Here is a 110,391-nt window from a genome sequence, read left to right on the forward strand (position 1 = left end):
TCGCTCTCGCCGGCTACCAGATCGCGTCGCCGCACGAGGGTGCGGACGTCAACAACGCGGTCTACGCGCTGCAGAACTTCACGCTGTGGAATCTGCCGCCGGAGGGTCTCGGGTACTACCTCGGCGCTGTGGCGTTCCAGATCGGTGGCTTGTCCTTCGGGTTCCTGGTCCCCGCACTGGCCGGCTACATCGCCTACGGCATCGCCGACCGGCCGGGTATCGCGCCCGGTTTCGTCGCCGGCGCCGTCGCGACCTTTATGGGTGCCGGCTTCATCGGCGCCATCGTCGGCGGTCTGCTCGCCGGTCTGGCGGCATGGTGGCTCAACCGCCTCGACGTTCCGCGCTGGCTGCGGGGCCTCATGCCGGTCGTCATCATCCCGCTGCTCGGATCCATCTTCGCGTCGGGCCTCCTCCTCATGGTGTTCGGCGGCCCCATCGCGGCGCTGACCGTCCTCCTCAACGATTGGCTCTCGAGCCTGTCCGGTGCCGGCGTCATCCTGCTCGGTGTCATCCTCGGGCTCATGATGTGCTTCGACCTCGGTGGGCCGGTGAACAAGGTCGCCTACGGCTTCGCGACGGCGAACCTCGCGCAGGGGATCGCGGGCGACGAGCGGTACCTGCAGATCATGGCCGCCGTCATGGCCGCGGGCATGGTTCCGCCCCTCGCGATGGCGCTTGCGTCGACCGTTCTCGGCCGCAAGCTGTTCACGGCGCCCGAGCGCGAGAACGGCAAGGCGGCCTGGCTGCTCGGCGCCGCTTTCATCTCCGAGGGAGCCATCCCGTTCGCCGCGGCCGACGTCTTCCGCGTCATCCCCGCCGCGATGCTCGGTGGCGCCGTGACCGGGGCGCTGTCGATGTTCTTCGGCATCACGTCACGGGCACCGCACGGCGGTGTGTTCGTCTTCTTCGCCATCGACAACTTCTGGCTCTGGCTGCTGTCGATCGCAATCGGCACCGTCGTCAGTGCCGTCGCCGTCGTCCTGCTCAAGCGGTACGCGCGCCGTCGCCCCCTCGAGGCCGATGCGCCCGCCGTGGCCGTCACGGCATAGTCTCGTCATACCGACTCAAGGAGGAAGATCCACCATGGCCGAACGGACCGCAACCGTCGCGAGCAGCTCCGGACTGCACGCCCGCCCCGCCAAGCTCTTCGTGCAGGCGGTCAAGGAGACGGGTGTGCCCGTCACGATCGCCGTCCCCGGTGGTCCTGACCAGAACGCCGGCAGCATCCTGACGCTCATGGGCCTCGGCGCGACGCAGGGCACGGTCGTCACCCTCAAGGCCGAGGGCGAGGGTGCCGATGAGGCGCTCGACAAGCTCGTCGCCTTCATCGAGACGGATCACGACGCCGAGTGAGTCCTGACCCTCACGAACGACGGATGCCGCGGAGCGAAAGCCCCGCGGCATCCGTCGTTCCGGTGATCGGTCAGATGTCGGCGGAGTCTCCCGGGTCGAGCTCGAGGAACTCGCCGCCGTTCTGCTCGGTCGCCCACTTGAGGCGGTCGCGGTGCATCGCGAGGCCCGCTCGCGAGAGGGTCATGTCGTGGGTGCCGAATGCGCGTCGAGGCTTCACGGCGAGGACGTAGTCGATGGCCTCCCCGATCTTCAGCCACGGCGCACCGACAGGCGCGGCGAGGAGGCCGACCTCCACTCCGTCGGGGACGGCGTACGAGTCTCCGGGGTAGTAGAACTCATCGTTGACGAGGACGCCGAGGTTGTCGATGACCGGGATCGATTCGTGGATCACGGCGTGCGTCCCGCCGAAGAACCGCATCCGGAAGGGGCCCGCCTCGACCTCGTCGCCGACCGACACGGTCGTGACGTCGTAGTCGGATGCCGCGGCGGCGACTCCGGCCGGTCCGAACAGCGGCACGCTCGGCGCCTGCGCGCGGACCGCATCGAGCTGCGCTGGTGTCCAGTGGTCGGGGTGCTCGTGTGTGATGAGGACACCGACGAGATCATTCAGGTCGTCGAGGGGGAGGGTGAAGGATCCCGGGTCGATCAGAAGGGTCTTCCCTTCGTTGTCGAGGCGGAGACAGGCATGCTCGTGCTTCGTGATGCGCATACGACAAGTCAACTCAGAACGCTCCGGCGTTGGCAAGGGCGCGCCGATTTTGCACGACTGTGAACGTCATGCATAATTGAACGGTTGCCTCCGCAGGGAGGGAACGAAAAGTACGGCCCCATCGTATAGCGGCCTAGTACGCCGCCCTCTCACGGCGGTAACGCGGGTTCGAATCCCGCTGGGGTCACACAGATGACGAAGCCCCCGACCATCAGGTCGGGGGCTTCGTCGTTGTCGGGGGAGCCTCAGGACCCGTCCGTCGTGCCGGAGGCGCGTCGACTCCGGCGCACGCGACGCACGACCCGTACGACGAGGATGACGACTGCCGCGACGGCGAGCCAGGGGAGGAGGAACCCCAGGCCGATCACGACGCCGTTGAGGGTCACGAGGAGGGCGCTCCAGCCCGTGCTCACGCCGTCGCCGAAGCCCTCGGGCTCGGCCGCTACAGCCCGCCCGGGGACGGAGATCGAGATCGTCACGGTGGACATGGCGACGTCATCCGAGAACGCCTTCTCCTGCGCGCGCAGCGAGTCGAGCTCGGCCTGGCGTTGCGCGAGGGCATCCTCGGATGCGAGGACATCAGCGGTGGTCGCGGCAGCCGAGATCAGCCCTCTCAGACGCTCGACGGAAGTTTCGAGGGCCGTGATCCGGGCCCGCAGGTCCGTCGTCTCCGCGGTGACATCATTTCGCGAGATGTCTATCGCGCGAACGGTGCCGAGCTCGTCGAGGTCCCGCAGGAACCTCGTGAGCGTCGATGCCGGGACGCGGACCGTGATCCGCGCGTCGCCCGGTTCGCCGGTGCCGCCCGGCCGGGCACCGGTGACGTTCAGGGATTCGACATAGCCGCCGGATGCCTGCGATCCGTCCCCGATCTTCTCAGCGGCGGCGCCGGGGTCACCGGCCTCGAGGCGCGCCTCCGCCCGGGCGACGACGACCCTCTCGCCGGCGGACGTCGCCGCCGCGTCCGAGTCCTCGAAGTCCTGGGTGCCGCCGCTCATCTCTGTGCCCTCGCCGTCCGGACGCGTGATGGATTCCTCCGAGGTGGCACCACCCGCCGAAGAGCTCGCACCGTCGCTGCCCACGCCACCGCCGAGTGCCGGACCCAGGAATCCCGCGATAACGACGACGGCTGCCGCTGCTCCGGCGTACGCCCATCCGCGTCGACGACGCCGATCCCGTTCCCCTCGTCGAGGTCGTTCCTCCTCGGCGATCTCCGCGAACAACGCCCGTTCGATCTCGTCCTGTCGGGTCCGCGTCAGGGTGGGCAGCACGATGTCGTCTCCGGTCATGATCCCTCCGTTCCGACGACGGTCCGAAGCCGGGTGCGGACCCGCGAGAGGCGGTTGCGGACGACGGCGTGGGAGACGCCCAATTCCTCGGCGGCCGCGGCGTAGGCGTAGCCCTCCGTCGCGCAGAGCCGGAAGATCTGCTGGTCCAGGGGCGACAGCGTGCCGAGTTCGGCCACCACGCGCTCGGCGAGGGCCGACCCGATGACCTGGTCCTCGACGTCGACGGTGTCGGGGATCGTCTCGTCCGCGGCGGCATCCGTGTTCAGGCGGTCACGCCGCTGCCGCCGCATCCGGTTCGCACTCTGGAACCGGCAGATGGTCACCAACCAGGGCAGGAGCGAATCGCTGACGAGGTCGAGAGTCGGCAGGCGCCGCCACGCGACCAGGAAGGTCTCCTGCATGACGTCCTCCGCATCCGATGTGTCTCCGAGGAGCCCGTGGGCGAGCCAGTAGACCGGACGCGCGTAGGCGCGATAGATCTCGCGGAACGCCTGCTGGTCGCCGCCACCGGCGGCTGCCACCAGGTCCGCGTCACTCCTCGCGAGCGGGTCGGCCATGGCATCCTCGTTCGTTCTGTCGATGGGGGAGTGTCGCCGCTGACGGGATCGTCTCAGCCACCTCGAAAGGTACTCTGGGGGTCGCCCCCGCATGAAAGGCCCCCATGGAGCTCCCCCTCTGGTTCGAGGTCGGCTCGCTCGTCGGGCTGACGCTCATCCTCGTCGCCGACCTGCTGTTGATCATCAAGCGTCCGCATGTTCCCTCAACCAAGGAATCCACCCTGTGGGTGGTGTTCTACGTCGGGCTCGCCCTGCTGTTCGCCCTGCTGATGCTGGTCGTGACCAACGGGGAGTATGCGGGTCAGTTCGTGGCCGGCTGGCTCACGGAGTACAGCCTGTCGATCGACAACCTCTTCGTTTTCGTCCTGATCATGAGTCAGTTCTCTGTGCCACGCGCCGCACAGCAGAAGGTGCTCATGGTCGGCATCATCATCGCGCTCATCCTCCGAGGCATCTTCATCCTGCTGGGCGCCGCCATCATCGAGCAGTTCAGCTGGGTCTTCTACCTCTTCGGTGCCTTCCTCATCTACACCGCCTGGAAGCAGGCCTTCGACGGCGACGACGAGGAGGACGAGGAGAAGAAGGAGAGCTTCCTCGTGCGTCTCCTACGGCGCCGAATGAAAGTCACCGAGGAATACGACGGTGCGAAGGTGCGAACCGTCATCGACGGCAAGAAGGTCTTCACCCCGATGATCATCGTCTTCGCTGCGCTCGGCATGACCGATCTGCTCTTCGCGATCGACTCGATCCCGGCGATCTTCGGGATCACCCAGAGCGCGTTCATCGTCTTCACGGCGAACATCTTCGCGCTCATGGGGCTGCGCCAGCTCTACTTCCTCCTCGGGGGCCTGCTGGACCGGCTCAAGTACCTGCACTTCGGCATCGCGTTCATCCTCGCCTTTATCGGCGTGAAGCTCGTCCTCCACGCGATGCACGAGAACGAGCTTCCGTTCATCAACGGCGGCGAGCACATCGAATGGGCGCCCGAGATCTCGACGTGGGTCTCGCTCGGGGTGATCATCGCATCGATGGTCATCGCCACCGTCGCGAGCCTCATCGCCGCTCGGCGAGACGGACTTCGCGAGCCGGTCCCGGCGACCGGTCCGACACCTGTCGGCCACGCGGAGGACGTCGCGAAGGAGCAAGGGACACCGAGGTCGGTCGACTCGCGACCGTCGGACGAGGATGCCTCTCGATGAGGCGAACGGCGGCCGGCGTCGCGCTCGCGCCGCGGACCCGGTGATAGTCTGACGCCGTGCGGACCGCTCGACTCCTTATCGGCCGCGGCGAGATCTCGTTCTGAGCCCTCTCTCGTCGCGGAGGCCGTCGCGGGCGCCATCCGACATCAGGAGACACCATGAGCACGATTCCCGACCGTCCTCGCACCCTCGCCGAGAAGGTGTGGGACGACCACCTCGTCGTGAAGGGTGAGGGCGGCAGCCCCGACCTCATCTACATCGACCTCCACCTCGTGCACGAGGTCACGAGCCCGCAGGCCTTCGACGGCCTGCGCGCGGAGGGGCGCCCTGTGCGTCGCCTGGACCTGACGATCGCGACCGAGGACCACAACACGCCGACCCTTGAGATCGACAAGCCGATCGCCGATCTCACGAGCCGGACCCAGATCGAAACGCTCCGCCGCAACGCCGAGGAGTTCGGCGTCCGCCTGCACTCGCTGGGGGACAGGGAACAGGGCATCGTCCACGTCGTGGGACCCCAGCTCGGTCTGACCATGCCGGGGATCACGGTCGTCTGCGGCGACTCGCACACATCGACGCACGGCGCGTTCGGCGCCATGGCGTTCGGCATCGGCACGAGCGAGGTCGAGCACGTCCTGGCGACGCAGACGCTGCCGCTCAAGCCCTTCAAGACGATGGCGATCACGGTTGAGGGGACGCTCAGGGCCGGTGTCACCGCGAAGGACATCATCCTCGCGATCATCGCGAAGATCGGTGCCAACGGCGGTCAGGGCTATGTGCTCGAGTTCCGCGGCTCGGCCATCCGCTCGCTCTCGATGGAGGGGCGCATGACCATGTGCAACATGTCCATCGAGGCGGGCGCCCGCGCGGGCATGATCGCACCCGATGAGACCACCTTCGCGTACGTCAAAGACAAGCCGCACGCCCCCCGAGGCGCCGACTGGGACGACGCGGTCGCCTACTGGCGCACACTGCCTTCGGACGAGGGGGCGGTCTACGACGCGGAGGTCTTCCTCGACGCCGACGACCTCGAGCCCTTCGTGACCTGGGGCACGAATCCCGGCCAGGGCGTCTCGTTGAGCGGCGTCATCCCGGACCCCGCGCAGATGACCGACGCCAACGAGCGCGCCGCGGCCGAGCGTGCCCTCGAGTACATGGATCTCGCGCCCGGCACGGCGCTGAAGGACGTAGCGGTGGATGCCGTCTTCATGGGCTCGTGCACGAACAGCCGTATCGAGGACCTCCGCCAGTTCGCGTCCATCGTGCATGGGCGGACCAAGGCTCCGGGCGTCCGTGTCATGGTCGTCCCGGGTTCTGCCCGAGTGCGTCTCGAGGCAGAGGCCGAAGGACTCGACAAGGTCTTCACGGAATTCGGCGCGGAATGGCGATTCGCCGGGTGCTCGATGTGCCTCGGGATGAACCCTGACCAGCTGGCGCCGGGGGAGCGCTGCGCGTCGACGAGCAATCGCAACTTCGAAGGCCGGCAGGGCAAGGGCGGTCGCACGCACCTCGTGTCCCCGCTCGTCGCCGCGGCCACGGCCGTCCTCGGCCGGCTCGCGAGCCCCAGCGATCTCGACGCACTGACCCTGACGGAGGCCTGACATGGAGAAGTTCACCCGCCACACCGGCGTCGGCGTGCCCCTGAAGCGCTCTGCCGTCGACACGGATCAGATCATCCCCGCCGTGTACCTCAAAAGGGTCACCAAGACGGGTTTCGATGACGCACTCTTCGCCAACTGGCGGCAGGACCCCGCATTCGTCCTCAACCAAGATGCCTACCGAGAAGGATCCGTCCTCGTCGCCGGACCCGACTTCGGCACCGGCTCCAGCCGCGAGCACGCCGTCTGGGCTCTTCGGGATTACGGCTTCCGCGTCGTCCTCAGTACGAAGTTCGCCGACATCTTCCGCGGCAACGCCGGCAAGCAGGGTCTCGTGACCGGAGTGGTCACCGAGGACGTCCTCGAGGCGATGTGGGGCGCCCTCGAGGCCGAACCGGGCCGCGCGATCTCGGTGGACCTCGAGACACGGACAGTGGAGGTCGGCGACCTCCGGGCGTCCTTCGACATCGACGATTACACTAGGTGGCGGCTTCTCGAAGGGCTCGACGACATCGGGCTCACGCTGCGCAGCGAAGACCAGATCGCGCAGTTCGAGGCGCGCCGCGAGGCGTGGCGGCCGCGGACGCTCCCCGTCCGCTGATCGGCCCGCGCCCCGCACAACGGGGCCGGACCACGCTTCCTCGACACCAGTAATGAGGTCCCACCCATGAACACACTTCTCAGCGACTCCGCGTCGACCCCCGCCAGCGGCGGCAACACCGGTCAGACGCTCCGGATCCGCGGCGGACGGCCGCTGCGGGGCCGCGTCGAGGTGAAGGGGGCGAAGAACCTCGCCACGAAGGCGATGGTCGCCGCCCTCCTGGGTGAGACCGCCAGCATCCTGCGCGACGTGCCCGACATCAGTGACGTCCATGTCGTCCGCTCGCTCCTCGAGGTCCACGGCGTCCGCGTCGAGGACCTCGAGGAGGGTGTCCTCCGACTCGACCCGAGCGGCGCCGTCTCCGCGCACATGGAGGAGATCGACGCGCATGCCGGGGCGTCCCGCATCCCGATCCTCTTCTGCGGCCCGCTGCTGCACCTGCTCGGCCAGGCCTTCATCCCCGACCTGGGCGGATGCCGCATCGGCGACCGACCCATCGACTTCCACCTCGACGCGCTCCGGTCGTTCGGGGCCATCGTCGACAAGCTGCCGAGCGGTATCCGTCTCTCGGCGCCGGACGGCCTGCACGGGGCGAACATCGAGCTCCCGTACCCCAGCGTCGGCGCGACCGAGCAGGTGCTGCTGACGGCTGTTCGCGCCAAGGGGACGACGGAGCTGCGGAACGCGGCGATCGAGCCCGAGATCATGGACCTGATCGCGGTTCTTCAGAAAATGGGCGCGATCATCTCCTACGAGCCCAACCGCGTCATCTTCATCGAGGGTGTCGAGTCGCTCCGCGGCTACGACCACCGCGCCATCTTCGACCGCAACGAGGCCGCGTCGTGGGCTGCCGCAGCCCTCGCCACCGACGGCGACATCTTCGTCGGGGGCGCGAAGCAGCAGGAGATGCTCACGTTCCTCAACGTCTTCCGCAAGGTGGGCGGTGACTTCGACATCGCCGAGGACGGCATCCGCTTCCGTCGCGGCGGCGCGCTCAAGCCCGTCATGGTCGAGACCGACGTGCACCCGGGCTTCATGACCGACTGGCAGCAGCCGCTCATCGTTGCTCTCACGCAGGCCGAGGGTGAGTCCGTCGTCCACGAGACCGTGTACGAGAACCGGCTCGGCTTCACCCGCGCACTGGTCCAGATGGGGGCCGACATCGTCGTGCACCCCGATGGGATCGCGAGCTCCGACCGTCGGGTTCCCCGCCGTGCCCTCGAGCAGGCCGCCGTGATCAACGGCCCGACGCCGCTCCGCGGGGCGGATGTCGTCGTACCCGACCTGCGCGGCGGTTACTCGTACGTGATCGCGGCACTCGCGGCCGAAGGCGAGTCGACCGTGCGCAACATCGGGATCATCCGCCGGGGCTACGAGAAGTTCCTCGAGAAGCTCACCGATCTCGGCGCCGACTTCGACGTCACGGAGTGACACGGGTGCGCCCGCGTCGCCGCGCGTCGGCTGAGAAGACGCGCCCCAGCGTATTCTGGCCCGCCGCCATGATCGTCGTGCCGGCGACGGGGTGGTTCGCGAGGATCGAGATCGAGGGCGCCGAGAACCTGCCCCGTGAAGGCGCGTACGTCCTCGCCCCCAATCACTACAGCGAGTTCGATCCCGTGATCATCGCGGTGGCGACCTGGCGCATGGGGCGGGCCCCTCGCTTCATGGCGAAGGAGAGCCTCTTCAGGGTGCCGGTCCTCGGCTCCCTTCTTCGAGCGACCGGCATGATCCCGGTTGCGCGAGCGTCGAACTCCGCAGCGGCGAAGCAGACGCTCGCGCAGTCCAACGCGCTCGTCGCCGAGCAGCGCGGGGTCATCGTGTATCCCGAGGGCTCGCTGACCCGCGATCCCGACATGTGGCCGATGCGCGGCAAGACGGGCGCGGTCCGCCTCGCTCTCGCCGCGGGCCAGACGCTGCCGGTGATCCCCGTCGCGACCTGGGGCGTCCAGGAGATCCTGCCGCGGTACGGGCGACTGCGCCTCTGGCCACCGCGCCGCCGCGTGCGGGTCCTCGTCGGTCCGCCCGTCGACCTGTCGGCCTTCACGGACACCACGCCGGCCACGCTCACAGCTGCGACGGATGCCGTCATGCGCGACATCTCGGTCCTCCTCGGTCGCCTTCGCGGCGAGGAGCCTCCTGCCGAGCGGTGGAACCCGGCCAAACACGGACAGAACGAAACGGGTCGCCTTGACTCCTAGGGAAGCGCCGCGCCGTGATGCCGCTCCTCGCGTCGCCGTACTCGGATCCGGAAGCTGGGGGACCACGTTCGGCAAAGTCCTCGCCGACGGTGGCGCCGATGTCGTGATGTGGGCACGCCGAGCGGAGCTCGCGCACGAGATCCGCGAGGGCAAACGCAACACCCAGTACCTCCCCGGCATCAACCTGCCCCGCGGACTGTCGGCGACCCACCACCTCGCCGAGGCGCTCGACGGCGCGACCCAGGTCTACATCGCAATCTCCAGCCAGGCTCTGCGGCAGAACTTGAAGCGCGTCCGACCGTTGCTCGGCGACAGCGGCGTTCCGATCGTCTCCCTCATGAAGGGTGTGGAGAAGAAGACCGGCCTCCGCATGAGTCAGGTCCTCGAAGAGGAGCTCCGTTGCGATCCGGACCGCATCGCCGTGGCCTCCGGCCCCAACCTCGCCCTGGAGATCGCCCGCCAGCAGCCCACGGCCGCCGTCATCTCGTCATCGAGCCAGGAGACGGCCGAGGCCGTCGCGCGCATCGCCCGTAACGGCTACTTCCGCACCTTCGTCAACACGGACGTCATCGGTACCGAGTTCGGCGGTGTGCTGAAGAACCTCATCGCCGTCGCTATCGGGATCGTGGACGGCGTCGGGTACGGAGAGAACACCAAGGCGTCGATCATCACGCGCGGTCTCGTGGAGATGACCGACTTCGCCGTCGCACAGGGCGCTCAGCCCGAGACGCTGCAGGGACTCGCCGGGCTCGGCGACCTCATCGCGACGTGCCAGTCGCCCCTCAGTCGCAACAACACCGCCGGTCGCCTGCTGGGACAGGGGTACAGCTTCACCGAGGTGGTGAAGCAGATGGATCAGACGGCCGAGGGCCTCGCCTCCGTCGCTCCCGTCCTGCAGCTGGCGAGGTCAGCCGGCATCCAGATGCCCATCGTCGAGCAGGTCAAGATGGTGCTCGACGGCACGATGAACCCCCGTGACATCGCTCCTCACCTGACGACGGATGACGATGAGCCCACGGAGGAGAGGACTCAGAATGGTTCAAGCGGTAGTGGTTCTGCTCTTCGGCGGGCGTTCCAGCGAGCATTCGATCAGTTCCGCAACGGCGGGCGGGGTGCTTCGCGCGATCGATCGTGAGCGCTACCGGGTCATCCCCGTCGGCATCACCCGCGAGGGAGCGTTCGTCCTCGAGGAGGACGATCCCGACAAGTTCGCTCTCAATCCCGAGCGCCTTCCCGAGGTCGTCGACAACGGGACGCGGATCGTCTGGCCGGATTCCACCGCGACGCGCACCCTCGCCGTCCGTCATCCCGACGGGACCGTCGAGACGCTTGGCGACGTCGACGTGGTCTTCCCCATCCTCCACGGCCGCTTCGGCGAGGACGGCACCGTCCAGGGCTTCTTGGAGCTCCTCGACCTCCCCTACGTCGGTGCGGGCCTGCTCATGTCGGCGATCGGCATGGACAAGCACACCACCAAGAGCATCCTGCAGGCGGCCGGCGTCCCCGTGGTGCCGTGGGTCACGGTCACCCGTGCCGCTCTCGACCGCGACGGCGACCTGTGGCGTCGCCGCATCCGCGCTCTCGGTCTGCCGGTCTTCGTCAAGCCCGCTCGTGCGGGTTCGAGCGTCGGTGTGTCGAAGGTCTCGGAGTGGGACGAGTTGGATGCCGCCCTCGACACCGCATTCGCGGAGGACACGAGCGTGCTCGTCGAGCAAGCCGTCACGGGGCGCGAGGTCGAGTGCGGAGTCCTGCAGGGCCGCGACGGCGCCGAGCCCCGCGTGAGTGTCGCGGGAGAGATCGTCGTCAGCGGTCGCGACTTCTACGACTTCGAGGCGAAGTATCTCGGAGCGCCGGGCATCGACCTGGTCTGCCCTGCCGAGTTGCAGGACGGGGAGCTTCGCGAGATGCAGCGGATCGCCGCGCGGGCCTTCGAGGCGGTCGGGGGCCAGGGGCTCTCCCGCGTCGATTTCTTCTACACGGGGTCGGAGTTCTTCGTGAACGAGGTGAACACGATGCCGGGCTTCACCCCCATCTCGATGTTCCCGACGTGCTGGATCCAGAGCGGTCTCAGCTACCCGGACCTCATCACGGAGCTGGTCGAGCTCGCGCGCTGATCTCCGTCAGGGCTGCGTCTCGGTCGGTGCGACGCACTTCGCCGTCGTCTCGAACCGCTTCGTGATGAGGCGGCTGATCGCGGAGACGGGGCCGCTCGACGACACGGCGTCGTAGTCGAGGATCAGCTGCGCTGCGGGGACGCGTCCATACGTGGTGATCCGGTAGATCGGCGCCTCCGAGTCGTCGACGACCCAGTCGACGCCGTCGACCGTGAAGCACGGCAGGGTCGTCGGCCCGAGCGGTTGCACACCGCAGGCGAATTGGACTTTGGTCGGGTCACCCCATGCGGCCGTCGACTGCGCGTCCGTCCAGCGCCGCTGCTGATCCTCGAAGACGTCCGGCAGGCGCACCATGACCTGCGCGCAGCGCGGGTCGTCGGCCTGCGGAGGGGTGTCCGTGGCGACGGTTCCCGAGCAGCCTGAGAGGACGGCTGTCCCCACCACGACCAGTGCGAGCGCGGCGGACGAGCGGGTTCGGGGCATCGCTCCAGGCTACCGTGGACGCATGAGTGAGCTTCGTGTGCGCGACGTGTCCGAGGCGGACCTCCTGGACCGGATCCTCCGGGTGCTCGGCCCTGGATCGCGTGCCGAGATCGGCCCAGGTGATGATGCAGCCGTCCTAGCGGTCCCCGGCGGGCGAGTGGTCGCCACGACGGACACCCTCGTGCACGGGCCGGACTTCCGACTGGCGTGGACCTCCCCGTACGACCTCGGCTTCAAATCCGCGGCGGTGAACGTCGCCGACGTCGCGGCGATGGGTGCGCGGCCGACGGCGCTCCTCGTCGCCCTGGCGTTGCCGGACTGGCTGCCCGCGACGTTCGTCGATGCGCTGGCGACCGGCTTGCGCGACGCGCTCGCGGAGCTCGCGCCGGGGTGCGCCGTGGAGGGCGGCGATCTCACCGTCTCCGAGACCCTCACCGTCGCGGTCACCGCGTTGGGTGTGCTCGACGGCGTCGAACCGGTGCGCCGTTCGGGTGCGCGTCCCGGGCACGACGTCGCGGTGGCGGGCCGGTTGGGTGCGGCAGGTCGGGGCCTGCGCGTCCTGTTCGGGCGGTTCCGGGATGCCGACGGCACACCACTCCCCGTCCGCGAGGACGAGCTCTCCGCCGCCGAGCGGGACGACCTCGATGCGCAGTTGCGTCCTCGTCCGCCCGTGGGACTGGGCGTGGCAGCTGCCCGAGCGGGCGCCTCAGCGCTCATGGACGTCTCGGACGGACTCTTGCTGGACGCCTCGCGGATCGCGGATGCCTCGGGGGTGACCATCTGCCTCGACGCCGACCTCGACGACGACGCGCTCTCGGGCGGTGAGGACCATGCCCTGCTCGCCTGCTTCCCCGCAGGATCCGCACCCCCGGGCTTCGACGTCATCGGTCAGGTGATCGAGCGGGGGGAGGCCGCCGTGCTCGTGCGAGGAACCGTCCCCCGCGTCCGGGGCGGGTGGGATCCCTACGCCGACTGGGACTCGGAGCTCGGCTGAGCCGGAGTCCCGGCATCCACCGGGCGCACCCACCAGAGCGTGGTGTCGCCGTACTTCTTCGCCCGGTCGACGACGAGGCCCGTCGGCAGGTCCGGCGCGCCGGATCGGGTGGATCGTTCGATGACGATCAGCCCCGCCGCAGACAACCGCGGTGCCAGCAGCTCCAGGGTCGCGGACACCTCGGCGTCCGTCATGTCGTAGGGCGGGTCCACGAAGACGAGGTCGAATGACGACCCGCCGGCACGGAGGAACGTGTCGGCGGCCGCCCGATGGACTGTCAGCCGTCGGCCCGGGAGGCTTCGCGAGACGGCCCTGACGTTCCGTTCGATGACGGATGCCGCGCGCGGCGCCCGCTCGACGAGGTCGGCCGACGCCGCTCCACGGCTCACGGCCTCGAGGCCGAGCGCTCCCGAACCCGCGTAGAGGTCGAGGACGGCCGCGCCCTGGACGAGGTCGGCGGATTCCAGTGCACCGAAGAGCGACTCGCGGACGCGCTCGCTCGTCGGACGCGTGCCGGCACTCGGCACAGCCAGCGGCAGCGATCCGGCGTCACCGGCGATGATCCTCGTCACCCCCACACGATATCGGCGTCCGCGGTCGCTCGTAGACTCGACGCATGGCCTCGTTCCCGCTCGACACGCCCCTGCCGGAGGCGGTCGGCGAGAATCTGGCGAAAGGCCTGAAGCGCGCGTTCCAGATGACGACCGTGGGGGAGCTCCTGGCCCACTACCCCCGCCGATACGCCAACCGCGGCGAGCTCACACCGATCGCCGCCCTTCCGGTCGGGGAGCTCGTGACGATCGTGGCCGAGGTCCGCTCCGCGTCGACGAGGCCGATGCGGGGCCGTCGCGGAGAGCTCGTCGAGGTCGTCATCGGAGATGGCGAAGGCACCATGTCGCTCACGTTCTTCGGCCAGGCCTGGCGGGTGAAGGATCTCATCGCCGGCCGGCAGGGCATCTTCTCCGGCAAGGTGGGCGAGTATCGAGGTCAGAAGCAGCTGACGCATCCCGACTACCAGCTCTTCGACGACGAGGGCACCGCCCGGCTCACCGCAGAGGCGTGGCGGAACCGCCCGATCCCGATCTACCCGGCGACGAGCACGTTCTCCAGCTGGCAGGTCAAGAAATGCATCGACCTGGTGCTCCCGAACGTCGTCGGTGTCCCCGAGCCCCTGCCCGACGCGTTCCGCGCCGCTCAGGGTCTTCTCGACGCTCGGACCGCACTCACCCGCATCCACGATCCCGAGTCCTTCGACCAGATCGGCCCGGCGCGCGAGACGCTCCGGATGCACGAGGCGTTCGTCCTCCAGGCGGCCCTCCTGCAGCAGCGGCAGTTCGTCCGGATGATGTCGGCGACCGCGCGGCATCCCGGCGACCTCCTGGCTCGCTTCGACGCCGCGCTGCCGTTCGAGCGCACCCCCGACCAGGTGAGTGTGGGGGAGCGCATCGCCGCCGATCTCGTCGCGCCGTGGCCGATGAACCGGCTCGTGCAGGGCGAGGTCGGTTCCGGCAAGACCCTCGTCGCGCTGCGGGCGATGCTCCAGGTCGCCCAGTCGGGCGGGCAATCCGCGCTCATCGCCCCCACGGAGGTCCTGGCCGCCCAGCACGTGCGATCCATGGCCCGCATGCTGGGGCCCGAGCTGGCGCCGGAACTCATGCCGACGCTGCTCACCGGTCAGTTGGGCGCGGCCGAGCGCCGGCGTGCGGCGCTTCGCGTTGCGTCCGGGCAGTCGCGCATCGTGGTCGGGACGCATGCCCTGCTCAGCGAGTCCACGACGTTCGCGGATCTGGGACTCGTCGTCGTCGACGAGCAGCACCGCTTCGGCGTCGATCAGCGCGAGACGCTTCGTGCAAAGGGCAGCTCCCCGCACGTTCTCGTCCTCACGGCCACGCCCATCCCCCGCACGGTCGCCATGACGGTGTTCGGCGACCTCGACGTGTCGACCATCCGGACGATGCCGGGGGGCCGGGCCGGGATCTCGAGCTTCGTCGCTCCGGTGGGCGAGAAGCCCGCCTGGTTCGCCCGCGTCTGGGAGCGCGTCGCGGAAGAGGTCCGCCTCGGGAGGCAGGCCTTCGTCGTGTGTCCCGCGATCGACGCCGCGACCGATGCCGAGGACGAGGAATCGCTGGAGACGGAGGAACCCGGCCGCACGCGGTGGGGCGTCGTGCAGGCGGCGGCGCTGTTGGCGGGGCATCCCGACTTCCGCGACATCCGCGTCGAGGTCCTCCACGGCAAGATGCCCGGTGACGAGAAGGATGCCGTCATGCAGGCGTTCGCCCGCGGAGACATCGACGTTCTCGTGGCGACGACGGTGGTCGAAGTGGGCGTCGACGTGCCGAACGCATCGACCATGGTGATCCTCGAAGCGGACCGGTTCGGCGTCTCCCAGCTGCACCAGCTCCGCGGTCGCGTGGGCCGGGGTTCGGTACCCGGACTCTGCCTGCTTGTGACCGAGGCCGATCCGTTCACGCCGGCGCGGCATCGCGTCGAGGCCGTGGCGGCGACGACAGACGGGTTCGAGCTGGCGGAGGTCGACCTCGACCTGCGCGGCGAGGGAGACGTGCTCGGTGATGCGCAGTCTGGTGTCCGCTCGTCGCTGCGGCTCCTGCGTGTCGTGGCGGACGCGGACCTCATCGCCGCGGCTCGCGCGGAGGCCGAGCGTCTGCTGGCGGATGACCCGACTCTCGGCGGGCCCCCGGGGCTCGCCGCCGCGATCGCCGGCCGCGTCAGCCAGCGAGAACGAGCCGCGCTCGGGAAGAATTGACGCGGGCGCGGTAGGCGCGGTGTCGTTAGGCTCGACGGCATGAACAACCGGATCGCCGTCGTCCCGGGCTCCTTCGACCCGCCGACGCTCGGGCATCTCGATGTCATCCGGCGAGCGGCGGACCTCTACGACCAATTGCACGTCCTCGTCGTGCACAATCCCGGCAAGGAAGCGATGCTGCCGATCGCGCAGCGTCTGTCCCTCCTCGAGCAGTCGATCGAGGAGGGCGGGATCCAGGGTGATGTCGTCGTGGCCTCGTGGAGCGTCGGACTCCTGGTCGACTACGCGACCGATGTCGGCGCCGGCGTCCTGGTGAAGGGGATCCGATCGCAGGTGGACGTCGCGTACGAGACGCCGATGGCCATCGTGAATCGTCATCTCGCCCACATCGAAACGGTCTTCCTCCTGCCCGATCCTGCGCACGCGCTCGTGTCCAGCTCCCTCGTGCGTCAGGTGTCCTCGCTCGGCGGCGACGTGTCGCCCTTCGTTCCCGGTCCGGTCGCGCGTTTTCTGGCGGGTGGTTCCGGCACGGACTGATCGGGCCCGCGGGGTCCTCGTCACGCGTACGATGGACGACCGTGGTCAGAAAGCGCGTGAGTGGTCCCTTCGTCCTCCCCGTCCGAGACATCGTCCGGGCGCCCGGGGAGATGCGCGAGTTCGAATTGACGGTCCCTGCGCCCGAGAAATGGGGCGAGGGCTTGGCGTGGATCGATGCGGGCAGCGACGTCCAGGTCGACGTCCGTCTCGAATCGGTCCACGAAGGAATCCTCGTCAGCGCGGAGATCGCCGCGATCTACGACGGTCAGTGCAGCCGGTGCCTCACGGACCTGACACGCCCCCTCGAAGTCGAGTTTCAAGAGCTCTTCGGGTATTCTGGGGATGAAGCGACTGATTTCCAGGTTCAAGACGACCACGTGGATCTTGAAACGGCAGTCAGGGATGCGATCGTCCTGTCGCTTCCGTTCCAGCCGGTGTGTCAGCCGGATTGCCCCGGACTCGATCCGTCCACCGGCGAGAAGCTGACCGAAGCACTGGTTCCGGAGACTCAGATCGACCCGCGCTGGACTGCGCTGGCCGCCTTGTCGGCCTCCACCACAGACCACGACGACGAGGCAGCACGCCCCGCCGCCGACGACACAGAGAAGAGCTGACCATGGCAGGTAACCCCCCGAAGCGGAAGGTCTCCCGCTCCAACACCCGTTCGCGTCGCGCGCAGTGGAAGGCCGAGGCCCCCACGCTCGTCAAGACCATCGAGAACGGCAAGGTCGTCTACAGCCGTCCCCACCAGGCGAAGGTCGTCACCGACTCGCAGGGCACGGAGCTGTTCCTCGAGTACAAGGGCCGCAAGGTCGCCGACATCTGATCGCCGCGTCGTGACAGACGCAGTGACCGATCATTCGGTTCTCACACACAAGCTCGGGGTCGTCATCGACCCCGAGCTTGTGTCGCTTGCGCTCACCCACCGCTCCTACGCGTACGAGCACGGCGGGATCGCACACAACGAGCGGCTGGAGTTCCTCGGTGATTCGATCCTCGGCATGGCGGTGACGGTGCACCTGTATCGGACCCATCCCGAGCTGGACGAGGGATCGCTGGCGAAGCGTCGTGCGAGCGTGGTGTCCACCGTCGCCCTCGCGGAGGTTGCTCGCGGCATCGGTCTCGGCGCCCACCTGCGGTTGGGGCGAGGTGAGGATCAGACCGGCGGACGCGACAAGGATTCGATTCTGGCGGACACCACGGAAGCGCTGATCGGCGCTGCCTATCTCTCGGCCGGTGTCGAGGAGGCAACCGCGCTCGTCCTCCGCCTCGTGTCGCCGTTGATGGCCGACCCCGAGCGCTACGGGGCGGCGATGGATCCGAAGACGGCGCTCCAGGAGCTCGCGGCACGACGAGGCATGCCCGCCCCGACGTATCGTGTCGACGCTGAAGGCCCCGACCATCATCGCGTCTTCACGGCGACGGTCGGCGTCGGGGATGTCTCCCGCACCGGGGGCGGATCCAGCAAGAAGCAGGCGGAGATGGCAGCGGCTCTCGCCGTCTGGCGCGAGCTCTCGTCGCTCGCGTGATCCGCCGTGCCTGAGCTGCCTGAGGTCGAGGTCGTCCGTGCCGGTCTCGAACCGGCACTGGCGGGCGCTCGCATCGATGCCGTCACCGTCTCCGACGTACGCGCACTGACACGGCATGCGGGCGACGCCGCGGACTTCGAGGCGCGGGCGAGCGGGCGCCGCGTCGAGGGAGTCGTCCGCCGTGGGAAGTTCCTCTGGATGCCGCTCGAGCCGAGAGCCGGCGGGAACGCAACGCCGGAGGGCGAGGCGATCGTCGGCCATCTCGGAATGAGCGGTCAGATGCTCCTCCGCGAATCCGGAATCCCGCCGCTACGGCACGAGCGCGTGCGCCTGGACATCCGGCATCCCGATCACGGGGAACTCGCGGTCGTCTTCGTCGATCAGCGCACGTTCGGTTCTCTGGCCATCGATCGTCTTCATCCCACGCCCGATGGTGCCGCCGGTGGGCGGGGAAGCGGCATGGCACTGGTGCCCGGTCAGGTCGCCCACATCGCGCGTGATCCCCTCGATCCGGCCTTCGACGAGGACGGCTTCCGGTATGCCGTACGTCGCAGCCGTTCCGCGATCAAACGCGTGTTGCTCGATCAGACGGTCGTGAGCGGCATCGGCAACATCTACGCCGACGAGGCGCTCTGGGCGTCACGGCTGCACCCCGAGCGTCTCGGTCGCGATCTTCCGAGTCGATCGCTCGGGCGTCTCCTCGACGAGGTCCGGGCCGTTCTGCACCGGGCCCTCGCCGAGGGGGGAACGAGTTTCGACGCGCAGTACGTCAACGTCAACGGCCAGGCGGGGTACTTCGCCCACTCGTTGAACGCCTACGGCCGTACCGGCGAGCCCTGTCCTCGGTGCGGGACGCCCATCGTCAGGGTGAGTTTCACCAACCGGTCGAGTCACTACTGCCCGAAGTGCCAGCGCCGGACCTAGGCGAGCACCTTCTTCCACGCGCCGATGTAGGCGGCGGGGACGAAGCCGATCGCTTCGTTAATGCTGAGCATCGGCCGATTCTCCTCGGCGTTCCAGGTGATGATCCGGTGTGATTCCGGGGCGATCTCCCGCCACCTCAGGATCCCCGCGCACTTGATGAGCTGACCCAGGCGATGCCCGCGGTGCTCATGGAGTACCAAGGTGTCCATCTGCTGGGTCGTCGACGTCGGTTCGGCTCCGCTGCACAGTTCGTTGAAGGCGACGACGTCTCCCGTGGCCTCGTGGATCGCTGCGGTGACCAGGACCGTCTGGCCCGCGTCCAGGTAGCGCGCCTCGTGTCGGTCCAGTCGATCGAGGTCCCACTTCTCCTCATCGACCTCGAGACCGGCGGCGGGCGCGTCGGTCGACATACGCGACTTCGCCCACGCGAAACTCTGGCGGTAGGGACGCGGAACGGGGAGCAGCCACTGCTCGACACGGTAGCCGGCAGCGTGGGCTTCGGCATCCGCTCGCAGTTCGCGGACGGTGTCGAGCGAGGCATCCATGTCGAGGACGCTCTTGCGGTCGACCTGCTCGAGCGTATGTCCGTGACGAAGGTAGAACCGAGCAGGGCGATCCTCCGGGATGGTCCCGAATCCGGTGGGTGAAGGAAGCCTCGTCACTGCGACGCCCTCAGGAGGTTCGGGGTGCTCGGCCCACGATTCCAGAACGGTGCGCCCCGCTCGGCGGGCGGTGTCCTCGACGAGTTCGAGGAGGCCGGTACCGATTCCGCGTCCTTGGACGCGTTCGAGGAGTTCGATCGTCCAGAACGCCACCTGGGATCCTTCCTCTGCCGGGATGTCGACGATGACCCGTCCGACGACGGCAGCGTCGACGAGGACGATCCAGCTGCGCTTGTCGTTGTCGGGATTCGGGCGGAAATGCGGGAGCAATTGCCCCGGGGTCGCGGCCTCGTCGTCGTTCGCACTGATCTCGCGGTAGATCTCGTTACGGACATCGACCATCGCGATGAAGTCGGCGGCGTCCGGAGCATCGACGGATCCGGGCACGATCAGGGGCCGGATGTCGTATGCGGTGCTGCTGATGGTCATGTTCTTACTCCTGGAGCGGTTCGGTTCGGGGGCCGCGATCGTGTCGCGGCCCCCGACGGGGTCAGAGACGCGGGCCGAGGAGGGCACGGCGACGGTCCCACTCGGCTTCCCGAGCTCGTCGGGCGACGTTCTCGCGGTGCCGGACTTCGATCTCCTCCCGGTTCGCGCCGGGGCGGGTGCTCCATAGAAGCAGCGCCAGCGCGATACGCAGGGCGAGTCGATCGATGAACGTCTGACGGGGGGCGAGCCCCGTCGGGGTCGGATGCTGCAGCGCGGCGAGGACCGCCGTTGTGCGCTGCGGCGCGGTGAGAGTGCGCATGAGTGATCTCATTTCGGTCGTTGCATTGGATGCCGCGGGCGCGGCGAGGATCGTGCCGCAGCACGAGAGAGCACGGTCGTGGGCAGGCCACGAGGGCCGCCGCACGCGGCGTGGAGGGACGATGAGTCCGAGCGCGTGGTCGCAGAGGGATCCGTCACAAGACGGATCGCGCGAACGCGACGGTCAGCGACCGGTGTGGGTGCGGGTTGCCGCTACGGCGCCGAAGGAGAGGGTCCCCCCTGCGGACGGGAACGCGGTGAACGCTTCTCCGATGGGCATCATGCGAGTAATCATGTCGGGACCTCCTTTCTCAGACTTCTGACGCGAGCCCTGACACTAGCGTCGCCCCGGGCGCGCCGTCAAGTGGCGTCGGCTATTCGTCCGCTAGCGTGGACGGGACGACGACCCCGGAGGCCCTGCATGCACCTGAAGAGCGTGACGCTCAAGGGGTTCAAATCCTTCGCCCAGCCGACGACGTTCGCGCTGGAACCGGGGGTGACCTGCATCGTCGGACCGAACGGTTCGGGCAAGTCGAACGTCGTCGATGCCCTCGCCTGGGTGATGGGCGAGCAGGGGGCGAAGACCCTCCGCGGCGGCAAGATGGAGGACGTCATCTTCGCCGGCACTGCGACTCGGGGACCGCTGGGCCGGGCCGAGGTGCAGCTGACGATCGACAACTCCGACGCCGTTCTGCCGATCGAGTACAGCGAGGTCACGATCAGTCGGACGCTGTTCCGCAACGGATCCAGCGAGTACGCGATCAACGGGGAGACCTGTCGCCTTCTCGACGTGCAGGAGCTGCTCAGTGATTCCGGTCTCGGCCGTGAGATGCACGTCATCGTCGGACAGGGGCGGCTCGACACCGTCCTGCAGGCGAGTCCTGAAGACCGTCGCGGATTCATCGAGGAAGCCGCCGGCATCCTGAAGCACCGACGCCGCAAAGAGAAGACGCTTCGCAAGCTCGAGGCGATGGAGGCGAACCTGACGCGGCTGAGCGATCTCGCCGGAGAACTGCGTCGTCAGCTCAAGCCCCTCGGGAAGCAGGCCGAGATCGCTCGCGAGGCGGCGTCCATCGCGGCCGTGGTGCGCGACGCGAAGGCCCGCCTGTACGCCGACGAGTTGTCGCGGCTGCGGACGGAGCTGGCCGACCACTCCCGCAACGAGCAGGAGCGTCACGCCGAACGGCTCGTCCTGCAGGATCGCGCCGACGGACTCCGCCGTCGGATCGAGGAGCTCGAGACCGACCAGCGGGCGGAAGCGGTCGATCGCGCTCGCGCGGTCACCTTCGAACTCGGACGGGTGCAAGAACGCCTGCGTGGTCTTTATTCCCTGGCTGGCCAGCGACTCGCGTTGCTCGAAGACGACGGCGAGACTCCCGACGCAGGCGCGACCGTGACCCAAGCGATCATCGACGAGGCGCGAGCCGAGATCGACGAGATCGGCTCGGGCCTGGGCGCTGCTCAGGATGCCGCGGCAGCGGCGGCGCGGGACGTCATCCGTGCTCGTGCCGAGCTGGACGCGTTGGACACCGACATCGCCGCGCAGAGCGCTCTCGTGTCGGAGCACGACATGCGACTCGCCTCTTTGCGCGGTCGTGCCGACGCAGCTGCCTCGAAATCTGAGGCGCTGCAGGCCACAGTCGAACGCCAACAGCGAGCCCTCGACGCGGCGGAGCAGCGCCGAGCCGAGGCGGAGTCCGCCCTGGCCGAGATCACTCCGGCCGCGGCGGCGCCGGAGGACTCCGCCGCGGAGTACGCGGCCGCCTACGATCGTGCGCAGCGGGAGGCAGCGGATTCCGAGCGTGAACTCGGATCGATCCGCGAGCGACTGCACGCCGCGGAGCGGGAGCGCGAGTCATTGCTCGCCGAGACGGCGGCACTGGGGCGAGCGCTGGACATCCGGAATGCCGCCGCGGCCGTCGTCGAGCGTGGCGGGACCGGCGTCCGTGGCATCGTCAGCGATGCCATCCGCGTGACCGCGGGCTACGAGGCCGCGGTCGCCGCGGCTCTGGGCGCCCTCGCTGATGGCGTGCTCGTGGATGACCTCGACACCGCGCTCAGCGTCATCACGACCGCTCGCGAGCACGATCTGGGTTCTGTCGACATCGCACTGGTCGACGCGCCGGCGGCGGGCGATCCCGGTCTCGACGGGGAGTGGACGTGGGCCGCAGATGTCGTCGATGCTCCCTCAGGCGTCCGGGCGGCCCTGGTTCGCATCGCCATCACCGACGACATCGACGGAGCGGTCACGGCGTGCAGACGCGCCGCGCACGTGGGCGAGCGCATCGTGGCCGTCACCCGTGCGGGGGAGACGGTGACGGCGAGTACTCTTCAGGCGGGCTCGGGGCAGTCCCGCTCTCGTTTGGAACTGGCTGCCGAGCGCGACGCGGCGCAGGAACGACTGGCCGAGGTCACCGTCATCGCCGATTCGTTGCGCGAAGCCCTCGATGAGGCGCAGTCCGCGTGGGATGCCTCGCGCCAACGTACTCGTGAGGCGCTCACCGCCTTGCGAGAGCACGACTCGGAGCGTGCGGCCCACGCGGAGAAGCTCAACCGCGCGACGGTGCGCCTCGAGGCGGCCGTGGCCGAGTGCGACCGGCTGAGAACGGGCGTTCAGCAGGCCGAGGCTGCCGCACGAGTTGCCGACACGGCCGCGCACTCGGCGCAGGAAGCGTTCACCGCGGCGGAGGAGACTCCTCGACCGATCCTGGACGCTTCGGCACGTGACGGTCTCCTCGATGCGCTGGAAGGTGCCCGGGCTCGAGAGATGGACACGCGCCTCGATGTGGAGACGCTGCGAGAGCGCGTCCGCGCCGCAGAGGGGCGGGTGCTCCAGCTGGAGCGCCAGCGTGAGAGGGAGCGCGCCGCTGCAGAGGCGGCAGCGCGTCGCGCCGTCATCCGTCGTGCCCAGCGAGCTGTGGCCTCCGAGGTCGTGACAGCCCTCCCACCGGTGCTCGATTCCATCGACCGTTCCACGGCCCAGGCCCGGGTCGAGCTCGAGCGTGCGGAGCAGACGCGGACGGCTTTGACCGCGGAGCTCGCACAGCTTCGTCGTGAGGATGGAGAGGTGCGCGAGCGCCTGTCCCGTGTCACGGAGTCCGTGCACGGACTGGAACTCCAGATGCACGAGAAGCGGTTGCACGTTCAGAGCCTGCTCGACAGGGTGCAATCGGAACTCGGCCTGGACGAGAATATTCTGCGAGAGGAATACAGCCCGAACGTGATGCTGTCCGTGGGCGACGGGGAAGAGCCTCAGCCGTTCGACCGCGCGGTACAGAGGAAGCGTCTTCACGACGCCGAGCGAAAACTCGCTCAGCTCGGCCGGGTGAACCCTCTCGCGCTCGAGGAATACGCCGCACTAGAGCAGCGGCACTCCTTCCTGACCGCGCAATTGGACGACCTCGTCCGCACCCGCGCGGACCTGCTCACGATCATCGAGGAGCTGGACGAGCGGATGCAGACGATCTTCCTCGCCGCGTTCGAGGACACGAAGACGGCCTTCGGGGAGGTCTTCCCGATTCTGTTCCCCGGCGGCACGGGCTCGATCTCACTCACGGATCCGGATCACCCGCTGACGACGGGCATCGACGTCGCGGTGCGCCCGGTCGGGAAGAAGATCGAACGGCTGTCGCTCCTGTCTGGCGGGGAGCGATCGCTCGCGGCGGTGGCGCTCCTGACGGCGATCTTCAAGGCGCGCCCGAGTCCGTTCTACATCCTGGATGAGGTGGAGGCGGCGCTCGACGACGCCAACCTCGGACGCCTGCTCGGCGTATTCGAACAGCTCCGGGAGTCGAGTCAGCTCATCGTGATCACGCACCAGAAGCGGACGATGGAGATCGCGGATGCGCTGTACGGGGTATCGATGCGGCAGGACGGTGTGTCCGCCGTCGTCGGTCAACGCGTCCGGGAGCGCGTCGCGGTGTGACACGGGCGTGCTGTGTACTGTGTGCCTCGGGGACGGGGTGTCCCCGAAGAAGACCGGGGGTCGGGGATGAAGAGTTCTCTGCGAGCACGTACGCGGCGCACGATGATGGCTGTGGTCGTGGCGGGAGCGCTGATCGGAGCTCCGTCGGTGGCGTCGGCGGCGCCGATGCCGGCGTCATCTGTGAGCGCGACACGCGTCGCGCCCGCTGCGAAACCGGCGATCAAGAAGTTCGCGAACTGCACGGCGCTCAACAAGGTCCACAAGGGCGGAGTGGCAAAGGCGGGCGTCAAGTACAACAAGGTGAACGGCAAGAACAAGGCGTTCAAGGTCAAGCCGACCATCTCGAGCGCCTTGTACAAAGCGAACTCCAAGATGGACCGCGACAAGGACGGCATCGCCTGCGAGAAGGGCTGAGCGGGTCAACTAGCCTGGGGGCATGGCGGAGAGCTCTTGGTCCCTCGGTCGCGCGCTGCGCGGCCTGTTCGTCAAGCCGACGATCGATGAGACGACGTGGGACGACCTGGAGACAGCGCTCCTGACGGCCGACTTCGGTCCCGACATCACTGAACGCATCGTCGATGAGCTCCGCGAGAAGGTCGAAAGGTACCGGACGACCGATCCCAAGGACTTGCAGCGCATGCTTCGCGAGACGCTCGAAGAGCATTTTGCGAAGTTCGACACGACGCTCCGCCTGAGCGAACGACCGGCCGTCGTCCTCGTGGTCGGGGTCAACGGTGTCGGGAAGACGACGACGATCGGGAAGTTCGCAAGCTATCTCCGGCGGTTCGGACGAAGTGTCGTCGTCGGCGCGGCCGATACATTCCGTGCCGCTGCGGTCGACCAGTTGGCGACCTGGGCGGAGCGCGGGGGAGCGGCGATCGTGCGCCCTCAGCAGGAGGGGCAGGACCCGGCATCCGTTGCCTTCCAGACCATCGATCACGCCATCCGCACCGGTACGGAGATCGTCCTCGTCGATACCGCGGGACGCCTGCACACGAAGGCCGGACTCATGGATGAACTCACGAAGATACGCCGAGTCATCGAGAAACAGGCTCCGATCAGCGAGGTGCTCCTCGTCCTCGACGCCACGACGGGTCAGAACGGGGTCATGCAGGCCGAGGCGTTCCTCGAGCACGCCGGGGTGACGGGTCTCGTCCTGACGAAGCTCGACGGCTCGGCTCGCGGAGGGTTCGTCCTCGCGGTGCAGGAGCGAACCGGCATCCCCGTCAAGCTTCTCGGACAAGGCGAGGGGATCGGTGACCTGACCGGTTTCACCCCTCACGTCTTCGCCTCCGCGCTGGTCGATTGACCGGAGCGGTCGCGCCGGGTCGCCAAGGCTGGTTTCATTGGAGCATGGCGATCGAACACGACTACTTCGGACTTCTCGAGTCCGGACCCGACGGGTCGATCTTCTGGTCTGAGGTCGTCGACTTCGGTGATCAACGCGTCACCGTCGATCTCACGGCCCCCGATCAGGACGACGTGTCGATCGAGGCGCTCGATGTCGCCGCGGCGATGATCGCGGCGCTGGAGACCATCGATCTCCGCGCGCGGAACGCGATGGTGTCGGAACTGGACGACCGCACGAGTGAAGTCACCGAGTTCATCCTCCAACAGCAGGAGATGCTGGGGGAGGACATCGAGGACCTCCTCGTCGACGTTTCAGGCGACACGCACATGGACGTGATCCGCTCTCTCCAGCTCATGAGCATGACGATCCTCGCCGACGAGCACAGCGGCAAGGATCCGTTCGCCGTCCTGGAGTACGCCCTCGATCCGGATTCCACGGATGACGTGCTCCTGGTCAACCTCGATGTCGCCGGCGCCGTCCAATCGGTGACCAGCGCCGACTGACCCTCAGCCGCGGGTCGCGTGCGCCCAGTCGAGCGCATCGCGCAATGTGGCCAGGTCCCGGTACCAGGTGCGCACCTCGGCGCGGCACCGAACGCGGTCGACGCGAGTGTCGTACTCCCCGCACTCCGCCATCGCCTCGGAGTCGGTGGGCGGGTACTCGCCCGAGCCGTCGTAGTAGGTGATCTCGAATCCGTTCGCGGCGTCGCCGGTGACGGAGACGACCGTCTTCGGCCCGGGCTCAGCCGGAGGCTGGGCTGCGTGGGCGTGGGGGAGTGCCGCGGTCACCGCGATCGCGGTGCCGAGGAGTGCGGTCAGGGCGAGAGGAGTGCGCATGAGGTCTCTTCCGTTCGTGGTGCCGGTCGGTCCGGCACCACGAACGTAGGAAAGACCCCGACCTCGGCCGGTGAGAACGGCACTCTTCGTGGAGGGAAGTCGCCGACGCGCGTCTGTGGAGGAATCAGACGGCTTGCGCGAACCCGGCTGCGTCGGCCTCTTCCGCCAGATGGGCGAGATCGGTCGGGATGACGCGACCCTTGGACCTCATCGAACGCGCCCACAGCCGACCCGCGCGGTACGACGACCGGACGAGCGGGCCCGCGAGGACCCCGAGGAAACCGATCGATTCCGCGAGCTCCCGGAGTTCGACGAACTCCTGGGGCGTCACCCAGCGAGCCACCGGGAGGTGCCGGGGCGACGGGCGCAGGTACTGCGTGAGCGTGATGATGTCGGTTCCGGCGGCGTGGAGATCTCGCAGGGCTTCCTCGATCTCGCGGCGCTCCTCGCCCATCCCCAGGATGAGGTTGGACTTCGTGATCAACCCGGCATCCCGCGCCCTCGTCAGCACTCCCAGGGACCGCTCGTAGCGGAACGCGGGGCGGATGCGCTTGAAGATGCGGGGAACCGTCTCGACGTTGTGCGCGAACACCTCGGGTCGCGACGCGAAGACGACGTCGAGGAGTTCGGGGTCGCCGTTGAAGTCCGTGGCGAGCAACTCCACGCCCGTTCCCGGGTTCGCCGTGTGGATCTGACGGACCGTCTCGGCATTCAGCCAGGCACCGCCGTCGGGGAGGTCGTCGCGGGCCACGCAGGTCACGGTCGCGTAGCGGAGGCGCATGCGCGTCACGCTCTCCGCGACGCGGCGGGGTTCATCCGTGTCGTAGTCGGCGGGCTTGCCGGTGTCGATCTGGCAGAAGTCGCACCGACGGGTGCACTGCGAACCGCCGATGAGGAACGTCGCCTCGCGGTCCTCCCAGCATTCGAAGATGTTGGGGCACCCCGCTTCCTGGCATACGGTGTGGAGCCCTTCGTCCTTCACGAGGGACTGCAGCTCCTGGTACTCCGGACCCATCCGCGCCTTCGTGCGGATCCATTCGGGTTTCCGCTCGATCGGCGTCTGGGCGTTCCGCACCTCGAGGCGGAGCATTCGCCGCCCGTCGGGGGTCGACGCACTCATGCCGCTGCCTCCGTTCCGAACTCCGCCGCGAACGCGGATGTCACCACGGGGAGCACGTCGCGGGGCGACACGTCGTCGTTCAGGAGTGCGCTGAGCGTCGTGACGCCGGCATCCGAGATCCCGCAGGGGATGATCCGGGAGAACGGCTCGAGCGAGTTGTCGCAGTTCAGGGCGAACCCGTGCATCGTGACGCCGCTCTGCACCCGCACGCCGATGGCGGCGATCTTCTCCGTGGCGCCGGCGTGGTCGACCCAGACGCCGCTGCGACCCTCCACGCGCTTCCCGTCGACGCCGAGGGACCGCGTAATGCCGATGAGCACGTCCTCGAGTCGCCGGACGTGCGCCACGACGTCCACGGGCTCGGTGAGACGGACGATCGGGTACCCGACGAGCTGCCCCGGACCGTGCCAGGTGATCTTGCCGCCGCGGTCCACATCGACGACGGGTGTGCCGTCGGTCGGACGCTCGTGGGACGCGGTGCGCGCTCCGGCCGTGTAGACGGCTTCGTGCTCGAGGAGCAGAAGCGTGTCGGCACGGCGACCGGACACGATCTCCGCATGGAGCTCACGCTGAAGCGCCCAGCCGTCGCGGTACGAGACGAGGTCGGGTGACATGCCGACCGTGCGGATATCGATCACGAGAAGCCTCCGAGTTGTTGGACTGCGTGCAACAATACGCCGCCGATAGGCTGACGGCATGACGAGCGGTCGACCCCGCGCGTCGTCCCGGGAGGTCCTCTCCGAGGCGGCCTGCGAACTCTTCCTCGAACGTGGCTTCGACGCCACGTCCGTCACCGACATCGCTGCGCGCGCGGGAGTGAGCAGATCCAGCTTCTTCAACTACTTCGAATCCAAGGAAGCGATCCTCTGGTCATCGCTCGACACGCGCATCGAATCCCTGCGCACCGACGCGCCCCTGCGCGATCCGCAGTCGGGGCTCGCGCAGATGCTCCATGACCTCGAACCCGACAGCCTGGCGCTCGCGCTGGTCAACGCCCACGCGATGGGATTGGTCGATGAGCTGGAGCGCGGAGCCGCCGTTCGCAGCGCGCGGATCGCCGCTGTCGTCTCGGCATCCCTTGTCGCGCGCGGTGCCGCGCAGGTGCCGGCGGCGATCTGCGGAGCCGCCCACGCCGGTGCGGTGATGGTCGCGATCGAGCGCTGGGCCCGCGCCGGGGCCGGTCGCGCGTCGCTTTCGGGAGAGCTCGACGAGGCGCTCGCGGTCGCCGCGGTCACGTTGCCGGCGCGAGACACCGGGCAGACGCCGCCACTCGACTAAACTCGAGCCATCATGGCTACTTTCGGCACGCTCTCCGATCGTCTCACCGAGACCTTCCGCAACCTCCGCACGAAGGGAAAGCTGTCGCCCGCCGACGTCGACGGCACGGTGCGCGAGATCCGTCGGGCACTGCTCGATGCCGACGTCGCACTGCAGGTGGTGAAGGAGTTCACCGGCAAGGTGCGCGAGCGCGCTCTCGGAGACGAGGTCAGCCGGGCCTTGAATCCCGCGCAGCAGGTCGTCCAGATCGTCAACGAGGAACTCGTCGCGATCCTCGGCGGCGACCAGCGCCGTCTGCAGTTCGCCAAGCAGCCGCCGACCGTCATCATGCTCGCGGGGCTCCAGGGTTCGGGTAAGACGACCTTCGCCGGCAAGCTTGCGAAGCAGCTTGAGAAGGATGGACACACGCCGCTCCTCGTCGCCTGCGACCTCCAGCGACCCAACGCCGTCAACCAGCTGACCGTCGTCGCGGAGCGCGCGGGCGCCGCCATATACGCACCGGAGCCGGGCAATGGCGTGGGCGACCCCGTCTCGGTCGCTCGGAACGGCGTCGAGCACGCGCGACGCCAGCAGTTCGACACCGTCATCATCGACACGGCCGGCCGTCTCGGCGTCGACGCCGAGCTCATGAAGCAGGCCGCTGACATCCGCACGGCGACCGATCCGGATGAGGTCCTCTTCGTCATCGACGCGATGATCGGCCAGGACGCGGTGAACACGGCGAAGGCGTTCCAGGACGGTGTCGACTTCACCGGTGTCGTCCTGTCCAAGCTGGACGGCGACGCGCGAGGCGGAGCGGCGCTGTCGGTCGCCTCGGTGACGGGGCGCCCGATCATCTTCGCCTCCACGGGCGAAGGACTCGACGACCTCGAGCCGTTCCACCCCGACCGGATGGCGAGCCGCATCCTCGACCTCGGCGACATCCTGACCCTCATCGAACAGGCTCAGCAGGCCTTCGACGAGGAGGAAGCCCAGCGCGTCGCCGAGAAGCTCGCAACGGAGCAGTTCACCCTCGAAGACTTCCTCGACCAGCTTCAGCAGGTCCGGAAGATGGGCTCGATGAAGAAGATGCTGGGCATGCTGCCCGGCATGGGGCAGATGAAGCAGCAGATCGAGAACTTCGACGAGCGTGAGATCGACCGCACCGAGGCCATCATCCGCTCCATGACACCGATCGAGCGACGCAACCCGAAGGTGTTGAACGGGTCGCGGCGTCTTCGGATCGCGCGGGGTTCGGGTATGACCGTCACCGACGTGAATCAGCTCGTGCAGCGCTTCGACCAGGCCGCGAAGATGATGAAGACCGTCGCCCGCGGGGGAGTGCCCTCCATGCCCGGGATGGGCGCCGTCGGAGGCAAGCCGGGAGCCTCGAGCAAGCGAGGCAAGAAGCAGAAGAGCAGTGGCGGTTCGCGTTCGGGCAACCCCGCGAAGCGGGCGGCGGAGAACGCCGGCCTCGCGGCCGCGCCCACGGCGGCATCCGGTTCGGGCTTCGGACTCGGCGCATCCTCGCAGCCGTCCGAGGCCGACCTCGCCGAGATCCAGAAACTCTTCGGCAAGAACTGAGCGGCCTCAGCCGACGGACACGACCTCGCGCAGGGACGGCCCGCCCCGGAATTCCCGGATGAGGTGGTGCACGACCTCGCGGAGGTCTCCGCCGGCGGCGTCCGCCACTCGGATCTGACGCTCGTAGCTCGCGCCCTGATCGAGGATCCGGGCCACGCCGGCGAACTCCTTGGCGCAGTGGAGTTCGGCTGCAAGGGGGGAGAGCGACTCGACGACCTCGCGGAGATGGTCGGCGACGTGTCGCTGGCGCCCGTCGCGGTCCACGATGATGTCGGCCTGAAGGCCGTACCTGGCCGCACGCCACTTGTTCTCGCGAACGAACCACGGCTGCATGGTGGGAAGGGGCTGTCCTTCGTCGAGCATTCGGGAGAAGTGCTCCGCGAGCACCTGGACGAGTGCGGCGACGGCGGCGAGCTCGGGCAGCGTGGACATCCCGTCGCAGGCGCGGATCTCGATCGTGCCCCAGCGCGGAGCGGGACGGATGTCCCACCGGACCTCGGTGGCATCGGACATCACCCCGGTGCGCATCATGTCGTCGAGGTAGGACTCGTACTGCGCCCAGTCCTCGAGCGGCCACGGCAGTCCCGCGGTGGGAAGCTGCTGGAAGACCAATGCGCGATTCGACGCATAGCCGGTGCGGTCGCCCGCCCAGAACGGACTCGACGCCGACAACGCCTGCAGATGGGGGAGATAGGCCGACAGTGCGTTGATCATCGGGAACACCTTCGCGACGTCCTCGACCCCGACGTGCACATGGATGCCCCAGATCATCATGTTTCGTCCCCACCACTGCGTCCGCTCGATGAGCTTGTGGTAGCGGGTCTTGTCCGTCACCTCCTGGTCGTACCAGCGCGCGAACGGGTGGCTGCCGGCGCAGAGGAGCTCGATCTCGATCGGATCGGTGACGGTGCGGATCAGGTCGATCGCGTCGCCGATGTCGTCGACGGCGGCAGCGACGGTCCTGCCGACGCCACTCGTCACCTCGATCGTGTTGGTGAGGAGTTCTCCGGTGACGGTGTGACGCTCGTGGCGCGTCTGCTCCTCGACCTGGTCGAGAATGCCGGGAGCCGCGGGGACGAGGTCACCGGTCGACCGGTCGACCAGCATGATCTCCCATTCGATCCCGACGGACGAACGAGCGGATGTGGCGAAGGTCACCGTCATGCGCTCAGTGTGGCACGGCGGTTCGACGGTTCGCGGCATCCTCCTCCATCTGGCAGAATGGACGGTTGGACCGCCTTGCCCGACCCTCTATCCGGCTCGGAGGTCCACCGCAGAGCTCCCGCCGGGTGTGCACCCCACGCTCCAGGCGACGTTCATCATCATTCGCAACACCATTCAGGAGAATTGTGGCTGTCAAGATCCGTCTGAAGCGCATGGGCAAGATCCGCGCGCCGTACTACCGCATCGTCGTCGCCGACTCGCGCACCAAGCGCGACGGTCGCGTCATCGAGGAGATCGGCAAGTACCACCCGACCGAGCAGCCCTCGTTCATCGAGGTCGACTCGGAGCGCGCGCAGTACTGGCTCTCCGTCGGCGCTCAGCCGACCGAGCAGGTCGCCGCCATCCTCAAGCTCACGGGCGACTGGGGCAAGTTCAAGGGCGACCAGAACGCGGTCTCGACCGTGAAGACGGCCGAGCCGAAGGCCCCCTTCGAGCTCGACTCGTCGAAGAAGTCGGTCATCAAGCCGAAGGCGGAGAAGAAGGCCGAGGCGCCCGCCGCCGACGCTGCGGCCGCCGACGACGCGACCGAGTCCGAGTAAGACCTTGCTGGCCGCCGCGCTCGAACACATCGTCAAGGGGATCGTCGATCACCCGGATGACGTCACCATCGCCTCCAGCACCTCGCCTCGCGGCGAAGTGCTCGAGGTGCGTGTGCACCCCGATGATCGGGGTCGTGTGATCGGGCGCGGCGGACGCACGGCGAAAGCCCTGCGTACCCTCATCTCCGCGCTGGCCGACGGCTCGCGCGTCCGCGTCGACGTTGCGGACGACTGACGTGTCGGCGAACCCGGCCAGGACGCAACTGCGTGTCGGTCGTCTGGTCAAGGCGCACGGGCTCAAGGGCGCTCTCAAGCTCGAGCTGTACACCGACGATCCCGACGGGCGCTTCGTGCCCGGCGCCGTCTTCACGCTCCAGGTTCCGGAATCGTCGCCGTGGCACGGGAAGACCGTCACGGTGCGGGAGTTCAAGTGGATGAACTCCCATCCCGTCGTGTTCCTCGACGGAGTCGATGACCGCAACGACGCCGAGTCTCTCGTCCGCGCGATCCTCTGGGTCGACCAGGACGCCACCGCACCGGTCGTCGAGGACGACGCCTGGTACGACCATCAGCTGGTGGGCCTCGACGTCGTCCGAGACGGCGACGTCGTGGGTCGAATCGCGCGAGTCGATCACTTCCCCTCTCAGGATCTGCTGATCGTCCAGCTAGCGGGTGGACAGGACCGCGAAGTCCTCGTCCCGTTCGTGAAGGCCATCGTCCCCGAGGTCGACATGGCCGCCCGCCGCCTCGTGGTGACCCCGCCGGCGGGTCTGTTCGAGGACCTCCCGGCCGAGGACGACGCGTCCGACGAATCGGCTGGCGAGGCCAACACCGGGTCCTGACGTGCGCATCGACGTCGTCACGATCTTCCCCGCGTTCTTCGACGTCCTCGAAGTCTCGCTCCTCGGTCGCGCGCGCGGTGCGGGTCTGCTGGACGTACGCGTCCATGATCTGCGTGGACACACGACCGACCGGCACCGGACCGTCGACGACACGCCCTACGGCGGTGGCGCCGGCATGGTGATGAAGCCCGAGCCCTGGGGACTCGCTCTCGACGCGATCGCGGGGCGAACCGATGACAACGCCGAGGACGCGGCATCCGGGCCTCTGTTCGTCTTCCCCTCGCCCGCTGGCGAGCGCTTCACGCAGGCGACCGCCCGCGAATGGAGCGCCGAGCCGCACATCGTGTTCGGGTGCGGGCGCTACGAAGGGATCGACGAACGCGTCTTCTCCTACGCCGCGACGATCGGTCGCGTGCGCCTGGTGAGCCTCGGCGACTATGTGCTCAACGGCGGCGAGGTCGCGGCGATGGCGATGATCGAAGCGGTCGGGCGGCTCATCCCGGGTGTCGTGGGGAACCCGGAGAGCCTGGTCGAGGAGTCCCACGAGGACGGTCTCCTGGAGTACCCGTCGTACACAAAGCCGGCGTCGTGGCGTGGCTATGACGTTCCGGACGTCCTGCTCAGCGGGCATCACGGCCGGGTCGCGCAGTGGCGTCGCGACCAGCAGGTGGAACGCACCCGTGCACGTCGGCCCGATCTTCTGACCGACTGAGGCTGTCGGTCGGTCAGGGCTGTTCGGCGACCGGGTCGTTCCCGGGGACCACGCAGTCGGCGCGGCGTAGCATCAGATCATGCCCCTGCGTCGCGGATTCTTCTTCTGGCTGCTGCCGAGCGCGGTCGTCCTGCCGGTGTGGCTGCTGATCGGCTGGATCGTGTCGGATGCCGGAGGCTGGGCTCTGGCATGGGTGATCATCATCGCCATCCCGTCCGTGTTCGTCGGGCAGCTGATCCTCACACTGCTCATCCGGTCCCGCGGGACGGTCCGCCACTCGCGGGCGCTGTCGTGGCGGGACGTCGCGGGGATCGGCCTCTGGCACGTCCTCACCGTCCTCGTGGGGCTCTTCAGCGAAGCGTGGTTCTGGCCCCTCCTGATCGGAGCGATCGTCGTGTTCTTCGGTGTGTTCTGGTCTTCGCTGTGGCAGCTGTTCCAGGAAGGTCGTCCGTCCGTCATCCTCCGGCGCTACACCGCGCCGGCCGGCGCCGTTCGGCCGGACGCCGCTGTCGTGGTCCTCGAAGAGAAACGGGACCCGTTGCGCTGAGCCCGCGGGTTTGGAGGGGGTCGGCATCCATGGCAGAATGGGCGTTTGTGCCCTGACAGATCTCTGCCTCAGGGGAGTTCGGAGCCGCTGCGGCACCGACGGGGCGCCGCATCCTTTCTCCTCTAACTCTCGCGGTCGACCTGGGGCGGTCGCAGGAAGTGATGATCATGCAGATCCTCGACTCCGTCGACGCCGCCTCACTGCGGTCCGACATCCCCGTCTTCAACGCCGGCGACACCGTCAAGGTGCACGTCAACATCACCGAAGGCAACCGCTCGCGTATCCAGGTCTTCCAGGGTGTCGTCATCGGTCGCTCGGGCGATGGCGTCCGTGAGACGTTCACCGTTCGCAAGATCAGCTTCCAGGTCGGCGTGGAGCGCACGTTCCCCGTCCACAGCCCGGTGATCGACCACATCGAGGTCGTCACGCGCGGTGACGTGCGTCGCGCGAAGCTGTACTACCTGCGCGAGCTGCGCGGCAAGAAGGCCAAGATCAAGGAGAAGCGCGACCGCTGAGCGCCTCTTCGAACGGATGCCCCGGGACCTCGGTCTCGGGGCATCCGTCGTTCCCGGGTGTTTCGGGGCTCGGCGCCGACGTCATGTGCGACCCTGGATACCGGTCGCCGAACCCCGGCACCGGTGAAGGACAGCATGACCACCGACTCCCCGTCGCCCGCTCTCGACAGCGACGTTCGCGCACGTCCTCGACGCCGAGGGCCGTGGCCTTTCATCCGTGACGTACTCGTCATCCTGCTGGTGGCGATCCTCGTCTCCTTCCTGGTCAAGACGTTCCTCGTGCGATCGTTCTACATTCCGTCGGGTTCGATGGAGAACACGCTCCTGAAGGGCGACCGGATCCTCGTCGACGAGCTCACGCCGCGCTTCGGCAGCTACGAGCGCGGCGACGTCGTCGTGTTCAAGGATCCCGGCGGCTGGTTGCCCACGACCTATCGTCCCGAGGACCCCCCCCTGACGGCCGCGGTTGACTGGCTCGGCTCGCTGGTGGGGCTCTCGGCGTCCGACAGCGAGGATCACCTCATCAAGCGCGTCATCGGTCTGCCGGGCGACCACGTCGTCTGCTGCAACACGCTCGGTCAGGTGACGGTCAACGACGTCCCGATCGACGAGACGCCCTATGTCGCACTGAGCCCGTCTCAGTCCGCGCCGGACGAATTCGATTACGACGTCACCGTGCCCGAAGGATCCGTGTGGGTGCTCGGCGACAACCGCGACAACTCTCAGGACTCCCGGTACCAGCAGGATCAGCCGGGGCACGGGTTCGTTCCGATCGACAACATCGTCGGACGTGCCTTCCTCATCACCTGGCCGTTCGACCGCTTCGGCACCATCGACTTCCACCACGAGGTCTTCCGGGGAGTCCCCGCGCCATGATGGCCGTCGTCGCGCCGACGCTCACCCTCGAGCGGCGTCTCCTGCGCGAGCACACCCTCGTCATCGCCTGCGATGAGGTCGGTCGCGGCGCCCTGGCCGGTCCGGTCGCCGTCGGAGCGGTGGCGGCGGATGCCGCTTTCAGCCGTCGACGCGTGCCCGAGGGACTCCGGGACTCGAAGCTCATCGTGGAACCCCGCCGTGCCGGGGTCGCCGAGCGGGCGCGGGCCTGGGTGCCGGCACACGCCGTGGGATGGGCGACAGCTGCCGAAGTCGACGAGGTCGGCATCATCCGAGCGCTGGGGCTGGCGGCTGTGCGCGCGATCGACGACCTCCGGCGGCAGGGTGTCGACGTGCAGGACGCCCTCGTGATCCTCGACGGCAACCACGACTACATCACCCCGGTCGCGCCCATCGGGCGAGGTGTCCGACCCGTCATCAAGGCCGACCGCGACTGCGCGTCGGCCTCGGCGGCATCCGTCATCGCCAAGGTCGCGCGCGACGCCCACATGTCCGAACTCGATATGGACGCGCCGGTCTACGGCTGGTCCCGGAACAAGGGCTATGCCAGCGCGGAGCACAGGGCGGCGATAGACAGCCACGGGCTCAGCGCGTATCACCGAGCATCGTGGTCCATCGCAGCCGCACCCACCTTGTTCTAGACGCCGCCGTCGGGGTCTGCGGCGCCCCGGCGCCCGCCTAGGATGGAGTCACCATGGATGACGAAGTCTTCGAGGACTACGACCGCGAACTCGAGCTGGCCCTCTACAAGGAGTACCGCGACGTCGTCGGTCAGTTCCAGTATGTGATCGAGACCGAGCGCAGGTTCTATCTCGCCAATGAGGTCAACGTCGTCCGTCGCGACACCGAGCACGATTTCTACTTCGAGATATCGATGAACGACGTGTGGGTGTGGGACATCTACCGAGCGGATCGGTTCGTGAAGTCCGTCCGGGTGCTGACCTTCAAGGACGTCAACGTCGAAGAACTCCAGCGGCGCGACTTCCAGCTCCCCGAGGAACTGTCGCTCGACGGCTGAGCCTTCTCCCCAGCCGGGGTGCTTCGCCGGGCACTCCCCAGACCCGATCGGATCCCGTCTCTGTCGCAGCCCCGGCCACACAGTGGGGGAATGGCAGCGAAAGACGACCTGGGCAGGGCAGGCGAGGACCGCGCAGAGCAGTACCTCCGTGCCCACGGATACCGCATCCTCGATCGGAACTGGCGGTGTCCGGGCGGCGAGCTCGACATCGTTGCGGAGCGGGGGCGCCAGCTCGTCGTCGTCGAGGTGAAGACCCGACGGGGCGAGTGGTTCGGTCACCCCTTCGCGGCCGTGAGTGCGCGCAAGCGGGACCGGCTGTGGCGCGTGGGTGCGGCATGGGTCGTGGCGCACCCGGAGGCGGCTCGCGGTCGTCGCCTGCGGCTCGATCTCATCGGCATCACCGGTCCCGATCCCGGCTCGGCCGTCGTCGAGCACCTGGAGGACCTGCGGTGAGCCTCGGTCGGACCTGGTCGGTCGTCCTCACGGGACTCGTCGGAGACATCGTCGAGGTGGAGGCGGATCTGTCGAATCAGATCCCTGGCTTTTCGATCATCGGTCTCGCCGACAAGGCTCTCGGTGAAGCGCAGCAACGCGTGCACAATGCCTGCGCGAACAGCGACCTCCCGCTGCCCCGTCGCCACGTCACCGTCAACCTGTCGCCCGCGAACCTCCCGAAACGGGGGTCGGCGCTGGACGTCGCCGTTGCCATCGCGGCCGTCGCGACGGAAGCGCCGCTCGACCGTCAGTCGCTCTCGGAGACCGTCCACCTGGGGGAGTTGGGGCTTGACGGGCGATTGCGTCCCGTGTCGGGTGTCCTGCCCGCTGTGCTGGCGGCTGCGCGCGCGGGCTTCCGGCGTGTCATCGTCCCGCACGGGAATCTGGCTGAGGCGGAACTCGTCGACGGCATCGACGTCCGCGGCGCGGTCAGTCTGCGCGACGTCGCCCGGGCGCACGGGCTGGATGTCCCGGACGTCGAGGTCGAAGCGGTGGCGGCCCCCGAGACTGAGGGCGCAGACGAGCGGGCGGAACCGGATCTCGCCGATGTCATCGGGCAGCGCGATGCCGTGGAAGCCCTTGTCGTCGCGGCGGCAGGTGGGCATCATCTGCTGATGAGCGGCCCGCCGGGGGCCGGGAAGACGATGCTCGCGAAGCGGCTGCCCGGCTTGCTTCCGGACCTCGATGACGACACGGCCCTTCAGGTCGCCTCGATCCGCTCTCTCGCGGGGCTTCCGGTCACGACGTTGCAGCGACGACCGCCGTTCGAAGCGCCGCACCACACGGCGTCCGCCGTCGCACTGGTGGGGGGCGGCAGTCGGACCCTGCAGCCGGGGTCGATCGCACGCGCGAGCGGCGGGGTCTTGTTCCTCGATGAGGCCGGCGAGTTCAGCGGTCATGCGCTCGACGCGCTGCGCCAACCGCTGGAGTCGGGTCGGATAGAGATCCACCGTGTCGGCTTCCGCGCCGTGCTCCCCGCCCGGTTCCAGCTCGTGATCGCGACCAATCCCTGCCCGTGCGGCAACTACGGAATACCCGGTGGGGCGTGTGTGTGTCCGTCGCTCGCCATCCGTCGGTATCTCGGCCGCCTGTCGGGTCCTCTCATCGACCGCATCGACATCGAGCTCGGTCTCCAGCGGGTCTCCGCGACGCAGACGGTCGACACCGGAATGACGAGCGTCGAAGCGCGGAGCCGTGTGATCGGCGCCCGGCGACGGGCCGAGGAACGACTGGCCGGCACCCCGTGGCGCACGAACAGCGAGGTCGACGGCGCCTGGCTCCGGTCCGGTCCGCTCCGACCCACTCCCTCGATCACGCGACCGCTCGACGAGGCGCTGCACCGGGGATCGCTCACGCTGCGGGGCTACGACCGGGTGCTCCGGCTGGCGTGGACGCTCGCCGATCTGGCGGGCAGGGATCGCCTCGACTCCGCCGACATCGGCGGGGCCCTGTACCTCAAGCGGGGTGCATCGGCATCGTGAACCACCGATCGACGACCCAGAGGCGGCGCCTCACGGGACTCGTGACCGACGCAGTGCTGGACGATGAGGATGCCGTCGCGGTCCACCACGCTCACGCCGTCTGGTCCTGTCTCACCGAACCCGGCGACGGCGTGGCCGGGACGCTGATCGGCGAGATGGGCCCGGTCGACGCGCTCCGCGCGGCTTTCGAGGGAGGTGGGCCGACGAGCCCCTCCCTCGACGCTGGGCGGCGCCGGTGGCGCGCACGTCTGGAGAGCATCGATGACGCTTTCGACCGGGCTCGGCGGGTCGGGGCGAGGCTGCTCGTTCCGGGGAGCCTCAGCTGGCCGACAGCTCTGGACGATCTGGGCGTCCATGCCCCCCGAGCGCTCTGGGCGCGGGGAGGTCCCGAGCCTCTGGGCGTCGAGGCCTCGCTTGCGCTGGTGGGAGCGCGTGCGGCGACAGGGTACGGCGAGCACGTCACGATGGAACTCGCGAGTCGACTCGCCCAACGCGGTGTGTCGATCGTGTCCGGCGGCGCGTACGGGATCGACGGAATGGCCCACCGGGCGTGTCTTTCGGCCGGCGGCGTTACGGTGGCGGTGTTGGCCGGCGGCGTCGACCGCGCCTATCCCGCCGGTCACGCCGACCTGCTCGCTCGCATTGCAGCGGGGCCGGGCGTCGTGGTCGCTGAGGTGCCGTGCGGTACACCGCCGACCAAGTGGCGATTCCTGCAGCGGAACCGTCTCATCGCTGCGCTGAGCCGAGCAACCGTGGTCGTGGAAGCGGGCTGGCGGAGCGGATCCTTGAACACCGCCGGACACGCAGCTGCGTTGGGACGTCCCCTCGGCGCCGTGCCGGGGCCTGTAACCAGCGCGGCGTCAGCAGGGTGCCACCGACTCCTCCGCGAATACGATGCGCGGTGCATCACCTCACCCGACGACGCATGCGAACTCCTCGGAGCGGATGCCGCCGCGCCGGAGGCGTCCTCAGGCCGGACGGATGACCGGACCCGCGTGCTCGACGCGCTGAGCGCGCGCAGCCCGCGCGCTGCCGACGACGTCGCTCGTCGGGCCGGCTTCGACCCCGACGAGGTCCGAGGTCTGCTCGCCCTCCTCGAGCTCGAGGGCCGCGCGCGGCGGGGTCCCGGCGGGTGGCGACGCGCGTCCCCCGCCCAGTGAGGTGGGGCTCGTCCAGCCCGCTCGGCACGCCTGTCGGCGCCTGCGCCGTCGGCGCGGCATGCTTGCTCTGTGCGCGTGTCATCGGCGGTCCTGCTCTACATCGAGCACGTCGAACGAGTGCGCCGCCTCTCCGACGCGACGGTGCGGGCATACCGCTCCGACCTCGCGGACTTGACGGCCTTCCTTGGCGATCCCGAGCTCGCCGACGTGGACGTCGAGCATCTTCGCCAGTGGCTCTGGGAGGCGACCCAGCGGGGGATTGCGCGAACGAGCCTCGCCCGGCGGACGGCGTCCGTCCGCGGCTTCTTCGGGTGGTCGGTCGGCGAGAGCCTGCGTTCCGACGATCCCAGCCTCCGTCTCGTCACACCCAAGCGGGGTCGCACGCTCCCCGCAGTGGCGTCCTCGCCGTCGCTTGCGGCGGTGCTGGATGGCGCACGGTCCGCGGCCGATCAGAGCGGAGACCCGATCGCGCTCCGCGACGCCGCGCTCCTCGAAGTCCTCTACGGTGCGGCGCTTCGTGTGTCGGAGGCCTGCGGGCTGGACGTCACCTCCCTCGACCGGACGGCGGCGACGGTGCGTGTCGTGGGCAAAGGCGGGAAAGAACGCGTCGTCCCCTACGGCTCGCCGGCGCAGCGCGCGCTGGAGGCGTGGCTGGTCCGCGGGCGGCCGCCCCTCCTGGCCGCTCCCGGGGAGCAGGCGCTCTTCGTGGGTGCCCGAGGCGGCCGTCTGGGGGTGCGGGCGGCGTACGACGTCGTGCGAAGGGTGATCGGACCCGTCGTCGGAGCGGATGCCGTGGGTCCCCACGCGCTGCGCCACTCAGCCGCCACACACCTGCTCGACGGAGGTGCGGATCTCCGCGCTGTCCAGGAGCTCCTGGGGCACGCGAGCTTGGGGACGACTCAGATCTACACGCACGTCTCGACGGAGCGGCTCGCCGCCGCTTACCGCCAGGCGCATCCGCGGGCCTGAGCGCAGCGACGCTCAGCAGCACGGCAGGAGCACCGCGCGGGGAACTCGCCCGAGCAGCAGCAGCGGGTTGACGTAGCGTCCCTCGCGGCGGACTCCGACGTGCACAGCGCCGGGTGGTGCATGGCCGCCCGCGGCGATCGTGCCGATGCGATCCCCGGCGGCGATGACCTCACCGACCGTGACGCTGGGCAAGACCGGCTCGACGCTCGTCACCCACCCGCCGCCGTGGTCGATCGTCACCACCCCGCGGTCGACGACGGTTCCCGCGAAGGCGACCACACCGTCCGCGGGGGACAGGACGGGACCGTCGACGGGACCGATGTCGATCCCGCGGTGCCCTGCTGCGTAGTCGTGCGCCGGCGCGTCGAAGGGCACGAGGATGCTCGCGCCGGGGACGGGCAGCGACCACTCTGGGCTGCCGTCGTCGGCCGTTGCGGAACCCGACACGGTCATGACGGCCATGAGGGCGGTGACGGCGATGGAAAAAGGACGGAACCGCGGCATCCGTCGAGCATTCCGGCCCGATGTCGTTCCCGGAGCGATCCGCCGCGACAGGGGGAGGGATGCCGGGGCACGCGCGCGGGGGAGAAGGCTTCGTTCTTGCTATGCTGGTGGGGCACCTCGCTCGTCGGGGTGACTACGCGTGCCCAGAGCGGCTCGATCCGATTTCGTGATCGACATCGCGGCATCCCACCCAACGGTCTCCTCCGGGAGCGGGTGCGTGCCGGGCACCAGGCTCGCCGCGACCATCGGTCCGGCGCGATCAACCACACAGAACAGGAGAACGGCCATGGCCGTCGTCACCATTCGCCAGCTGCTCGACAGCGGCGTCCACTTCGGACACCAGACCCGCCGGTGGAACCCGAAGGTCAAGCGCTTCATCCTCACGGAGCGCAGCGGCATCCACATCATCGACCTGCAGCAGTCGCTCGGATACATCGACAAGGCGTACGAGTACGTCCGCGAGACCGTCGCCCACGGTGGCACGGTTCTGTTCGTCGGTACCAAGAAGCAGGCGCAGGAGATCATCGCCGAGCAGGCGACGCGCGTCGGCCAGCCCTTCGTCAACCAGCGCTGGCTGGGCGGCCTCCTCACCAACTTCTCGACGGTCTCCAAGCGCCTGGCTCGCATGAAGGAGCTCGAGGAGCTCGACTTCGAGAACCCGTCGGAGAGCGGCTTCACCAAGAAGGAGCTCCTCCTCAAGAAGCGCGAGCTCGACAAGCTCCACAAGTCGCTCGGTGGTATCCGCAACCTGCAGAAGACCCCGTCGGCCATCTGGGTCGTCGACGCGAAGCGCGAGCACCTCGCCATCGACGAGGCCAAGAAGCTCGGCATCCCCGTCATCGGCATCCTCGACACGAACGCCGACCCCGACGAGTTCCAGTTCCCGATCCCGGGCAACGACGACGCGATCCGTTCGGTCAGCCTGCTGACGCGCATCATCGCCGACGCCGCGGCCGAGGGCCTCATCCAGCGCCACAACCCGACCGACGAGTCGGCTGAGGCAGAGCCCCTCGCCGACTGGGAGCGCGAGCTCCTCGAGTCCGCTCCCGCCGAGCAGGCCGAGGCGCCCGCCGCCGAGGAGCCCGCCGCAGCCGAGGCTCCGGCCGAGGATGCAGCCGAGGCGAAGACCGCCGAGTGATCTTCCCGTCGGCGCCCCGCGACCCGCGGGGCGCCGACGTCCGGATACAACCACCCACACACTGAGGAGCCGCCACCCATGGCAAACTTCACCATCGCCGACATCAAGGCGCTGCGCGAGCAGCTCGGCACGGGAATGGTCGACACGAAGAAGGCGCTCGAGGAAGCCGAGGGCGACCTCGAGAAGGCCGTCGAGATCCTCCGCCTCAAGGGCGCGAAGGGCAACGCGAAGCGTGCGGACCGCTCCACGAGCGAGGGCCTGGTCGCCGCGCGCGAGCAGGACGGCAAGGTCACGCTCATCGAGCTGAACACCGAGACCGACTTCGTCGCGAAGAACGAGCGTTTCATCGCCCTGTCCGAGAAGGTCCTCGACGCCGCTGCCGCAGTCGGCGCCGACTCCGCCGAGGCTGCCCTCGCGGCAGACGCCGGTGGCAAGACGGTCGCCGACCTGATCTCGGACGAGGCCGCCATCATCGGCGAGAAGGTCGAGCTGCGCCGCGTTCGCACGCTCAGCGGCGACGCATTCCAGGTCTACCTGCACAAGACCAGCAAGGACCTGCCCCCGCAGGTCGGCGTCGTCGTCGCCTACTCGGGTGACGATGCGGAGACCGCCCGCTCGATCGCGCAGCACATCTCGTTCGCGAACCCGTCGTACCTGTCCCGCGACGAGGTGCCCGAGTCCGACGTCGAGAAGGAGCGCGAGATCGTCACCGAGATCTCCCGGAACGAGGGCAAGCCCGAGGCCGCCCTTCCGAAGATCGTCGAGGGCCGCGTGAACGCGTTCTTCAAGCAGGTCGCTCTGCTCGACCAGGACTACGCGAAGGACAACAAGCTGTCCGTCGCCAAGGTCGCGGCCGACGCCGGGATCACGATCACCGGCTTCGCCCGCTTCAAGGTCGGCGCGTAAGCAGATGGCCGAGGGGTTCGCATCGAAAGATGCGAACCCCTTTTCCATGCCGTTCGATAGTCTCCCCTAGACGAGAGGATCACCGCGTGATCGATGAGAACACCGGACGCCGTCGCGTCCTTCTGAAACTGTCCGGCGAAGCGTTCGGGGCGGGCCAGCTCGGCGTCAATCCCGATGTGGTCAGTGCGATCGCACGCGAGATCGCGGCCGCGGTCGACCGGGTCGAGGTGGCCGTCGTCGTCGGCGGCGGGAACTTCTTCCGGGGAGCGGAGCTGAGCCAGCGAGGCATGGATCGCGGTCGCGCGGACTACATGGGCATGCTCGGTACGGTCATGAACGCGCTCGCCCTGCAGGACTTCCTCGAGCAGGCCGGTGCCGCCACGCGCGTGCAGTCGGCGATCTCAATGACCCAGGTCGCCGAGCCGTACATCCCCCGTCGTGCCGAGCGGCACCTCGAGAAGGGCCGCGTCGTCATCTTCGGCGCCGGTGCGGGTCTCCCGTACTTCTCGACGGATACGGTCGCGGCGCAGCGCGCGCTCGAGATCGGAGCGGTCGAGGTCCTCGTCGCCAAGAACGGCGTGGACGGCGTCTACACCGCTGATCCGAAGACGGATGCCTCGGCTCAGAAGCTCGATGCCATCACGTACCGCGACGCGTTGCAGCGAGGGCTCAAAGTCGTCGATTCGACCGCTTTCAGCCTCTGTATGGACAACCGCATGGACATGCGCGTGTTCGGCATGGAGCCGGCGGGCAACGTGACCCGTGCGCTCCTCGGCGAATCGATCGGCACGCTCGTCAGCGTCTGAGGTCGACCCCGGCCGCCGACTAGACTCAACAGGACGTACCGACGAATGGAGAGACCGTGATCGCCGAGACCCTGGCCGACACGAAGACCCGCATGGACCGCGCCGTCGAGGCCGCGAAAGAGGACTTCTCGACCGTCCGCACAGGACGTGCGAACCCGCAGCTGTTCCAGAATGTCATGGTCGAGTACTACGGCACCCCGACGCCGCTCGCTCAGTTGGCATCGCTGAACGCCCTCGAGGCGCGCACGCTCGTCATCACGCCGTACGACAAGTCGGCCCTGAAGAGCATCGAGCACGCCATCCGGGACATGCCGAACCTCGGCGCGAACCCGTCCAACGACGGCAACGTCATCCGCGTGACGATGCCGGAGCTGACCGCCGACCGCCGCAAGGAGTACGTGAAGCTCGTCAAGAGCAAGGCGGAGGATGCGAAGGTCCAGGTGCGCGGCATCCGGCGCAAGTCGAAGGACGAGCTCGACGCGCTCAAGGGTGAAGTGAGCGACGACGATCTCGCCCGGGCCGAAAAGGAGCTCGACGCGGTGACCAAGACGCACGTCGACCTGATCGACGAGGCGTTGAAGCGCAAAGAGGCAGAGCTCCTCGAGGTCTGATCACGCCATGTCCGGAGACGCATCGGGGGACGCGACCGGATCGGATCCGTCCTCGCGTCGATCCGATCTGCGTCGTGCAGGGGGGCCGGCGGGTGATCCGTCGTCGTTCCACGCGCACGTCAAAGCAGCGCGCTCGGAGTTCGAGAGCCAGTTCGAGCGGGCACGCGTCGAGTTCGAAGAGGCGAATGAGCGTCTGAATGCGCGGTCCGGCCGCAATCTGATCATGGCGATCCTGATCGGTCTCGCGATCGGTGCGGTCGTTCTGGGATCTCTGCTGTTCTGGAAGTGGGCGTTCATCGCGTTCGCCGTCCCGCTGTGTCTGATGGGCGCATTCGAGTTCTCGCGTGCCCTGCAGGCAGCGGGTCGCCGCATCGATCTCGCCGCTCAGTTCGCGGCCGGTGCAGCCATGCTCGGGGCCGCTTTCGTCGGGTACCTCACGCACTGGTTCGTGATCTTCGCCGCGGTCGTCCTCGTCATCGTCTGGCGCCTCGTGGCCCAGATGGCCGCGGGGGATGGGCGTCGGTACGGTGACGTGGTCGCCGACGTCCTCGCCGGCGGGCTCGTCCAGCTGTACGTCGTCTTCCACGGCAGCCTCGCACTCGTTCTGCTGCGGCAGGACCACGGCGAGCTCTGGCTCCTGACCGTCCTGATCATCGCGGTCTCGGTGGACACGGGCGCGTACGCGAGCGGTGTGGCGATCGGGCGGCATCCGATGGCCCCTCGCATCAGCCCGAACAAGACGTGGGAAGGATTCGCGGGCGCAGTCGTCGCGAGCCTCATCGCCGGTGGGCTGCTCGGAATGCTGATGCTGCAGATCCCGCTGTGGGCGGGCCTCCTGCTCGGTCTCGCGGTTCTCGTGTCGGCGACGGTGGGAGACCTCGGCGAGTCGCTCATCAAGCGTGACCTCGGTATCAAGGACATGAGCTCGTTCCTGCCCGGTCACGGAGGTGTGCTCGACCGGCTCGACTCGATCCTGCCCTCTCTCGTTCCCGGCCTCGCCCTGTACATCCTTCTGAACCCCCTGAGCGGATTGTCATGACCGACCTGGCTCCCCCCGCAGCATTCCCGACGACCTCCGGCCGCCGAAAGGGCTACCAGCCCGCGGCTGTGGACGAGTTCCTCTCGAACGCGCGCTCCGCGTTCGAGGACGAGGACGCTACGCTCACCTCGGATGACATCCGCGCCGCGGCGTTCCCCCTGGTGCGGCACGGGTACGCCGTCGATGCCGTCGACGGCGCGCTGGCCCGCATCGAGGACGCGTTCGCGCAACGGGAGCGGGCCGCCGCCATGTCCAGGCGCGGTGCGCGTGCCTGGGTGGGGGCTTCCCGTGCGCTCGCGCAGGAGATCCTCGACCGGCTCGCTCGTCCCGCACGACGCCGGTTCCGCCGGGTGTCGCCCTTGCGCTTCGGGTATCGCGTCGACGAGGTGGACCTCGTCGCCGGTCGGATCGCACGCTATCTCGAAGCGGGGGAGGGCCTCACGATCGAGCAGGTGCGCACGGTGGCGTTCCGGATGCAGCTCGGCGGGTACGACGAGGCTCAGGTGGACGCGGTGCTCGACGCCGTCGTGGACGTGATGCAGTCCGTCGGATGACCACGTGGCGACCCGTCCCGCGCCCGGATATGATCGGGGAACTGTGACTTCCGGCAACGAGATCCTCCAGCGGCGCTCCGACGTCCAGACTCGTGGCGTGCAGCGCACCCGGCACCAACCTGCTTCGCACTGGTCTCGCAAGCGCAGTGTTCTCGCCGTCTTCTCGGTGACGGCCACGGCGGGTTTCGTGGCGGCATCCCTGGTCCCGCTCGTCTCCTTCCCGAACGAGGCGCAGGCGACCGAGCTCGACCCCATGTCGCTCTATGCGACAGCGGTCCACGACGCTCAGCGGTACCAGGCCGGCGACGCTCCAGCGGTCGAGTTGGACCGCGCCAGCGATTACACGGTCTACGTGAAGCCGACCCCGACTCCGACCCCCACACCGACACCTCCGCCGGCCGCGAAGAAGAAGTCCTCCTCCGGATCCTCATCGGGGTGGAGTCCGCCGTTCGTCACTCCGAATCCCGGTAGTGCGCAGGCAATCGCCTACGACATGGTGACCGCTCGCGGGTGGGGCGACTCCGAGTTCGCCTGCCTCGTCGCCCTGTGGAAGAAGGAGTCGGGCTGGCGCGTGAACGCGTACAACGCCTCCAGCGGTGCCTACGGAATAGCGCAGGCGACTCCCGGGCGGAAGATGGCATCGGTCGGCTCTGACTGGGAGACGAACCCCGCCACGCAGATCACCTGGGGCCTCGGATACATCCAGGGCAGGTACGGGACACCGTGCGGGGCGTGGGGGAAGTCGCAGCGCTCGGGCTGGTACTGAGCCGATGCCCAGATCCAATCGTCGTAGGCCTTCGGGGCCCGATGCGTCGTTCGATCGACTGCTCGCCGGGTGGAAGCGCACCGAACAGCGTCGTGGCGTGGAGTGGACCGTCCAACCCGTCTCCGCCGTCCAAGCGCAGAAGGATTACGTCTGCCCCGGTTGCGGGCGTGCGGTGCCCGCGGGGACGGCCCACGTCGTCGTGTGGCGTGCGGACGGGGTGCTCGGTGACGCTGCGGACCTCGCGGCGCGCCGGCACTGGCACACGGCGTGCTGGCGGATCGCCTGAGGTCAGAGCTCGTTCTGCCGGGGGATCAGTACCTGGCGATAGATGATGAGCACGCTCGCCGCCACCGGGATGGCGATCAGCGCACCCAGCAGGCCCAGAAGGGATCCGCCCGCGAGTGCGGCGATGACGACGACCGCACCCGGTACCGACACGGCTCGGCTCATGATGCGAGGCGAGAGGAAGTAGGCCTCCACCTGCATGTACACGAGGTACCAGATGAGGGCGACGAGCGCAGTCAGCGGAGAGGCGAGACCGAGGCAGGCGATGACGATGATCGCTGAACCGGTCAGGGTGCCCACGAGCGGGATCAAAGAGAAGAAGAACGCGATCACTGCCAGGACCGCCGGGAACGGGGCCTTGATGATGGAGAGGAAGACGGCGCTCAGAATGCCGTTGATCGCTCCGAGGACGACCTGTCCCATGACGTAGTAGCCGACGGAGGCCGTGATCTGCTCGGACAGATCGACGAACCGCTCCCGCTTGGATGCCGGGGCGAGCTGATACACCGACCGTTTCAAGGATCGCATCGATGCCGTGAAATAGATGGTCAGGATCAGGACGATGATCGTGCCCGTCGCGAAGGCGACGATGCCGGCGCCGAAGGACAGCAGGCCCGTTCCGAGCGAGGTGCCGATGTCGGCGAAGTCGAGTCCGTTCCACCAGTCGTTCACGTACCCGAGGACCATGTCGACCTGGAGGAGCGGGAACGTGTGGGAGAGCCAGTCGCTCGCGACCGTGACCGGGTTCCACTGGCCCTCGACGGCGCTCTGGACGAGCTTCTGCGTCTGCTGGACCAGCTTGGCGATCTGGTCGACGAGCACGGGCACCACGATGAGCACCAGAGCCGTGGCGATCGCCAGGAGTGCGGCGAAGGTCGCCACCAGCGCCCCCCACCTCGGCAGTCCCCGGCGCTCGAAGAACGAGACCACGGGATCGAGCCCGAGCGCGAGGAACAGGGCGGTGCCGATGTAGAGCAGTACTGTCGACAGTGTCTCCACGCCGGTCAGGATGAGGATGCCGACGCCCACCCCGAGCGTGGCGACGAGCGCCGTACGGAACGCATGCTGGATCTTCATGACTGCCCCTTCCAGGCCTGCACTCACACTAGTTCGCCGCGGGGCTCGTCTTCGGCAGCGACTCCCTCCCACGCGTTTGCCAGCGCCGTTCGCTAGGCTGGAATGTCGAAGATCAGCCGGTCACCCGTGACGCCGGCTAAAGGAGGGCGGCGGTTCGTGAGATTCGTGTGGGCGATCATCGCCTTCGTACTTGCCACGCTGATGATCGGAGCCGGTGTGGCTCAGCGCACGATCCTCGAGGCGCCGACGACGGAGACGGCCGAGATCACCACCGACGGTTCGGCGCCGTATGTGCTCATCGACGGCTCCGTCCTCGACAGCCACCCAGGGTCTCAGACTCTCCGCATCCAGGGCGACGGACAGGTCTTCGCGGCGTACGCGCGGACACAGGACGTCTCCGCGTGGCTCGCGCCGACGACGTACGAGCACATCACCCTCAACGGCGAGGGCGAGCCGGTGTCGAAGACGGTGGATGCATCGGTGACCCCGGAAGGGGATTCGCCGACGGCGTCGCCGGCGGGATCCGACCTGTGGCTCGACGAGTTCCAGCAGGAGGGCTCGCTCGCGACCACGCTGCGGCTGCCCGCCGACATGAGTGTCCTCGTCGCCTCCGACGGCAGTTCTCCTGCACCGGGCACGATGAGCGTCAGCTGGCCGACCGGCGCGACGACGCCGTGGGCAGGGCCGCTGCTCGCGGGCGGGATCCTGGTGGCGCTCATCGGGCTGGCCCTCTACATCCTGGCGCTTCGACACGTCCGCCGTTCGCGCGGACCACGACGTAAGGGTCTGCCTGTGACAGCAACGCAGCCGATCGATCTCTCGGCGGGGGACGAGGCCAAGGGCGTCATCGCCGCAAGCCCCGCGCGCCGACGGCTGACGGCGGGCAGGCGCCCGCTGATCGCCGTGTCGACAGTTCTGGCCGGCGGCCTGGCGTTCACGGGCTGCTCCCCGGAGGCTTGGCCCGATCTGCAGCCCGAGAGCACCCCCACGCCCTCAGCGTCGGTGATCGTTCCGGAGGGGCAGGGCGCCCCGGCTGTCACGCAGACCCAGGCGGAACGCATCCTGGGCCGCATCTCGGAGCAGGTCGCGGCCGCCGACGAGTCGAACGATGCAAAGGCGGCTGCGGTGCGGCTGACGGGTCCGGCGCTCGTCGAACGTGAGACCAACTACCGTCTCCGGAAGGAGCTGCCGAAGGCGGAGCCGCTGCCGGCGATCCCGTCCGGCGACATGACGGCCTTCCTGCCCCAGGCCAAGGACGACTGGCCGCGGATGTTCCTCGCCGTCGTCGAGGACGCCGACGGCGCGGGCACGATGATGACGGCGACGCAGGAGAACCCCTGGGCGGAGTACAAAGTCGCCTACGTCTCCAGTCTGCGCGCCGACGCCAGCATGAACCTGGCCGCGAAGTACGTCGGGGCTGTCGCGGTGGAGCCGAACTCGCCGTTCCTGCTCATGCCGCCGAAGGATCTGGCTGCCGCGTACGCCGACCTTCTGGACAAGGGCGCGAAGAGCGAGTTCGCCGGGATGTTCGACGAGAAGACAGATACCTTCCGAACCCTCGTCGCGAAGAACCGCGCGACGCTGCTGAAGAACTTCAACGAGACCGGCGAGAAGACCGGACGCGTCTCGTTCAAGGCCGAGCCTGGACCGTCCGATCCGCTGTCGCTGGTCACCCTCGACAGCGGAGCGATCGTCGCCGTCACCGTGACGGAGAACGAGACGATCGTCCCGACCGACAAGGACGCGGTCATCAAGCTCGGTGACAACGTCGTGGTGAAGGCGCTGTCCGGTGTCTCGCAATCGAGCACCGGGTTCCGCACCCAGTACACCGATCAGCTGTACTTCTTCGTCCCAGCGCAGGGCTCCAACGAGAAGATCCAGCTGCTCGCGTCCCGTTCCAACGTCCTCGACGCCAAGGTGGTCAAGAAGAGTGAGTAACCCCGCCCCCGGTGCCGTCATGCGCGGTGCCGTAGACCTCTCGTCCCTTCGCAACCGGCCGGCGGCTCAGTCCGCCGCACCGGCGCCGTCGACCGGCGGCGAGGCTCCGGCATCCCGACTCGTCTTCGACGTCACGGACGCGGACTTCGGCCAGGTCCTGGAGCTCTCGCGAACCGTTCCGGTCGTGGTCGACCTGTGGGCCGAGTGGTGCGGACCCTGCACGCAGCTGAGCCCCGTCCTCGAGAAGGTCGTCACAGAGCTCGGTGGACGGCTGGTCCTCGCCAAGGTCGATGTCGATGCCAACCCCCAGCTGGCGCAGAGCTTCCGCGCGCAGTCGATTCCGCTGGTGGTCGGGCTCGTCGCCGGGCAGCCCGTGCAGCTGTTCACCGGCGCGGTACCCGAGGCGCAGGTCCGCGAGGTGTTCACGCAGCTCCTGCAGCTCGCCGCTCAGCACGGTGTCACCGGATCCGTTCCTGCGGGGGAGACTCCGACGGACGGCGAATCGCCGGCACCAGCGCTTCCGCCGCTCCACCAGGCCGCCTTCGATGCGATAGAAGCGGGTGACTACCCGGTGGCGGCCGCGGCGTACGAGCAGGCTCTTTCAGAGAACCCGCGCGACGAGGACGCGAAGGCGGGTCTGGCTCAGGTCCACCTGCTCTCCCGTGTGCAGCGCCTCGATCTCGGCGAGGCCCGCGCCGCTGCCGCGGGGGCACCGCGCGACGTCGCCGCCCAGTTCGACGTCGCCGATCTCGACCTTGCTGGGGGACATGTCGACGACGCGTTCGGCCGGCTGCTCGACCTCTTCGCGGAGCTGCCGGACGACGAGCGCGCGCCGGTCCGCGAGCGCCTGCTCGAACTGTTCGGAGTGGTCGGCGACGCCGACCCCCGCGTCATCCGCGCACGCGGACGCCTCGCCAGCCTGCTGTTCTGACACCGATCGGGGCCCGGGAGTTCCGGACCCCGATCAATGTCAGCCGTCGTGGCGGAGCCAGAGGACTCCGAGCGGGGGCAACGTCACCTGTGCCGTGCCGTCGGCATCCGTCGTGACACCGCCGAAGTTGCCGACGCCCGAGCCGCCGAACTCCTGGGCGTCGGAGTTGAGGATCTCGGTCCACGCTCCGGTTCCAGGGAGGGTGAGACGCACGTCGTGACGCGGTGAACCGGCGAAGTTGCACAGGATGACGACGGTTCCGCCATCGCTGTCGCGTCGCGCGAACCCGAGCACATTGCTGTCGGGGGAGTGCGGCCACACCCGGCTGAATGCCGATCCGTCGCTGTCTCGCGCCCACAGGGGCGACTCGGCGCGGTACGTGTGGTTGAGGGCCGAGACGAAGTGCTGCAGCTGCTGATGTGCCGGCTGATCCAGCATCCACCAGTCCAGGCCACGGCCCTCCGACCACTCGGACATCTGACCGAACTCCTGGCCCATGAACAGCAGCTGCTTGCCCGGGTGGCCCCACATGTAGGCGAGGAAGGCCCGCATGTTGGCGAGCTGCTGCCAGTGGTCGCCCGGCATCCGGGTGAACAGCGACCCCTTGCCGTGCACGACCTCGTCGTGGCTGATGGGGAGCACGAAGTTCTCGCTGAACGCGTAGACGAACGAGAACGAGAGCTCGCCCTCATGGTGCGACCGGTACAGCGGGTCGCGGCCGATGTACACGAGCGAGTCGTTCATCCAGCCCATGTTCCACTTGAACCCGAAGCCGAGACCGCCCTGGCTGGTCGGAGCCGTCACACCGGGAAAGCTCGTCGACTCCTCCGCGATCATCGCGATGCCCGGGTAGCGCTTGTAGGCGGTCGCGTTGACCTCCTGCAGGAAGCGGATCGCCTCGAGGTTCTCGCGGCCGCCGTGGATGTTCGGCTCCCACTGGCCCTCCTCGCGCGAGTAGTCCAGGTAGAGCATCGAGGCGACGGCGTCGACCCGGAGTCCGTCCACGTGGAACTCTTCGAACCAGTAGAGCGCGTTCGCGACGAGGAAGTTCCGGACCTCGTTGCGACCGTAGTCGAAGATGTACGTCCCCCAATCCCGATGCTCGCCACGACGCGGATCCGGGTGCTCGTAGAGAGGAGCACCGTCGAAGCGCGCGAGCGCGAAGGCATCCTTCGGGAAGTGACCCGGTACCCAGTCCATGATCACGCCGATGCCCGCCTGGTGGAGGCGGTCGATGAGGTAACGCAGCTCGTCGGGGGTCCCGAACCTGCTCGTCGGCGCGTAATAGCCGGTGACCTGGTAGCCCCACGACCCGCCGAAGGGGTGCTCGGCGAGGGGCAGGAACTCGATGTGGGTGAAGCCCTGTCCGCCGATGTAGTCGACGAGTTCGTCGGCGGCCTCACGATAGCCGAGTCCCGGACGCCACGAGCCGAGGTGGAGTTCGTAGGTCGACATGGGCCGGTCGTGCACCGACCCGCTCGCGCGGTCGGCGAGCCATTCGTCGTCGGACCAGGTGTACTCGCTCTCGGTGACGACGGATGCCGTCGCGGGAGGTACTTCTGCGCGCCGCGCCATCGGGTCGGCCTTCATGACCCAGTGCCCGTCGGCCGTGAGGATCTCGAACTTGTATGCGGATCCCACGCCGATGCCGGGGACGAACAGCTCCCAGACGCCGGTGGAGCCCAGGGAACGCATGGCGTGCTGCGTACCGTCCCACCCGTTGAGGTCCCCGGCGACGCGGACGGCACGGGCGTTGGGCGCCCAGACCGCGAAGGAGACTCCCGAGAGCGCGTCGTAGTGGCGCAGGTGCGCTCCGAGCACCTTCCACAGCTGTTCGTGGCGACCTTCGCGGATCAGGTGGAGGTCCACCTCGCCGATCGTCGGCAGATGACGGTAGGGATCGTCCACGCGGTAGTCCGGTGCGCCCTCGTACGTGGCGACGATGTCGTATGCGGTGGGCTGGATCGTCGCCCCACCTTCCCAGATCCCCGCGCGGATGTGATGCAGCTCCACGCGGGCGCCGTCGGACAGGACGGCGGTCACCGTCTGAGCGAAGGGGCGGCGAGCGCGGATGACCCACTCGTCGCCCTCGTGGTGCGGGCCGAGCACGTCATGCGGGGCGTGGTAGGCGCCGGCACCGACGGCGTCCAGGATCGAGTCGTCGGGACGGGTCATGAGCGTGCCTTCACGTGGAGGATGTGGACGGGTTCGGCGAACGCGTCGAGGCGGACGTAATTGTGTTCGTTCCAGGTCCATCGGGCGCCCGTCACGAGGTCTTCGACGTCGTAATCGTGTCCGCGGGGAAGGCCCCACAGCTCCGAGTCGACGTGCACCGTCGTCTCGCGGGTCGAGTGCGGGTCGACGTTCGCGACGACGATGATCGTGTCGGCTTCGCCACCCGCGGAGAGGGAGGCCGGCAGGTGCTTGACGTAGGCGACGATGGCGTCGTCGTCGGTCCCCTGCAGGTGCAGGCCGCGCAGCTGCCGCAGGGCGGGGTGCGCGCGGCGGATCTCGTTGAGTCTCCGCAGGTACGGCGCGAGCGAATCGCCGGAGGCCTCGGCCGCGTCCCAAGCCCGGAACTTGTACTCGTACTTCTCGTTGTCGATGTTCTCCTCCGAGCCGGGACGTGCCACGTTCTCGTAGAGCTCGTAGCCGGCATAGACGCCGTAGCTCGCGCCGGCGGTCGCAGCGAGCGCCGCGCGGATGCGGTACGCCGGCCGGCCTCCGAACTGGAGGTATTCGGTGAGGATGTCCGGCGTGTTCACGAACAGGTTGGGTCGCATGAAGTCGGCCGTCTCATCGGAGATCGATGCGAAGAACTCCTCGATCTCGGCCTTCGTGTTGCGCCAGGTGAAGTACGAGTAGCTCTGCTGGAATCCGCTCTGAGCGAGGGCGCGCATCGGCATCGGGCGCGTGAACGCCTCGGCGAGGAAGACGACGTCGGGGTGCTCGGCGTTCACCGTGCGGATCAGCCACTCCCAGAACTGCAGCGGCTTGGTGTGCGGGTTGTCGACGCGGAAGATCCTCACCCCCTGCCGGATCCAATGCTCGACGATGCGAAGGACCTCGCCGCGGATACCCTCCGGATCGTTGTCGAAGTTCACCGGGTAGATGTCCTGGTACTTCTTGGGCGGGTTCTCCGCGAAGGCGATCGACCCGTCGGGGAGGGTGGTGAACCACTCCGGGTGTTCGGTGACCCAGGGGTGATCCGGAGCCGCCTGCAGAGCGAGATCCAGCGCGATCTCGAGTCCCTGCGCAGCCGCGGAATCGACGAACGCACGGAAGTCCTCGAGCGTGCCCAGGTCCGGGTGCACGGTGTCGTGGCCGCCGGCGGAGGAGCCGATGGCCCACGGGGAGCCGGGGTCGCCGGGCCCGGCGTCGAGCGTGTTGTTGGGGCCCTTGCGGTTGACCTCGCCGATCGGGTGGATCGGCGGAAGGTAGACGACGTCGAATCCCATCGCGGCGACGGCGGGCAGTCGTTTCGCGGCCGTCCGGAAGGTTCCACTGCGCACGGTGCCGTCCGGCATCCGCTCCGCTCCCTCTGATCGCGGGAAGAATTCGTACCAGGCGCCGACCCCGGCGCGCTCGCGCTCGACGAGGAGCGTGTTCTCCTCGTGCACCGTGTGGAGCGAGACCGCGGGGCGATCCGCGAAGGCGCGTGCGAGACCTTCATCGGCAACGACGGTGAGCGCGGTTGCGTCGTCGACACCTTCGTCCCGCAGAGCACGAGCGGCTGCAGTCAGCGCAGCCCGTTCGTCAACGGGACGTGTCTTCTCCGCGGCGGCGCGGTCGAACAGGCGGGCACCCATCTCGCGCATGAGGATAGGGTCGACACCCGCGGCGATCTTCACCTCCGCCGCGTGACGCCACGTGGCGTAGTCGTCGCCGAAGGTCTCGAATCGGAACTTCCAGAGGCCCTGCTCCAGCAGAGCCACGGTGACCTGCCACGTGTCGAAGCCGTCGTCGAGCGGCTCGAGGCGGTGGAGGGTCGATGAACCCGACGGCGACGTGAGCCGAAGGTGCACGCCGATCCGGTCGTGACCTTCTCGGAAGGCCGCGACGGTGAACGGAACGGCTTCTCCGACGAACGCGGACGGCGCGAAGCGGCCCCCAGGGACGCTCGGCCGATGAGAGGCGATCGGTATACGGCCGTTGCGGATGCCGGCATCCTTCCGGGTCGCCTTCGCGGGGCGAAGCGGGATCTCTGCGGAGCTGCGGACGGAAGCGGGGGAGATCTGTGAGGCCACGCTCCGAACCTACCGCCGCGGAAGAGACCCGGAAACGGCCTGGATCACTCGGCGCGGAACAGGTACATTGACGTGCCCTCGGCCTCGAAGGTCTCTCCGGGTTCACGCACGGGCGCGTCCGCGCACGGCCGCTCGTCGACGCTCGACCAGAGTGGGACGAAGTGCGACACGCCGTCGAGCACGGGAAGCGTCACCTTTATCCCCGCCTCGCGCCCGTGGACGACGAGGAGCGTCCGATTCGGCGCCTCATGCTCGGGCGTCGATCGCGCGACGTACTGGAGCGTGCGGTGGGACGGATCCGTCCACTGCTCGACCGACATCGTGTGCCCGGTCTCGTCGTACCAGTCGATGACGGACGCGCCGGGCACCGCCATCTCGGCGTGCGCGAAACGGATCGGCCGGAGGGCGGGGTTCTCCCGGCGCAGACGGGTGAGGAGCGCGACGTGAGCCCGCAGATCCTCCTGCCACGGCTCGAGCGACCAGTCGTACCACGTGAGCGGGGAGTCGTGACAGTACGCGTTGTTGTTGCCGAGCTGCGACCGGGCGATCTCGTCGCCGGCCGTGATCATGGGAACCCCGGCGGACAGGAGCAGCGTGCCCACGAGGTTCCGCATGGCGCGTCTGCGTGTCGCGAGAACGCATTCGTCGTCGGTCGGGCCCTCGAAACCGTGATTGAAGGACCGATTCGTGTCTGCGCCGTCGCGGCCGTGCTCCCCGTTCGCGCCGTTGCGCTTGACGTCGTACGAGACCAGATCGTGGAGCGTGAATCCATCGTGCGCGGTGACGAAGTTGACGCCGGCGAGCGGGCCGCGATCCGCGCTGAACGTGTTGGCGGAGCCCGCCAGCCGGGTGGCGAAGCCGCCGATGCCGACGGGGGTGACCTCCGCCCGCCGGGCGTAGTCGATGTCGCTCAGCCAGAAGTTCCGGACGCGATCACGATAGCGATCGTTCCACTCGCTCCAGCCTTCGCCGAACGCTCCCGTCTGCCAGCCGCCGAGACCGACGTCCCACGGCTCGGCGATGAGCTTCGTACCGTCGAGGGCGGGATCGCCGGCGATCGCGCGCAGCAGCGGGTGGGCGGGGGTGAAGGTGTGCGAGGCATCCCGGCCGAGCGTCGGCGCGAGGTCGAAACGGAACCCGTCGATCTGCACCTCGTTCGCCCAGTAGCGGAGGGAATCGAGGACCAGTCGTGCCGCGGCGTCCGTCGACGTGTTCATCGAGTTCCCGCATCCGGTGACATCGACGTAGGTGCCGTCATCGGTCTGCCGGTAGTAAGAGCTGTTGTCGAGGCCGCGGAAGCTCGAACGCGGCTCGCCGAGTCCCTGCTCCGCCGTGTGGTTGTAGACCACGTCGAGGATCACCTCGATGCCCGCCTCGTGGAGCAGCTTCACCATGCCCTTGACCTCGCGCAGGACGGCGCCGGCGCCCTCCGCCTGCGCGGCGGCGGTCGCGTACGGGGAATGCGGCGCGAAGAAGCCCACGGAGTTGTACCCCCAGTAGTTCGTGAGGCCGAGCTGCAGCAGCCGCGGCTCGCTCGCGAACGCGTGGATCGGGAGAAGCTCGATGGCCGTGACCCCGAGGCTCCGATAGTGCTCGATCATGACGGGATGAGCCAGCCCGGCGTAGGTGCCGTGGAGGGCCGCGGGGACATCCGGATGACGTTTCGTGAGGCCTTTGACGTGCGCTTCGTAGATCACGGTCCGGTCCGTGGGGGTGCGAGGCTTCGCCACGCCACCCCAGTCGAAGCCCTCGTCCACGACAACCGAGCGCCACGAGTGGATGCCGGGGCTCGCGAGACCGCGCGCGTAGGGGTCGATGAGCAGCGTCGCCGGGTTGAACGTCATGCCGGGCCCGTGCGGACCGTCGACGCGCACGCTGTACGACGCACCCGCACGGAGCTCGGGTGTCGTCACTTCCCATACGCCGCCGCCCACCGGCGCCAGCGGGAGGGCGTCGACGATCCAGTCCGGATCGTCGTCGTCGAAGACGACCACCTCGACGGCTGTCGCGTTCCGCGACCAGACCCGCAGCGTGCCGACGCCGTCGTGCACACGCACGCCGAGGTCGTCGAAGGCATCCGAGAGCAACCCTGCGATGGGGGACCCGGATGCCGTCGTCGTCGGGTCGGCCGAGGCGGAGATCATGCGTTCTACAGTAGTGAGCAGGCGAATGCCGACTGCGGCGGGCGGAGGATGAAGATGGTCTATCTCGACCACGCGGCCTCCACTCCGCTCCGGCCGGAGGCGCGCGACGCCTGGCTCGCGGTCACGGAGCTGACGGGCAACGCGTCGTCGGTACACGGTGCCGGCCAGGCGCTGCGTCGCGTTCTGGAGGATGCACGAGAACGTGTGGCCGTCGTCCTCGACTGCGACGCCATCGAAGTCGTCTTCACATCGGGCGGGACGGAGTCCGTCAACCTGGGTGTCAAGGGCCTGTGGTGGGCGCGCCATCCGGACCGTTCGGCGATCGTCCTCCCCGACGGCGAGCATCACGCCACCCTCGACACGGTGGAGTGGCTCGCGAACGTGCAGGGGGCGAACGTGCGTCCGGTGCGCCTGTCGCCGGATGGCGCGATCGATGTCGACGCTTTCCGCGACGCACTCACCGGTGCCGCGTTGGCGACCGCGCTCGTCGCCAACAACGAGGTCGGCTCGGTCTCGGACGTGGCCGCGCTGGCCGCCGCGTCTGCGGACGCCGGGGTGCCCCTTCACCTGGACGCAGTCGGTTCCGTGGCACATGTCCCGCTCGCCTTCTCCGTCCTCCGCGGAAGACGGAAAGACCCCGACGGGCTCGTTGCGCTGAGCGTCGCCGGTCACAAGGTCGGGGCACCGGTCGGAACGGGCGCGCTCGTCGTCTCTCGATACGCGCGGATGGGCGCCGTCCTCCACGGCGGGGGACAGCAGCGCGGGCTGCGCTCCGGGACGCCGGATGCCGCCGGCGCGGCCGCCCTCGCCGTCGCCCTCGAACTCACGGCGTCCGAGCGCGAGGCGGAATCCCGCCGGCTCCGCGCGCTGGCGGACCGGCTGAGCGCCGGCATCCGAGCCCTGGTCCCGCAGGCCACGCTCCTGGGGTCAGCGGATCGACGGCTACCGGGACACGTGCACGTCCTCTTCCCGGACGCGCTTGGGGAGACCCTGCTGTTCCTCCTCGATCACGCCGGTGTCGAGGTCTCGACCGGGTCCGCCTGCCAGGCGGGCATCGCCGAACCCAGCCATGTCGTGCTGGCGCTCGGCTACGGCGATCGCGAGGCGCGGTCGGTGCTCCGGATCACGCTCGGACGCTCGAGCACCGAGGCGGACGTCGAGGCTTTCCTCGCGGCGCTCCCGGAAGCGCACCGGCGAGCAGCGGCATCCAGCGCCCGCTCGGCATCGCACTCGTAGACTGGACGGATGCGCGTACTGGCAGCCATGAGCGGCGGAGTCGATTCGGCGGTCGCCGCGGCCCGGGCCGTCGACGCCGGACACGACGTCGTCGGCGTCCACCTCGCGCTGTCCCGCGCGGGCGGCACCCTCCGCACCGGGAGTCGGGGATGCTGCACGATCGAGGACGCCCTCGACGCGCGACGGGCGGCGGACCTGCTCGGCATCCCGTTCTACGTGTGGGACTTCTCGGAGCGCTTCCGGGACGACGTCATCGACGACTTCGTCAGCGAGTACCGCGCGGGACGCACACCGAACCCGTGCATGCGGTGCAACGAGAAGATCAAGTTCGCCGCCCTCCTCGAGCGCGCCCTCGAACTCGGTTTCGACGCCGTCTGCACGGGGCACTACGCGACGCTCATCGACGGTCCGGAGGGCCGCGAGCTTCACCGTGCCTCGGACGAGGCGAAGGACCAGTCCTACGTCCTCGGCGTCCTGACGGCGGACCAGCTCGCGCACACCTACTTCCCGCTCGGGACGACGCCCTCGAAGGCGGTCGTGCGGGCGGAGGCCGCCGAGCGCGGACTCACCGTCGCGCAGAAGCCCGACAGCCACGACATCTGCTTCATCCCCGACGGCGACACCCGGGGCTGGCTGGCGGAGAAGGTCGGCGCCGAGCTGGGCGATGTGATCGACCGGGACGGCGCCGTCGTCGGTCGTCACGAGGGTGCGCATGCTTTCACGGTCGGTCAGCGCCGCGGGCTGCAGCTGGGCGTCCCCGCCGCCGACGGCAAGCCGCGGTTCGTCCTCGAGGTGCGACCCGTCTCGAACACCGTCGTCGTCGGCCCCAAGGAGGCTCTCGCGACAGCGGAGATCTCGGGGGAGCGGCACAGCTGGGCCGGGCGCGCACCCGTCGACGGCGTTTTCGACTGCCACGTGCAGATCCGTGCGCACGCTGAGCCGGTTCCGGGGCGTGCGACGCTCGATGCCGGCACGGTGACGGTCGCTCCGGAGGTGCCCTTCGACGGCGTCGCACCGGGCCAGACAGCGGTCCTGTACGACGGCACCCGCGTCATCGGTCAGTTCACGATCGCTCGGACCGTGTCCGCCGTGCCGCAGAGCGCCTGAGCCTCCGCTCCGTCTCGACCGAGGCGAGCGCCGCACGAAGGTCGGTGTGCGTGAAACGGAATCCGGCACCGAGCAGCCTCTCGGGCACGACCCAGCGGCTCTTGAGGATGAGCTCCGGCTCCGTGCGCAGCGCCCACATGGCGAGCTCGAGCATCCACCGAAGCGAGGGGATCCCGACCGGCATCCCGACGACACTCCGGAGGGCGCGCATGAGCGAGCGGTTGTCGGTGGCCTCGGGCGCCGAGACGTTGACGGCACCGGTGATGTCGCCCCGATGGAGGACGAAACGGACGACCTCGAGGACATCATCGATGTGCACCCAACTGAACCGTTGACGGCCGCGTGTGCGGTACCAGGGCGGGCGGTCTCCCGTCGGGTCGTCGCCGATGCCGCGGTAGCGGCGGTGCGGCGGAACCCAGCCGTCGTGCTGGGGACCGCCCAGACCGGTGCGGGCGAGGGTGAGCAGCATGCGTGTCGCAGGGCCGTCGCCGACGACGATCGCGAGCCGCAGTGCGACGCGTCTGGTCGCGGGGAGGTCGCCGGCGAAGAACGCGCGCTCCCACGCCTTCGCGACGTCGACGGAGAATCCCGCGCCGAGCTCTCCGCCCGACTCTGTGTTCGGTCGGTCCATGGCATGTCGGTAGATCGTCGCCGTCGACGAGTTGATCCACAGTCGCGGGGGGTCGGATGCCGCGGCCACCGCCGCGTGCAGCGCTCGCGTCGTGTCGACCCGGGAGGACAGGATCGCGTCCCGGTTGGCATCGGTGTATCGGCAGTCGACCGATTTGCCCGCCAGGTTCACGAGCAGTTCGGCGCCGTCGATCACGGCCCGGATCGCCTCGTCATCGGCCCACGTCACGGCCGACGTGCGGCCGACAGGGACGACGTCGTACCCGTCGGCGTCGAGCGCCGCGACCAGAGCTTCACCGATGAAGCCGCCGGCTCCGGCGACCACGGCACGGGGACGATCGGTGCGCATGCCTCGACCGTACAGGCCCGGCGGGCGGCAGCGCGTCGACGTCCGGCTCGGGATGCTGCTCCTCGGCGAGGTCTTCCGGTATCCGGGTTCGTTCTCCTACCGCATCGTGCGCGGCGACGACAGCGGCTCGGGGGTGTCGGCGGCCCTCCCTACACTGTCGATGTGGCTGACGCAGAACTCCCCGCACTGACGCTCGACGAGGCTCGCGCCGCAGCGGAGACCCTCACCGAGAAGATCCTGGGCGCACGCGAGGCGTACTACGGCGGAGACGTGGGTCTCGTCGACGACGCCACGTATGACGGGTGGATGCACGAGCTCGAGGCCCTCGAACGCGCGCACCCCGAACTGCGGGGGCAGGATTCGCCGACGCAGACGGTCGGTGCCGCGGAATCTTCCATGTTCGCGCCCATCGAGCACGCCGAGCGGATGCTGAGCCTCGACAACGTGTTCTCGGCCGAGGAGCTCCGGGAGTGGTGCACGAAGGCCGAGGCCTCGGCGGGCCGCCCCGTGCGCTGGCTGACCGAGTTGAAGATCGACGGGCTCGCCATCTCATTGCGATACGAGAACGGCGTTCTGACGTCCGCTGCCACCCGCGGCGACGGACGGATCGGTGAAGACGTCACGGTGAATGCTGTTCGTGTGGCCGGGATCCCGGAACGGCTCTCGGGCGAGGGTCACCCCGCGATCGTCGAGGTGCGCGGCGAGGTCTTCATCCCGGTCGCCGCGTTCGAGGAACTGAACGCGCTGCAGGCGCGCCTGCGGGAACGCGTCATCGCCGATGCGGCTGGCCGCCCCCGATACGACGAGGAGAAGGCTCAGAAGAGCGCCGCCCGTCGATTCCCCGCCTTCGCCAATCCCCGTAATGCCGCGAGCGGCGGCTTGCGACAGCAGCTGGAGAAGAAGTCCGGCCTCGAACTCGAGGCCGGCGAGGCGAGACTCGCTTCGCTGCGCATGTACGTCCACGGGATTGGTGCCTGGCAGGACCCTCCCGTCGCCGCGCAGAGCGAGGTCTACCACCTGCTGGCGGACTGGGGCCTGCCCGTCAGCCCGTATCCCCGCACCTTCGACGACGTCGACGGCGTCCTGGGCTTCGTCGCCGAATACGGCGAGAAGCGTCACTCGGTCGCGCACGAGCTCGACGGCATCGTGGTCAAGGTCGACGAGCTCTCGCTCCACGACGAGCTCGGCACGACCAGTCGCGCTCCGCGGTGGGCGATCGCGTACAAGTACCCGCCCGAAGAGGTGCAGACGCGGCTCGTCGACATCATCGTGTCGGTCGGGCGCACGGGGCGTGCGACGCCGTACGCCCAGATGGAGCCCGCCCTCGTGGCCGGCAGCGTCGTGCGGCAGGCCACCCTCCACAACCAGGACGTCGTCAAGGCGAAAGGCGTCCTGATCGGCGACATGGTGGTGCTTCGCAAGGCCGGCGATGTCATTCCCGAGGTGCTCGGGCCCGTGGCAGAGCTGCGGGACGGCACCGAGCGGGCCTTCGTCATGCCGGCCGAGTGCCCGGAGTGCGGATCGACGCTCGCCCCCGCGAAGGAGGGCGACATCGACCTGCGCTGCCCCAACACCCGGGGGTGCCCGGCCCAGGTGCGCGGCCGCGTCGAGCACATCGGCTCCCGGGGAGCTCTGGACATCGAGGCGCTCGGCGAGGTGACCGCGGCGGCACTGACCCAGCCGCTGTCCCCTCAGGACCCCGCACTCGAGACCGAGGCGGGACTGTTCGACCTCACCGTCGAGCGGCTGGTCCCCATCGAGGTCATCGTCCGGGACGCCGAGACCGGCGAGGCGCGCCTCGACGAGAAGACCGGCGAGATCATCCGGCGTGCCCCGTTCCGTCGGAACCTCAGTCCGGCGGAGAAGAAGGCCGGTCTCACCGGACCGCAGCCGTCCGCGCAGGCGCTCACTCTCATCGACGAGCTCGAGAAGGCCAAGACGAAGGACCTCTGGCGGTTCCTCGTCGCCCTCAACATCCGGCACGTCGGGCCGGTCGCCGCCCGGGCGCTGGCACAGTACTTCGGTTCGCTCGAGGCGATCCGCGCGGCGTCCAGGGACGAGCTCGCCGCTGTCGACGGCGTGGGCGGGATCATCGCGGACGCCCTGCAGGACTGGTTCGCTGTGGACTGGCACGTCGAGATCGTCGACCGCTGGGTCGCGGCGGGCGCCCGGCTCTCGATCCCGGGCCACCCCGGGCCCGGCGCAGCGGCCGCGGCCGGCGGCGTCCTCGACGGCATCACCGTCGTCGCGACCGGCTCTCTCGAGGGCTACACCCGCGAGGGTGCGCAGGAGGCGATCATGCAGGCCGGCGGCAAGGCGGCATCCAGCGTCTCGAAGAAGACCGACTTCGTCGCAGCCGGACCGGGAGCGGGATCGAAGCTCGCGAAGGCCGAAGCCCTCGGCCTGCGGATCATCGACGCCGCCCAGTTCCATCTGCTGGTGACGGAGGGGCCCGGCGCCCTCGGTGAGGCATTCGCCCCGGAGTGAGGGTCAGTCCTTCTTCGCGAGCAGCGCGTCGCGCACCTGACGGCGGAGGACCTTGCCGATGAGCGACCGGGGCAGGTCGTCGACGGCCTCGATGCGTCGCGGCACCTTGTACGGCGTCAATCGCGTGCGAGCGAACCCGCGGATGTCGTCGACGTCCAGGTCGGTCACGCCCGGCGCCGGAATGACCACCGCCACGACCTGCTCGCCGCTGTGCGGATCGGGAAGGCCTACGACCGCGGCGTCCGCCACCTGCGGGTGCTGACGCAGCGTCGCCTCGACCTCGGACGGAGACACATTGAAGCCGCCGGTGACGATCAGCTCCTTGAGGCGGTCGACGACGCGGAAGAAGCCGTCCTCGTCCCGCTCGACGATGTCACCCGTGTGGAACCAGCCCTCGATGAGGACCTTCTCGGTCTCCTCGGGCTTGCCGTAGTACCCCGAGAACACCTGCGGCCCGCGGACCACCAGCTCGCCGGGCTCGCCGACGCCGAGGATGCGTGACGAGTTCTCCGGATCGACGACCTGGGCGTCGGTCCCCGGGACCGGGATGCCGATGGTCCCCGCCTTGCGAGTGTCGGCCGGCGGATTCACCATGAGCACGGGAGAGCATTCGCTGAGGCCGTAGCCCTCGATGAGGTACCCGCCCGTGGCGTGCTCGAACGGCTCGACCAGGTCGGGGGAGAGCGCCATGGCTCCCGACACGCCGATGCCGATGCCTCGGATCGACGCGCCCTTCTCGCGGGCACGGGCGAGCAACCGCTCCGCGATCGGCGGGACGAGCGGGAGCACGGTCGGCGGGTGCTTCTTGATGACGTCGATGACCATGTCCGCGTCGAACTTCGGGAACAGCACGAGCCGCGCGCCCATCGACATCGCGAAGGTCAGGCACAGCGTGAGTCCGTACGCGTGGAACATCGGCAGCACGGCGTAGAACACGCATCCGTCGCCTCGCACGACCGCGGGGATGAAGGCCTGGCTCTGGCGCGCGTTCGCGAGCAGGTTGCGGTGCGTCAGCATCGCCCCCTTCGGTGTGCCGGTCGTGCCCGACGTGTACTGCAGGACGGCGAGGTCGTCCGTGTCCGGACGGGGGTGGGATGCCGTGAGCGGCTCGCTGCGGACGAGGTCGTCCCACGCGATCGCTCCGCGGACGGGGGCCGTGAGTGCGTCCCGAGACTCGCGTGCCTTCTTCACGGGGAGCCGCAGGGCGAGTCGGGTGTGCAGCGGCATCGCCGTCGTGATGTCTACCGAGACGAGGGCGTCGACGTGCAGGTCCGCGGGGAAGGCCTGGACGGTCGCGACGACTTTGCTCCAGACGATCGCATGTCGTGCGCCGTGGTCCTGGAACTGGGTCCGCAGTTCGCGGGGCGTGTAGAGCGGGTTGTGCTCGACGACGACGGCTCCCAGGCGCAGCACCGCGTAGAACGCGACGATGTGCTGCGGGCAGTTGGGGAGGACGATGGCGACGCGGTCGCCCTTCTTGACCCCGAGGCGTCGCAAGCCTGCGGCGGCTCGCTCCACGGCGTCCGCCAGGGCGGCGTACGTCGTTTCCCTGCCGAAGAACTGCAATGCCGGTGCGTGCGGGTAGTCCCGGGCGGAGTCGTCGAGGATGTCCATGAGCGACCCGGTGACGGGCGGAAGATCGAGGGGGACGCCTGTGTCGTAGGACGAGAGCCAAGGGCGATCGGCGGAGATCGAATCGGTCACCTCCTCAGCCTAGGGCGAGCGCTCGGACGACGAGTGGCCGCAACTAGACTGGAGGAGTGTCTGAAATCACCCCCGATCTCGTGCGCCATCTCGGCGTGCTCGCCCGGATCCAGCTGAGCGACGAGGAGGTGGAACGCCTGACCGGCCAGCTCGACGCGATCGTCGACAACATCGCCAAGGTGTCGGAAGTCGCCACCCCCGAGGTCGCCGCGACGAGCCACCCGATCCCGTTGAGCAATGTGTTCCGCCCCGATGTCCCCGGCGACATGCTGACCGTCGACGAAGTGCTGCAGAACGCCCCTGATGCCGCCGACGGCCGCTTCCGTGTGACCGCGATCCTGGGGGAGGAGCAGTGAGCGACATCCTGAAGCTGACCGCTGCCGATCTGTCGGCGAAGCTGCGCTCCGGCGAGCTCTCGAGCGTGGAGGCGACGCAGGCGCACCTCGACCGGATCGCCGCCGTCGACGGAGACGTCCACGCCTTCCTGCACGTCTCCGACCACGCTGTCGAGGTGGCAGCCGACATCGACCGGCGCCGCGCCGCGGGCGAAGAGCTCGGCGAGCTCGCGGGCGTTCCGCTCGCGATCAAGGACGTGCTCGTCACGACCGACATGCCCTCGACGAGCGGATCGAAGATCCTCGAGGGCTACATGTCGCCCTACGACGCGACCGTCGTCGCACGCTCGCGAGCCGCCGGCCTCGTGCCGCTCGGCAAGACCAACATGGACGAGTTCGCGATGGGCTCCTCCACGGAGCACTCCGCGTACGGCCCGACCCACAACCCGTGGGATCTCGATCGGATCCCCGGCGGCTCGGGCGGAGGCTCCGCCGCGGCCGTCGCCGCCTTCGAAGTGCCGCTGGCCCTCGGGTCCGACACCGGCGGCTCGATCCGGCAGCCCGCGCACGTGACCGGCACCGTCGGCATGAAGCCCACCTACGGCGGTGTCAGCCGCTACGGCGCGATCGCGCTCGCATCGAGCCTGGATCAGGTGGGACCCGTGTCGCGGACCGTCCTCGACTCGGCGCTCCTGCACGACGTCATCGGCGGTCACGACCCCCACGACGCCACGTCCCTCACCGACGCCTGGCCGTCTTTCGCCGCCGCGGCGCGTGAGGGTGCGACCGGCGAGGTCCTGAAGGGGTTGAAGGTCGGCGTCATCCGCGAGCTCGACGACACCGGCTTCCAGACCGGCGTCTCCGACTCGTTCCGCGCCTCGCTCGCCGCGATGGAAGCGGCCGGTGCCGAGATCGTCGACGTCAGCGCCCCGCACTTCGAATACGGCGTCGCCGCTTACTATCTGATCCTCCCCGCGGAGGCCTCGAGCAACCTCGCCAAGTTCGACTCCGTGCGCTTCGGCATGCGGGTGAACGTCCCCGGCGGCACCGTCGAAGACGTCATGGCCGCCACCCGCGACGCGGGCTTCGGCGACGAGGTCAAGCGGCGCGTCATCCTCGGCACCTACGCCCTGTCAGCCGGCTACTACGACGCCTACTACGGCAGCGCGCAGAAGGTCCGCACCCTCATCCAGCGCGACTTCGACGAGGCGTTCGCGCAGGTCGACGTCATCGCGACGCCGTCGGCGCCGACGACCGCTTTCCGCCTCGGTGAGAAGCTCGACGACCCGATCCAGATGTACCTCAACGACGTGACGACCATTCCGGTGAACCTCGCCGGCGTTCCGGGTATCTCGATCCCCTCGGGCCTCGCGGCGGAGGACGGGCTGCCCGTCGGCATCCAGTTCGTCGCCCCGGCCCGCGAGGACGCACGTCTGTACCGCGTCGGCGCGGCCCTCGAGGCCCTGCTCGTCGACAGCTGGGGCGGTCCTCTCCTGGACCGCGCCCCGATCCTCGGAGGAGCCCGCTGATGGCCAAGGACGCGCTGATGGACTTCGACGCCGCGCTGGAGATGTACGAGCCCGTGCTCGGCTTCGAGGTGCACGTCGAGCTCAACACCGAGACCAAGATGTTCTCGGCCGCCGGCAACCCGGCGCACGAGTCGAACCACGACGCCGCCCCCAACACCCTGGTCGCACCGGTGGACATGGGCCTGCCCGGATCCCTCCCGGTGGTCAACGAGACCGCCGTGCGGTACTCGATCAGCCTGGGCCTCGCCCTCGGCTGCTCGATCGCGCCGTCGAGCCGGTTCGCGAGGAAGAACTACTTCTACCCGGACCTCGGCAAGAACTATCAGATCTCGCAGTACGACGAACCCATCGCGTTCGAGGGCAGCGTCGAGATCGAGCTCGAGGGCGGCGATGTGGTCGTCGTCCCGATCGAGCGCGCGCACATGGAGGAGGATGCCGGAAAGCTCACCCACATGGGCGGCTCGACCGGTCGCATCCAGGGCGCGGAGTACTCGCTCGTCGACTACAACCGCGCCGGCGTGCCGCTCGTCGAGATCGTCACGAAGCCCATCTTCGGCACCGAGCACCGGGCTCCTGAGGTCGCCAAAGCCTACGTCGCAGCGATCCGCGACATCGTGCGCTCGCTCGGGATCTCCGAAGCGCGGATGGAGCGAGGCAACCTCCGCTGCGACGCGAACGTCTCCCTGCGTCCCCGGGGGCAGGAGAAGCTCGGCACCCGCACCGAGACGAAGAACGTCAACTCTATGCGGTCGGTCGAGCGGGCCGTCCGCTACGAGATCCAGCGGCAGGCGGCGATCCTCGCTGCGGGCGGGACGATCACGCAGGAGACGCGGCACTGGCACGAGGACACCGGCCGCACCTCGCCGGGCCGTCCGAAGTCGGATGCCGACGACTACCGCTACTTCCCCGAGCCGGACCTGCTTCCCGTCGAGCCGTCCGAGCAGCTGATCGAGGAGATCCGCGCCGCTCTGCCCGAGGCGCCGTCGGTCTACCGCCGGCGGCTCAAGACGGAGTGGGGTTTCACCGACCTCGAGTTCCAGGACGTCGCGAACGGCGGCCTGCTCGCCGAGGTCGAGGCGACGATCGCCGCCGGTGCGTCTCCCGCATCCGCTCGCAAGTGGTGGACCGGCGAGATCACCCGCGTCGCCAACGCGCAGGGAGCCGAACCCGCCGCGCTCGTGTCACCGGAGTCGGTGGCCGAGCTGCAGAAGCTGGTGGATGCGGGCACGCTCACCGACAAGCTCGCGCGACAGGTGCTCGAGGGTGTCATCGCGGGGGAGGGCACTCCGCAGGAGGTCGTAGACGCACGTGGTCTCGCCGTCGTCTCGGATGACGGTGCACTGATCGCCGCGATCGACGAGGCCCTCGCCGCACAGCCCGATGTCCTGGCCAAGATCCAGGACGGCAAGGTTCAGGCCGCCGGCGCCGTCATCGGCGCCGTGATGAAGGCCATGAAGGGCCAAGCGGACGCCGCTCGCGTCCGTGAGCTGATCCTGGAGCGCGCGGGACAGGCCTGACGCCGTCGCCACGATGCCGCCGCGCCGATGCCCGATCCGGGCTCGGTGTCGGCGGCATCGTCGACAATGGAGGTATGGGACGCGGCGACGGGACGGGACGGATCGTCTCACCCGACGGCGCGGACGACACGGGCACGCGCATCCTCCACGTCGACATGGACGCCTTCTATGCGTCGGTCGAGGTCCTGTACGACCCGTCGCTGGCGGGCAAGCCGCTGATCGTGGGAGGGATGGAGGGGCGCGGCGTCGTCTCCAGTGCGTCGTACGAGGCGCGAAGGTTCGGTGTGAGGTCGGCGATGTCCGTCGGGCGCGCTCTCCAGCTGTGCCCGCAGGCGACCGTCGTCGTGCCTCGCTTCGAGCGGTACTCGGAGCTGTCGAAGAAGGTCATGGCGATCTTCCGCGACGTCACGCCGCTCGTGGAGCCGCTCTCGATCGACGAGGCCTTTCTCGATGTGAGCGGTGCCCGCCGGCTGTGGGGGAGTCCCGGAGAGATCGCCCGCATGGTCCGTCGGCGCGTCTTGGAGGAGACCGGCCTGACGTGCAGCATCGGGGTCGCTGCCACCAAGCACGTCGCGAAGATCGCGTCCACGGTGTCGAAGCCGGACGGCTTGCTGATCGTCGCCGAGCCTGACACGCAGGCGTTCCTGGCCGCGCGGCCCGTCGGGGCGCTGTGGGGCGTCGGCCCCAAAGCTGCCGAGGCACTCGAGAGCCGAGGCATCCGGATGGTGTCGGACATCCTGAACACCCCGCGGAGCGTCCTCGACCGCGCCCTCGGTCCCGCGATGGGCGCGCGCGTATCGCAGCTCGCCCGCGGCTACGACCCGCGTTCGGTGCAGACGGAACACACCGAGAAGAGCGTCGGCCACGAGGAGACCTTCCTCGAGGACGTCACCGACACGGCCACGCTCCGGAGCGAATTCCGCCGCCTCGCCGACCGGGTCGCGTCGCGGCTGCGTGCGGGCGGCTGGGAGGCGAGGACGATCGCCGTCAAAGTGCGCTTCGCGGACTTCACGACGCTCTCGCGGTCCGTGAGCGTGCCCGAACCGACCAACGTCGGACAGCGGATCGGCGACGTCGCACTCGAACTCTTCGGAAAGATCGACCTCGTTCAGCCGGTCCGCCTCATCGGCGTTCGCGGTGAGAAGCTCACCGGCGACGGGATGGGCGGACTCGCCCTGTGGGATGACGACGCGGAGTGGCGTCGAGTGGATGCCGCTCTCGACGACGCACGCTCCCGGTTCGGACGCGGGGCTGTGACGCGAGCGAGCACGCTGGGTCCTCGTCGCGACGTGAACGCTCTGCCGACGAACCCGCGCCCAACGAGAGACTGAGCGAAGAAGGCGCAACCCCCTGTTTTACGCAGGCGGTCCGGCTACCGTGAACACATGGCAAACCTCCCTCTCGAACTCGGCAAGCAGTTCGCCTCGCTCGGCGTGACCACGGTCTATGGCGAGCAGCAGGACGTCGACGGCATCCGCATCATTCCCGTCGCCCTGACGTGGTCGGGCTTCGGCGCCGGTGAGGACCCCTCCGGTGGCGCCGGTGGCGGCGGTGGTGGCGGCGCGTCCGTGCCGATCGGGGCGTATATCCGAAAGGGCGACGACCTGCGGTTCGAGCCGAACCTCGTCTCGCTGGTCGCGGTCGGCATCCCCTTCATGTGGGTCGCGGGGCGTGCGCTCAGCCGCGTCATCCGTGCACTCAAGCGCTGACTCGCTCCGAGCCGCACTCACCGCAGCCGCGGCGGAGGTGGTTCGAGCCGTCGGTGACATGGAGCGAGGTCCCGCTATGGTCCTCGTCGACGGCCGTTCGGGTGCCGGCAAGTCGACGTTCGCCGACATCCTCGCCGCAGAGCTGACCGACGCGTTGATCGTGCGGCTGGATGACGTCTATCCCGGGTGGGACGGACTTCGCGCGGGCGCTGACACCGCGCGCGAGCGCATCCTCGAGCCGCTTCGCCGGGGAGACCCGGGGTCGTGGCGCGTGTGGGATTGGCGCACCGGGCAGCTCTCGGAGCGTGTGCGGAGCGTGGCTCCGGCACCGGTCGTGATCGTCGAGGGTGCCGGAATCCTGACGCCGGAGTCGGCGGGGCTCGCCGACGTCACCGTCTGGCTCGACGCTCCCCGCGACGTGCGCCGAACCCGTGCTCTGGCGCGCGACGGCGACACCTACCGCCCGCATTGGAGCCGGTGGGAGCAGCAGGAGGAGGACCACCTGCGAGAGCACGACCCTCGCGGACTCGCCCGCTTCGTCTTCCGACTGCCCTGACGCGCAAGGGTCAGGAATCGAGCGCCTGAACCAGCATCTCCAGGCGGTACCCGATCCACTCGTACACGCCGAAGCGCGCGTCGCCGTCGCTCCGCTGGTCCTCATCGGTGATGCCCAGACGATCCGCGAGAACGAGACGGAGGGCGGCGAGGGTGCGCAGCCAGGGGCCGGCGGCATCCGCGGTCAGATCGACGACGAGCGCGTCCTCCGCGGCCGCCCGATCGAGCTGGTGCATGTCGATGTCATGACCGTCGCACCGCAGAGAGGCTCGAACGATGGCGGCGTCAGCGGCGCGGCGCGAGAGCAGATCGTCCTGCGTGAGACGGCGGAACTCCGCGGCGGCCTCGGCGTCGTCGGCGTACGCCTCGGGGACCAGTCGGCGCACGGCGGGGTCGGATCGGTCGGGCGATGTCACGAGTTCCTCGAACTGGCCGACCAGGTCGGACAGGTGCGCCGCCTCGAGAAGCGTCAGCTCCATCACAATCCCGCCGCTGGTCACGACCCTGCCTCCCGGACAGTCGCCCACAGCCCGAAATCGTGCATCGCTTGGGCGTGCAGCTCCATGAGCTCGCGCGATCCCTCGGCCACGACGGCGTGTCCGTCGTGGTGGACGGCGAGCATGAGACGGTGCGCCTTCTCGCGGGAGAACCCGAAGTATCTCCGGAAGATGTGCTCGACGTAGCTCATCAGGTTGACCGGATCGTTCCAGACGACGGTCTGCCAGGGACCGGACGTCGACGCCTGCAGGTCCATCCGCTCGTCGATCTCGGGCGAGACGATGCTCATCAGGCCCAGCCCAGCTCGTGCAGACGGGCGTCGTCTATCCCGTAGAAATGCGCGATCTCGTGCACGAGGGTCGTGTGCACCTCGTCGCGCAGGTGCTCGACGTCGTCGCACGCGTCCAGATGCGGTTCCCGGTAGACGATGATGCGGTCGGGCAGATCCCCCATGCCATAGCGGTCGCGCTCGGTCAGGGCGAGGCCGTCGTAGAGGCCGAGCAGATCGAGCGAGCCGTCCTCGGGGCGGTCCTCGACCACGAAGACGACGTTGTCGAGCCCGGACACCATGTCATCGGGGAGGGCGTCGAGTTCGGACGCCACCAGATCCTCGAATGCCTCGGCATCCATATCGATCATGACCACGCCTCACGCGGAGAAGATATGGGGTGAGTAACGGGACTTGAACCCGCGACCCCCTGGACCACAACCAGGTGCTCTACCAACTGAGCTATACCCACCATGTGCCCGTATCCGGGCAACCCCCCAAGTGTATTACAGTCCGGAGGCGAACGACGACACGGCGGATGCCGCGGCGCTGCGCGCGTCGTCGCTCGACGGCCCGGGGGCGTCCACGAAGACGGTCTCGCGGTAGTAGGCGAGCTCTCGGACGCTCTCGCGGATGTCGGCAAGGGCGCGATGGCCGCCGTCCTTCGCCGGAGCGTTGAAGTACGCGCGGGGGTACCAGCGCCGAGCGAGTTCCTTGACGCTCGAGACGTCGACGTTCCGATAGTGGAGCCAGCGATCGACACGGGGCATGTACCGCGCGAGGAACATCCGGTCGGTGCCGATCGTGTTCCCGGCCAGGGGTGCCTTCCCCTCGGGTACGAATCGCTGGATGTACTCGAGCACCTGGAACTCGGCGTCGGCGAGGCTCACACCGTGAGGGATCTCCTCGAGGAGGCCTGAACTTTCGTGCATCTTGGTCACGAAGTCGTTCATGTGGGCGAGCGCGGATTCGTCGGGCTTGATGACGATCTGGAAGCCGGGGTCGAGCACGTTGAGCTCGAAGTCGGTGATGACGACGGCGACCTCTACGAGCTCGTCGACAGACAGGTCCAGGCCCGTCATCTCGCAGTCGATCCAGACGAGGCGGTCGTTCTCCGCAGCTGACACGTGGTCTCCTCCCACAGAGCCGACCGCGCACACGGCGACTCAGAGCCCCTCCAGGAGGATTCGAACCCCCGACCTGGCGGGTAGAAACCGCTCGCTCTATCCACTGAGCTATGGAGGGAAGGATGCTCGCTCCCAGGCTACCGCTCAGACGGGGATCGCCGCTCGGCGCACCCGCCGTGCCCGCCACCTGGCCGACACGTCGAGGGCGAGGTGCACACCGGGGCCGATGAGAACGGCGAAGAGCACCGTCCCGAGCCCGACCGTGCCACCGAGAAGCCAGCCGGTCACGAGGACGCTTCCCTCGACCGCGAAACGGCAGACCCAGATCGGCCAGCCGAAGCGCGCGTGCAGGCCGGTCATCAACCCGTCTCGTGGGCCCGGTCCGAGGTCGGCCCCGAGGTAGATCCCGGATGCCGCCGCGATGAGCGCGATTCCCGAGAGAAATACCACGACCCCCCACAGATAGTTCTCCACGGGCGGGATCACGACCAGGGCGCCCTGCATCACCGTGCCCACGATGAGGATGTTCGCGATTGTACCGATGCCGGGACGCTGTCGGAGCGGGATCCAGGCGAGGAGAACGAGGGCCCCTGTGATGACGACGATCCACCCGATGCCGATCCCCGTCTGCAGCGACAGTCCTTCAGCCAGAACCGTCCACGGATCCAGGCCGATGCCGGCCTGCACGAGGACCGCACAGCCGATGCCGAACAGAGCGAGCCCGATGATCAGGCGGAGGAGCCGAAGAACCATGCGTCCATTTCACCCTACGATTGGCCTTCTGCATGCAGTCCAATCGCAAAGGGGTGGACCATGGATTCCCGTATCGGTGCGCGCGGTCTCGCCGCCGCGCTGGGTGGTTGGCGCACGCGCACACCGACCTACGAGGCCCTCGCGGACGGCATCCGGTTGCTGTGCCTCGATAACCGCGTCGCCGCGCACACCGCCCTGCCCGCCGAACGCGAGCTCGCGACGGCGCTCGGCCTGAGCCGGTCGACCGTCGCGGCGGCTTACCGCTCGCTGCGCGACAGCGGCCACATCGAGAGCACGCGCGGATCCGGCAGCATCACGCTCCCGCAGGTGCGTCGGGCCGCCGGTCGGGTCTTCGACGACGGCGACGGGATCGATCTGCAGCAGGCCAGTCCCGCAGCGTGGCCGGGGCTCGCGGGCGTTATGGCCGAGGTCGGAGCGGATGCCGCGTCCCTCGTCGGGCGACCCGGATACGACATCGTCGGAAGTGCGGACCTCCGCAGGGCGATCGCCGATCGTTACACGGCGCGCGGCATCCCGACCGACCCCGAGCAGATCCTCGTCACGAACGGGGGGCAGCACGCCATTCACCTGGTGACCGATGCGTTGCTGCGACCCGGCACGACGGCGCTCCTGGAGACGCCGACGTATCCGCATGCGACCGAGGCGATCAAAGCGACGGGCGCCCGCGTGACGGGCACGCCCGTCACAGTCGTCGACGGATGGGATCTGGACCGGGCAGCACAGGCGTTCCGCCGCGCGAGGCCGGCGCTCGCCTACCTCATGCCGTGGTTCCAGAACCCGACCGGGCGGACGATGACGCCCTTCGACGCCGCGACCTTCCGGGCCGCGGCCGATGCCGCCGGCACCGTCCTCGTGCTGGACGAGACAACGGCGGAGCTGTCCATCGATGCCGACGCCCCCGACGAACTCGACTTCGGACCGCATGCGGTACGGATCGGCTCTCTCGGCAAGACGGTGTGGGGTGGCCTCCGCGTCGGCTGGGTGCGAGCCAACCGTGCGTTCATCCGACGTCTGGTGGCCTCGAGGCCGCGCCGCGACCTCGGGACCGCCGAGTTCGAGCAGGCCGTCGCGACCCGTCTGCTGCGGATGATGCCCGAGATCCTTCCGCAACGGGCGGAGCTGTTGGGCCGGGGGAGGGATGTCGTCGTCGACGCGCTCCGGTCGACGCTGCCGGCGTGGCGGGTGCCGGTACCGCGCGGCGGAGTCTCTCTCTGGGTGGGGCTCGACGCGCCGCTCAGCGGGTCGCTCGTCCTCGCCGCCCGCCGGGAGGGAGTGCTCCTCTCGGCCGGCCCCCGGTTCTCGGTCGACGGTGGGTACGAGACCTATCTGCGCGTGCCGTTCACCGCTCCGCCCGAACAGATGCGCGACGCGGTGGCGGTCCTCGGCCGGGTGTGGCCGGAGGTCAGCGGACGGCCGGCCTCCTCGCCCGTCGATGAGAGCGAGGCAGTCGCGGCCATCGTCTGAGCGAGGGCGATCAGCGCGAGTCGTGGAGAGCGGCGACCGCGTCGTCCAGGCGGCAGAACTCGCCCAGTTGCACGAAGCCCCCGACGGACGCGCGGAAGCGCCGCGCCGCGAATCTCTCACCGTTGCGCGCGAGGTGGCCGATGACGAGCCCTGCGGCGTCCACGACCCGCCACAGTCGATCGGACGCGGCGACGAGTCGATAGGGGCGGAGTCGGAGATCGGTGCTCGCTGCGATGGTGGTCACGGTTCCTCCTCTTCCTGGCTTCGCAGGGTACGCTCGGCCACCGACACGCCCATCGCGACGGAACACCAGCGGCATCCTCCGCGTTGTCATCATCGACGATCAACAGTGAAAGGACGGTCTCGAATGCAGACCTATGTGCTTGCCGGCGGATGCTTCTGGTGTCTGGATGCCGCGTACCGGGCGCTCAAGGGCGTCGTCTCGGTCGAGTCGGGGTACGTCGGCGGATCGGTCCCCTCACCGAGTTACGAGCAGGTGTGCACCGGCACCACCGGACACGCCGAGGCCGTGAAGGTCACCTTCGACGAGGAGGTCATCCCGTCGGACGTCATCCTCGACGCGTTCTTCACTATGCACGACCCGCGCCAGCTCAACCGGCAGGGCAACGACGTCGGGACCCAGTACCGCTCGGCCATGTTCCCCGCAGATGACGCCCAGCGCGAAACGTTCCAGGCGGCAGCGGAGCGTGCTTCGGACTGGTGGGGCGGCGGCCTGGTGACGACGACGGAGCCGCTGACCGAGTGGTACCCGGCCGAGGACTACCACCAGGACTTCTTCACGAAGAATCCCGGACAGGGCTATTGCCTCGCCGTGGCGGTGCCGAAGGTGAACAAGGTCCGCGCACGGTTCGGAGAGTACGCGCGCCGCTGAGCGCACCAGTTGAACCTCCTCCACAACGCCCCGGCTCCCCACCGCATCCACTGGTCGGGGGTCGGGGCGTCGTCGATCCATCGGGAATCGCCAGTCTGAGATCGCTCCGACGCCCGCCGGGCACGCGGGCGTCGGAGCATCGACCGGACACGACCGTGCCCTCGAGAACTGGAGGAATCGTCATGAAGGACCACATCACGATCGTCGGGAACGTCGCCGCCGACCCCGACTTCCGTCGCCTGCCCGACGGCACACCCGTCGTCTCGATGCGGGTCGCCAGTACGGACCGGCGGTACGACGCGAAAGCGGGAGCGTGGGTCGACGGCATCACGAGCTGGTACCGCGTCTCCGTTTTCCGCACGCTCGGGGAGCATGTCGCAGCGTCGGTCTGCAAGGGGCAACGCGTCGTCGTCCACGGCGTCCTCGCCATCAAACGCTGGGAAGCGGGGGAGAAGTCGGGAACGGATGCCGAGATCGACGCCCTCGCCGTCGGTCACGACCTCGCGTTCGGCACGACCGTCTTCAGCGGGGCTGCGCGGGCGCGTGAGGACGCGCCCGCTCTGGCTGCCGACGAGGGGTGGGCGCCCCAGGGTGCCGCCGTCGAAGAGCCTCAGCGGGAATCGGAGCCCGTACCGACGCCGTTCTGATCGGAACCCAGCAGGCTCGGAGGTCGCTGCCCCTAGACTCTGGCCCGTGCGCAGACACCAGGCTTCATCGGGAACCCGCCGACTCCTTCTCGTGCTCGCACCCGTGCTGGTCGTCTCGCTCGCCGCGTGCGCGCCCGACCCCCTCCCCGCGCCCTCCGAGCCGGCGCCATCCCCGACGGCTGCGGTGAGCCCCTCACCGGAGCCGACACCGACTCCGACCGCCGACACCGCCGAAGCGGAGCTTCCCGCGTTCGCCTCCGCGATGAACGGCGTGTGGAAGCGCTCGAAGTCCGTCCAGGGCCGTGACTACATCGACGCGCTGGTCGCAGCCGGCTTCGCGAAGAAGTCGATGCAGGTGACGCAGGACGAGACCTCGGTGGGCAATCCTGCCGACAGCATCCAGTTCTCGGTGCGTATCGGGGACGCGTGTCTCGTCGGACAGGTGGGACCCTCGGTACCACGGCCCACCGCGATCGTGATGCCGGGTCTGCCCGAGGGCGAATGTCTGGTCGGGCAAACCCGTCGCATCGACTGGTAGGCGCGGGTCCCGTGGGGAGGGGCTGCACACGTAGACTTGGGCCGTTATGGCCGAATACATCTACTCCATGGTCCGCGCCCGCAAGGCGGTCGGCGAAAAGCTCATCCTCGACGACGTCACGATGGCGTTCCTGCCCGGTGCCAAGATCGGCATGGTCGGCCCGAACGGTGCCGGCAAGTCGACGATCCTGAAGATCATGGCGGGGCTCGACACCCCGTCGAACGGCGAGGCCAAGCTCTCACCCGGGTTCTCCGTCGGCATCCTCATGCAGGAGCCCGAGCTGGACGAGTCGAAGACGGTCCTCGAGAACATCCAGGACGGTGTGGCGATCAAGCCCAAGCTCGACCGGTTCAATGAGATCTCCGCGCTCATGGCCGACCCCGACGCGGACTTCGATGCGCTCCTGGCCGAGATGGGCACGCTCCAGGAGGAGATCGACGCCGCCGACGGATGGGATCTCGACTCCCAGCTGTCGCAGGCGATGGACGCCCTGCGCACGCCTCCCGCCGACGCCGCCATCGCACCCCTCTCGGGTGGCGAGAAGCGTCGTGTGGCGCTGGCGAAGTTGCTGCTCCAGAAGCCGGACCTCCTGCTCCTCGACGAGCCCACCAACCACCTCGACGCCGAGAGCGTGCTCTGGCTCGAGCAGCACCTGCAGGCGTACAAGGGCGCGGTCATCGCCATCACCCACGACCGGTACTTCCTCGACAACGTCGCCGAGTGGATCGCCGAAGTCGACCGCGGCCGCCTCATCGGCTACGAAGGCAACTACTCGACCTACCTCGAGAAGAAGGGCGAGCGCCTCGACATCCAGGGCAAGAAGGACGCCAAGCTCGCGAAGCGACTGAAGGAAGAACTCGAGTGGGTCCGCTCGAGCGCCAAGGGTCGCCAGACGAAGTCGAAGGCACGTCTGGCTCGCTACGAGGAGATGGCGGCCGAGGCGGAGCGCACGCGCAAGCTCGACTTCGAGGAGATCTCGATCCCGCCGGGGCCGCGCCTGGGAAGCGTCGTGATCGAGGCGAAGAAGCTCCAGAAGGGCTTCGACGGTCGCTCGCTCATCGACGGACTCAGCTTCAGCCTGCCGCCCAACGGCATCGTCGGCGTCATCGGACCGAACGGCGTCGGCAAGACCACGCTCTTCAAGACGATCGTCGGCCTCGAACCGCTCGACGGCGGCGATCTGAAGATCGGAGAGACCGTCAAGATCAGCTACGTCGACCAGTCGCGCGCCAACATCGACCCGAACAAGACGCTGTGGGAGGTCGTGTCCGACGGCCTCGACATCATCACCGTCGGCAAGACCGAGATCCCCTCGCGCGCCTACGTGTCGAAGTTCGGGTTCAAGGGCCCGGACCAGCAGAAGAAGGCCGGCGTGCTCTCCGGCGGTGAGCGCAACCGCCTGAACCTCGCGCTCACGCTGAAGGAGGGCGGCAACCTCCTCCTCCTCGACGAGCCGACGAACGACCTCGACGTCGAGACCCTGAGCTCGCTCGAGAACGCTCTGCTCGAATTCCCCGGCTGCGCAGTGGTCATCACCCACGACCGCTGGTTCCTCGACCGCATTGCGACGCACATCCTGGCGTACGAGGGCACGGCTGAGAAGCCCGACCAGTGGTACTGGTTCGAGGGCAACTTCGAGGCGTACGAGGCGAACAAGATCGAGCGTCTCGGAGCCGACGCGGCGAACCCCGCGAAGTCGACGTACCGCAAGCTCACGCGTGACTGACGCCCGCATCCGCGTTCCCATCCACCTCCGGTGGGGCGACCTCGACGCGTACAACCACGTCAACAACGCGTCCATGCTCAAACTCCTCGAGGAGGCGCGCGTGCGCGCCTTCTGGGTCCCCGGAGCAGGGGAGCGGGTCGTCCCCACGGCGGTGATCGATGCGAGCCACGGTGCGGCTCAGCTGACCCTCATCGCCCGGCAGGAGATCGAGTACCTGGCGCCCGTCCCGTATCAGCGCGACCCGATCGACGTGCAGATGTGGTTCGGGAAGATCGGCGGCTCGAGCGCGGAGGTCCACTACGAGGTCTTCACGCCCGCGGGTCAGGCGCCGCAGACGCTCTACGCCCGGGCATCCACCGTCATCGTTCAGGTCGATGCCGTGACCGGGCGTCCCGTGCGCCTCGCTCCGGAGACGCGCGCGGCGTGGGAGCCGTTCCTGGGTGATGCCCTCCCGCCACTCGGGCGGCGCTGAGGCGTCTCAGGCCGACTCCGGGATCCGCACCATGATCTCCTGGGCGACGGAGGCGACCAGCTCTCCCGCCCGAGAGAAGATCCGGCCGGTGGCGAGCCCGCGTCCGCCCTGCGCGCTGGGCGACTGCTGCACATAGAGCAGCCACTCATCCACACGCGCCGGCCGGTGCCACCACATGGCGTGGTCCAAACTCGCGACTTTCAAGCCGGGGGTGGCCCACGAGGCGCCGTGCGCCCGCAGCACGGACTCCTGGATCGTGAGATCGCTCATGTAGGCGAGGGCTGCGCGATGCAACCGAGGATCGTCGGGAACCTCGCCGCGCGTGCGGATCCATACCGACTGCTGCGCGACCCGGTCCTCACCCACGGTCGTGTAGATCGGCGCTTCGACGTGACGGACGTCGACGGGGCTCTGGTCGAAGTGACGCTTGCTCATGGGATGCAGACCGGCGAGGACGGAGTCATCCGAGAGGCTCTCAGGCCCTGGGACTCCGGTGGGCATCTCGTCCTGATGGTCGAGTCCGCCGGCATCCACCTCGAACGAGGCGATCATCGAGAAGATCGGCACACCCTCTTGGAAGGCCTGGGTCCGTCGCGTCGAGAACGAGCGTCCGTCGTGGATGCGATCGACGGAGAAGGTCATACCTCGCGTCGAGTCGCCCGGCCGCAGGAAGTAGCCGTGCATCGAATGAGCCGCCCGGTCGTCGCCCACCGTCCGCTCCGCGGCGACGATCGCCTGAGCGAGGACCTGCCCGCCGAAGACGCGACCGAGGGGCATCGCCTGCGAGACCCCGGTGAAGATGTCCTCGGTGGTCCGGGCGTCGCCGGACGCGAGGTCCAGCACCGCCAGGAGTCCGTCGACGTGTCCCGATTCGCGCACAGTGCGTCCCTTCCGGGCCGTCCGGTGCGATCCCGGCGCGCGCCCGGTTGGTAGTTTAGGTCGGATGGCTCCGCACCTCGTCTTCCCCGACTCGCGCACGGCGACGGACCTTCTCACCTTCGCCGCTCGCGCCGCCAGGCTCGGCGATCCCGCGGTCCGGCTGCGTGCCGCCGGCGGCACGCTCGCCGTCTCGGCCGCGCCTCTGTCGCCCCGCGGGTTCGGCGAGGACACGCCGACGGTTCTCGGCATGCGCTTCCTCCGGATCGACCCCGAGCTCGAATGCGATCTCGTCGTGGATGCCGGGGCTCTCAGACCAGGTGACGCCGCCGCCACCATCGCCTTGCCCGACAGCGGCGTGTCCGCCGCCTGGGCCGGAATCTCCCCGCCCCGCGGTGGATGGGTCCCGGGCGCCGACATCTCCGAGCAGGCGCTCGCGCGCGCCGTGCGCCGAGGCGTCGACGCGGTCGCCGCTGCGCTGCCCGTCTCTCCCGGGGAGGACCTGGTCCGCACTGTTCGCGCCGCGGTCTGGGGCGCTCCGGACCCCGAGCTGAGCGGACTCGTCGCGGGGGTCGCCTTCGCCGCCGACGCCCTGGGCTTCCTGGGGACGGACCTCGCCCGGGAGGCATCCGTCCGACGAACGGGGACGTGGACGCGCGTCAGCCTGCCCCGAGGTCACGTCCTCGTCAGGGCGGGGAATCCCACAGGTCTGACGACCGTACGCACGACGGGCGCGCGCTGAGCAGCGTGGGTCAGGACTCCGGGCGCAGGGGGAGCGCGCTGCCCCCGTGCGGTTTCGCCGCAGGCCCGATTCCCGTCGGCTCGAACGTGTTCACCATCGCGTGCGCGGCGCGCTGCAGATAGTCCCACAGGGTCGCCTCGTGCAGGGGCGACAGGCCCGCGTCGTCGACGGCGACGCGCATGGCGCGGAGCCATCGGTCACGTGCCTCGGGATTGACGTGGAACGGCTGGTGTCGCATCCGCAGACGCGGATGCCCCCGCGTCTCCCCATACGTCGTCGGTCCACCCCAGTACTGCTCCAGGAACAGCAGCAGACGCTCCGCGGCCGGCCCGAGGTCCTGCTCGGGATACATGGGCCGGAGCACCTCGTCTGCGGCGACCTCGCGATAGAACGTGTCGACGATGCGGCGGAAGACGTCGTGTCCACCGACCTCGTCGTAGAAGCTGCTCGGGTCGCTCACGGTGCGGCCGTCCCCTCCGGCGCGTCGCCGTCGGTCCGGCCGCGCTTCTTCGGCCGCCACGCGAGACGCGGCGGGGTGGCCGGCGGCGTGACCTGCTGCGGCTTGGTCTTGGGAGGATTGGCTCCCCGGACGCTCTGCGCGGCGTCAGCGCCGGTCAGGAATGCGGACTCGAGCTGGGGGAGAGGCACGCCCAGCTCGTCGAGCGCGTGCTTGAGGCGAGCGCGCAGCGCCCGCGAGACGTCGTCCTTCGCGTTCGGCCTCGTGCGGACGACGAGCCGGGTGACGATCGTCTCGCCCCCGATCGACTCGAGGCCCCAGACCTCGGGCTTGTCGATGATGCGGGTGCGCCACTTCGGCTCGCGGACGAGGTTCTTCGCCGCCGCCAGCATCGCGTCCTCGACGGCGTCGAGATCGGCGTCGAGCGGAACCCCGACGTCGATGACGACGCGCGCCCATCCCTGCGACATGTTGCCGATCCGGGTGATCTCGCCGTTTCGGACGAACCAGAGGGTGCCGTTCACATCGCGTACGTGGGTCACCCGGACGCTCACGTACTCCACGACGCCCGTCGCGAGCCCGACGTCGACGACGTCGCCGATGCCGATCTGGTCCTCGGCGACGATGAAGATCCCGTTGAGGACGTCTTTCACGATGTTCTGCGCACCGAAGCCGAGGCCGGCGCCGATGGCCGCGGAGAGGAGCGTGAACGAGGCGAGGACGCCGGGATTGAGGATGAAGACGATCGTGAGCGCGGCGATGATCACGATCGCGACGTTGACGATGTTGGTGAGGATCGACCCGAGTGTCCGGGTGCGCTGCACGATGCGCACTTGAGCGAGGGGGGACATGTCGATCGCGCGGGTGTCCTCCGCTTCGGCGCGCGATTTCGCGCCTGTGACGATGCGATCGACCACGCGCCCGATCAGGCGACGCATGATCCATGAGAGCAGCAGCGCCACGACGATGGTGACCGCCACCCACAGGAGGCTCCACCCCGCTGATACCAGGAACGCGAGGAATCCGTCACGGATGGCCTCCCACCCGCCCGGCGCGGGGGCGGGGGACGAGGGAGAGGACGCGGCGAGAACGGGCGGAGTCATCGCCTCGATCCTATCGAGACCACTCGGCATCCACCTGGGCACCGCCGCCGTCGACGGGGTTCGCGAGTCCGTGCGCGATGAGCACGGCGTGGACGCGGTCCCGCGCCGGGAGCTTGGCCAGGATGCGGCCGACGTGTGTTTTGACCGTCGACTCGCCGAGGTACAGCTCCTCGGCGATCTCGGTGTTCGTCAGCCCTCGAGCCATCGCTCCGAGCACCTCCTGCTCCCGGGCGGTGAGGGACGACTGCTCCCGCGGGGGGCGTTCGACGGAACCATCCGACCGCCCTCCCTCGGCGTCGGTGACCAGTTCGATCATCCGTCGCACGATCCGCGGTGCCAGCGTCGCCTCTCCCGCCGCGACGGCGCGGACGGCGGCCACGAGCTCGTCGCGGCCGGCGTCCTTCAGGAGGAATCCGCCCGCTCCGGCGCGGAGCGCGCCGAACGCGTACTCATCGAGGTCGAACGTCGTCAGGACGAGAACGCGCACGCGGGGATGCCGGCGCGCGATGCGGGCCGTCGCCTCGATCCCGTCGACACCCGGCATCCGAACATCCATGAGAACGACATCGGGGTCGAGTCTGGCCGTCGCCGCGACCGCCTCCGCACCGTCGCCGGCCTCACCCACCACCTCGATGCCGTCGGCGGCGTCGAGCACCATGCGGAACCCGAGGCGGATCAGCGACTGGTCGTCGGCGATCAGGACGCGCACGGGGGAGGGGGATGAGCTCATGCGGTGGTCTCCTGACGCGGGATGTGGGCGGCCACGGACCAGCCGTGGGGCTGACGCGGCCCGGCGGTGACGGTCCCGCCGGCGAGTTCGACGCGCTCCCGCAGCCCCCGCAGCCCGAACCCGCCCGAGCCGGCGTCAGCCGAGACCGGAAGACCGTCGTCGGCGATGGTGACGGAGACGCCGTCGGGCGCGTGGCGGATGGCCACGTCGATGTGCGTCGCCGCTGTCGCGTGTCGGAGGACGTTGGTGACGCCCTCCTGCACGATGCGCGACACCGCGAGCTGGGTGCGGGAGTCGAGATCCCCCGGGTCGCCGGAGACCACGAGACGTGTGTCGAACCCCGCAGCCCGCGCGGAGGCGACGGTCTCCGCCGTCGTGTCGCGGGCGAGCGGTGCGAGCGGTGCGGCTTCGGACTCGCGGAGGATGCCGAGGGTGGCCCGCATGTCGCGGAGAGCCTCCCTGCCGGTCGCAGCGATGGCTTCGACGCCGGGGCGCGAACGGTCGACGTCGCGCGAGGCGGCGACGCCCTCCGCGAGGGCGACCATGACCGTCAAGGAATGGGCGACGATGTCGTGGAGCTCGCGGGCGATCCGCTCGCGCTCGGTGGACGCGGCGAGCTGCGCCTGCTGGTCGCGTTCGACGACGAGACGTTGCGAATGGTCGATGAGTGCCGTGACATAGCGCGCCCGCGAACCGACGTTGGCTCCGATGAGGCCGCCGATCACGGAACTGAGGCTTTCGTTGACGAGCGATCCCCACACGACGGTCGTCGAGCTGACGCCGGTTGCGGAGAGGACGAATCCGGTGCCGGCGAGCACCGCCATCCCGATCACGACGCCGACGAGGGCGGCGCGGGAACTGACGTAGACCGCGACGGAATACGTGGCGATGAGCAGCAGCGGGCCGTTGATCGGCGCCGGAGCGAAGAGGTAGGCCAGTGCCACGACGTACGAGCTCGCGAGGACGATCAGCGGGTGCCGACGCCGGAGGAGCAGAGCGAGGCAGCCGAGGACGACGACGACGCTGAGCGCCGGCAGCACCTGCCGCCATTCGCGCGAGTTGGTGCCGACACCCTCGGGCAGGATCGGTGTCGCGATCACCGGGATGGTGGACACGAGGAGGCACACGACGGTGACGAGGATGTCGGCGAACAGCGGATGCCGCGCCCAGTACCGTCGCAGGATTCCCGGGGGACGCGGAAGCCGCAGCTCCCCCTCGCCGGAGGAGGAGCTGCGGCTTCGGTTCGTCACGCCAAGACCTTACGCGTCCCGCGTGCGCAGCAGAGCCCAACCGCCGAGGAGTGCGGCAATGGGCCAGGCGAGGATCGCGATGAGCGCAGGAACGACGTCATCGCCCGCTCCGTTCACCAGGGTTCCCGCGGCGTTGTACGGAAGGTACTGAGCGAGGTCGACGACCCAGCGCCAGCTCTCACCGAAGGCCGCGAAGATGCTGAGGATCAAAGGAGCGACGAAGAGCAGTCCGACAGTGGCCCCGATGGCCCCTGCGCCGTTGCGGATGACGAAACCGGCGCCCAGACCGAGCAGCGTGACGCTGGCGATGGCGAGCAGCGAATAGCCCAGAGGGATCCAGGTGAGGTCCGCGTCGTCCCAGGCGAACCCGTTGCTGCCGTAGATCGGTGTCAGGAGGACGATCGCGATGAGCGAGGTCAGGACGGTGGTGGCCACGAGAGTCGCGCCGGCCACGATGGTCTTGGCGAGCAGGACGGCGCCGCGCCGAGGCTCGGCAGCGATGGTGGAGCGGATCATGCCCGTGGAGTATTCCCCGGTGATCGCCATCGCACCGAAGATCCCCGCAACGAGCATCGTCAGCTGGAGCGGTGACACGACCGCAGTCACCGGGTTGAGCGGGACCTGATCGCGGAACTCGTCGGGGAGGCTCTGGGTGGCGAGGCCGACGACCACTGCGATGCCGACGGCGAGGAGGACGGTGACGCCGAGGGACCACCAGGTCGAGCGGAGGGTGAACAGCTTGACGGCCTCGCTCCGGAGGAGACGACCGAAACTGAGCCGGTACGTCGACGACGATGCTGCGGGTCGCGCCGCGGCGCGTGATTCGGTTGTGACGCTCATGCTGCTGCTCCCTGCGTGCGGTATTCGACGGACCCCTCGGTCAGGGCGAGGTAGGCATCCTCGAGCGATCCACTGCGCGGGGTGAGCTCGTGGAGGACGATGCCGTGCTGCGCGGCGACGTCCCCGACCGCCGCGGCCGTGGTGCCGGTGATGTCGAGGAGTCCCGACTCCGTGGATGTGACGGTGATGTCCGGCCCCGCGACGAGCTGGGCGAGTTCGGCGGCACGGGGAGAGCGGACACTGACGGCGCTGCGCGTCCACGCGCTGACGAGGTCCGAGATGCCGGCATCCGCGAGCACTCGGCCTCGGCCGAGCACGATGACGTGGTCGGCCGTCAGGGACATCTCGCTCATCAGGTGACTCGACAGCAGCACGGTGCGGCCGGAAGCCGCCTGGGCGCGGACGAACTGCCGCACCCAGCGGACACCCTCCGGGTCGAGGCCGTTCACGGGCTCGTCGAGGATGAGTGTCTGCGGGTCTCCGAGGAGCGCCGCGGCGATTCCGAGCCGCTGGCCCATGCCGAGCGAGAACTTGCCGGCGCGACGCTTCGCGACGCTCTGAAGACCGGTGATCTCGATGACCTCGTCCACCCGTGAGCGGGGGATGCCGTGGGTCGCCGCCATCGCCAGGAGATGGTTGCGCGCGCTCCGACCGGTGTGCACGGCTTTCGCGTCGAGGAGGATACCCACCTCGGTCAGCGGGGAGCGCAAGGATCGGTAGTCACGCCCGTCGAGGGTGACGCGGCCGGCCGTGGGCCGATCGAGTCCCACGATCATCCGCATGGTGGTCGACTTGCCGGCACCGTTCGGTCCCAGGAATCCTGTCACCTTGCCGGATTGGACCGTGAAGCTCACTCCATCGACGGCTGTCTTGTCTCCGTACCTCTTCGTGAGGCCTTCTGCAACGATCATGTGCTCCACGGTATTGACGGAGCGGGACTCGTCGCGTCCCCCGCGAGCAGGAGATCGGGGGCGGTCATGTCCTCCCGTGGTACGACGTGACCGCCCCCGATGGGCGTGCTCAGTCCTGCGCGTCGCGCTCCTGAACAGACAGCGCGCGCTCGACACCCGCGAGATTCTCGTTCACGAGACGCCGAAGGGCGGCTGGGGCGTCGCGGTGCTCGGCGAGCCACCCGCGTGTCGCGTCGCGCAGACCTGCGTCGGCGAGCGGCGCGGGGAAGAGGCCGACGATCAGGTACTGGGCGATCTGATAGGTCCGCGACTCCCAGACCGGCAGCAGCATGTCGAAGTAGGCGCCGACGAACTCCCCGAGCGCGGCGGTACCGGCGGGGTGTACGAAGCCGGCGGCCGCGGAACGCACCACGGTGTTCGGGAGGTCGTCGTTGTCGAGGAGCGACGACCAGGCGGCACGCTTGGCCTCGACGGTCGGGAGAGCGGCGCGCGCTTGAGCCGCGAACTCGCCACCCTTCGCGGTGTTGTCCGCGGCGAGAGCCTCGTCGATGTCGGCTGCCGAGACCACCCCACCCGCGGCCAGCGAGACCAGCAGCGCCCACGACAGGTCTGCGTCGATCTCGAGGCCCTCGAGCGCGAGCTCACCGGACCGCAGCTGCGAGACGATCTCCCACTGTGCGGGGACGGCCGCAGCGGAGGCGAACGCGGTCACGAACTGAAGCTGGCTGTCGCTGCCCGCTTCGGCTCCCCGGGCGAGATCCCAGAGACCGTCCGCGACGCGCCGGCGGGCGGCATCCCGTGTTCCCGGGGCCACGTACGAGTTCGCGGCGAGCTGCAGCTGCGCGAGCGTGGTGCGGACCGTCGTCGACTCCGTCTCCGCGCCGATGTTCTGGAGCACGAGATCGATGTACTCGGATGCCGACGCTTCGGCGTCGCGGGTCTGATCCCACGCGGCGCCCCAGACGAGCGAGCGCGCGAGCGGGTCGCTGATCTTGCTGAGGTGCGCCGTCGCGGTCCGGAGCGAGCGCTCGTCGAGGCGGATCTTCGCGTACGCCAGGTCGTCGTCGTTCAGAAGGACGAGGTCCGGCTGGGCGTGACCGACGAGCTCGGGGACCTCGGTGAGGTCGCCGTCGACGTCGAGCTCGACGTGGTGGGTGCGCACCAGCGCCTCACCCTCGAGGGTGTAGAACCCGACGCCCAGGCGGTGCGGACGGATCGTCGGGTAGTCGGCCGGCGCCGTCTGGACGATGGCGAAGCGCGTGATCACACCGTCGCCGTCCGCGCGGATCTCGGGCGCGAGCGTGTTGACGCCTGCGGTCTCGAGCCACTTCTTCGACCATGTCGTGAGCTCGCGGCCACTCGTGGCCTCCAGTTCCACGAGCAGATCGCTGAGCTCGGTGTTGCCCCACGCGTTCTTCTGGAAGTACGCGGAGACGCCGGCGAAGAACGCTTCGATGCCGACCCAGGCGGCGAGCTGCTTCAGGACGGATCCGCCCTTGGCGTAGGTGATGCCGTCGAAGTTGACCTGGACGTCCTCGAGGTCGTTGATCTCGGCGAAGACGGGGTGGGTCGAGGGGAGCTGGTCCTGGCGGTAGGCCCAGGTCTTCTCCATCGCGTTGAACGTCGTCCACGCCTCGGTCCACTCGGTGGCCTCGGCGGTCGCGATCGTCGACGCCCACTCGGCGAACGATTCGTTCAGCCACAGGTCGTTCCACCACTTCATGGTGACGAGGTCGCCGAACCACATGTGGGCGAGCTCGTGCAGGATCGTGACGACGCGACGCTCCTTGACGGCATCCGTCACCTTCGAACGGAACACGTACGTCTCGGTGAAGGTCACCGCGCCGGCGTTCTCCATAGCGCCGGCATTGAACTCCGGCACGAAGAGCTGGTCGTACTTGGCGAAGGGGTACGGCACGCCGAACTTGTCCTCGAAGTAGGCGAAGCCCTGGCGCGTCTTCTCGAAGATGTAGTCGGCATCGAGGTACTGCCACAGGCTCTTGCGGGCGTAGACGCCGAGGGGGATCGTGCGGCCGTCGGAGCTCGTGAGCTCGGAGAACACTTCTTCGTACGGGCCGGCGACGAGCGCGGTGATGTACGACGAGATGCGCGGCGTCGGCTCGAACGACCAGGTCGCGACGCCGTCACCCGCCGTCTGGGGCTCGGGCGTGGGCGAGTTGGACACGACCTTCCACGCGGCAGGGGCCGTCACCGTGAAGCGGAACGTGGCCTTGAGGTCCGGCTGCTCGAACACCGCGAAGACGCGGCGGGAGTCGGGCACCTCGAACTGGGAGTACAGGTAGACCTCGCCGTCGACGGGATCGACGAAGCGGTGCAGGCCCTCGCCGGTGTTCGTGTATTCGCAGTCGGCGACGACGACGAGCTCGTTCTCGTCGGTGAGGCCGTCGAGAGCGATGCGGGAGTCCGCGTAGACCGCAGCGGGATCGAGCGAGCGCCCGTTGAGGGTGATCTCGCGGATGCCGCGGGCGATCAGATCGACGAAAGTCGAGGCGCCGGCGGTCGCGGCGAAGCGGATGACGCTCCGCGAAGCGAAGACCTCGTCACCGGTCGTCAGATCGAGCGTGACGTCGTACGAATGCGTGTCGACGGTCGCGCGGCGCTCCTGCGCTTCGATACGGGTGAGGTTCTCTCCAGGCACGTTCGTGTCTCCCAGGGGTGAGGGTGGGGTGCCGCGGACGGGCGCTGCTGGCGCCGACGGCAACCGTCACAGCCTACGCCGGTGGCTCGCCGGAACGTGGTACCGGCGTCCCTAGAATCGTCACATGCGCATCCACATCGCGACCGATCACGCGGGCATGGAGTTCTCGACCCGTCTGCAGCACCACCTGGCCGAAGCCGGTCACGACGTCGTCGACCACGGTCCGGTCGAGTACGACCCGCTCGACGACTACCCCTCCTTCTGCATCCGCGCGGCGCAGGCCGTCGCCGAGGATCAGGCCGACGGCGTCGAGACCCTGGGCGTCGTCTTCGGTGGCTCCGGCAACGGCGAGCAGATCGCGGCGAACAAGGTGCGCGGCATCCGCGCGGCGCTCGTCTGGAGCATCGCGACGGCGGAGCTCGCCCGCGAGCACAACGATGCGAATGTCATCGCGATCGGTGCCCGCCAGCACACGTTCGACGAGGCCGTCGGGTTCATCGACCGCTTCATCGCCACCCCGTTCTCGGGCGAGGAGCGCCATGCCCGGCGCATCGCCCAGCTCGCCGCGTACGAGACCGACGGCACGCTCGAAGCCGACCCGCGCACTGTGACCCCCGACGTGCTCGACGCCTCGGAGACCTTCGACCCGGAAGCCGGCTGATGCCCGAGGGACATTCCGTCCATCGCATCGCCCGCCAGTTCGACCGCAACTTCGTGGGGCGGACCGTGTCCGCGTCGAGCCCGCAGGGCCGTTTCGCCGAGGGCGCCGCGGTCCTCGACGGTCGCACGCCGGTCGAGGCGCGCGCCGTGGGCAAGCAGATGTTCCTCGACTTCGGCGACGACGTCTGGCTGCGCGTGCACCTCGGCATCTACGGCGCGTGGGACTTCGCGGGCGAGATCCTCCTCGACCCGACGATCGCCTCGGCGAACGGACGAATGGGCCAGACGAACCAGCGCGGCGTGGATCCGGTCTACGACGATGCGGGCGAGAACTCGCTGTCGTCGATCGGCGCACCCCGGCGTGCGCGAGGAGCGGTCCGGATGAGCGAGCAGACGAAGGGGCTCGCGGAGCAGACGGATGCCGAATGGCCACCGCCCGTCGTCGGTCAGGTGCGTCTGCGCCTGCTGACCGAGTCGACGTGCGCGGATCTCCGGGGTCCGACCGCGTGCCAGCTGCAGACGACCGAGGAGGTGCTCGCCACCGTCGCCGCGCTCGGGCCCGACCCTCTCGTCGACGACATCGTCGAGGGGGAGGAGCGTTTCGTCGCCGCCGCGCGACGGAAGCCGACCCCGATCGGGCAGCTGCTGATGGACCAGAAGATCGTGAGCGGCATCGGCAACGTGTACCGCGCGGAGATGCTGTTCCGCGCGAACCTCAACCCGCACACGCCCGGCCGGGACGTTCCCGAGGAGACCCTGCGCATGCTCTGGCAGGACTGGGTGCGCCTTCTGGCGATCGGTGTCGAGACCGGTCAGATGATGACGATGGACGACCTCGACCCGGAGGCCTACCGCCGGGCGATGGCGAGCCGCGACGACCGGCACTGGGTGTACCACCGAGCGGGCTTGCCGTGCCGCGTGTGTGGAACCGAGATCGTGCTCGAGGAGATGGCGGCGCGCAAGCTCTACTGGTGCCCGCGGTGCCAGGCGTGACCGCTCGGAAGGAACCCGGACAGTGAGGCAGAACCCGAGTTTCGCGATGACGGACGTGGCTGAGATGCGTCGCGTCATCGAGGCCAACCCGTGGGTCACGATCGTGAGCGACGGTGAGACGGGCCTCGTCGCGTCGCACTACGCGGTCCTCCTCGATCCCGCGCGCGATGATCTGACGATCGTCGGCCATGTCGGACGTCCCGACGACCTCATCCACGGCCTGGGGGAGTCGGAGCTCCTCGTGATCGTCCAGGGCCCGCACGGGTACATCTCACCGTCCTGGTACGGAGACGGCCCGGCGGTGCCGACCTGGAACTTCGTCTCCGTGCACCTGCGTGGGGTGCCCGAGATCCTCACGCCGGAGGAGAATCTCACCGTCCTCGAGCGACTCGTCGACCGTTTCGAGACGGGTCTCCCGGGCCCGCGCGGGATGTGGCAGCCACCCAATGACGAGGAGTTCGTGCGCCGGCTCGAGAAGGGCACCGTCGGGTTCCGGCTCACCCCCACGCACGTGACGGCGAAACGCAAGCTCAGCCAGAACCGGCCGGAGGCCGTCGTCGACACGATCATCGAACACCTGGATGCCGGGGCGAGTCCGTACGCGGATCCCCGCCTCGCCGACGAGATGCGTCGCTCCCGCGACGCGATGCGGCAGGCGCGGGAGACCCAGCCGTGAGCCTCGCGCGCGGCGACGAGGTCGCCGTCATCACCGGAGTGCGACTCACGGGGGCGGACCGGACCGACCCCTTCGGCGACGACGCGGTCGACGTCCACCTTCGCGACGGCGTGATCGTCGACATCGCGCCCGCCGGTGCCCTGCCGGCTCGAGGCGCTGTGGTGGACGGCTCCGGCGGATGGCTCGTGCCCGGTCTGTGGGACCATCACGTCCACACGGTTCAGTGGGCGTTGACCGCGCACCGCACAGCGCTCGGTGACGTCGACAGCGCGGCGGAGGCGGCATCCGTCATGGGTCGCGCTCCTGTGCTCGACGACGGTCGCCGCGTGGGCACCGGGTTCCGGGATGCCTTCTGGGCCGACGTTCCCAGCCTTGCGCTGCTCGATGAGAAGACGGGTGACGTTCCGACCTATCTGATCAATGCCGACGTCCACAGCGTCTGGTTGAACAGCGCCGCGTTCTCGCGCGAATCGTTCGTGCCCACACCGGACGGCATCCTCCGCGAAGAGCCCGCGTTCGAGATCTCCCGCCGTCTCAACGACCTCGATGCCGGCGTGGTGGACCGCTACGTCCGGGGGGCCCTCGACCGTGCGGCATCCCGCGGCGTCACCGGGGTCGTGGACCTCGACATGGCCTGGAATGCGGATGCCTGGGCTCGCCGCCTCGCCGCCGGCTTCGATGGCATGCGCGTCTCCTTCGGGATCTACCCCGCCGACCTCGAACGGGCGATCGCGGAGGGGCTCGCCACGGGTGACGCGCTCGACCCGCATGGCCTCATCCGCGTCGGTTCCCTGAAGGTCATCACCGACGGCTCGCTCGGCACTCGCACAGCGGCGTGCTCCCACCCGTACCCCGGGGACCCCCACAACACGGGCGTCATGACCGTCGGACCCGACGACCTGCGCGCACTGATGGTCCGCGCGACCGGCTCAGGGCTCGCCTGTGCGATCCACGCGATCGGCGACGTCGCCAACTCCCACGCGCTCGACGCCTTCGCCGTCTCGGGTGCGACCGGTACCATCGAGCACGCTCAACTCGTCGCCCACGCCGACATCCCGCGGTTCGCCCGCCTCGGTGTGGGCGCGAGCGTGCAGCCCGAGCATGCGATCGACGACCGGGATCTGACCGATTCGGTGTGGGCCACCCAGACCGCGCTGCCGTACCCGCTTCGGTCACTGGCCGATGCCGGAGCGAACCTCCTCTTCGGATCGGATGCCCCGGTGTCGCCGCTCGATCCGTGGGCGGCGATGGCCGCGGCCGTGCACCGCACGCGGGACGGGCGAGCGCCGTGGCGAGCGGAGCAGGGCGTCACGGCGGCGACGGCGCTGGCGGCATCCACGGCAGGCGGCTCGGTGACCGGGAGCGCGCTCGAGCCAGGAGGGGTCGCGGACGTCGTCGTGATCGACCGCGACCCGCTCACGGCGTCGGACGCGGACCTTCGCACAACGCGGGTCGCGGCGACGATCCTGGCCGGTCGTCTCACCCACGTCGACCTCTGAGGAGAACCATGACAGTCTCACCGCGCGCCAGTATGGTGTCTCTGCCGGACGCCGTCCCCACCGTCGCCGATTCCGCGTTCGTCGCGGCGGGCGCCCGCGTCGTCGGAGAGGTGACCCTGAATGCGCTCTCGAGCGTCTGGTACAACGCGGTCCTGCGTGGGGACAGTGCTCCGATCGTCATCGGCGCTCGCAGCAACATCCAGGACGGCGTGGCGATCCACGTCGACGCAGCGCACGGCGTCGACGTCGGGCAGGACGTCTCGATCGGCCACAACGCCGTCGTGCACGGGTGCCGCATCGGCGACGGGACGCTGATCGGGATGGGCGCCGTCGTTCTCTCCGGCGCCGTCATCGGGGCCGGGTGTCTCGTTGCCGGCGGCGCGGTCGTCCTCGAGGGCACGGTGATCCCCGACGGATCCCTCGTCGCCGGCGTGCCCGCGAAGGTCCGGCGCGAGCTGACCGCCGAAGAGCGAGCGGGCATCCTCCGGAACGCCGAGGTCTACCTCTCGCACGCGGGGCGGCACGGCTCGGTCGCATGATCGTTGCTCACCCCGCCCTCAGCGGCGCCATAGCGCAGCTCATCTAGGCTTCGTCCGTGCCCGGCCGTCCTGTCCTCCCGCTCTGGCTTGCGCTCCCCGTGGCGGTCGCCGGTGGCGCCGTGCTCGATCTCGCCTACCCCGACATCGGCATCTGGCCCCTCGCCTTCGTCGGTGCCGCCATGACTCTCGTGACTCTCATCGGTCGTTCGACCTGGGGCGCCGTCGCCGTCGGCGCCGTGTTCGCGGCATCCTTCTATCTTCTGCACATCGCGTGGATCACCCGCTACCTCGGCCCCGTGCCGTGGTTCGCTCTCGCGGGGGTGGAGACCCTCCTCAGCGCCGTCGGGGCGATCGCCATCGCCCTGTCCTATCGGTGGCTGCCGCGGCTTCTGCCGGCGACGTGGGCGCGTGTGACGCTTCTCCCCGCCCTCGTGGCGGCCGCGTGGACGGCGCGCGAGCAGTTCCTGGGTTCCTGGCCGTACACCGGCTTCCCCTGGGCGCGGTTGGGAATGAGCCAGTCCGACGGACCCCTCGCCGAGCTCGCGTCGTGGCTCGGTGTCAGCGGCCTCACCTTCGTCATGGCCTTCGCTGTCGCGGCCGCCATCGAAGCGGTCCGGCTGCGGTTCTGGCGTCGCATGCGGCTCGCCGTCCCCGCCATCGTCGCTGCGGCCCTTCTCGTTCTCGTCCCGCAGTTCCCGACGACGGATGCCGGGACGATGCGCGTCGGCGCCGTGCAGGGCAACGGTCCGTCAGGCTACTTCGACAAGCGCAACGCGTACGACGTGTACCGCGCGCAGCTCGCGGCGACCGAGCCGCTCATCGGCAAGGACATCGACGTGCTGCTGTGGCCGGAAGGCGGTGTCGATTCGGATCCGCTGAACGACGAGTCGATGACGAAGGCCCTGGACGAGCTCTCCAAGAAGGTCGACGCGCCGCTCATCATCAACGCGGCGACCGAGCGCGGCACCAAGGTCTACAACTCGTCGATGCTCTGGCAGGCCGGAGCGCAGAACCCGGTGGCGATCCACGACAAGACCCACCCGGTCCCGATGGGGGAGTACGTCCCGGATCGCTGGTTCTTCGAGGCCCTCGCGCCGGACCTGATCGGCCTCATCCAACGCGAGTACACGCCCGGGACGAATCCACCGTTCTTCGATGTGAACGGGGTCGGCGTCGGCCTGGCGATCTGCTTCGACGTCATCTACGACGATGTCATCTGGCAGGGCGCCCGTGACGGTGCCGAGGTCTACATGTTCCAGACGAACAACGCGGACTTCCGCGGGACCGATGAGAACGTCCAGCAGCTGGGCTTCGCCCGCATGCGGGCGATCGAGACGGGGCGGTCCGTGGTCAACATCTCCACGGTCGGAACGAGCCAGGTCATCGCGCCGGATGGCTCGGTCATCGACGGGCTGGCGGCTGACACGGCCGGCGCTCTGCTGGTAAACGTTCCGTTGCGCACGGGGCTCACGGCCGCCGTCGTCATCGGACCCGCAGTCCAGTGGGTCCTGGGGTGGTCGGCTCTGCCCGTACTTCTGGCGCTCGGCTTCCTGGTTCGCAGGCGCACGAAAGCGGCGCCGCCCGTGGAGGACGACGCCGCTGAAGTGTGAGGGTCAGGCGCTCAGTTTGCCGGAGTTCTCGCCACGGCGGGACCGCAGGAGAGCCAGTCGCTCCTCGAGCAGCTCTTCGAGCTCGGGGATGGTGCGACGCTCCATGAGCATGTCCCAGTGGGTGCGAGCGGCCTTGTCACCGGAGTGGTCGACGACGGCGACGGTGTCACCGATACGTCGAACTGCCTCGGCTCCGCAGGTCCGGCATTCCCAGGCCTCAGGAACCTCGGCGTCCGCAGCGAAGGTGAGAACGGTCTCCCGTTCGCACTGCGTGCAGACGTAGGTGTGGTTGGTGCGCTCTACGAATACGACGCCTTCTTCGCTCTGTAGGCTCGAAGCGCCGAGACGCATGCCTCGAAGGCTGCGATCTGCCATTGTGTGGTCCTCTCGTCGTCCTCAGGTATAACGAACGCACCTGTGCGGATCATCCAAGAAGTCCTCAATCGATGTGGTATTCACAGCCGATCTCCAGGACCGCCGACTATAGGACGCGCGTCTTCTCCGCGACACCCAGATCGGGGCGATCGGTGACGATGCCGTCCACGCCGAGATCGAGCAGTCGCCGCATGTCGCGGGGGTCGTTCACGGTCCACACGTGGACCTCCACCCCTGCGGAGTGGGCGAGGTCGAGAAGACGCCGAGAGAGGATCCGGACGCCTCGATGACGCTCCGGGATCTGGAGCGCCTGGATGCCGTCGAGCCGGCGCGCGGCGACCCTCGGGAGACGTGCCGTCAGTGCGGCGAGGACGAGGGCGGTGATCTTCGAGCCGGCCGAAGTCGCCGGCTCTCCGCCGTGTGTTCGGGCTGCGTCGAGGGCGATCTCTCGCCGACGGTCGGAGAAGCTCGTGAGCAGGACGCGGTGCGCCTCTCGTGCGATGAGAGCGCCCACCGGGTGCGCGGCGGCATCCGCTTTGACGTCGAGGTTGAACCGCGCGTCCGGGAAGGCTCGGAGGATGTCGGGGAGGATGGCCAGCCCGCCGCGCGTCGACATGATGTCGGCGAGTTCGCGAGTGCGGACCTCCGCCACCGGGCGAGAATCGTTCGCGACGCGACGGAGGTCGTCGTCGTGGAAGAGGACGACATCGCCGTCTGCGGTCAGGTGGCAGTCCGACTCTAGGTAGACCGTGCCCGTCGCACGTCCGGCGGCGAGAGCGGCCACGGAGTTCTCCACGACGCTCTCGGAATCGTGCGGAACGAAACCTCGGTGAGCCAGGATGCGGGGCGTCGACTCACCGAGGAACCACGGGTGGGTCATGAGGTGGGGGGTGTCCCGTCCGCCGGGTCCGCCGCCTTCTTCGCTGCACCGCCGAAGGCCGTGCTGAACGAGTTGAGCGCGTTCGTGAATTCGCTCGGGATGATCCAGAGCTTGTTCGAGGAGCTCTCGCTGATCTTCGGCAACGTCTGCAGGTACTGGTAGGCGAGCAGCTTCTCGTCGGGATCGCCCTTGTGGATCGCGTCGAACACGTACTGGATCGCCTGCGCCTCACCCTCGGCACGCAGGACGGCAGCCGTCTTGTCTCCCTCGGCTCGCAGGATCTCGGCCTGGCGTCGACCCTCCGCTTCGAGGATCTGCGACTGCTTGGAACCCTCGGCGGTGAGGATGGCCGCGCGGCGATCGCGCTCGGCGCGCATCTGCTTCTCCATCGAGTCCTGGATGGAGACCGGCGGGTCGATCGCCTTCAGCTCCACGCGGGAGACCCGGATGCCCCATTTGCCCGTCGCCTCGTCGAGGACGACTCGCAGCTGCGTGTTGATGTTGTCCCGACTGGTGAGCGCCTCTTCGAGGTTCAATCCACCGACCACGTTGCGGAGGGTGGTCGTCGTGAGCTGCTCGACGGCACCCAGGTAGTTGTTGATCTCGTAGGTGGCGGCGCGCGCATCCGTGACCTGGAAGTAGACCACCGTGTCGATCGAGACAACCAGGTTGTCCTCGGTGATGACGGGCTGCGGCGGGAAGGAAACAACCTGCTCCCGCATGTCGACGAGCGGCAGCAACCGGTCGACGAAGGGGATCAGCAGATTCAGGCCGGGGGAGAGGGTGCGCTGGTACCGGCCGAGCCTCTCCACGACACCGGAGTAGGCCTGCGGGATGATGCGGATGGACCGGAACAGGACGACGACGACGAAGATCGCGACGACCACCAGCAGGATGATGACGAAGATCTGGCCGACGAAGCCGCCCACGTCGACTCGGGCGGGGAGGATCATGCGGGATTCCCTTCTTCTGGCGCCACCACGACGGTGGCGCCGCGGACGGCGGTGACGGTGACACGCTGACCCGGAGCGACGGATGCCGCGGCATCCGTCAACCGCGCGGTCCAGGTCTCGCCGTTGTCGAGCTTGACCGAGCCGTCACCGTCGATGAAGGCCGTGACGACACGCGCCGACATGCCCGTCAGCGCGTCGACGTTCGTCGGAATGTGCTGGCTGGAGCGATGGAGAGCTCGCAACAGAAGCGGACGGATCGTGAAGAGCAACAGGCCCGAGACGGCCGCTGCCGCGAGGACCTGCAACCACCAGACACCGCCGGCGATGTTGACGCCGAGGCCGCCGATGAGTGTGCCCGAGGCCAGCATCAGGAACGTGAACTCGAGCGTCAGAAGCTCGATGATGACGAACAGGACCGCGAGCACCAGCCATCCGATCCACAGGTACTGGATGAGATCCGGGAACATCGTCGGCTCCTTCGGTGGGCGTGTCCTCGCACACTATCAACCGGCTTCGTCGCTCGGGCCTACCGCGCCGGATTGGTAGGCTCGACGCGCCCCATCCGCCTCGCGCACCCGCCGAGCACTTTGCAGGAGAGCCCCATGTCGCAGCCCGTTCCCGCCGCCTCCCTGTCCGGCAAGACCGTCCTCGTCACCGGATCGTCCCGGGGGATCGGGGCGGACACCGCGCGCTACCTGGCGCAGGCGGGGGCCAATGTCGTCATCAACTTCCGGAACAAGGCCCCGCGCGCGGAGAAGCTCGCCACGGAGCTGCGTGAGCTCGGGGTCGAGGTCCTCACCGTGGGTGCGGATCTCACCGACCCGGCATCCGTCTCGGAGATGTTCTCGGCGGTCGCGGACCGGTTCGGCTCTCTCGACATCCTCGTCCTGAACGCCTCCGGCGGCATGGAGGGCGGCATGGCCGAGGACTACGCGCTCACCCTGAACCGTGACGCTCAAGTCGGCGCGCTCGAGGCGGCCCTCCCGCTGATGCCCGCCGGCGGCCGCGTCGTCTTCGTCACGAGCCACCAGGCGCACTTCATCCACACGACGCCGACCATGCCCGAGTACGAGCCCGTCGCCCGGTCGAAGCGTGCCGGCGAGGATGCTCTTCGGGAGCGGATCCCCGCACTGACCGATAAGGGCGTCGAGTTCGTCGTCGTCTCGGGCGACATGATCGAGGGCACCATCACCGCGACGCTCCTCGAGCGCGCAAACCCGGGTGCGATCGCCGAGCGCCGCGAGAGCGCGGGCAAGCTCTACAACGTGTCGGAGTTCGCCGCCGAGGTTGCGCGGGCGGCCGTCGAGCCCGTGCCCGCCGACAACACCCGCTTGATCGGCGACACCGCGTCGTTCGGAGTGTGACTGGCGCCCCGGGTCAGACCCCGGGGCTGAGCAGGACGACGATGAGGAACAGGACGGGGACGCATCCGATCGTCGTGAGGAAGACGGTGTCTCGCGCGATCGTCTGACCGATCGAATAGCGCTGCGCGTAGTTGAAGACGTTCTGCGCGGTCGGCAACGCTGCGAGCACCGTCACGACGAGGACTTCGGCCGGCGACAGCCCGAACGCGAATCGCGACAGCAGCCATGCCGCCAACGGCATGAGCAGGAGCTTGAGTGCGGTCGCGAGCAGGATGTCGCGGCGGTGCTCCGGTGCTCCGAGCACGCGTTGCCCGTTGAGCGAGATCCCGTAGCTGATCAGCAATACCGGGACGGCGGCGCCCGCGACCAATTCGAGCGGATCGATCACGATGTGGGGGAGCGGGATGCCGGTGGCCGAGACGATCGTGCCGAGAACGGAACCGACGACGATCGGGTTGGTGACCGTCCGCCGCACAATGGGCCACGGCCTGCGGCGTCCGTCGGTCGTCAACGCCTCGAAGACGGCCATGACGACGGGGGTCAGGACCAGGAGCTGGAACAGGATGACGGGGGCCGGGTAGGCCGCGCTTCCGAGCAGGTACAGCGACAGCGGGATGCCGATGTTGTTCGAGTTCACCTGGCCCGCAGACAGCACTCCGATGAGAACCTCACCCGCAGGGCGCCGCCAGACGAATCTCGACACGACACCGAAGACGGCGAAGACCGTCACGGCGGCCAGCGCCGATACCGGCAGCAGCGCGGAGAACAGGGTCGCGACATCGGCCTGCGCGAGGACGACGAAGAGCAGGAACGGGCTGAGGACGAAGAACGTCAGGCGACTGAGCACCTGGGAGCCCGTGGGACCCAGCAGATCGATGCGCCCGATGATCCATCCGACGAGGATGGCGACTCCGATCACGACGAATCCGGTCAGCACCTCGAGCACGACTCGAGCCTACGTCCCGGCATCCCTTGTCGGAGAACTGAGGGAGATGTATCGTTTATCGATAGATAGTCATCGAGAGGCACCTATGAGCCGCACTACGATCGTCACCCTGCGCATCCTGCTCGCCTTGTCCCTCGCGGGGTCTCTCGCGGTCCAGGTCCTGGTCCTGCCCGCCGCCTGGGCCGACCTCGCCGGTGCCGCACCGGTCTGGCGTGTCACGTCGGTCGGCATCATCGCGCTGTGGCTCGTCTGCCTGCAGACCGTCGCGGTATGCATCTGGCGGCTCGTCTCGATGGTCGCCGATGACGCGGTCTTCTCCTCGGGCGCCTTCCGTTTCGTGAACGTCGTGATCGCAGCGATATCGGTCGCGGCGATTCTCACGGCCGGCTTCGCGACCCTGCTGGCCCCGGGTGAGGTGGCCCCGGGCGTCGTGGGGATCATCTACGGAGCCGCGGTGGCCACCGGGGGAGTCGCGCTCGTCGTCGTGGTGATGAAGTCACTCCTCCGCAAGGCGATCGAGATGCGCTCCGAGCTCGACGAGGTGGTCTGATGCCCATCGTCGTCGACATCGACGTCATGCTCGCCCGCCGCAAGATGGCCGTCGGCGATCTGGCGACGCGCATCGGCATCACTCCGGCCAACCTCGCGGTGCTCAAGAACGGTCGGGCGAAGGCCGTACGGTTCACCACGCTCGACGCGCTGTGCGAGGTCCTCGGATGTCAGCCCGGCGATCTGCTGCGGTGGGAGCCCGATCACGACGCGGATGCCGACGTCTGAACGCGGGAGCTCTTCCTCCTGGGCATCATCGACCTCACCGTCCTCGCCTTCAGCGTGCGTGCGCAAGGGGCAAGGGGGCAGGCCGTCCACGACCGAGCGGCTCCTGCGGTTGCCGAGGTGACAGCGCGCCTGCCCGTTCACGCGTTCGCCGATAATTCGCATTATGTCAACTTGCGTTTAGTGAGGCCGCCGGAGCACCTCCTCCGATCAGCGGGAGATCTGAATGGACGGGGCTTCCGCTCATGTGACGCATGGCCGGTCTGGCGAGTTTTCGTGATCACGCACCAGGCAACGTCAGCCGACGCCTCAGAGCGCGAGCGGAAGACGCGTCGTGGACAACCCGACGTCGCCGAGGAAACGCTCGAACGCCAGCGTCGCCATGCCGATCGCGACCGAACTGCCCCGCACGGTGGACACGCCGAGGTCGACCGGTGCCGTCGCGCCGATCGGCGCGCGCCGTTGCAGTTCCCGCTTCGTCGGATCGACGAGGTCATCGCCCAGCGCCCACGCGGTCCATCCCGTGAGCATCAGTACTTCGGGGTCGATGATGGCCGCCAGGTCGCCGAGCGCGACGCCCAGGTAGTGCGCCGTCCGCGCCAGCACCTCGTCGACGACGGCGTCTCCGCCAGGCTGCCTGTGCGCGGTCGCGAGCCCCTCGATGAATTCGCGCTGCGGAACGACGGCCAGCGCATGATCGGGCGCGATCTCGCGGAGCGTCGCTTGGATGCCGGGGGCACCGACGTACGCCTCGACGCACCCCTGTCGGCCGCAGCGGCAGGTGCGGCCATCCAGAACGAGGACCGCATGACCCCACTCCCCCGCACTGTGCGTCGCACCGCGGAGGATCTTGCCCTCCAGGACGATGCCGGCGCCGACGCCGGTGCCGAGGTTGGCGATCACCATGGACGCAGCGGTCCGTCCTCGGCCGAACCAGAGTTCGGCCGTCGCGATCGCCTTCAGCGGGTTCTCGACCACCAGCGGCAGGCCGATGCGCTCGCGCAGCTGCCTCAGCACCTCCACGTTCCGCGCAGCCCACCGCGGGGCGACGGCGTCCGCTGACTCCTCTGCGCTGATGAGACCCGGGAGCGCGATGCCGGCGCCGAGCACCCGGTCGCGGGAGACCGCCGTCTCGCGCAACGCTGTGTCCACCGCGCGCACGATGCTCTCCGTCACGCTGGTGGCCGACGGCAGACTTTCGTCCATCGGTACCTCGACCGAGCCGACCTCCTCGAGGCTGACGTCGAACACGATCGCACGAACGTATGTCTCGGCGACGTCGATGCCGAGAATCCGGCCACGCTCACCGTTGACGCGGAGCATGGTCGTGGGCCGTCCGGCCCCCAGTGCAGAGCTGCCGGCATCCACCACGAGGTCTTCAGCCCGCAGCTCCTGCACGATGGTCGCGACAGTGGCGACGCTCAGGCCGGTCGTCTGCGCCAGCTCGTTCCGCGTCGAGGTCCCCGCGGACAGCAGACCGTGGAGGACGTCGAGACGCGATTCGCTGCGGATGTCGCGCGACGATCTCTTTCCCACCACGATGGCCTCTCCGGCGTTCTCCGCGACCTACGCGAGTACCTGCATGAATACTGCCAGAGCCGAACCCATTTTGGATCGGGGGTAGACCACCCCTTCTTTTAAGCGTTAGATTAAGGGCGATCGGTGCGACGGCGGACTGATCGGACACCTGAATCGCCGTCACCATCCCGCAGAGAGGCGAGAAGGATGACATCACCCAAGCGACGGAAGATCGCAGTCACAGCAGCAATCCTGAGCGCATCGGCGCTCCTCATCTCCGGTTGCTCGAGCAATGCCGGCGGAGGTGCGGACGGCCCGGTTTCGCAGTTCTACCACCAGTACGGCGAGGCGGGCGTCCAGGAGGCCGTCAACCGTTGGGCCGACGACTACAAGGACGCGAAGATCGACTTGCAGTGGGTGGAGGGAGACTACGCGCAACGCGTCAACGCGCTCCTCGCCTCGGGCAAGGGCATCGACCTGTTCGAGTACAACGCGATCAACGTCGAGGCCGCGCGGCAGGGCCAGTACGCCGACATGACCGACCTCGTCGAGCCGGTCAAGGATCAGATCCTCCCGATCGCCCTCAAGCCCGTGACGATCGACGGCAAGTACTACGGCATCCCGATGATCACGGATGCCCAGCTCTTCATCTACCGCCCGTCCATGTTCAAGGAGGCGGGCGTCGAGGTCCCCAAGACCTGGGATGAGCTCGTCGATGCAGCGAAGAAGCTGACGAACGCCGACCACAAGGGTCTGTTCCTCGGCAACGACGGCGGCGCCGGCATCCTCGCCGCCAACCTGCCCCCGGCGGCCCCCGGCGGGATCATCAGCGACGACAACAAGAAGGTCTCGCTGAGCTCGCCCGAGCTGGCTGACGCGCTGACCTCCGCGCACGAACTGTACGACTCCGGTTCGCTGCTCATGGGCGCTCCGACCGATTGGTGGGACCCGACCTCCTTCATCGCCGGTGACGTCGCGATGAGCTGGCAGGGCCTGTGGGCGATCCCCGCGATCAAGAAGGCGCTCGGCGACGATGTCGGCGCATTCGCAGTACCGGCCCTCGCGGGCGGGCAGCCCATCGTCGGCGTCTCGCAGTGGAACGAGATGGTCGCCGGCAAGTCCGGGAAGATCGAGAAGGCCAAGGAGATCGCCAAGAAGCAGTGGATCGACGACACCGACTGGCAGATCGAGTTCAGCACCAAGTACGGCTTCCACATCCCGCCGTTCAAGAGCGCACGCGAGCAGGCCAAGACGCTCGGTGACGGCGTCGCGAAGCAGATCGTCGACCTCACCACCGAGTACGGCTGGACCGGCGGCCCGTACTACACCCCCGCCATGAGCACCGCGCTCACCGACGCGGTCACCCGTATCGTCGTCGACGGCGCGGACGCGAAGTCGGAGCTGTCGTCGGCTCAGACCACGATGCAGGGCATGCTGGACGCACTCCAGTGACTCAGCTCAACACTCCGGTGGCCCGGGTCTCAGACCCGGGCCACCGGCCCACTCCCCCGCCCTCCGTGCCGCGCGGCCGGCGTCCGATCCGAGGCACGCGCCGTGCCTTCTGGCTCTTCGTCAGCCCCTTCTTCATCGGCCTGTTGATCTTCAGCATCATCGCGCTGTTCTGGGGTTTCTACCTCAGCTTCACCCGCGCTGTCGCGACCATCACGCCGACAGACTTCGTCGGATTCGACAACTACATCTCACTCCTGACCGACCCGAGCTTCCTGTCGTCGCTCCTGTCGTTCACGGTGTTCGCGATCCTCGTCGTGCCGACGACTCTCATCGCCTCGCTCGCACTCGCGATGCTGGTGGCGAACCTCCCCGTGGCGCGCGCCTTCTTCCGATCCGTCTTCTTCCTGCCGACGGCGTTCTCGTACGTGATCGCATCCCTGATCTGGAAGCTCGGCATCTTCAGCGGCTCGACCTCCTCGGTGGCCAACTCGGTGCTGTCCTCGCTCGGGCTACCGACCGTGGATGCCTGGCTCACACAGTCGCCGTACTACTGGGTCGTCATCGTGAGCGTCCGCCTGTGGCTTCAGGTGGGGTTCTACATGCTGCTGTTCATCGCCGGCCTGCAGCGGATTCCGGAAACCCTCTACGAAGCGGCCGCGATCGACGGCCTGTCGCGCGGACCGCGGCGCTTCTTCGCGATCACGTGGCCGCAGCTGCGCCCCACGACGGCAGCCGTGATGCTCCTCCTGCTTGTCGCGGCGTTCCAAGCCTTCGACGAGTTCTACAACCTCGTCCGAACGATTCCCTCGGTCCGCCCACCGCTGCTGTACATCTACAACCTCTCGTTCCAGCAGCTCGACTACGGCAAGGGTTCCGCGGGTGCGTTCGTCGTCACGGCGATCGTCGTCCTCGTCGCGCTCCTGCAGTCGCGCTTCTTCGGATTCGGCTCTGCCGACGAGACGAAAGCGCCGCGTCGCGGTGCACGGAAGGGACGCGCCTCATGAGTGTCGTCGGAAACCCCGTCCGCCGGAGGGTCGAGCTGACCCTTCGTTACGCGGTCCTCATCGTCCTCGCCCTCCTGTTCCTGCTGCCGCTGTACGTCATGGTCAAGACGGCGGTCTCGCAGCCCGAGGACGTCACCTCCAAGACATTCGTGTGGTGGCCCTCCGACCCCAACTGGGGCAAGTTCGCGGAGATCTTCGCCGACGAGCGCTTCGGGCAGTCCCTCGTGACGTCGGCGATCATGGCCGTGTCGATGACCGTGGGCCAGATCATCATCGGCGCCCTCGCGGGGTACGGGCTGGCTCGCATCCCGAACCGCGCGTCGAAGCCCCTCCTCGGCCTGACCGTGACGATGCTGCTCATCCCCAGCGCCACCACGTTCCTCCCGAACTACCTCATCGTTTCGTGGCTGGGGTGGACCGAGAGCCTCCAGGGCATCGTCGTCCCGACGCTGTTCACCGCGTTCAACGTCTTCCTCTTCCGACAGTTCTTCATCTCGTTCCCGAAGGAACTGGAGGAGGCGGGCAAACTCGACGGACTCGGCTACATCGGCACCTTCGTGCGTATCGTCCTCCCCAATTCGCTCGCCTTCGCCGCGGCGCTGACCGTGCTCGGCTTCCTGGGCGCATGGAACGCCTTCCTGTGGCCGCTGGTGGTGGCCGGCACCGGCTTCGGGGCGCTCACCGTCCAGGTGTACCTGTCGTCGTTCATCACGGCGCAGACCTTCGACTACACCGGACTGTTCGCCGCCGGGTTCCTCGCATCCATCCCGGTCCTCTTGGTCTTCATCCTCCTGCAGCGCTGGCTGCTGCGCGGTGTCGCGGAGACCGGCCTCGGGGGCTCCTGAGCCGCGCTCGGGTCAGAGACCAGCGACGACACATGAACCGGACACGATCCTCGAGCGAGATCCGTGACGCCTCGCGCCGCGAGATCGTCCGCGCGCTCGTCGTGGGCGGCACGGCGACGAGGAACGACCTGGCTCGCTCCACCGGGCTGAGTGCCGCCACCGTCTCGAACCTCGTGACCGAACTGCGCGAGGCGGGACTGATCGCGGATGCCGGTACCGACAACGCCGGCACCGGTCGGCCGACGACAGTCCTCCGCATCGACGGGCGAGGCGGGTCGTTCCTCGGGATCGACGTCGCGGAGACGTACATCCGCGCCGTCGTCTTCGATGCCTCGCTCGCCGAGATCGGCGCGGCCGACGTGGACCTCGACGAGGCGTGGTCATCCATCGACCGCGTCGCCGACGCACTCGTGGCAGCCGTCGATGAGGCGCTGAGCCGTGGCGGCCGGAGGCGAGACGACATCCTCGGTGTCGGGCTCGGTCTGCCGGGGATCGTGTCGAAGGATCCGCGTCGCGACGTGCCTCCGCACGGGTGGGCTGCCCACATCCGCGACCTCGAGTCGCGCGTCCGGCGGCACCTGCCGGCTCCCGTCGTCACCGCCAATCCCCTGCAGGCGGTCGGGCATTCGGAGATCTGGTTCGGGACGGCACGAGGGCGTTCGAGCGCCGTCGTCGTCAACCTCGGCACGGGCGTGGGTGCAGGCATCATCGTCGAGGGACGCGTTCTCCGGGGCGCGACCAGTACGGCCGGCGAGTGGGGGCACACGGTGCTCGAGCTCGACGGCCGCACCTGTCGTTGCGGACGCCGAGGCTGTGTCGAGGCGTATGTGGGGGTTCCCGGCATCCATCAGACGCTCCGTGATGTGGATGCGGGGCACGCACTGCTCGGTCTGCATCAGCGCGACTTCGTCCACGGTCTGCGGGATTCCGTCGACGATCCGGCCGTCGCCCAGACGCTCGCCCGTACCGCGCGCTACCTCGGAATCGCTCTGTCCGACATCGTCGCCGTCCTCAACCCCGAAGTTCTCACGCTCACCGGCTGGACGGCATGGGCGCTCGGGAGTTCGCTCCTGCCCGGCGCGCGTGCGGCCCTCGCGGAGCGCGCCCCCGAGATGACGGCTGCTCGTCTCGATCTGGGAGTCTCGCCGGTGCGGGTCAACAGCGTCGCGACGGGCATGGCCGTCCTCGCGTTCGAGAATCACCTCGATTCCCGAGCGCTGGCGCGCCGTTCGCGCCCGCGGCCGGAGGCGACCGTCACGCCGGATCCGCTGCCGCCCACTCTCCCTCAGACACCGCAGCCGATCGCCGGCTGAGCCTCGACCGACAGGAGTCGCATGGTCCTCGCACGCCCCGCACGCCCGCCCATGGGATGGAACAGCTGGGACTGCTTCGGCACGACGGTGACCGAAGCCGAAGTACTCGCCAACGCCCGGTTCATGGCCGAGAATCTGAGGGATGCCGGCTGGGACACCATCGTCATCGATGCCGACTGGGCCGATCCCGACGCGCGGTCGCACGGCTACAACGACGACGCTCGGCTGCATCTGGACCCTCACGGCCGGCTTCTTCCCGATCCGGTCCGCTTCCCTTCCTCCGCAGGTGGTGCCGGGTTCGCACCTCTGGCCGACCAGATCCACGCGTTGGGCCTTCGGCTGGGCATCCACGTCATGCGAGGAGTACCTCGCCGGGCGATCGCAGAATGCCTGACTCTGCACGGGACGTCGACCCCGCTGTCGGCCATCGCGGACCCCGCGAACGACTGCGAGTGGAACCCGCACTTCGTCGGCATCGACCACGGACATCCGGATGCCGCGGCCTACTACCGCTCGACGGTCGCCCTCTACGAATCCTGGGGGATCGACCTGATCAAGGCCGACGACATGCTGTGGCCCTACCAGGAGCGCGACATCGCGGCGTACAGCGACGCCGTCGCGGACGCCGAACGCGAGATGGTCCTGAGCCTCTCCCCCGGCCGCGACCTGTCCGCCGCGCATCTCGACCATCTCGCCGCGCACGCCAGCATGTGGCGCATCTGCGACGACGTGTGGGACCGATGGGAAGACGTCGCCGACAATCTCTCCCGGATGGCGCGCTGGGCTCCCCACGCGCGCCGGGGAGCGTGGCCGGACGCGGACATGCTGCCGCTCGGCCGCATCGGGATCCGCGCCGAGCGCGGCGAGCCGCGAAACGACGCACTGACCGCTGCAGAGCGGCGAAGCCTCCTCACGCTGTGGACGATCGCGCGCTCACCGCTCATGTTCGGCGGCGATCTCCCGAGCACCGACCCCGAGACGATCGAGCTCCTGCGCAATCCCGCACTTGCAGACCTGTTGACGCGCGCGGAAACGAGCGGCGAGATCCGCCGCGAACATGGGCTCGTGCTGTGGCGCGCAACCGGCGGTGGGACGGCCTGGCTCGCCGCCGTGAACACGACCGGCCAGGACCTCTCGGCGACGCTGGACACGCGAGATCTCGGGCTGGGCGCCGAGCCCGGTCGCGTCGTCGACGTCTGGACGGGCCAGACGGTCGCGACCCGATCGGGACGGGCCGGTTCCGCGACGGTGCGCGGTGTCGCCCCTGACTCCCGCGCCGTCGACATCACCCTGCCGCCGCACGCCGGTATCTTCTGGCGTCACGACGGCTGAGCGCATCGCATCACGAGATCGGGGCGCTCATCAGTCGTGCCTCGGTGAGACGGGGACTGCCCTCGACTCCCCCGCCGATGGCGAGAACCCATCGCGCACGGCCGTCGGCGAAACCGGTCAGGTCGATCTCGACGACACCGTCCTGCGTCGTCGGCGTGATGGCCCGATGAAGAACGGGGTCGCCATCGACACACACGATGAGACGCCGCGCCGCGGGATCGGCGAGCCACGCGATCCTCAGGGTGTCGGCGGCCGCGCCCCAATCCTCGAGCACGAACGTCGACGTGCCGGTGAATCGGCGCCAGTGCGCGCCGTCCTCATAACCGGAGTCGCTGCCGGACAGGTCCATGCCGTGATCCGACTCGGGCTGCTGCTGGCCGAAGGCGAGCACGTCGATGGTCCGCGCATCCAGGGCGTCGGCACGATCGTCCTCGGCCGCGAGAAGGGCGCGACGACGACGGACATCGCCGTCCGCCGCGTAGGGGAACGCGAGCGTGTAGCGGTCGTCGTGAAGCGAGGCGAACGGTTCCAGCACGATCTCGCGTCGGGTCTCGGTGGCGGGCAGAACCACTCTGCCCCCGTCCGTCCGGCGGAACGTCCGCAGGTCGTCGGGCGTCAGCACGGGCGCGTCGGCGAGGGGAAGGAGCGGACCGCGGGCGATGTGCCCCATGCGCGCATCGGTTGCGAGCGGGTCCACCACCGGCCCATCGACACGCTCCGCCAGGACGCGCGGGCCGTCCACGATCGAGAGCCACTCGGATCCGTCCGGTGCTTCTTCCGCGCGAAGCACGGGCGGAAGGGCGAGACGGATCGTCGTTCGCCCGCGCCATTCGCGATCGAACCGGAACCATCCGTCGGCGTCCGGTGAGGATACGGCGTCGTCGATGTGCGCCTCGACGCGTTCCGTGTCGACGCCTTCGGGAACCCGAACCTTCAGGACGAACGGGCGCGGCGTCGGCACCGTGACGCGAACGACCGCGTCATCACCGAACGGCCGCTCCGTCTCCGTCTCGACGACGACGTCCCCCCAGTGGGCCCGTGCGCCGAGGAGAACGTTGACATCCAGTCCGCCGGACGCGGTCGAGAACGCTGCCGCGGCGAATCGTGCCGGCGCTTCGAGACCCGTTCCCATGCAGCACCAGAACCCTGTCTGCCGACGGGAGTACACACGGTGATGGCCGGGCCGATGCGAGGTGAAATAGACGATCCCGCCGTGGTCGGGATGCTGAACCGAGAGGATGTGCGCGCCCAGCGCCCGCTCGATGAAAGCCAGCTGATCGGCATCCCCGTCGAGCCGGTACAGCTCGCGAGCGAGCTCGACCATGTTCACTGTGTTGCAGGTCTCGGGTCCCTCGCGTGCCGTGAACACGCTGGACCAATCGTCGCGCGGCGGGAAATGCTCCCGCACGCTGTTCCCGCCGATCGCTGTCGTCCGGTGAGTCGTGACGCTCGTCCAGAAAGTGCGCGCCGCGGTGGCGAACTCCTCCCCCATGCCGAGGCGTGCCAGGACCGCGTGGCCCACGACGATCGGGATCTGCGCGTTCGCGTGCAGTCCGTCGAGCGGGTCCTGCCCGGCAGCGAGCGGCTGCCAGAGCGCGCGCACCGCGAGCCGAACCGCGAGCGCGGCGGCATCCTCATCGCCGACGTGCTCCGCCCAGCGGGCGAGGGAGGCCGCGAGACCGCCGGACTCGGTCCGGAGGATGAGTTCGACATCGCTGTCGCTGATCGGGGCGAAGACCCGGATCCACCAGGCGACGAACTCCGCGGCGATGGTCTGTCCGAGCCGCGAATCCGCGTACACCGCGGCGTCGATGACCCCGGTCAGCACTTTGTGCAGGTTGTACAGCGGAACCCAGCGTCCATCGAGGTCGAAGGTCTGCGGCTCGATCCGGCCGCTCTCGATCTCGCGCCACAGCGCGACCCCGTCGGGGACGCCGCCTACGTAGCCCGTCCCGAGCGTCGTCTGGCACTCGCGGAGTCCCGTGAGGAGCACCTCGAGTCGGTCGCGCGCCGACGCGGATCCGCCGGCGGCGTGGGCGGACAGCGCGCTCAGAACGTGGCCCAGCGTATGTCCGTCGAGCCCTTCAGCCTCCCAGCCGCCGTAGCCGGGACCGCTCGGCACACCAGACTCCCGTCGGTACGGCGCGAGCAAGCGATCGGCATCGAGTTCCAGAGCCGTCCGCAGCGCACGCTCCTGAGCGCGTGCGAACGGCCCCGACGTCAGCGTGACCGCTCCCAGCGGCAACGGCTCCGTCCGGGTCATCCCGCGGTCCGCACCCGGACGGTGACGATGCTCCGCGGCGGCAGCGTGAGGCGAAGGTCGCTTCCTTCGACGACGGCGCCGGCGAAGTCGACCGGGGCGACGGCATCCGGTTCATCGAAGGTGTTGTGAGCGGATGCCGCCGCATGCAGGAGGCGTGCGCCGACGACCTCGCCGACGCGTTCGGGCAGACGCATCGCGAGCTCGGCGTCGGACTCGAGGTCCCAGTTCACCGCGCTCACGGTGTAGACGCCGTCCTTCACGCTGACGGTGTGGTCGAGGTGGGCACCGCCCCGTCCGCCCGGACGCCCGCCGTCGTCGACGGTCTCGACGAAGTCGGCGTCCTGGTGATCGACGTACATGCCGAACGCGTGGAAGGTCGGGGTCTTCAGCATGCGCGCGCCGTCGGTCAGCAGCATCGCCTGGAGGACGTTCACCATCTGGGCGATGTTCGTCATGCGCACGCGGGCGGCGTGCCGATGGAAGATATGGAAGTTGACGGCCGCCACGATGGCGTCCCGCATCGTGTTCTGCTGGAACAGGAAGCCCGGATCGGTTCCCTGCTCGACGTCGTACCAGGTTCCCCATTCGTC

At 68.8% G+C, this 110,391-nt stretch carries 116 protein-coding genes and 3 tRNA genes (2 of these 119 only partly in view); 77 read left to right on the forward strand and 42 right to left on the reverse strand.

Annotation, left to right across the window (positions count from 1 at the left end):
- Both ACIQLK_RS08810 and ACIQLK_RS08815 read left to right on the forward strand, forming a co-directional pair.
- Positions 1-1,049 carry the 3' portion of a fructose-specific PTS transporter subunit EIIC gene (locus ACIQLK_RS08810; RefSeq protein ID WP_400364274.1) on the forward strand. It extends 1,024 nt beyond the left edge of the window, so only the last 1,049 of its 2,073 coding nucleotides appear in the window; its start codon lies beyond the left edge, outside the window; the stop codon is at positions 1,047-1,049.
- A 34-nt stretch (positions 1,050-1,083) separates the two neighbouring features.
- Entirely contained in the window at positions 1,084-1,353 is a 270-nt protein-coding gene (locus ACIQLK_RS08815; RefSeq protein WP_018188079.1) for an HPr family phosphocarrier protein, read from the forward strand.
- A gap of 70 nt (positions 1,354-1,423) precedes the next feature.
- On the opposite strand, the gene ACIQLK_RS08820 is transcribed toward ACIQLK_RS08815, so the two are convergent.
- Entirely contained in the window at positions 1,424-2,062 is a 639-nt protein-coding gene (locus tag ACIQLK_RS08820) for an MBL fold metallo-hydrolase (RefSeq protein WP_400364276.1), read from the reverse strand.
- 114 nt (positions 2,063-2,176) lie between these two features.
- Here ACIQLK_RS08820 and ACIQLK_RS08825 point away from each other — a divergent pair.
- Positions 2,177-2,249: transfer RNA gene (locus tag ACIQLK_RS08825), tRNA-Glu, on the forward strand.
- A 58-nt stretch (positions 2,250-2,307) separates the two neighbouring features.
- On the opposite strand, the gene ACIQLK_RS08830 is transcribed toward ACIQLK_RS08825, so the two are convergent.
- Entirely contained in the window at positions 2,308-3,351 is a 1,044-nt protein-coding gene (locus ACIQLK_RS08830; protein WP_400364277.1) for a DUF4349 domain-containing protein, read from the reverse strand.
- The gene (locus ACIQLK_RS08835) at positions 3,348-3,908 is read right to left on the reverse strand and encodes an RNA polymerase sigma factor (protein WP_400364278.1); all 561 of its coding nucleotides are present in this window, start codon (positions 3,906-3,908) and stop codon (positions 3,348-3,350) included. The genes ACIQLK_RS08830 and ACIQLK_RS08835 overlap by 4 nt, the downstream gene beginning before the upstream one ends.
- Before the next feature lie 104 nt (positions 3,909-4,012).
- Between ACIQLK_RS08835 and ACIQLK_RS08840 the strand changes: the two genes are divergently transcribed.
- The 7 genes from ACIQLK_RS08840 (at position 4,013) to ACIQLK_RS08870 (ending at position 11,618) form a co-directional block, all read left to right on the forward strand.
- Entirely contained in the window at positions 4,013-5,107 is a 1,095-nt protein-coding gene (locus ACIQLK_RS08840) for a TerC family protein (protein ID WP_400364281.1), read from the forward strand.
- Positions 5,108-5,265: 158 nt separating this feature from the next.
- Positions 5,266-6,708 (forward strand): 3-isopropylmalate dehydratase large subunit, encoded by a 1,443-nt coding sequence (gene leuC / locus ACIQLK_RS08845; protein ID WP_400364283.1) that lies wholly within the window; start codon positions 5,266-5,268, stop codon positions 6,706-6,708.
- A 1-nt stretch (position 6,709) separates the two neighbouring features.
- Positions 6,710-7,306 (forward strand): 3-isopropylmalate dehydratase small subunit, encoded by a 597-nt coding sequence (gene leuD / locus ACIQLK_RS08850; protein ID WP_400364284.1) that lies wholly within the window; start codon positions 6,710-6,712, stop codon positions 7,304-7,306.
- 66 nt (positions 7,307-7,372) lie between these two features.
- A complete protein-coding gene (gene murA / locus ACIQLK_RS08855; RefSeq protein ID WP_400364285.1) occupies positions 7,373-8,737 on the forward strand; it encodes a UDP-N-acetylglucosamine 1-carboxyvinyltransferase in 1,365 nt (454 codons plus the stop codon).
- 68 nt (positions 8,738-8,805) lie between these two features.
- Positions 8,806-9,504: a lysophospholipid acyltransferase family protein gene (locus ACIQLK_RS08860; RefSeq protein WP_400364286.1), complete on the forward strand. Its 699-nt coding sequence runs from the start codon at positions 8,806-8,808 to the stop codon at positions 9,502-9,504.
- Entirely contained in the window at positions 9,494-10,639 is a 1,146-nt protein-coding gene (locus ACIQLK_RS08865; protein ID WP_400364288.1) for an NAD(P)H-dependent glycerol-3-phosphate dehydrogenase, read from the forward strand. The genes ACIQLK_RS08860 and ACIQLK_RS08865 overlap by 11 nt, the downstream gene beginning before the upstream one ends.
- Positions 10,539-11,618, forward strand: coding sequence for a D-alanine--D-alanine ligase family protein (locus ACIQLK_RS08870; protein WP_400364290.1), 1,080 nt, complete (start codon positions 10,539-10,541; stop codon positions 11,616-11,618). Before ACIQLK_RS08865 ends, ACIQLK_RS08870 begins: the two co-directional genes overlap by 101 nt.
- Positions 11,619-11,624: 6 nt before the next feature.
- Here ACIQLK_RS08870 and ACIQLK_RS08875 read toward each other — a convergent pair whose 3' ends face one another.
- Positions 11,625-12,101, reverse strand: coding sequence for a DUF3515 family protein (locus ACIQLK_RS08875; RefSeq protein WP_400364291.1), 477 nt, complete (start codon positions 12,099-12,101; stop codon positions 11,625-11,627).
- A gap of 22 nt (positions 12,102-12,123) precedes the next feature.
- Between ACIQLK_RS08875 and thiL the strand changes: the two genes are divergently transcribed.
- Complete coding sequence (thiL, locus tag ACIQLK_RS08880; RefSeq protein WP_400364292.1) at positions 12,124-13,095, forward strand: thiamine-phosphate kinase; 972 nt, start codon at positions 12,124-12,126, stop codon at positions 13,093-13,095.
- On the opposite strand, the gene rsmD is transcribed toward thiL, so the two are convergent.
- Positions 13,065-13,673, reverse strand: coding sequence for a 16S rRNA (guanine(966)-N(2))-methyltransferase RsmD (gene rsmD / locus ACIQLK_RS08885; protein ID WP_400364294.1), 609 nt, complete (start codon positions 13,671-13,673; stop codon positions 13,065-13,067). The genes thiL and rsmD overlap by 31 nt on opposite strands.
- A 38-nt stretch (positions 13,674-13,711) precedes the next feature.
- Between rsmD and ACIQLK_RS08890 the strand changes: the two genes are divergently transcribed.
- Genes ACIQLK_RS08890 through mutM form a run of 6 tightly spaced genes read left to right on the forward strand, consistent with a single transcriptional unit; the run spans position 13,712 to position 18,849 of the window.
- Positions 13,712-15,859, forward strand: a complete 2,148-nt coding sequence (locus tag ACIQLK_RS08890) for an ATP-dependent DNA helicase RecG (protein WP_400364296.1) — start codon at positions 13,712-13,714, stop codon at positions 15,857-15,859.
- 39 nt (positions 15,860-15,898) lie between these two features.
- Positions 15,899-16,396 (forward strand): pantetheine-phosphate adenylyltransferase, encoded by a 498-nt coding sequence (gene coaD / locus ACIQLK_RS08895; protein WP_400364297.1) that lies wholly within the window; start codon positions 15,899-15,901, stop codon positions 16,394-16,396.
- Between the two features lie 56 nt (positions 16,397-16,452).
- Positions 16,453-17,010 (forward strand): YceD family protein, encoded by a 558-nt coding sequence (locus ACIQLK_RS08900; RefSeq protein WP_400364919.1) that lies wholly within the window; start codon positions 16,453-16,455, stop codon positions 17,008-17,010.
- Positions 17,011-17,012: 2 nt separating this feature from the next.
- Positions 17,013-17,222 carry a 50S ribosomal protein L32 gene (gene rpmF, locus ACIQLK_RS08905; RefSeq protein WP_018188062.1) on the forward strand — a complete coding sequence of 70 codons (210 nt, stop codon included), beginning with the start codon at positions 17,013-17,015 and terminating at the stop codon, positions 17,220-17,222.
- A gap of 10 nt (positions 17,223-17,232) precedes the next feature.
- A complete protein-coding gene (gene rnc, locus ACIQLK_RS08910) occupies positions 17,233-17,925 on the forward strand; it encodes a ribonuclease III (RefSeq protein ID WP_400364299.1) in 693 nt (230 codons plus the stop codon).
- 6 nt (positions 17,926-17,931) lie between these two features.
- The gene (gene mutM / locus ACIQLK_RS08915; protein ID WP_400364300.1) at positions 17,932-18,849 is read left to right on the forward strand and encodes a bifunctional DNA-formamidopyrimidine glycosylase/DNA-(apurinic or apyrimidinic site) lyase; all 918 of its coding nucleotides are present in this window, start codon (positions 17,932-17,934) and stop codon (positions 18,847-18,849) included.
- On the opposite strand, the gene ACIQLK_RS08920 is transcribed toward mutM, so the two are convergent.
- Positions 18,846-19,940, reverse strand: coding sequence for a GNAT family N-acetyltransferase (locus ACIQLK_RS08920; protein ID WP_400364302.1), 1,095 nt, complete (start codon positions 19,938-19,940; stop codon positions 18,846-18,848). The genes mutM and ACIQLK_RS08920 overlap by 4 nt on opposite strands.
- Before the next feature lie 61 nt (positions 19,941-20,001).
- Positions 20,002-20,259: a hypothetical protein gene (locus ACIQLK_RS08925; RefSeq protein ID WP_400364304.1), complete on the reverse strand. Its 258-nt coding sequence runs from the start codon at positions 20,257-20,259 to the stop codon at positions 20,002-20,004.
- 420 nt (positions 20,260-20,679) lie between these two features.
- Between ACIQLK_RS08925 and smc the strand changes: the two genes are divergently transcribed.
- The 4 genes from smc to ACIQLK_RS08945 all read left to right on the forward strand — a co-directional run bounded on the left by smc (position 20,680) and on the right by ACIQLK_RS08945 (position 26,037).
- The gene (gene smc / locus ACIQLK_RS08930; RefSeq protein ID WP_400364306.1) at positions 20,680-24,183 is read left to right on the forward strand and encodes a chromosome segregation protein SMC; all 3,504 of its coding nucleotides are present in this window, start codon (positions 20,680-20,682) and stop codon (positions 24,181-24,183) included.
- A gap of 102 nt (positions 24,184-24,285) precedes the next feature.
- The gene (locus tag ACIQLK_RS08935) at positions 24,286-24,597 is read left to right on the forward strand and encodes an excalibur calcium-binding domain-containing protein (protein ID WP_400364307.1); all 312 of its coding nucleotides are present in this window, start codon (positions 24,286-24,288) and stop codon (positions 24,595-24,597) included.
- A gap of 22 nt (positions 24,598-24,619) precedes the next feature.
- Entirely contained in the window at positions 24,620-25,492 is an 873-nt protein-coding gene (ftsY, locus tag ACIQLK_RS08940; protein ID WP_400364309.1) for a signal recognition particle-docking protein FtsY, read from the forward strand.
- A 44-nt stretch (positions 25,493-25,536) separates the two neighbouring features.
- The gene (locus tag ACIQLK_RS08945; protein WP_065570437.1) at positions 25,537-26,037 is read left to right on the forward strand and encodes a DUF2004 domain-containing protein; all 501 of its coding nucleotides are present in this window, start codon (positions 25,537-25,539) and stop codon (positions 26,035-26,037) included.
- A 3-nt stretch (positions 26,038-26,040) separates the two neighbouring features.
- On the opposite strand, the gene ACIQLK_RS08950 is transcribed toward ACIQLK_RS08945, so the two are convergent.
- The 3 genes from ACIQLK_RS08950 to lipB all read right to left on the reverse strand — a co-directional run bounded on the left by ACIQLK_RS08950 (position 26,041) and on the right by lipB (position 28,128).
- Positions 26,041-26,370, reverse strand: coding sequence for a hypothetical protein (locus ACIQLK_RS08950; protein ID WP_400364311.1), 330 nt, complete (start codon positions 26,368-26,370; stop codon positions 26,041-26,043).
- Between the two features lie 124 nt (positions 26,371-26,494).
- Positions 26,495-27,490 carry a lipoyl synthase gene (gene lipA, locus ACIQLK_RS08955; RefSeq protein ID WP_400364313.1) on the reverse strand — a complete coding sequence of 332 codons (996 nt, stop codon included), beginning with the start codon at positions 27,488-27,490 and terminating at the stop codon, positions 26,495-26,497.
- Positions 27,487-28,128 carry a lipoyl(octanoyl) transferase LipB gene (gene lipB, locus ACIQLK_RS08960; RefSeq protein WP_400364314.1) on the reverse strand — a complete coding sequence of 214 codons (642 nt, stop codon included), beginning with the start codon at positions 28,126-28,128 and terminating at the stop codon, positions 27,487-27,489. The genes lipA and lipB overlap by 4 nt, the downstream gene beginning before the upstream one ends.
- 58 nt (positions 28,129-28,186) lie before the next feature.
- On the opposite strand from lipB, the gene ACIQLK_RS08965 reads away from it, so the two are divergent.
- Positions 28,187-28,768 carry a TetR/AcrR family transcriptional regulator gene (locus tag ACIQLK_RS08965; protein ID WP_400364316.1) on the forward strand — a complete coding sequence of 194 codons (582 nt, stop codon included), beginning with the start codon at positions 28,187-28,189 and terminating at the stop codon, positions 28,766-28,768.
- Positions 28,769-28,780: 12 nt separating this feature from the next.
- Positions 28,781-30,331, forward strand: a complete 1,551-nt coding sequence (ffh, locus tag ACIQLK_RS08970; RefSeq protein WP_400364318.1) for a signal recognition particle protein — start codon at positions 28,781-28,783, stop codon at positions 30,329-30,331.
- Positions 30,332-30,337: 6 nt separating this feature from the next.
- On the opposite strand, the gene ACIQLK_RS08975 is transcribed toward ffh, so the two are convergent.
- The gene (locus ACIQLK_RS08975) at positions 30,338-31,495 is read right to left on the reverse strand and encodes a glutamate--cysteine ligase (protein ID WP_400364319.1); all 1,158 of its coding nucleotides are present in this window, start codon (positions 31,493-31,495) and stop codon (positions 30,338-30,340) included.
- 185 nt (positions 31,496-31,680) lie between these two features.
- Between ACIQLK_RS08975 and rpsP the strand changes: the two genes are divergently transcribed.
- From rpsP to ACIQLK_RS09040, 13 genes are all read left to right on the forward strand, one after another.
- Complete coding sequence (gene rpsP / locus ACIQLK_RS08980) at positions 31,681-32,094, forward strand: 30S ribosomal protein S16 (RefSeq protein ID WP_400364321.1); 414 nt, start codon at positions 31,681-31,683, stop codon at positions 32,092-32,094.
- 4 nt (positions 32,095-32,098) lie between these two features.
- Positions 32,099-32,329, forward strand: a complete 231-nt coding sequence (locus ACIQLK_RS08985) for an RNA-binding protein (protein ID WP_065570445.1) — start codon at positions 32,099-32,101, stop codon at positions 32,327-32,329.
- A 1-nt stretch (position 32,330) separates the two neighbouring features.
- Positions 32,331-32,936, forward strand: coding sequence for a ribosome maturation factor RimM (rimM, locus tag ACIQLK_RS08990; protein ID WP_400364323.1), 606 nt, complete (start codon positions 32,331-32,333; stop codon positions 32,934-32,936).
- Position 32,937: 1 nt separating this feature from the next.
- Positions 32,938-33,648, forward strand: a complete 711-nt coding sequence (gene trmD / locus ACIQLK_RS08995) for a tRNA (guanosine(37)-N1)-methyltransferase TrmD (RefSeq protein ID WP_400364324.1) — start codon at positions 32,938-32,940, stop codon at positions 33,646-33,648.
- A 79-nt stretch (positions 33,649-33,727) separates the two neighbouring features.
- Positions 33,728-34,195, forward strand: a complete 468-nt coding sequence (locus tag ACIQLK_RS09000) for an MFS transporter permease (protein WP_400364326.1) — start codon at positions 33,728-33,730, stop codon at positions 34,193-34,195.
- 167 nt (positions 34,196-34,362) lie between these two features.
- A complete protein-coding gene (rplS, locus tag ACIQLK_RS09005) occupies positions 34,363-34,710 on the forward strand; it encodes a 50S ribosomal protein L19 (protein ID WP_065572175.1) in 348 nt (115 codons plus the stop codon).
- Positions 34,711-34,845: 135 nt separating this feature from the next.
- Positions 34,846-35,586 (forward strand): signal peptidase I, encoded by a 741-nt coding sequence (gene lepB, locus ACIQLK_RS09010; RefSeq protein WP_400364328.1) that lies wholly within the window; start codon positions 34,846-34,848, stop codon positions 35,584-35,586.
- Positions 35,586-36,245, forward strand: a complete 660-nt coding sequence (locus ACIQLK_RS09015; RefSeq protein ID WP_400364920.1) for a ribonuclease HII — start codon at positions 35,586-35,588, stop codon at positions 36,243-36,245. The genes lepB and ACIQLK_RS09015 overlap by 1 nt, the downstream gene beginning before the upstream one ends.
- A 53-nt stretch (positions 36,246-36,298) precedes the next feature.
- A complete protein-coding gene (locus ACIQLK_RS09020; RefSeq protein ID WP_036309185.1) occupies positions 36,299-36,622 on the forward strand; it encodes a DUF2469 family protein in 324 nt (107 codons plus the stop codon).
- Positions 36,623-36,712: 90 nt separating this feature from the next.
- On the forward strand, positions 36,713-37,075 hold the full coding sequence (locus tag ACIQLK_RS09025) for a YraN family protein (protein ID WP_400364330.1): 363 nt from the start codon (positions 36,713-36,715) through the stop codon (positions 37,073-37,075).
- Complete coding sequence (locus tag ACIQLK_RS09030) at positions 37,072-38,598, forward strand: YifB family Mg chelatase-like AAA ATPase (protein WP_400364332.1); 1,527 nt, start codon at positions 37,072-37,074, stop codon at positions 38,596-38,598. The genes ACIQLK_RS09025 and ACIQLK_RS09030 overlap by 4 nt, the downstream gene beginning before the upstream one ends.
- 41 nt (positions 38,599-38,639) lie before the next feature.
- The gene (dprA, locus tag ACIQLK_RS09035; RefSeq protein WP_400364334.1) at positions 38,640-39,758 is read left to right on the forward strand and encodes a DNA-processing protein DprA; all 1,119 of its coding nucleotides are present in this window, start codon (positions 38,640-38,642) and stop codon (positions 39,756-39,758) included.
- Positions 39,759-39,827: 69 nt separating this feature from the next.
- Positions 39,828-40,727: a tyrosine recombinase gene (locus ACIQLK_RS09040; RefSeq protein ID WP_400364336.1), complete on the forward strand. Its 900-nt coding sequence runs from the start codon at positions 39,828-39,830 to the stop codon at positions 40,725-40,727.
- Between the two features lie 12 nt (positions 40,728-40,739).
- On the opposite strand, the gene ACIQLK_RS09045 is transcribed toward ACIQLK_RS09040, so the two are convergent.
- A complete protein-coding gene (locus tag ACIQLK_RS09045; protein ID WP_400364338.1) occupies positions 40,740-41,231 on the reverse strand; it encodes a murein hydrolase activator EnvC family protein in 492 nt (163 codons plus the stop codon).
- A 286-nt stretch (positions 41,232-41,517) separates the two neighbouring features.
- Here ACIQLK_RS09045 and rpsB point away from each other — a divergent pair, with 286 nt between their 5' ends.
- The 8 genes from rpsB (at position 41,518) to ACIQLK_RS09085 (ending at position 47,337) form a co-directional block, all read left to right on the forward strand.
- Complete coding sequence (gene rpsB / locus ACIQLK_RS09050; protein WP_400364340.1) at positions 41,518-42,369, forward strand: 30S ribosomal protein S2; 852 nt, start codon at positions 41,518-41,520, stop codon at positions 42,367-42,369.
- Positions 42,370-42,447: 78 nt separating this feature from the next.
- Entirely contained in the window at positions 42,448-43,275 is an 828-nt protein-coding gene (gene tsf, locus ACIQLK_RS09055; RefSeq protein WP_400364342.1) for a translation elongation factor Ts, read from the forward strand.
- An 86-nt stretch (positions 43,276-43,361) separates the two neighbouring features.
- Entirely contained in the window at positions 43,362-44,081 is a 720-nt protein-coding gene (gene pyrH / locus ACIQLK_RS09060; RefSeq protein WP_400364344.1) for a UMP kinase, read from the forward strand.
- A 56-nt stretch (positions 44,082-44,137) separates the two neighbouring features.
- Positions 44,138-44,692, forward strand: coding sequence for a ribosome recycling factor (frr, locus tag ACIQLK_RS09065; protein ID WP_400364346.1), 555 nt, complete (start codon positions 44,138-44,140; stop codon positions 44,690-44,692).
- 7 nt (positions 44,693-44,699) lie between these two features.
- Positions 44,700-45,731: a phosphatidate cytidylyltransferase gene (locus ACIQLK_RS09070; RefSeq protein ID WP_400364348.1), complete on the forward strand. Its 1,032-nt coding sequence runs from the start codon at positions 44,700-44,702 to the stop codon at positions 45,729-45,731.
- On the forward strand, positions 45,728-46,285 hold the full coding sequence (locus tag ACIQLK_RS09075; RefSeq protein ID WP_400364350.1) for a DivIVA domain-containing protein: 558 nt from the start codon (positions 45,728-45,730) through the stop codon (positions 46,283-46,285). The genes ACIQLK_RS09070 and ACIQLK_RS09075 overlap by 4 nt, the downstream gene beginning before the upstream one ends.
- Positions 46,286-46,328: 43 nt before the next feature.
- Complete coding sequence (locus ACIQLK_RS09080) at positions 46,329-47,051, forward strand: phage tail tip lysozyme (RefSeq protein WP_400364351.1); 723 nt, start codon at positions 46,329-46,331, stop codon at positions 47,049-47,051.
- A 4-nt stretch (positions 47,052-47,055) separates the two neighbouring features.
- Positions 47,056-47,337 carry a hypothetical protein gene (locus tag ACIQLK_RS09085; protein ID WP_400364352.1) on the forward strand — a complete coding sequence of 94 codons (282 nt, stop codon included), beginning with the start codon at positions 47,056-47,058 and terminating at the stop codon, positions 47,335-47,337.
- A 2-nt stretch (positions 47,338-47,339) separates the two neighbouring features.
- Here the strand turns inward: ACIQLK_RS09085 and ACIQLK_RS09090 are convergent, their stop codons facing one another.
- Positions 47,340-48,413, reverse strand: coding sequence for an AI-2E family transporter (locus ACIQLK_RS09090; RefSeq protein ID WP_400364354.1), 1,074 nt, complete (start codon positions 48,411-48,413; stop codon positions 47,340-47,342).
- Positions 48,414-48,569: 156 nt separating this feature from the next.
- On the opposite strand from ACIQLK_RS09090, the gene ACIQLK_RS09095 reads away from it, so the two are divergent.
- Together ACIQLK_RS09095 and ACIQLK_RS09100 are read left to right on the forward strand one after the other, a co-directional pair.
- Positions 48,570-50,351, forward strand: coding sequence for a glycosyl transferase (locus ACIQLK_RS09095; protein ID WP_400364355.1), 1,782 nt, complete (start codon positions 48,570-48,572; stop codon positions 50,349-50,351).
- Complete coding sequence (locus ACIQLK_RS09100; RefSeq protein ID WP_400364357.1) at positions 50,344-51,282, forward strand: tetratricopeptide repeat protein; 939 nt, start codon at positions 50,344-50,346, stop codon at positions 51,280-51,282. Before ACIQLK_RS09095 ends, ACIQLK_RS09100 begins: the two co-directional genes overlap by 8 nt.
- Before the next feature lie 39 nt (positions 51,283-51,321).
- Here the strand turns inward: ACIQLK_RS09100 and glgB are convergent, their stop codons facing one another.
- Genes glgB through glgX form a run of 3 tightly spaced genes read right to left on the reverse strand, consistent with a single transcriptional unit; the run spans position 51,322 to position 57,673 of the window.
- The gene (glgB, locus tag ACIQLK_RS09105) at positions 51,322-53,457 is read right to left on the reverse strand and encodes a 1,4-alpha-glucan branching protein GlgB (protein WP_400364359.1); all 2,136 of its coding nucleotides are present in this window, start codon (positions 53,455-53,457) and stop codon (positions 51,322-51,324) included.
- Entirely contained in the window at positions 53,454-55,529 is a 2,076-nt protein-coding gene (locus ACIQLK_RS09110; RefSeq protein WP_400364361.1) for a maltotransferase domain-containing protein, read from the reverse strand. The genes glgB and ACIQLK_RS09110 overlap by 4 nt, the downstream gene beginning before the upstream one ends.
- A gap of 44 nt (positions 55,530-55,573) precedes the next feature.
- On the reverse strand, positions 55,574-57,673 hold the full coding sequence (glgX, locus tag ACIQLK_RS09115; protein WP_400364363.1) for a glycogen debranching protein GlgX: 2,100 nt from the start codon (positions 57,671-57,673) through the stop codon (positions 55,574-55,576).
- A gap of 54 nt (positions 57,674-57,727) precedes the next feature.
- On the opposite strand from glgX, the gene ACIQLK_RS09120 reads away from it, so the two are divergent.
- Together ACIQLK_RS09120 and mnmA are read left to right on the forward strand one after the other, a co-directional pair.
- A complete protein-coding gene (locus ACIQLK_RS09120) occupies positions 57,728-58,909 on the forward strand; it encodes a cysteine desulfurase family protein (protein WP_400364364.1) in 1,182 nt (393 codons plus the stop codon).
- A gap of 9 nt (positions 58,910-58,918) precedes the next feature.
- Entirely contained in the window at positions 58,919-60,016 is a 1,098-nt protein-coding gene (gene mnmA, locus ACIQLK_RS09125) for a tRNA 2-thiouridine(34) synthase MnmA (RefSeq protein WP_400364366.1), read from the forward strand.
- On the opposite strand, the gene ACIQLK_RS09130 is transcribed toward mnmA, so the two are convergent.
- Entirely contained in the window at positions 59,973-60,995 is a 1,023-nt protein-coding gene (locus ACIQLK_RS09130; protein WP_400364368.1) for an epimerase, read from the reverse strand. The two genes, mnmA and ACIQLK_RS09130, sit on opposite strands and share 44 nt — an antisense overlap.
- On the opposite strand from ACIQLK_RS09130, the gene ACIQLK_RS09135 reads away from it, so the two are divergent.
- A complete protein-coding gene (locus ACIQLK_RS09135) occupies positions 60,994-61,185 on the forward strand; it encodes a hypothetical protein (protein ID WP_400364370.1) in 192 nt (63 codons plus the stop codon). The two genes, ACIQLK_RS09130 and ACIQLK_RS09135, sit on opposite strands and share 2 nt — an antisense overlap.
- Complete coding sequence (gene ligA / locus ACIQLK_RS09140) at positions 61,158-63,482, forward strand: NAD-dependent DNA ligase LigA (protein WP_400364372.1); 2,325 nt, start codon at positions 61,158-61,160, stop codon at positions 63,480-63,482. Before ACIQLK_RS09135 ends, ligA begins: the two co-directional genes overlap by 28 nt.
- Before the next feature lie 3 nt (positions 63,483-63,485).
- On the opposite strand, the gene ACIQLK_RS09145 is transcribed toward ligA, so the two are convergent.
- Entirely contained in the window at positions 63,486-65,186 is a 1,701-nt protein-coding gene (locus ACIQLK_RS09145) for a long-chain-fatty-acid--CoA ligase (protein WP_400364374.1), read from the reverse strand.
- Between the two features lie 56 nt (positions 65,187-65,242).
- Here ACIQLK_RS09145 and gatC point away from each other — a divergent pair, with 56 nt between their 5' ends.
- From gatC to ACIQLK_RS09175, 6 genes are all read left to right on the forward strand, one after another.
- Complete coding sequence (gene gatC, locus ACIQLK_RS09150) at positions 65,243-65,542, forward strand: Asp-tRNA(Asn)/Glu-tRNA(Gln) amidotransferase subunit GatC (protein ID WP_091353844.1); 300 nt, start codon at positions 65,243-65,245, stop codon at positions 65,540-65,542.
- A complete protein-coding gene (gene gatA, locus ACIQLK_RS09155; RefSeq protein WP_400364375.1) occupies positions 65,539-67,050 on the forward strand; it encodes an Asp-tRNA(Asn)/Glu-tRNA(Gln) amidotransferase subunit GatA in 1,512 nt (503 codons plus the stop codon). Before gatC ends, gatA begins: the two co-directional genes overlap by 4 nt.
- Positions 67,050-68,567, forward strand: coding sequence for an Asp-tRNA(Asn)/Glu-tRNA(Gln) amidotransferase subunit GatB (gatB, locus tag ACIQLK_RS09160; RefSeq protein WP_400364377.1), 1,518 nt, complete (start codon positions 67,050-67,052; stop codon positions 68,565-68,567). Before gatA ends, gatB begins: the two co-directional genes overlap by 1 nt.
- A gap of 74 nt (positions 68,568-68,641) precedes the next feature.
- Positions 68,642-69,898, forward strand: coding sequence for a DNA polymerase IV (dinB, locus tag ACIQLK_RS09165; protein ID WP_400364379.1), 1,257 nt, complete (start codon positions 68,642-68,644; stop codon positions 69,896-69,898).
- A gap of 54 nt (positions 69,899-69,952) precedes the next feature.
- Entirely contained in the window at positions 69,953-70,276 is a 324-nt protein-coding gene (locus tag ACIQLK_RS09170; RefSeq protein ID WP_400364381.1) for a hypothetical protein, read from the forward strand.
- A 58-nt stretch (positions 70,277-70,334) separates the two neighbouring features.
- Positions 70,335-70,832 (forward strand): hypothetical protein, encoded by a 498-nt coding sequence (locus ACIQLK_RS09175; RefSeq protein WP_400364383.1) that lies wholly within the window; start codon positions 70,335-70,337, stop codon positions 70,830-70,832.
- A gap of 10 nt (positions 70,833-70,842) precedes the next feature.
- Here the strand turns inward: ACIQLK_RS09175 and ACIQLK_RS09180 are convergent, their stop codons facing one another.
- The 7 genes from ACIQLK_RS09180 to ACIQLK_RS09210 form a co-directional block, all read right to left on the reverse strand.
- Entirely contained in the window at positions 70,843-71,310 is a 468-nt protein-coding gene (locus ACIQLK_RS09180; protein WP_400364385.1) for a DUF2017 family protein, read from the reverse strand.
- Between the two features lie 17 nt (positions 71,311-71,327).
- Entirely contained in the window at positions 71,328-71,618 is a 291-nt protein-coding gene (gene clpS, locus ACIQLK_RS09185) for an ATP-dependent Clp protease adapter ClpS (RefSeq protein WP_400364386.1), read from the reverse strand.
- Positions 71,618-71,968 carry a metallopeptidase family protein gene (locus ACIQLK_RS09190; RefSeq protein ID WP_400364387.1) on the reverse strand — a complete coding sequence of 117 codons (351 nt, stop codon included), beginning with the start codon at positions 71,966-71,968 and terminating at the stop codon, positions 71,618-71,620. Before ACIQLK_RS09190 ends, clpS begins: the two co-directional genes overlap by 1 nt.
- A 25-nt stretch (positions 71,969-71,993) precedes the next feature.
- Positions 71,994-72,069 (reverse strand) — tRNA-His (locus tag ACIQLK_RS09195).
- Between the two features lie 34 nt (positions 72,070-72,103).
- The gene (gene orn / locus ACIQLK_RS09200) at positions 72,104-72,724 is read right to left on the reverse strand and encodes an oligoribonuclease (RefSeq protein ID WP_400364389.1); all 621 of its coding nucleotides are present in this window, start codon (positions 72,722-72,724) and stop codon (positions 72,104-72,106) included.
- 45 nt (positions 72,725-72,769) lie between these two features.
- Positions 72,770-72,842: transfer RNA gene (locus tag ACIQLK_RS09205), tRNA-Arg, on the reverse strand.
- Positions 72,843-72,868: 26 nt separating this feature from the next.
- Positions 72,869-73,477 (reverse strand): YitT family protein, encoded by a 609-nt coding sequence (locus ACIQLK_RS09210; protein WP_400364391.1) that lies wholly within the window; start codon positions 73,475-73,477, stop codon positions 72,869-72,871.
- A gap of 60 nt (positions 73,478-73,537) precedes the next feature.
- Between ACIQLK_RS09210 and ACIQLK_RS09215 the strand changes: the two genes are divergently transcribed.
- Positions 73,538-74,962 carry a PLP-dependent aminotransferase family protein gene (locus ACIQLK_RS09215; protein WP_400364393.1) on the forward strand — a complete coding sequence of 475 codons (1,425 nt, stop codon included), beginning with the start codon at positions 73,538-73,540 and terminating at the stop codon, positions 74,960-74,962.
- Between the two features lie 10 nt (positions 74,963-74,972).
- Here the strand turns inward: ACIQLK_RS09215 and ACIQLK_RS09220 are convergent, their stop codons facing one another.
- Positions 74,973-75,206: a hypothetical protein gene (locus ACIQLK_RS09220; RefSeq protein ID WP_400364395.1), complete on the reverse strand. Its 234-nt coding sequence runs from the start codon at positions 75,204-75,206 to the stop codon at positions 74,973-74,975.
- Between the two features lie 123 nt (positions 75,207-75,329).
- Here ACIQLK_RS09220 and msrA point away from each other — a divergent pair, with 123 nt between their 5' ends.
- The 5 genes from msrA to ACIQLK_RS09245 all read left to right on the forward strand — a co-directional run bounded on the left by msrA (position 75,330) and on the right by ACIQLK_RS09245 (position 79,237).
- Complete coding sequence (gene msrA, locus ACIQLK_RS09225) at positions 75,330-75,854, forward strand: peptide-methionine (S)-S-oxide reductase MsrA (RefSeq protein ID WP_400364397.1); 525 nt, start codon at positions 75,330-75,332, stop codon at positions 75,852-75,854.
- Between the two features lie 182 nt (positions 75,855-76,036).
- The gene (locus ACIQLK_RS09230) at positions 76,037-76,501 is read left to right on the forward strand and encodes a single-stranded DNA-binding protein (RefSeq protein ID WP_400364399.1); all 465 of its coding nucleotides are present in this window, start codon (positions 76,037-76,039) and stop codon (positions 76,499-76,501) included.
- A 46-nt stretch (positions 76,502-76,547) separates the two neighbouring features.
- The gene (locus tag ACIQLK_RS09235; RefSeq protein WP_400364401.1) at positions 76,548-77,039 is read left to right on the forward strand and encodes a DUF6993 domain-containing protein; all 492 of its coding nucleotides are present in this window, start codon (positions 76,548-76,550) and stop codon (positions 77,037-77,039) included.
- A gap of 46 nt (positions 77,040-77,085) precedes the next feature.
- Positions 77,086-78,765, forward strand: coding sequence for an energy-dependent translational throttle protein EttA (gene ettA, locus ACIQLK_RS09240; protein ID WP_400364402.1), 1,680 nt, complete (start codon positions 77,086-77,088; stop codon positions 78,763-78,765).
- Positions 78,758-79,237, forward strand: a complete 480-nt coding sequence (locus tag ACIQLK_RS09245; protein WP_400364403.1) for an acyl-CoA thioesterase — start codon at positions 78,758-78,760, stop codon at positions 79,235-79,237. Before ettA ends, ACIQLK_RS09245 begins: the two co-directional genes overlap by 8 nt.
- Before the next feature lie 6 nt (positions 79,238-79,243).
- Here the strand turns inward: ACIQLK_RS09245 and ACIQLK_RS09250 are convergent, their stop codons facing one another.
- Positions 79,244-80,116: an acyl-CoA thioesterase gene (locus tag ACIQLK_RS09250; protein ID WP_400364404.1), complete on the reverse strand. Its 873-nt coding sequence runs from the start codon at positions 80,114-80,116 to the stop codon at positions 79,244-79,246.
- Positions 80,117-80,180: 64 nt separating this feature from the next.
- Here ACIQLK_RS09250 and ACIQLK_RS09255 point away from each other — a divergent pair, with 64 nt between their 5' ends.
- The gene (locus ACIQLK_RS09255; protein ID WP_400364405.1) at positions 80,181-80,855 is read left to right on the forward strand and encodes a hypothetical protein; all 675 of its coding nucleotides are present in this window, start codon (positions 80,181-80,183) and stop codon (positions 80,853-80,855) included.
- Between the two features lie 10 nt (positions 80,856-80,865).
- On the opposite strand, the gene ACIQLK_RS09260 is transcribed toward ACIQLK_RS09255, so the two are convergent.
- The 7 genes from ACIQLK_RS09260 to pepN form a co-directional block, all read right to left on the reverse strand.
- Positions 80,866-81,315 (reverse strand): globin, encoded by a 450-nt coding sequence (locus ACIQLK_RS09260; RefSeq protein WP_400364407.1) that lies wholly within the window; start codon positions 81,313-81,315, stop codon positions 80,866-80,868.
- The gene (locus ACIQLK_RS09265; protein ID WP_400364408.1) at positions 81,312-82,415 is read right to left on the reverse strand and encodes a mechanosensitive ion channel family protein; all 1,104 of its coding nucleotides are present in this window, start codon (positions 82,413-82,415) and stop codon (positions 81,312-81,314) included. Before ACIQLK_RS09265 ends, ACIQLK_RS09260 begins: the two co-directional genes overlap by 4 nt.
- Positions 82,416-82,425: 10 nt before the next feature.
- Positions 82,426-83,145, reverse strand: coding sequence for a response regulator (locus tag ACIQLK_RS09270; protein WP_400364410.1), 720 nt, complete (start codon positions 83,143-83,145; stop codon positions 82,426-82,428).
- A complete protein-coding gene (locus tag ACIQLK_RS09275) occupies positions 83,142-84,395 on the reverse strand; it encodes a sensor histidine kinase (protein WP_400364412.1) in 1,254 nt (417 codons plus the stop codon). Before ACIQLK_RS09275 ends, ACIQLK_RS09270 begins: the two co-directional genes overlap by 4 nt.
- Positions 84,396-84,404: 9 nt before the next feature.
- Positions 84,405-85,235: an ABC transporter permease gene (locus tag ACIQLK_RS09280; protein WP_400364413.1), complete on the reverse strand. Its 831-nt coding sequence runs from the start codon at positions 85,233-85,235 to the stop codon at positions 84,405-84,407.
- Complete coding sequence (locus ACIQLK_RS09285) at positions 85,232-86,146, reverse strand: ABC transporter ATP-binding protein (RefSeq protein ID WP_400364414.1); 915 nt, start codon at positions 86,144-86,146, stop codon at positions 85,232-85,234. The genes ACIQLK_RS09280 and ACIQLK_RS09285 overlap by 4 nt, the downstream gene beginning before the upstream one ends.
- A gap of 109 nt (positions 86,147-86,255) precedes the next feature.
- On the reverse strand, positions 86,256-88,805 hold the full coding sequence (gene pepN / locus ACIQLK_RS09290) for an aminopeptidase N (protein ID WP_400364416.1): 2,550 nt from the start codon (positions 88,803-88,805) through the stop codon (positions 86,256-86,258).
- Positions 88,806-88,929: 124 nt separating this feature from the next.
- Between pepN and ACIQLK_RS09295 the strand changes: the two genes are divergently transcribed.
- From ACIQLK_RS09295 to lnt, 6 genes are read left to right on the forward strand one after another with little or no spacing between them, the layout of a single operon-like run.
- Positions 88,930-89,466 (forward strand): ribose-5-phosphate isomerase, encoded by a 537-nt coding sequence (locus ACIQLK_RS09295; RefSeq protein WP_400364418.1) that lies wholly within the window; start codon positions 88,930-88,932, stop codon positions 89,464-89,466.
- A complete protein-coding gene (locus ACIQLK_RS09300) occupies positions 89,466-90,458 on the forward strand; it encodes an Fpg/Nei family DNA glycosylase (RefSeq protein ID WP_400364419.1) in 993 nt (330 codons plus the stop codon). Before ACIQLK_RS09295 ends, ACIQLK_RS09300 begins: the two co-directional genes overlap by 1 nt.
- Before the next feature lie 22 nt (positions 90,459-90,480).
- A complete protein-coding gene (locus ACIQLK_RS09305; RefSeq protein WP_400364420.1) occupies positions 90,481-91,134 on the forward strand; it encodes an FMN-binding negative transcriptional regulator in 654 nt (217 codons plus the stop codon).
- Entirely contained in the window at positions 91,131-92,633 is a 1,503-nt protein-coding gene (locus ACIQLK_RS09310) for an amidohydrolase (RefSeq protein ID WP_400364421.1), read from the forward strand. The genes ACIQLK_RS09305 and ACIQLK_RS09310 overlap by 4 nt, the downstream gene beginning before the upstream one ends.
- An 8-nt stretch (positions 92,634-92,641) precedes the next feature.
- The gene (locus tag ACIQLK_RS09315; protein WP_400364423.1) at positions 92,642-93,172 is read left to right on the forward strand and encodes a gamma carbonic anhydrase family protein; all 531 of its coding nucleotides are present in this window, start codon (positions 92,642-92,644) and stop codon (positions 93,170-93,172) included.
- A 56-nt stretch (positions 93,173-93,228) separates the two neighbouring features.
- Entirely contained in the window at positions 93,229-94,782 is a 1,554-nt protein-coding gene (gene lnt / locus ACIQLK_RS09320; protein WP_400364425.1) for an apolipoprotein N-acyltransferase, read from the forward strand.
- A 3-nt stretch (positions 94,783-94,785) separates the two neighbouring features.
- On the opposite strand, the gene ACIQLK_RS09325 is transcribed toward lnt, so the two are convergent.
- From ACIQLK_RS09325 to ACIQLK_RS09340, 4 genes are all read right to left on the reverse strand, one after another.
- Positions 94,786-95,157: an RNA polymerase-binding protein RbpA gene (locus ACIQLK_RS09325; RefSeq protein WP_091353755.1), complete on the reverse strand. Its 372-nt coding sequence runs from the start codon at positions 95,155-95,157 to the stop codon at positions 94,786-94,788.
- A gap of 106 nt (positions 95,158-95,263) precedes the next feature.
- On the reverse strand, positions 95,264-96,037 hold the full coding sequence (locus tag ACIQLK_RS09330; protein WP_400364427.1) for a glycerophosphodiester phosphodiesterase family protein: 774 nt from the start codon (positions 96,035-96,037) through the stop codon (positions 95,264-95,266).
- Positions 96,034-96,990, reverse strand: coding sequence for an SPFH domain-containing protein (locus tag ACIQLK_RS09335; RefSeq protein ID WP_400364429.1), 957 nt, complete (start codon positions 96,988-96,990; stop codon positions 96,034-96,036). Before ACIQLK_RS09335 ends, ACIQLK_RS09330 begins: the two co-directional genes overlap by 4 nt.
- Positions 96,987-97,457 (reverse strand): NfeD family protein, encoded by a 471-nt coding sequence (locus ACIQLK_RS09340; protein WP_400364430.1) that lies wholly within the window; start codon positions 97,455-97,457, stop codon positions 96,987-96,989. The genes ACIQLK_RS09335 and ACIQLK_RS09340 overlap by 4 nt, the downstream gene beginning before the upstream one ends.
- A 135-nt stretch (positions 97,458-97,592) precedes the next feature.
- Between ACIQLK_RS09340 and ACIQLK_RS09345 the strand changes: the two genes are divergently transcribed.
- Positions 97,593-98,354 carry an SDR family oxidoreductase gene (locus ACIQLK_RS09345; protein ID WP_400364431.1) on the forward strand — a complete coding sequence of 254 codons (762 nt, stop codon included), beginning with the start codon at positions 97,593-97,595 and terminating at the stop codon, positions 98,352-98,354.
- Positions 98,355-98,367: 13 nt separating this feature from the next.
- On the opposite strand, the gene ACIQLK_RS09350 is transcribed toward ACIQLK_RS09345, so the two are convergent.
- The gene (locus tag ACIQLK_RS09350) at positions 98,368-99,300 is read right to left on the reverse strand and encodes an AEC family transporter (RefSeq protein WP_400364432.1); all 933 of its coding nucleotides are present in this window, start codon (positions 99,298-99,300) and stop codon (positions 98,368-98,370) included.
- 85 nt (positions 99,301-99,385) lie between these two features.
- Here ACIQLK_RS09350 and ACIQLK_RS09355 point away from each other — a divergent pair, with 85 nt between their 5' ends.
- A complete protein-coding gene (locus ACIQLK_RS09355) occupies positions 99,386-99,850 on the forward strand; it encodes a DUF2975 domain-containing protein (protein ID WP_400364433.1) in 465 nt (154 codons plus the stop codon).
- Positions 99,850-100,077: a helix-turn-helix domain-containing protein gene (locus ACIQLK_RS09360; protein ID WP_400364435.1), complete on the forward strand. Its 228-nt coding sequence runs from the start codon at positions 99,850-99,852 to the stop codon at positions 100,075-100,077. The genes ACIQLK_RS09355 and ACIQLK_RS09360 overlap by 1 nt, the downstream gene beginning before the upstream one ends.
- 306 nt (positions 100,078-100,383) lie before the next feature.
- On the opposite strand, the gene ACIQLK_RS09365 is transcribed toward ACIQLK_RS09360, so the two are convergent.
- Positions 100,384-101,613, reverse strand: a complete 1,230-nt coding sequence (locus ACIQLK_RS09365; protein ID WP_400364436.1) for an ROK family protein — start codon at positions 101,611-101,613, stop codon at positions 100,384-100,386.
- 186 nt (positions 101,614-101,799) lie between these two features.
- Here ACIQLK_RS09365 and ACIQLK_RS09370 point away from each other — a divergent pair, with 186 nt between their 5' ends.
- Genes ACIQLK_RS09370 through ACIQLK_RS09390 form a run of 5 tightly spaced genes read left to right on the forward strand, consistent with a single transcriptional unit; the run spans position 101,800 to position 107,538 of the window.
- Complete coding sequence (locus tag ACIQLK_RS09370; protein WP_400364438.1) at positions 101,800-103,044, forward strand: ABC transporter substrate-binding protein; 1,245 nt, start codon at positions 101,800-101,802, stop codon at positions 103,042-103,044.
- On the forward strand, positions 103,041-104,048 hold the full coding sequence (locus ACIQLK_RS09375) for a carbohydrate ABC transporter permease (RefSeq protein ID WP_400364440.1): 1,008 nt from the start codon (positions 103,041-103,043) through the stop codon (positions 104,046-104,048). Before ACIQLK_RS09370 ends, ACIQLK_RS09375 begins: the two co-directional genes overlap by 4 nt.
- The gene (locus ACIQLK_RS09380) at positions 104,045-104,893 is read left to right on the forward strand and encodes a carbohydrate ABC transporter permease (protein ID WP_400364442.1); all 849 of its coding nucleotides are present in this window, start codon (positions 104,045-104,047) and stop codon (positions 104,891-104,893) included. The genes ACIQLK_RS09375 and ACIQLK_RS09380 overlap by 4 nt, the downstream gene beginning before the upstream one ends.
- A 32-nt stretch (positions 104,894-104,925) precedes the next feature.
- Positions 104,926-106,206 carry an ROK family protein gene (locus tag ACIQLK_RS09385; RefSeq protein WP_400364443.1) on the forward strand — a complete coding sequence of 427 codons (1,281 nt, stop codon included), beginning with the start codon at positions 104,926-104,928 and terminating at the stop codon, positions 106,204-106,206.
- A gap of 21 nt (positions 106,207-106,227) precedes the next feature.
- Entirely contained in the window at positions 106,228-107,538 is a 1,311-nt protein-coding gene (locus tag ACIQLK_RS09390) for a glycoside hydrolase family 27 protein (RefSeq protein ID WP_400364444.1), read from the forward strand.
- Between the two features lie 10 nt (positions 107,539-107,548).
- Here ACIQLK_RS09390 and ACIQLK_RS09395 read toward each other — a convergent pair whose 3' ends face one another.
- Together ACIQLK_RS09395 and ACIQLK_RS09400 are read right to left on the reverse strand one after the other, a co-directional pair.
- A complete protein-coding gene (locus ACIQLK_RS09395) occupies positions 107,549-109,801 on the reverse strand; it encodes a beta-L-arabinofuranosidase domain-containing protein (protein WP_400364446.1) in 2,253 nt (750 codons plus the stop codon).
- On the reverse strand, positions 109,798-110,391 hold the final stretch of the coding sequence (locus ACIQLK_RS09400; protein ID WP_400364447.1) for an alpha-N-arabinofuranosidase. 876 nt of this gene lie beyond the right edge of the window; only the last 594 of its 1,470 coding nucleotides appear in the window; its start codon lies beyond the right edge, outside the window; its stop codon occupies positions 109,798-109,800. The genes ACIQLK_RS09395 and ACIQLK_RS09400 overlap by 4 nt, the downstream gene beginning before the upstream one ends.

The sequence above is a fragment of the Microbacterium sp. NPDC091382 genome, from assembly GCF_044757025.1.
GTDB lineage: Bacteria > Actinomycetota > Actinomycetes > Actinomycetales > Microbacteriaceae > Microbacterium.

What these genes read in the sequence shown, in the direction of transcription:
- ACIQLK_RS08815 (WP_018188079.1), top strand. Translation starts at nt 1,084, where the DNA reads ATGGCCGAACGGACCGCAACCGTCGCGAGCAGCTCCGGACTGCACGCC.
- ACIQLK_RS08820 (WP_400364276.1), bottom strand. Translation starts at nt 2,062, where the DNA reads ATGCGCATCACGAAGCACGAGCATGCCTGTCTCCGCCTCGACAACGAA.
- ACIQLK_RS08830 (WP_400364277.1), bottom strand. Translation starts at nt 3,351, where the DNA reads ATGACCGGAGACGACATCGTGCTGCCCACCCTGACGCGGACCCGACAG.
- ACIQLK_RS08835 (WP_400364278.1), bottom strand. Translation starts at nt 3,908, where the DNA reads ATGGCCGACCCGCTCGCGAGGAGTGACGCGGACCTGGTGGCAGCCGCC.
- ACIQLK_RS08840 (WP_400364281.1), top strand. Translation starts at nt 4,013, where the DNA reads ATGGAGCTCCCCCTCTGGTTCGAGGTCGGCTCGCTCGTCGGGCTGACG.
- leuC (WP_400364283.1), top strand. Translation starts at nt 5,266, where the DNA reads ATGAGCACGATTCCCGACCGTCCTCGCACCCTCGCCGAGAAGGTGTGG.
- leuD (WP_400364284.1), top strand. Translation starts at nt 6,710, where the DNA reads ATGGAGAAGTTCACCCGCCACACCGGCGTCGGCGTGCCCCTGAAGCGC.
- murA (WP_400364285.1), top strand. Translation starts at nt 7,373, where the DNA reads ATGAACACACTTCTCAGCGACTCCGCGTCGACCCCCGCCAGCGGCGGC.
- ACIQLK_RS08860 (WP_400364286.1), top strand. Translation starts at nt 8,806, where the DNA reads ATGATCGTCGTGCCGGCGACGGGGTGGTTCGCGAGGATCGAGATCGAG.
- ACIQLK_RS08870 (WP_400364290.1), top strand. Translation starts at nt 10,539, where the DNA reads ATGGTTCAAGCGGTAGTGGTTCTGCTCTTCGGCGGGCGTTCCAGCGAG.
- ACIQLK_RS08875 (WP_400364291.1), bottom strand. Translation starts at nt 12,101, where the DNA reads ATGCCCCGAACCCGCTCGTCCGCCGCGCTCGCACTGGTCGTGGTGGGG.
- thiL (WP_400364292.1), top strand. Translation starts at nt 12,124, where the DNA reads ATGAGTGAGCTTCGTGTGCGCGACGTGTCCGAGGCGGACCTCCTGGAC.
- ACIQLK_RS08890 (WP_400364296.1), top strand. Translation starts at nt 13,712, where the DNA reads ATGGCCTCGTTCCCGCTCGACACGCCCCTGCCGGAGGCGGTCGGCGAG.
- coaD (WP_400364297.1), top strand. Translation starts at nt 15,899, where the DNA reads ATGAACAACCGGATCGCCGTCGTCCCGGGCTCCTTCGACCCGCCGACG.
- rpmF (WP_018188062.1), top strand. Translation starts at nt 17,013, where the DNA reads ATGGCAGGTAACCCCCCGAAGCGGAAGGTCTCCCGCTCCAACACCCGT.
- ACIQLK_RS08920 (WP_400364302.1), bottom strand. Translation starts at nt 19,940, where the DNA reads ATGACCATCAGCAGCACCGCATACGACATCCGGCCCCTGATCGTGCCC.
- ACIQLK_RS08925 (WP_400364304.1), bottom strand. Translation starts at nt 20,259, where the DNA reads ATGCGCACTCTCACCGCGCCGCAGCGCACAACGGCGGTCCTCGCCGCG.
- smc (WP_400364306.1), top strand. Translation starts at nt 20,680, where the DNA reads ATGCACCTGAAGAGCGTGACGCTCAAGGGGTTCAAATCCTTCGCCCAG.
- ACIQLK_RS08935 (WP_400364307.1), top strand. Translation starts at nt 24,286, where the DNA reads ATGATGGCTGTGGTCGTGGCGGGAGCGCTGATCGGAGCTCCGTCGGTG.
- ftsY (WP_400364309.1), top strand. Translation starts at nt 24,620, where the DNA reads ATGGCGGAGAGCTCTTGGTCCCTCGGTCGCGCGCTGCGCGGCCTGTTC.
- ACIQLK_RS08945 (WP_065570437.1), top strand. Translation starts at nt 25,537, where the DNA reads ATGGCGATCGAACACGACTACTTCGGACTTCTCGAGTCCGGACCCGAC.
- ACIQLK_RS08950 (WP_400364311.1), bottom strand. Translation starts at nt 26,370, where the DNA reads ATGCGCACTCCTCTCGCCCTGACCGCACTCCTCGGCACCGCGATCGCG.
- lipA (WP_400364313.1), bottom strand. Translation starts at nt 27,490, where the DNA reads ATGAGTGCGTCGACCCCCGACGGGCGGCGAATGCTCCGCCTCGAGGTG.
- ACIQLK_RS08965 (WP_400364316.1), top strand. Translation starts at nt 28,187, where the DNA reads ATGACGAGCGGTCGACCCCGCGCGTCGTCCCGGGAGGTCCTCTCCGAG.
- ffh (WP_400364318.1), top strand. Translation starts at nt 28,781, where the DNA reads ATGGCTACTTTCGGCACGCTCTCCGATCGTCTCACCGAGACCTTCCGC.
- ACIQLK_RS08975 (WP_400364319.1), bottom strand. Translation starts at nt 31,495, where the DNA reads ATGACGGTGACCTTCGCCACATCCGCTCGTTCGTCCGTCGGGATCGAA.
- ACIQLK_RS09000 (WP_400364326.1), top strand. Translation starts at nt 33,728, where the DNA reads ATGCCCCTGCGTCGCGGATTCTTCTTCTGGCTGCTGCCGAGCGCGGTC.
- rplS (WP_065572175.1), top strand. Translation starts at nt 34,363, where the DNA reads ATGCAGATCCTCGACTCCGTCGACGCCGCCTCACTGCGGTCCGACATC.
- lepB (WP_400364328.1), top strand. Translation starts at nt 34,846, where the DNA reads ATGACCACCGACTCCCCGTCGCCCGCTCTCGACAGCGACGTTCGCGCA.
- ACIQLK_RS09015 (WP_400364920.1), top strand. Translation starts at nt 35,586, where the DNA reads ATGGCCGTCGTCGCGCCGACGCTCACCCTCGAGCGGCGTCTCCTGCGC.
- ACIQLK_RS09020 (WP_036309185.1), top strand. Translation starts at nt 36,299, where the DNA reads ATGGATGACGAAGTCTTCGAGGACTACGACCGCGAACTCGAGCTGGCC.
- ACIQLK_RS09025 (WP_400364330.1), top strand. Translation starts at nt 36,713, where the DNA reads ATGGCAGCGAAAGACGACCTGGGCAGGGCAGGCGAGGACCGCGCAGAG.
- ACIQLK_RS09045 (WP_400364338.1), bottom strand. Translation starts at nt 41,231, where the DNA reads ATGCCGCGGTTCCGTCCTTTTTCCATCGCCGTCACCGCCCTCATGGCC.
- rpsB (WP_400364340.1), top strand. Translation starts at nt 41,518, where the DNA reads ATGGCCGTCGTCACCATTCGCCAGCTGCTCGACAGCGGCGTCCACTTC.
- tsf (WP_400364342.1), top strand. Translation starts at nt 42,448, where the DNA reads ATGGCAAACTTCACCATCGCCGACATCAAGGCGCTGCGCGAGCAGCTC.
- ACIQLK_RS09070 (WP_400364348.1), top strand. Translation starts at nt 44,700, where the DNA reads ATGTCCGGAGACGCATCGGGGGACGCGACCGGATCGGATCCGTCCTCG.
- ACIQLK_RS09075 (WP_400364350.1), top strand. Translation starts at nt 45,728, where the DNA reads ATGACCGACCTGGCTCCCCCCGCAGCATTCCCGACGACCTCCGGCCGC.
- ACIQLK_RS09085 (WP_400364352.1), top strand. Translation starts at nt 47,056, where the DNA reads ATGCCCAGATCCAATCGTCGTAGGCCTTCGGGGCCCGATGCGTCGTTC.
- ACIQLK_RS09090 (WP_400364354.1), bottom strand. Translation starts at nt 48,413, where the DNA reads ATGAAGATCCAGCATGCGTTCCGTACGGCGCTCGTCGCCACGCTCGGG.
- glgB (WP_400364359.1), bottom strand. Translation starts at nt 53,457, where the DNA reads ATGACCCGTCCCGACGACTCGATCCTGGACGCCGTCGGTGCCGGCGCC.
- glgX (WP_400364363.1), bottom strand. Translation starts at nt 57,673, where the DNA reads ATGATCTCCGCCTCGGCCGACCCGACGACGACGGCATCCGGGTCCCCC.
- ACIQLK_RS09120 (WP_400364364.1), top strand. Translation starts at nt 57,728, where the DNA reads ATGGTCTATCTCGACCACGCGGCCTCCACTCCGCTCCGGCCGGAGGCG.
- mnmA (WP_400364366.1), top strand. Translation starts at nt 58,919, where the DNA reads ATGCGCGTACTGGCAGCCATGAGCGGCGGAGTCGATTCGGCGGTCGCC.
- ACIQLK_RS09135 (WP_400364370.1), top strand. Translation starts at nt 60,994, where the DNA reads ATGCCTCGACCGTACAGGCCCGGCGGGCGGCAGCGCGTCGACGTCCGG.
- ACIQLK_RS09130 (WP_400364368.1), bottom strand. Translation starts at nt 60,995, where the DNA reads ATGCGCACCGATCGTCCCCGTGCCGTGGTCGCCGGAGCCGGCGGCTTC.
- gatB (WP_400364377.1), top strand. Translation starts at nt 67,050, where the DNA reads ATGGCCAAGGACGCGCTGATGGACTTCGACGCCGCGCTGGAGATGTAC.
- dinB (WP_400364379.1), top strand. Translation starts at nt 68,642, where the DNA reads ATGGGACGCGGCGACGGGACGGGACGGATCGTCTCACCCGACGGCGCG.
- ACIQLK_RS09170 (WP_400364381.1), top strand. Translation starts at nt 69,953, where the DNA reads ATGGCAAACCTCCCTCTCGAACTCGGCAAGCAGTTCGCCTCGCTCGGC.
- ACIQLK_RS09175 (WP_400364383.1), top strand. Translation starts at nt 70,335, where the DNA reads ATGGAGCGAGGTCCCGCTATGGTCCTCGTCGACGGCCGTTCGGGTGCC.
- ACIQLK_RS09180 (WP_400364385.1), bottom strand. Translation starts at nt 71,310, where the DNA reads ATGGAGCTGACGCTTCTCGAGGCGGCGCACCTGTCCGACCTGGTCGGC.
- clpS (WP_400364386.1), bottom strand. Translation starts at nt 71,618, where the DNA reads ATGAGCATCGTCTCGCCCGAGATCGACGAGCGGATGGACCTGCAGGCG.
- ACIQLK_RS09190 (WP_400364387.1), bottom strand. Translation starts at nt 71,968, where the DNA reads ATGATCGATATGGATGCCGAGGCATTCGAGGATCTGGTGGCGTCCGAA.
- ACIQLK_RS09210 (WP_400364391.1), bottom strand. Translation starts at nt 73,477, where the DNA reads ATGGTTCTTCGGCTCCTCCGCCTGATCATCGGGCTCGCTCTGTTCGGC.
- ACIQLK_RS09215 (WP_400364393.1), top strand. Translation starts at nt 73,538, where the DNA reads ATGGATTCCCGTATCGGTGCGCGCGGTCTCGCCGCCGCGCTGGGTGGT.
- msrA (WP_400364397.1), top strand. Translation starts at nt 75,330, where the DNA reads ATGCAGACCTATGTGCTTGCCGGCGGATGCTTCTGGTGTCTGGATGCC.
- ACIQLK_RS09230 (WP_400364399.1), top strand. Translation starts at nt 76,037, where the DNA reads ATGAAGGACCACATCACGATCGTCGGGAACGTCGCCGCCGACCCCGAC.
- ettA (WP_400364402.1), top strand. Translation starts at nt 77,086, where the DNA reads ATGGCCGAATACATCTACTCCATGGTCCGCGCCCGCAAGGCGGTCGGC.
- ACIQLK_RS09255 (WP_400364405.1), top strand. Translation starts at nt 80,181, where the DNA reads ATGGCTCCGCACCTCGTCTTCCCCGACTCGCGCACGGCGACGGACCTT.
- ACIQLK_RS09265 (WP_400364408.1), bottom strand. Translation starts at nt 82,415, where the DNA reads ATGACTCCGCCCGTTCTCGCCGCGTCCTCTCCCTCGTCCCCCGCCCCC.
- ACIQLK_RS09270 (WP_400364410.1), bottom strand. Translation starts at nt 83,145, where the DNA reads ATGAGCTCATCCCCCTCCCCCGTGCGCGTCCTGATCGCCGACGACCAG.
- ACIQLK_RS09280 (WP_400364413.1), bottom strand. Translation starts at nt 85,235, where the DNA reads ATGAGCGTCACAACCGAATCACGCGCCGCGGCGCGACCCGCAGCATCG.
- ACIQLK_RS09285 (WP_400364414.1), bottom strand. Translation starts at nt 86,146, where the DNA reads ATGATCGTTGCAGAAGGCCTCACGAAGAGGTACGGAGACAAGACAGCC.
- ACIQLK_RS09295 (WP_400364418.1), top strand. Translation starts at nt 88,930, where the DNA reads ATGCGCATCCACATCGCGACCGATCACGCGGGCATGGAGTTCTCGACC.
- ACIQLK_RS09300 (WP_400364419.1), top strand. Translation starts at nt 89,466, where the DNA reads ATGCCCGAGGGACATTCCGTCCATCGCATCGCCCGCCAGTTCGACCGC.
- ACIQLK_RS09315 (WP_400364423.1), top strand. Translation starts at nt 92,642, where the DNA reads ATGACAGTCTCACCGCGCGCCAGTATGGTGTCTCTGCCGGACGCCGTC.
- ACIQLK_RS09325 (WP_091353755.1), bottom strand. Translation starts at nt 95,157, where the DNA reads ATGGCAGATCGCAGCCTTCGAGGCATGCGTCTCGGCGCTTCGAGCCTA.
- ACIQLK_RS09330 (WP_400364427.1), bottom strand. Translation starts at nt 96,037, where the DNA reads ATGACCCACCCGTGGTTCCTCGGTGAGTCGACGCCCCGCATCCTGGCT.
- ACIQLK_RS09335 (WP_400364429.1), bottom strand. Translation starts at nt 96,990, where the DNA reads ATGATCCTCCCCGCCCGAGTCGACGTGGGCGGCTTCGTCGGCCAGATC.
- ACIQLK_RS09340 (WP_400364430.1), bottom strand. Translation starts at nt 97,457, where the DNA reads ATGTTCCCGGATCTCATCCAGTACCTGTGGATCGGATGGCTGGTGCTC.
- ACIQLK_RS09345 (WP_400364431.1), top strand. Translation starts at nt 97,593, where the DNA reads ATGTCGCAGCCCGTTCCCGCCGCCTCCCTGTCCGGCAAGACCGTCCTC.
- ACIQLK_RS09355 (WP_400364433.1), top strand. Translation starts at nt 99,386, where the DNA reads ATGAGCCGCACTACGATCGTCACCCTGCGCATCCTGCTCGCCTTGTCC.
- ACIQLK_RS09360 (WP_400364435.1), top strand. Translation starts at nt 99,850, where the DNA reads ATGCCCATCGTCGTCGACATCGACGTCATGCTCGCCCGCCGCAAGATG.
- ACIQLK_RS09370 (WP_400364438.1), top strand. Translation starts at nt 101,800, where the DNA reads ATGACATCACCCAAGCGACGGAAGATCGCAGTCACAGCAGCAATCCTG.
- ACIQLK_RS09380 (WP_400364442.1), top strand. Translation starts at nt 104,045, where the DNA reads ATGAGTGTCGTCGGAAACCCCGTCCGCCGGAGGGTCGAGCTGACCCTT.
- ACIQLK_RS09385 (WP_400364443.1), top strand. Translation starts at nt 104,926, where the DNA reads ATGAACCGGACACGATCCTCGAGCGAGATCCGTGACGCCTCGCGCCGC.
- ACIQLK_RS09390 (WP_400364444.1), top strand. Translation starts at nt 106,228, where the DNA reads ATGGTCCTCGCACGCCCCGCACGCCCGCCCATGGGATGGAACAGCTGG.
- ACIQLK_RS09395 (WP_400364446.1), bottom strand. Translation starts at nt 109,801, where the DNA reads ATGACCCGGACGGAGCCGTTGCCGCTGGGAGCGGTCACGCTGACGTCG.